Raw genomic sequence first — 91,260 nt, 5'->3', positions numbered from 1 at the left:
CTCGCTACCGAAACCAGTTCGTTTCAGCAACTCTTATATAATATCATGTCCGAACCAACTTTGCAAGCTCTTTTTTTTAAGTTTCTTTCGAAGCTTGTTTTCAATGGCTTGCCGCACCGTGTAAACCGTGTTTTCTTGGCCGGAATTAGAATATACCACGTATCACTACCACATGTAAAGCATTATTTTAAAACATTTGAACAATTCATCATTTTCACGAGAACATGCATTTCAGGTCAACTTTACAGCACCCTTATTCTAATTTCGGAAATGTAGTGTTGCAACAATGACTACCTCTTCCGAATACATTTCTACTTAATCTCACCGTTGTCCGGAATATTCTTTTCCATTTGAATGACCATATCATTTCATAATACGACTCTTTATCTCTGAGTTAGAGCAACTAAAAGGTTCTGAACTGATCCACTTTTCACCTCACGTTTCAAACTCTTATATAGAAGAAACAAAAAAAGCGAAGCTCGATGTGATATCGTAGCTCCGCTTTCTTCATAAACAAACCAGGATTTATTCTCCGCCGATAAACACGTAACGGCATATAACGATAACGGCCAGAACCCACATCAACCAATGTATTTTCACTTTACGCTCAGTAACCAAATTACTGAACACAGCCAAAATAACATAGGATACGATACCTGCAGAGATCCCGTTCGCAATCCCACCTGTAAATGGCATCAGTACAATAGTAAGGAATGCAGGGAAAGCCTGCAGAAAATCATCCCACTCAATACTACGAACTTGGCTCATCATAAGTACCCCTACAATAATCAGAGCCGGAGCCGTTGCCGCAGAAGGAACAACCAAAGCAAGTGGCGCGATAAACAAAGCAAGAATGAACAACAAACCTGTCGTTACCGAGGTTAACCCTGTACGCCCACCAGCTTCAACACCCGAAGCACTTTCAACATAAGCCGTAATCGTACTTGTACCCAGTGCCGCACCTGCGCTGACACCGACAGCATCGACGAGCATGGCTTTACCAATCGTCTTCTCACCTTTGGCTTTATCCTTCATAATCCCCATACGTGTTGCCGTTCCAACCATCGTACCGAAGGTATCAAACAGTTCAACGAATGTGAAAATGAAGATGATTTCGAACAATCCAAGGCTAATCGCACCTTTCAGATCAAGTTGCCCGACAGCCAGGTCACTGAAGTTAGGCAGCCAGCTTGCACTGGACAGGCCACTCAAATTGGTTACCCCCATCGGAATACCAATCAGCGTTGTTGCTACGATACCAATCAACAAAGCCCCTTTAACACGCATTACCATAAGGACCGCAATCAGTAGCAAACCAATCAAAGCGAGTAATGCATCATGATGTGTAATAAAGTTCCCAAGAGACAAGTTAAAGCTACTTCCTGGAATCGGCTGGCTCAAATCTGCATCCGGTGCAACATTCACGGTTACTGCCACCAGATTGGCGAGTTTAAAACCGATAATCGTAATAAAAAGACCGATACCTACGGTGATTGCCATTTTAATGGATTGTGGAACTGCAACAAGCAGCATTTGCCGAACTCGGGTCACGGTCAGAATGATGAACACGATACCCGAAAGGAATACAGCACCGAGGGCTGCCTGCCAGCTGATTGCACCATTCGAACTCAGAACTACGGTCATAAAATATGCATTCAATCCCATACCCGGAGCAAGCGCAATCGGAACGTTCACGAACAACCCCATAATTATTGTCATCAATCCAGCGCCGACGGCTGTTGCAAAGAATACTGCATTGTCGGACATCCCTGCCCCATTTTGTCCCAAGAACAATGTGTTTACAAAAAGAATGTAAGCCATTGTCATAAAGGTGGTCAGACCCGCAACAATCTCCGTTCTAACATTTGTTCCGTTTTCTTTGAGTTTAAAGAAACGATCCATAATTCACTAACTCCTCCTTAGAGATGTTGAAGCCATAAGTTATATTGAAAAACGACAAATGACCCTGAGAAGTACTTTCCCCAGAGTTCAGCTTGACCAGAAGCAGGCACACGGCCCGTTGACCAAGAACAAAAAAAATTCTAATGTGCGCGGGTGATGTCCCACCGCAGTCATGTAGAATTCATGTGCTTAGCCTGCTCCTCTTCGTAGCCAGATCATTAGGGTGATCTCGTAGAGACTCCCGGGCCAATCCCCAGGATTATACGAATTAGTATGCGCTATTTGTTTGTTTCCCATCATCATTTTAGGAGGGAGCTTCTATTTTGTCAATGATAAAAACGAATGTTTATATTAGAAGTCCAGATTAACGTTCGTATTATATGCCAGATTGAACCAGTTTAGCGATTTACAAACCAATTCCAAATACAAATGATAGTGAATTCTGACGATATTATGTACATATTTTCAACACCCCCTTTAAGATCAGAGCCTCTGAATAGTACATTTAACGCCGCCCGTTTTATCAATGAACCATACAAACAAAACGGTAGCGTTCGTTAGGTACTTTTTATGATAAAGATACAATCTGCTTTTTATTTCGCCAGAATGGTATCTCTTGAATTCGACTTTGAATCGAAGAAGAGGAACCTCGTTATATATACAAATCCGATCCAGTAACAGGAACATAAATTCGTATATTCGACAAAGTCAGACCATTATATTGCTGCATTTTTTTATAAAAAGCAGTATAATGATGATATACTTTGAATCGGGGTGAGATAATGATTTTTAAAAAAGGTGAATTCTTTAACGGTCCCGGCGGTCTCGCTTTAGGAGCAAAGATGGTTAAAGTTGTCGATAAAAACGGCGTTGAATATAGAGTTGAACACGAATGGGCTAATGATATAGATGAATCAGCATGTCGTACATTCATTCATAATATTTGTCCGGATCGACCGGAATCAGTCATTAATAAGGACGTACGTGAATTAGATATTAATACTCTTGGAGAAATTGATGCATTTTCCTTTGGATTCCCATGCAATGACTACAGCATTGTCGGCGAAAAAAAAGGACTGGATGGAAATTATGGCCCTTTGTATACGTATGGGGTTAAGGTATTAAGAAAGTTTCAGCCGAAGTTTTTTATTGCAGAGAATGTTTCAGGACTTCAAAGCGCAAACGAAGGACAAGCTTTTAACATGATTATTCGAGACCTGAAAGAATCCGGCTATAATGTGACACCGCATTTATATAAATTTCAGGATTACGGCGTACCGCAAACAAGACACAGAATTATTATCGTTGGGATCAGGAAAGATATAAACAAAGAGTTCAGGGTCCCGGCCCCTACGCACGGAGAAGGCAAACTGCCTTATAAAACGGCCAAACAGACATTAACTGAACCTCCTATTCTTCCTGACGCATTGAATAATGAACTTACTCGCCACACTTCTAAAGTGATTGAATTCTTGAATCATATTCCTGCTGGACAAAATGCATGGTTTGATCAAATCCCAGAACATCTTAGATTAAATGTAAAAGGCGCAAAAATGAGCCAGATCTACAGACGTTTGCACCCTGACCAACCTTCTTATACGGTTACAGGCAGCGGGGGCGGCGGAACACATATGTATCATTGGAGTGAACCTCGTGCATTAACCAACCGGGAACGCGCTCGAATCCAGACATTCCCTGATGATTATGTTTTTCTTGGCGGAAAAGAAAAAGTCAGACAGCAAATTGGTATGGCTGTTCCTCCAGAAGGTGCAAAAATCATAATTGAAGCGATTTTAAAAACTTTCGCTGGTATTGAGTATGAGAGTATTGATTCGAAATGGAATGCTGATGAGTTTGTTTATGAGTCAAAAGAGAACTTAATTAGTGTTTGATAAGTGTATAACAAAAGGAGCGACTAATTTTAGTTGCTCCTTTTGTTTATAGCTTTATGAATATAGATTTGGATAATGGTTTGTGTCCATTGGCTGATGACTAAACATCCACTGGATCACTTTATTCCAATCCTTTTCAAGATCGTCAAAATGTATCCCGAAATTATCTGCTTGCAAGGGTACTTTGGTGCCTGGGATAAAATCTCCTTTTCTCAAAACCCGCGTTGTTCCAACATCATGACTGAGTTTAGCTAGGGAGGCGCACCCAACCATATGCACCTTGCCTGTAGGAACGTCTTTTGGTCTGTCCCAATACACAGAAGACATCACATAAAGATGCGAAAGATTCTCTTCCTTTTTCCTGAAATCTAACTTACTCCATTCAATAAGCATCCATTGACCACCTTGCCGCGTACCTTTAACATCAATCCTCCATCCGTTGATGTCGGCATCCTGTTTATCCCATACGCCGCGTGGATAATATTCAAAGTCCAAAGCCACTTGCATGTCGAAGTGATCCTTCATCATCTTGGAGAAAGCGACTTCTGAAATTTTCCCGATCAGGTTATCACGCCCAATCTCAATATGACTGCGACGGGCAGTATCTGTTTGACCGAATTCAATTTCTTGCTGATTTTTGGCACACTTATAAGAAAACTCTTTGCATTGTTCTAACTCTTCCGATGTTAGGTCGATAATCATAAGATAACCCTCCTACAAATAATGCCCTGCATTTTTGTATAAGCCAGTTACTTGGTGTTTTTGGCCTTAGTTAGGATAAAGAACTATATGACCTGATTCATTGCGTACATAGCCAGATGAATTTTGTTGTATTTTTTTCAGGATTTCTCCGACAGTCGAATAGGCTCGATTATCAATCGTTTGCAGGAAAAGCTCGACACGTTCTTCCTTTTCCAGATCATTGTCAATACAGTAATCAAGGAAACCAAGCAATACGTTTGCACTTAACATAATTCCCTTGATATCTCGGTCGGGAATAACACGTTTTGCAAGATTGCTTATTTTTTCCAGGTTCTTTTCTCCGCTCCAATTCGATGCTGTAACGTATCCAAAAAAAGACACTTGACGTCCGTCATAACCATCATAATTCGGTAAATATTCCGAAGCCATATGTGAAGCCAAATGAGCAGACAATGGGAATTTAGTACGATAGTTCTTCGCATCCACGATACCCATTTGCGAGTTTTTGTATTTAAGCAAAATCTCGATTTCAGTTTCGACATTAGCGTTAGATTTCGGACGCATCTCAACATCAAATCCAATTGCTTTGAATACTTCTCCCGTTTTATCTTCAAATACAAGGTTATCTTGTTCATTCAGATACCCTTCTACAAACTCATTGTTAATGGATTGGTACGTTGCTTGTTTCAATTCAAAGGCATATTTTAATGACTCCTTTTCCGAAAACTCTCCCTTGAGAATCTCTATTAAAGAATCATTCGACAACTCATCTAAAGCAGGATAGTTGGATAATACATTTTGAATTTTTAACATTGTCTTCGATTTGTTCGTGGCAGGTTTAACATCGCCATAACTGCTTGCTTTGTAACTTTCGATATCCAGTCCGTTATTTTCCGCCATGCGTTGAAGTGAAATGAGATAACGTGAATTAAAGGGATATCGTTCATCGTACGTTGTAATTTTATCGGAGACTTCCTTTGAATGAACAGGGTCCACGCGGAGCGCTTCACCACGTATATATTCCACAAGCTCTGTGTAATCACTAATTAACATAAACGTATGGGCAACGTCACCATGCGCCTTTGCAAAATCTCTTGCACCTTTGTCCGAACGTTCACGATGATCGAAGTTTTCAGCGATTTCTTGTTTGATCTGTGCCTTTTCAATTTCGCTTGCGTTTCTGAATTGTAAAATCCGGTTCGTAATAGTTGCTAATTCATTATCGTTCTGTGCAGTTAACACGAAATATGTAATTTCTTCTTTAGTAACGTAATAGTCTAACTGCCCTTGATTGGTCAATTTAATAAGAAACCGTACAGGACGGATTCGGAAACTTGATTCAAACTGAGGACGGAAGCCGGACTCCAGAAAGTAAGCATTGGGAATTTGCAGAGTCAATATTTGTTTAGTTACGTTTTCCCTAACCTTCTCACCGTCCATAATCTTTTTCCCTGCTTTGGTAAGTCTCAAATATCCTTCTTCATCGGTATAAACATAAGCAAACGTTTTTAACATCGCTGCCCATGTCCTTCCTCCTGATCCGTCGTTACTGAAACTATCTCGTTTGACTCCACGAGTGTTTAAAGCGTGCTCATACTGAAGATGGGCTTCACGGTTACCGGACCATTTTATAGCCAATCCCTCTGTAGCATCCCATAGGGCAAGAAGTGCATCCCGATGAAATTTAGGATCACGTTCTGGACGAGTAATAAACCATATTTTTCTTTGATTCATCTTAAGATCCCCCTTCTGAACTTAATTGAGATAATGTTTTTTCATATAAACGTATTTCGTCCTGTGATAATTTCCCGTTCATTGTGTTTAGGGCATCCACGTAGACCTTTATTCCAACAAGGAACTCTCGTATTTCAGGCTCATTCACGAGAAGATATTCGATATCATTCATGGATAAATCAATGGATATCGCAGCGATCTTAAACAATTCTTCATCAAGCACTGTATGAACTTCAACAGGTGTGTAACGATCATTTCCGTGCTCACGAATGATATGATTTATAGCTGATATTGATTTCACAAACGTAGAGATTCTCATATCCTCAAGCTCATTGAATGTACGATTGAACCAATTTCCACTTCGCCCAGTAGAGCCACTCAACGTAGCATGGCTGATTTTTCGACTTACAAGTTCCTTGTCCAGATTACGAGTGAAACGATAAAGAAAAACTTTATTGAGCAATCCTTGTAATACTGCACTTTCATTCGCGGCAATACCAGACACACCCCAACCCTCCTCGCCTAATATATTCCAAATCCTTTAGTCACACTAATCATAATCGATAAACTGTTCTTTAGAATAGGCTCATGAGGTTATATTGTAGAGCAAGGTGTTATTTATTTATTTATTTGTTTCTTTCTTTCTTATAATAGGCCTACCTGTTCCTTTTTCTTCCTGGATATCTTGACTCAGCTTAAAGTCTACAATGAATTCACTGATTCATGGCATAAAAAAACTCCCTTCTATTTGCTAAATAACGCAGATAAAAGAGAGTTATTTTATACATTCAATAGTTGCAGTTAAATCAAAAATCCGTGCTCATCAGCGCCAAAAACCTAAGGTATCAAAGCTCTAGCACGATTAACAATGTGAATAGTTAACGACCTATTCCCACTCGATCGTTGCAGGTGGTTTGGACGTTACGTCATAGACTATACGGTTTACGTTGTCTACTTCGTTAACGATCCGCACGGAAATTTTCTCGAGTACATCCCAAGGGATACGTGCCCAGTCGGCAGTCATGCCATCGATGGAAGTCACGGCACGGATACCTACCGTGTAGGAATACGTACGCGCGTCACCCATAACGCCAACACTCTTCATGTTAGGCAGGGCGGTGAAGTATTGCCAAATTTCGCGGTCAAGACCGGCTTTGGCGATTTCTTCACGCAGGATGTAGTCGGAATCACGAACAATTTTCAGTTTCTCTTCCGTCACTTCGCCAAGTACACGGATCGCGAGACCCGGACCAGGGAAAGGCTGACGGTGTACGATTTCGTCCGGCAAGCCACACTCCGTACCTACTTTACGTACTTCGTCTTTGAATAGTGTATTCAAAGGCTCGATCAGCTTGAAGTTCATGTCTTCCGGCAGACCGCCCACGTTGTGGTGGGATTTGATTGTCTGTGCCGTAGCCGTACCACTCTCTACGATGTCTGTGTACAGTGTACCTTGAGCCAGGAATTCGAAGTCATCGAACTGCTTGGACTCTTCATCAAATACGTAAATAAACTCGTTACCGATAATTTTACGTTTTTGCTCCGGATCATCCACGCCAGCCAGTTTGGACATGAAGCGTTCTTTAGCGTCGATTTTGACAACCTTCATATCGAATTTGCCAACAAACGTCTCCATTACGCTCTCTGCTTCGCCTTTACGCAACAGACCGTGGTCGATAAACATACATGTCAGCTGATCACCGATCGCTTTGTGCAACAATGCTGCCACAACGGATGAATCCACACCGCCGCTGAGTGCGCACAGCACTTTACCGTCGCCCACTTTTTCACGAATATCTCTAATCGTGTCATCAATAAAGGTTTCCATCGTCCAGTTGCCTTCGCAACCACAGATTTCGAACAGGAAGTTGCGAATCATCTCGTTACCGCGAACGGAGTGACGTACTTCCGGGTGGAACTGCACTGCATACAATTTGCGCTCGTCGTTACTCATCGCAGCGATTGGCGCACTTTCCGTGCCTGCATCCAGTTTGAAACCCGGAGGCAATGTGACAACGTGGTCACCGTGACTCATCCATACGGTATGTTCACCTTCAATTCCTTGAGCGAGTGCTGCACCTGCAGCAAACTCAAGGTCTGCTTTGCCGTACTCACGCTTCTCGGAACGTTCTACTTTCCCTTCAAGCTGCTGAGCCATGAGCTGCATACCATAACAGATACCAAAGATCGGCAAGCCCAAGTCATAGACACCCGGATCAACGTGTGGTGCATTTTCAGCATATACGCTGGATGGGCCGCCGGAGAATACGATTCCTTTTGGCGCCAATTCGGCAATTTTCTCCGCAGGTGTGTTATATGGCAAAAGCTCGCTGTATACGCCAAGATCCCGGATTCTTCTGGCGATTAACTGGTTGTATTGGCCTCCAAAGTCAAGGACAACCACAATTTCATTTTGCTTATTCATTACCGTGCCTCCCTCAATTAATGAAACTAATTATACGCAACGACAAAACCTACCGTCAAGGAAAGACAAAACTCCATTTTTCGGGCATATAACGCAGAGATGTGACATCAGGCGACAACTGCTTCCATTCCAGGAGCTCAACCTCTCCAGATGCACTTTTGTTCAACATCGGCTGCACATATGCTCCACCCCTTATGTCCTCTTATAATTGGATAAAAGAACCGATTTCATCCGTCGGGTGGTGATAATAAAAGCCGCCTAAAGATATCGTACCAACCGAGATGGTGACTTGGTTAGTTTGAGTATTAAGTTTGCTATGGAGTTTTGGTATCGAGTTCGAGTATCACATCTAAGCATCAAATGTGTTGCTGGCATCCCCGAATGATATTGAACACGCTAACGATCACACCGAACCTTATTTTGCACTCTAAGTAGTGCTAGAAAATCTAACGATCCTCAGAAGCGCTATTTGGACTAAAACGCCCAAAAACCAGCGAAAATGTCGTCTTTTCAAGTAAATAAGGTTTCTGGTGATCGTTAAAATTCTAGACTGGCAAAAAAGGGCTAAATAGCGTCGCTGGTGATCGTTAGAGATTGTGAAGTCTAATCTCGGGCCATTGAGGTTTGAAAATAGACTTTGTCTGGACCTATGTCAAGAAAGTAGACACTTACGCGACGGATTTGTCCGTAAATTTCTCCGCAAAACGAGCAGGGGGAAAGATAACCTAGCGCACCATGCATTCACTCCGTTTGCAATTTGATAGAGTGTTGGTTTAAATAAGAAAAATCTCGTTCACCCTTGGGCAAACGAGACTGGTCAGGATTTAGCGCTGACGTCTGGGGGAGCGCCGGGCCAGGCGAAGTGCCCGGCGCAAGAATTCGAGACTGTCCGCGCGTAGCGGACGGTCTGGCCCGTATAGCAGCCGCTCCCAGTCGGCTGCAAAGCGCGCGATGTCCGCGCCGTCCGTGCCCGCGGCCACGGCGGGTGACGCTGCGTATTCCCGCAGCGTCATGCCCGGCGGCCGCGGGCCGTACCGGCGCGCAAGCGCGCGCCAGACCGGAGCGGCAGCCTGCAGCAGCCGCTCGCGGTCCGGGAAGCTGCTGCGCGGCCACGCCAGCAGCAGCCCAAGCCGCAGCGCGGGGCGAAGCCGCCGCGCGCAGGCCCATGCAGCGGCGCACAGCAGCGCCGCTGCCGCAAGTGCCGTCGCGGCCGGCCACGGCGCCGCGACAAGGGCACGTGCGTGCGCGGCAAGCCACGCGCCCGCACGTTCCAGCCCGCTGCCTGTACCCGGCAGCGGGGCTTCGTCGCCTGGCAGTGCCGAGGCGACCCCTGCGGCGCTGGCATCCAGAGCCTGCGCCGAATCAAACCCCGGCGTAGCCTCAAACGGCACCCAGCCCACGCCGGGAAAATACACCTCCACCCAGGAATGAGCATCCCCCTGGGTGACAACCACTTGCCCCGGGTTCTGCGGGTCCGCTTGTCCTGGGGCATAGCCTTTCACCCAGCGTGCCGGTATCCCCTCGGCACGAAGTAACACAACCATGGCGGTGGAAAAATGGTTACAATACCCCGCACGGGTCACAAATAAAAAATCATCCACAAAATCCGTCCCTCGTGACGGCATTCGGGTATCCAGCGTGTACCGGGCGTTCGCTTTCAGATAACTGCGCACGGCCTGTACAGCATCGTACCGTGTTGTACTTGAACCGATAATCTCGGTAGCAAGATCCCTTACCCTTTGCGGAAGTGTATCTGGAAGCTGTAGATCCTTTCGGCGAATCGAGGCAGGATCGGATGTATTATTCCCGCCAGCATGCTTCTGTTCGCTCACGCTAAAATTCTTCTTGTCATCCTTGCTATCCTTGCCAGCACTCTTCCCATCCATCCTTACACGCTGTCGAAGCTGTTCTGTTGTCACATTCGGCACCATCACATCTACCGTGTAATGCTGGACAAGCTCATTCCTGTCTCTTCCTCCTGCAAGCCACAAGGTGCCGGTATCTTCATTAGAGAGCAGTCGCTTTTCATTCTTTTTATTAAGGACATCACCATCTTGAAAAGACAAACTTACCGGCAACCCTCCCGTAAAAAGCGGATTCGGACCGCGCCACTCCCGTTCCATCGTGATGATCTGACGAACACGCTGCCAGTACGGATGCTCCTCCCATCCATCGGAACGTAGCAGATCCGATGCGTTAACATAACGGAAGCGATGCTCCGTATCACTCCAGGCACTGCCATTGTAGTAAGAACGAGTTTCCCCGCGCCAATACGTAGAGACAGGCGTTTTTGCCACGAATACAGGTTCATTGCCTTGTACCAAGGGGGCCCCCATAGGTGCATCAACGGTGCTATATCCCGTCACACTCAGAGAAGCCGGTACACTGCCTGAAGGAGTGTATCCTGCCCATCTAGCCAAACGTTCAACCGTATCCATAACAGAGAGTTGTCCGGCAGGTGACACAACACTGAGCCGTGCAGGAAGTGTAGATATCAGCACCACACAGACCGCCGTGCCCACAGAAACAGCCATCCAATATAGATAAATCTTACTCCGTATCCGATGAGCGCTGTTCTTTTTACTTCGTGCCGCCTTGTTGTGAGTGTTTTGATGTACACCTTGGTTTTCGCCTTGGTTTGTACTCTGGTGTGTACTTTGCTTTATACTCTGGTTTGCACCTTCGTTTGTACCTTGTTTTGTACCTTGAAGTACACCTGGGATCATGCCTCGATTTATACCTTCATGTGCACTTTTCTGATCCTGCGCATTCCGTTCATGACCTGTGCCTTCCGAAAGGCGCAGCAGGTGAAGCATGCCCTGGATGCACAGCAGCCAGCATACCGAGCGAACCACCGAGCCATAAGCATCATATCCGACAACAGTCTCCAGCAGGATCAGATAAACTAATGTTCCCGTGCCAAACAGAGATATGCTACGACGAAGTAATACCAGGTACTGTACCGAGGCGAGTAACATGCTCCAGCCGCACAGCATAAATAACCCTCTGGTTTCCCTGCTCATCACACGAAAACGTCCTGTATCGATCCACTCCCCCAGATCAGCATTAAGTATCCCAGGATAGGATAAGCCCCATTCGATTGGATGACTGCTTCCGTACATTACACACAGTGCAACGTATATCATAGGGATGCGGAGCGCGATGCTCGCCATCCAGCCTGTACGCAGCAATCCAACGGATAGAAGGATGGCTGAATAGCCAGCCATGACAACGGCAAATCGCTCACTCCCTGCTTGACCATCAGAAGTCACAGGATATATCCATTCCATGCACAATACGAGCAATCCCGCTGTGATAAGCCATAGATATATCACAGGAGCTGATAGATACATAAACGTAGACGAAAATAATAACGGTTTTACTTCTGATCGCCGTGCCTGTACGATCTGTCCAGCGGGAACCGCAGAGTCGGGCTTCTGTTTCATTTTACGCCCCCACATCAACTATCCCAGCCTTTCCGCCATCCAAAGTTCCAGCGGTGATAACAGACTCCTGATAGACCACCTTTACCCCTTTGGATACAAGACGTTCAGTCCATGCTTGCGAACGGTTGACCTGTAAGACTGACGAATTCAACGTAGCCGATGCCCCCGAATGTTCCTTCCCTTCACCCGCCGTGCCTCTCATCCGTCCGTTCATGGTTAGATGCACACTGGCCTGAAAGCCAAGTGCCGACGCATATTCAAGCCATGCAACCAATCGTTCATCCAGTTGTCCAGTGAAGACCAGAATACTTGACCCGTATGGAAGATGCTCCAGTCTGTCAACGCCCAGTCGTTCTCCAATCGATACCCGTTCCTGATGCAAACGTGCATATGCAAGCCGTCTTAACGCACAGTCCAAACTGTTCGTATGTTCTCCAGCATCTCTCCGGCTTCCACTAGCTTCATCATGACTACGTTTCGTTTGTGCTTCGTACCCTGCATCCCCTTCTAAAGGCATGTCACGTTTACTTGCAAGCTCATCTCCACTTAACCAAAGCTCACAAGGCATTTGTGCATCTGCTGCCTCTCGTACCCAACTCGCCGCACCGAGCACTGCTCGTTCGAACACTTCCTCCTGCCTTTCCTGATGAATTTCCTGGCTACGTTCTCCCGCCCCAACCCCCTCATATCCTGAGCACTCTTCGTATACCATGATCGCGAGTGAGGTACTTTGCGGCATATCAGGAAGCAGCGTATGCAACTTTCCGCTTCTCGCTGCGCTCTTCCAATGAATTCGGTTAAACGGATCCCCGTGTTGATATTCACGAATTTCTGTTCCGGGTATACCTTGCAATGGATGTTGCACACCCACGCCTTCGCCATGACCCGTCCAGGCTTCCGGCCAGATTGATGCTCCGGCATTTCCGGTCCCGGGCACCACCACAACAGGCTCTTCACCCTTAATTGTGGTGTAGGCTCTGCTCCACCCAAAAATATCTCCCCAGTATACTCGCCCTTCCTGCCAAACATGTACTCCTCGGGTAAGACCTGTTATCTCATACTGATAAGACCATCGTCTTTTCAAGCCTGGAAAAAGCAATTTACGATGTATACCCCCAGGGGTGTTATCACATACCACGAGCCATAATAGCGGAAGCGGACACCTCATCTGTAACTCAACCCGAACGCGGATGCTTTCTCCTGCCGTGATCTGCCCTTGTCTTAGTTGTCTGTTTATAACAATCTGACGGGGACCAAACACTCGCAGGAGTATTCCATATAACACGACATGCAAGGATACCGCTAACAGGAACAACGCCGATTTCCCGCCATGCCAGAAATAGAGACAACCCAGAAGAACAGCCATCACCATTTGAGCTATACTTCCGCGAAACCCTGTCATGCGCGTCGTCCCCTTCCCTGCCCACTCATCTGCACGGGTACAGGCACAGAAGACAATACTTCACGGATGACTTGCTCTTGCACTGCGCTTCCGTCCGCTCTGTTCATTGATTTCAGCTGAATTCGGTGGGCCAGAACCGGTACAGCGAGGGATTGCACATCATCCGGCACAACGTAACTACGACCTTGTAAGTAGGCATAGGCCTGCACGGCCGTCATCCAGGCCAGCGTTCCACGGGGGCTGATGCCCAGTCTTACGGAGTCATGACTTCTCGTAGCCACTGCGACAGCCACAAGATATTGCTTGATCACGGCATCCACATGTACCTGCCTCACTTCACGCTGCATGGCCACTACTTCCTCAGCCAGCATAATCGGACGCATGTTCTCTAACATATCCTTGCTGCGCTCACGAGAAAGCAGTTCTACCTCCTGCTCCGGCTCGGGATATCCCAGCGTAATTCGCATCATGAATCGATCCAACTGTGCTTCCGGCAAACGATAGGTGCCCTCAAACTGCAACGGGTTCTGTGTTGCAAGCAACAGAAACGGCTTCGGCAAGACGTGAGTTGTACCGTCTATGGTCACACTGCGTTCCTCCATGGCTTCCAATAACGAAGACTGTGTCCGGGGAGATGCCCGATTAATCTCATCCGCAAGCACGATATTGTTCATCAGCGGTCCGGGTCTGAAGCTAAACTCTCCTGTAGGAGCGTGATATATAGATACACCCGTCACATCGGCTGGCATGACATCGGATGTACATTGAATACGCCCCATCGCACAGCTTAAAGATGAAGCCACGGTGCGAATCAGCATCGTTTTTCCTGTACCCGGTACGTCCTCCAACAGAACATGGCCTTCACTAAGCATTGCAGCAATGATATATTGAATTTCCTGTTTCTTACCAATGATCACATCAGCAATTCGATTGCTGAGCCTGTTTAACAGTTCGGTAGCATGATCATGCTCTATTCGCACTCTGGTCACTTGAACCACACTCTCCTTCCTTGCCTATGAATCGTGATTATCATAATCTATGATTCATTGTTGCCCGGAAGTAGAGAGAATAGTCAGATGAACTGCCGTTTCTTTCAAATTATGCTATAAAAATGCCCGTGCTCCATAGACGTCCAAGGTGGCTCCACGGTGATTACCCACTCACTCTCCTTGGATTGGACTGTATACTGCTTTGCTCCAAGCTGCTCTATTAAATCACCTGCTGACACCCAGATCGTACCTCCACGGCTCTCCATCACAGCCTGAATCGTCAGGCCATTCTGATCATGCAATCGTTTGGACGTCAATGTACCCATCGCCGGGTTAATTTGGACTATGCGATCTCTCCACCATGTGGTCGCAGTACCTGAGGCTTGATCCCAGCTTATACTACCTTCCAGCTTGTTCATGTAACTTCGCAAGGGAACCATTATCGTCTGGTCTTTGAAGCGATATTCGTCCGGCTTGAGTTCGACGGTCATATATCCCAATTCAATTTTGAGCGGTTTGGCTACGATCCATTGCGCGGCGTTTGTGTTTACATGTTTGGCAATCCAGCTTGCGGATGGAGACTGGCGAGACTTATATTTCACCGCAGGTTTGACCTGGAATTGCACAGGTGTGTCCGAAGCCTGCATCACTTCAAAACGATACCCCTTCTGTTTATAGTATTGAATGATATCCGGCAGTGCCTTTACTGTCTCGGCATGCGCACCTCCGTCATGCATCAGCACAACAGCAGAAGACATTCCTGCTGGCACATCTGTTGCACGAGCGACAATGTCGCTAGCCGGCACATTTCTCCGCTTGGAATCACCGCTGTCTACGTTCCAGTCCATGACAGCGTATCCTCCCTTTTTCAACAGTTCAAAATACGTATGGTCAAAATGTCCGTATGTTCCACCAGGCGCTCTGACAAGTGCAGGGCGAAAGCCTGCAATATGGTTAATGATATCTTCCGTACGCTTAATCTGCTGCCAGAACGTTTCAAAGTTCCGGTACAACTCGTTATATTCATGGTTATATGTATGATTGCCGATGGCATGTCCTTCACTTACGATTCGTTTGATCATTCCCGGCATACGTTCCGCTTGCTCTCCCAGCACATAAAAAGTAGCCGGAACATCCTCATCGCGTAAAATATTCAATACCTCAGACGTATGTTTGCCCGGGCCATCGTCAAAGCTCAAATAGACAACCTTGTCTGACGTTTTACTTTTCCCGGCTGCTGCGACAGACGGCACGCTTGCTCCGAACATACCTGTCAGCAGTAATGTAGCAAGTGTGAACCATATAGATAAACACTTCCACACACGTACTCTCCCACAGGAACGAGTTGAAGTTTGCTGCGCCATAAGTTGCCCATTTCGTTGCATCATTTCGTGAGATTCCTGCGCCATTTGTAATTCACCCTCCAGCACTCTATTGAATTTGCTGATAGACTTCAGCAGATTTGTTAGAATTATATGGAGGCAGATCATAAAAAAGACATCATTTCATCTATTATTTGCAACAAATATTTGCAACAAAAACACTTGGCTTCGATACGGGGACATTGATTCTTCATTCGCAATTCGGTAGCATTAGGAAATAACGAACATGAAACGGGCATGTCTCTACCTCGAAGGCCTGATTCATATGACACCACCAGGAGTGTGAATCTATTGGAATTACTTGAGAAGGTCCAGCAGCTATTCGGGTCTTACGGATACAGTGTATTGTTCTTCGGCCTGTTGCTGGAGTTTATCGCACTTCCCTTCCCGGGCGAAACAACGATGGCTTATGCAGGTTACCTGTCCTACAGAGGACAGCTTGATTTCGGAACACTCATCATTTTGGCGTTTCTTGGGACAACGATTGGCATGACTATTACGTATTTTATTGGGGCCAAAGCCGGTATTCCTTTTATCATTAAATATGGAAAGTGGGTTTTACTCAAACCGGACAAGCTGGATAAAACGCAAAAGTGGTTTGCCAAATATGGCAATGGTCTGATATTCATCGGATATTTCATCCCCGGCGTCCGCCATTTCACAGGTTATTTCTCCGGTATTGCCGCGATTCCGTTTCGCAAGTTCGCTCTGTACGCTTATTCTGGTGCTTTATTCTGGGTGGTGTTATTCCTGGGAATCGGCAAGGTGTTTGGTCCTAGCTGGAGCGTGGTATTCGCACTGGCTCATCAATATACGGCATACATTCTTGCCTTCGTTGCATTGATTGTGATCGCTGGCATCCTCTATCGTTACCGTCAAGCCTTGTTTGCACGTTACCGTCGCAAGCGCCCCCCTGTTCGTCAGCGCCAAAAACAAAATGCGGACTAATGATGCGTCCATTGAACCTTAAAAATACAGAAGCCGTGAATATATGGCTTCTTTTTTGTTTGCTTTTATTGGGATATAAAGACCAGATATCCTTTCATTCATATTTTTTTCATAAACTAAAACACTCCCGGTCATACTACTTGCAAATAAAGGATGGGTGAGGGGGAGAAATGGATGGCTACAGATACACAAATAGCACACAAAACGCAGGCCATTCATCCAAATCTGGCTGAAAATATTGCCTACTGCAAAAAGATGATGGGGAATAGCAATGACTTGATGATTCGTCCATTGCAGAGCCTGCACAAATGGCCTTCCATGCTGTTATACATTGATGGGCTCGTCGATACCAAAGTGGTCAATCAGGCCGTTCTTCAACCCTTGATGCAAGAACGCAACCTGCCTGATTTCTCAGCGGACGACGAACATTTAAGTTATCTCCAAAACGACGTTCTTACCGCTAGTGATGTGATGTTCATTGATGACATGGATGATGTGTTGAAAGCCATGCTGGCCGGTGAAGCCATTCTGCTACTGGATGGCTCTACTCGGGGACTCAAAATCGGCGCTGCCGGTTGGGAAGACCGCCCTGTAGGTGAACCCGTTTCGCAAACCGTTGTGCGTGGTCCAATGGAAGGTTTTACGGAAAACTTGCGTACGAATACCGCACTGATTCGCAAGCGGATTCGTGATCCGCAGCTTTGGATCGAGGAGCATGAGATTGGACGTGTCACCAAAACCCGAGTGGCGGTCGTATATCTGGAGCATACCGTTAACGAAGATGTCGTTGATGAGCTTCGCAGACGGCTGGGTGAGATTGATATCGATAGTATTCTGGAGAGCGGGTACATCGAGGAACTGATTCAGGACAAAACCATGACGATCTTTCCGACGGTCTACAACAGCGAACGCCCGGATACGATATGTGCTGCACTGCTTGAAGGGCGAGTTGGCATCATCATAGATGGCACACCGTTTGTTCTGCTTGTGCCTGCATTATTCATGCACTTTTTTCAATCTCCTGAAGATTATTATCAGCGTGCGGATATCAGTTCCCTTGTTCGTATGTTGCGATATTTATCGTTTCTGATCGCCATGCTGGCTCCATCCTTTTATATTGCCATCTCGACATTTCATCAGGAGATGTTACCAACCACATTGTTGATCAGTCTGGCTGCACAGCGTGAAGGCGTGCCCTTTCCGGCCTTCATTGAAGCTGTCCTGATGGAGCTGACTTACGAAATATTGCGAGAAGCAGGGATTCGAATTCCAAGAACGGTCGGACAAGCCGTATCCATTGTAGGTACTCTTGTTATCGGACAGGCAGCAGTAGAAGCGGGGGTTGTCTCTGCAGCAATGGTTATCATCGTTTCCATCACGGCCATTTCCAGCTATGTCATCCCAGAGAACGGATTGTCTATTTCGGTTCGCATTTTGCGTTTTATACTCATGATGGCAGCGGCAGCGTTTGGTTTCTATGGCATTCTGATTCTGCTGCTCATTACGCTGACTCACCTTTGCAGCTTGCGCTCTTTTGGGATCTCTTACATGTCTCCTTTTGCGCCCTTCATTCAGAATGATCTGAAAGATACGCTGTTCCGTGTTCCCTGGTCACATATGAGAACTCGCCCATTATCAAACGGCACTTCAAACGTAACAAGGCAGAAACGTAAAAAAAACAAGCGTTAGTGAAGGCAGGAGAAAAGGTTATGATGAAATGTTTACGTATCATGCTATCCCTCATCGTCATACTGCCGTTACTAAGCGGGTGTTGGGATCGCCAGGAGCTGAATCAGCTCGGGATTATGCTGGGTCTGGGTGTAGATCGAGACGGTGACCAGATCAGGGTTAGTGCACAGGTTGTTGTGCCTCGTGAAGTCGCCAAAGGTCAAGGCGGCAATGGAACACCCGTTACCCAATATCAAGCCAGTGCTCGTACACTGCTGGAGGCTATTCAGAAGCTTACCCAGACAAGCCCTCGTGCCATTTTTATGGCTCATATCCGGGTGTTGGTTTTCGGAGAAGAATTTGCACGTAAAAACGGTATATATGATGTGATCGAAGCTCTTTTGAGAGAGCCTGACGTGCGTCCGGACTATTATGTAATGATAGCTCGTAAAACAACGGCCTCTAACATTTTGAACGTACTCACACCACTAGAAAATCTTCCGTCAGAAAAGCTGTTCAATGCACTCGATATTTCTGCTAAAAGCTGGGCTCCAACGACAACCGTGACCAGTGACAAGCTGATGCAGTATATTCTCACACCCAGCATGTCCCCTGTTATTACTGGTATTGAGCTTGTTGGAGATCAAGAGAAAAGCGGTGAGACCAAAAATGTCCAGAGTATCGAACCTCCGGCTACTCTTCAATTCGCTGGTCTCAGCGTGTTTCAAAAAGACAAACTGATCGGTTGGCTGAATCAGGATGACTCTAAAGGCTACAACTATATTCGTGACAACGTGAAAACAACGATTGGCCCCACCCAATGTCCAAAAGGGGGTTATGTCACGCTAAAAACATTGCGTACCTCCACGGATCACAAAGTCAAAATGGTGCGGGGCGAACCTCAAATCAGTCTGAAAGTGAACACGGTCTCTGTCATTGGTTCCGTAGATTGTGAGATGGAGATCGGTTCAATGGAGGCCATCAAGCAATTGGAGCAACTGGCACAGGATCGGATCGTTGAACTGATGAAAGGTACGGTGAGTCTCGTTCGCAGTAAATATAAAGTGGACATCTTCGGTTTTGGACAAGACATCTATCACAAGTACCCGAAAATCTACAAAAGAGAAGAAAAGAACTGGGACAAGTACTTTCAAAATTTAGACGTCACATATGAAGCAAACGTACAGATCCGTCGTATAGGGACGTTGGATAATTCATTTAATAAAAAAGCCAAGGAGTGAGCACGCTTGCTGCTAACGATTGCAGTTGTCATTGTCGGGTGCCTGATGGGGGTGATTGATCTACCTAAGTTATGGAAAAAGAAGGAATGGAAAGAAATCACCGTCTATTCCTGTTTACTGCTGACAAGCATCTTTTTTGGTATTGTCGCGGTGAATCTATGGGAGTTTCCAAGCCCGCTATACATTATCATCTGGATTTACAAACCCGTGAATCAATTACTGGCCTATATTACAGGGAGTTAGCCAAAAGGGAGTTGACAACATGCTGGAACAAGGTCGCCTTGGCATTAGACAATTATGTATCTTGACCATTTTGATCATTGCCGGTGACATGATGATGATCTACCCCTCGGTTATCGCAACCTTTTCGGGGCAAAATGCTTGGCTTTATGCTTTTATCGGTGTTCCTCTTGGCATGGGGTTGATGTATCTTTTCGTCAAACTTGCAGACACGTATCCCAATGAAAATTTGATAGGCGTATTTCGCAAAATCCTTGGATTTTGGCCAGGTACGGTGTTAGCCCTGTTCTACCTGATGTATTTTATTTTTAGCTCTGCAGCACAATCACGGGTCGTTGGTGATTTCATGACCAGTCAGATTTTTTTGTATACGCCCATTCGGGTTGTGCTTCTTATTTTTGTAATCCCCATCGGTTGGGCTCTATATAACGGACTAGAGAATATAGGTCGAAGCAGTGAAATACTCGTACCTATTATTACTACTTTTATGTTTATTTTGGTGGTCTTTTTGTTGCCCCAGGTACAATTAAACCAGCTTGTACCCTTTACGGACACCACCTTCAGCCAGTTTACGCATGGGATTGTGATCGGTTTTATCTATCCGGTTGGTGAAGCCCTTCCCATTCTGATGATCCTCCCCTATGCAAATCAAGAAGCCCATCGTACTCGTGATCTTATGATATCTGCCGGATTTGGCAATCTGCTCATGGCTATTCTGGTGACAATCTCCATGCTCGTTATGGGACTTTTTCTAACACAGCACACGATCTTTGGTTCATTTGTATTGTCCCAGAAAATCAATATAGCCAACTTCTTTCAACGAATTGAAGTGCTCATGGCCTCGTCCTGGCTGATATCCACCTATTTTAAATCCACCGTTTATCTGTATGCCTTTGTTCTTGGTATCGCTGAACTTTTTCGCCTTAAGAGCTACCATTTTCTCATTCTGCCATGCGTACTGATTGTATATGCGCTATCTAACCTTGTGACACCCAATATCGTTTTTTTTAACACAACGGTCATTCCCTATTGGCTGGAGTGGGATTTAACCGTGAGTCTGATCTTACCTGTCCTGCTGTTAATCATTCATCAAATCAAGTCCAAATTATCATTTAATAAAGGCAGAACTTAAAGATAATCGAAGGAGGGTACAGATCATGCTCATCAAAGAGAGACTTACCGTGCGGCAATTTGCAGTCCTTGCCTTTATGGGCATGATTGGAGATATGATGCTAATCTACCCAACATTACTTACTTACTCTGGAAGACAGAATGCTTGGATCTGCTCGATCGTCTCCCAAGGGATCGGCATGTTGATCTTATGGCTTTCCTATAAGCTGCATCAAGCTTACCCCGGACTTACACTCATCGAGATCTGTTCCAAAGCACTTGGTAAATGGATAGGTGCAATTTTGGCTGCCGCATATCTGTTTTATTTTCTGATGGGTTCAGCTATATGTATCCGTGAAGTTGGAGATTTTATGACAACTCAGGTTTATCTCCATACTCCCATTCGGGCTATCATTCTTCTTTTTGTTATAACCCTAGGTTGGTCCGCACTGAAAGGATTGGGCACGTTCGGTAAAATGGCAGAGATTCTGGCCCCCTTTGTTATGATCAGCTTGATTATCCTAATGCTTTGTTTGCTTCCCAAAATGGAAGTAGCGAACATCCAGCCTTTCTTTGATACTCCCCTGTTTTCATTTATAAGCGGGAGCGTTCGAGGGGCTACAGCTTCATATGGAGAACTCATTATCATCACCATGATTTACCCCTATATCACTCACGGTGTGCATAAGCGGCGAGACCTATTATTAGCCGCATTACTTGCAGGAATCATGCTAACCCTCATACTCCTTACCTCGCTACTTGTACTTGGGGCTGAACTGACTCAGCATAATATTTATGTATCGTATATTCTTGCACAAAAGATTAACATTGGCGGCTTCGTTCAACGAATCGAAGCCATCTCTTCGACAGCTTGGCTTGTGTCTACCTACTTTAAAACTTCGCTATACACGTTTGGATTCATTCTTGGACTTGCACAACTGTGTCGTCTCAAATCTTACCAGCCGTTAATTCTGCCAACGATGCTCTTATTATTCGGTATGGCTATTGTGATTTCGCCTGATGTCCTCTTTTATACCCTCGGTATCATGTACGCCTGGTTCAATTGGGATTTTACAGTCAGTATTGTCATTCCAGCTTTCCTACTACTGATTCACCTTATGAAAAATCGATTTAAACAACGTAATAACACAAGTACACTTTCGCAAAAATAAACAGGCTACATCTCAATGGAAAGGTGTCCATGGATGCAGCCTGTTTATTATTTTTGACCATACACGCTTCGTGCATGGCTCGTTTTATTTTCACAAAATCGGAACCGATGGATTACAGCCCTTTTACCGTGTCCAGCGCCTCTTCGATATGTCCCTTCACGCGCACCTTTGTCCATTGTTTAATCAGCTTGCCCTCTTCATCCAGCAGGAAGGTGGAACGAACAATGCCCATGTACTCCTTGCCGTACATCTTCTTCAGCTGCCATGCGCCGAACTGCTCTGCAACCGTGTGCTCCTCATCCGATAACAGGATGAAAGGCAATCCGTATTTGGCAATAAACTTGTCATGTTGCTTCATCGGATCAGTGCTGATCCCCAGGATGACTGTATTCAGCCCTTGAAAATCCTCATGTCGATCCCGAAAGTCACAGGCTTGTTGCGTACAAGACGAGGTCATATCTTTCGGATAAAAGTAAATCAGAACTCGCTTGCCGCGAAAATCAGACAGCTTCACAGACTCACCTGTGCTTGATGGCAGTTCAAAATCCGGAACTTGTACACCTTCTGCTAAAGTCATTTTCATGTCCTCCTTGGAATTCAAGTTATATGATTCTTCAGATTTGCGTGATGTAATCCCGTAAGCAGGTCATGACCCCGCTCCCCGATACCGCTTCACACCGAAGTTCCACAGGGTAAGCCCAATCGTTGCAAAGACCAGCCCCATAACTGGAGTGAGCAAAGCCATCCGATGCATCTCAGCTCGATCAAGGAACAGCGCTGCCGGATAGATGCCAACAAAAGCAAACGGGATGATCCAGGTGAGCAACACCTGAATGGCTCTGTTATAGATCGTTACCGGATAACGTCCATATCCTTGAATATTGTACATCAGCGGCAAAATACCTGTCGGCGCATCCGAGTAAAAGGATAGTGACGTCAATGTGGTGTAGATGCCCGCATAGATTAGCACTGAACTTAATGCCAATATAATCAATGCAGGGATGTGCCACCATTCCAGCACAAGCCCCATCTCTGCTCCACTGATCGACATAATGATTAACCCGATGAACGACCCTACGAGAGAGGGCGGGTCTACATTTTCCAGCAGAATCTGAAACAGGTTGTGTGCCGGTCTTGTCAGAATGCGATCCATCTCACCTTTGACAATGTAACGCTCGCTGAACCCCCACAGGTTGATGAAACAGCTAAAGATGCCGTATGGCACCATAAAGTATCCGTAAACAAATAATACTTCCGCCTCACTCCAACCGCCAAGGTTGTCGGTATGCCGGAAAACGACAAAGATAAAGATCAGATTGGTCGCCTGAAACAGCAGATCCGAGATAATCTCTACCCAGAAGTCGGCACGGTACGTCAGACGTGTCTTCATGTAATTTTTCAGATATTCCCAGATTAGACCCATATAGTACATTCGCTTATCCCCCTTGCACGAACAGACGCTTGCGCGCCTGCCGCCAGATCAGCACCATGGGTATGAGAAGCAGGACAAACCAGAGCACCTGAATCCCGAGTACATTCCAGATGCCTGTACCTTCCACTCTGCCAGTGAAAACCGAGCCGGGCAGATACGTGATCGCCTGAAACGGCAATACCTTCATGATCGTGGACAACCAGTCCGGGTACAAACTGATTGGAATGATCAGACCCGAGAACAGATCGACGACTACACGTTTCATGCGCATCATACCTTCGTTATTTTCCACAAAAAACGCCGCCAGTCCCGTAATGACATTAATCTGGGAATTAATGATGAAACTGAAGAACAGCATAACGAGAAAACCGATCCATGCCGAAGGCGCTGTCGGAAGCTCCACCGGGAACAGCAGGATGGCAATAATCATGCCCGGAATCATAAGCAACAAGAAGCGGAAAATACCTTCGCCAAGCCCCTGCATCATTTTGACCATCACATAGTTAATTGGCCTTATAAACTGAATCGCAATGGAGCCATCCCGAATGTCGGCGGCAATCTCCCGGTCCAGATTGTTAAAGTAAAACGCACGCGCCATCCAAGAGACAGCAACATACGTTGTCATCTGTGCTGCCGTAAAACCGCCAATCTCTCCGCTGCTTCCATAAATAGCTTGCCACGTAAAGTAATACACGCCAATATTCAGCGTATATATCAAAATGCCGGAATAATAATTCACTCGATACGCGAGCATCGTTAGAAAACGAATACGCATGAAATCGATAAATGCACTGTTCATCTTAGGTAGCACCTACCGCTTCTTTATCTGCCGACACAATCTCCGGGCGCTCAGCCGAACCGGACTGGTAGATACTGCGCACAATCTCATCCGTGTTGGTCTCAATGATCTGAATATCCGTAATATCTGCCTGACCTACCACACGTGCCAGTACATCCGAAACGTTCAGTTCTAGCGGAATCCACACGGAGGCCGACAATTCGTTTTCCACGGTCCACCGCACAGGCATCGCCGCTGTCCATTCCTGCATCTGAGTCATCGTATGGCCTGTACCGAATTTGAACCGAACCTCACGCTCTGTGCCCCACTGGGACTTGAGGTGATCCAGTCCTCCATCATAGATGATGCTACCTGCGTCCAGCATGATGACACGCGAACACAAAGCTTCGATATCCTGCAAGTCATGTGTCGTAAGCAGAATCGTTGTACCATGTTGCTCATTCATGTCTTTCAGGAACTCGCGGATTTCCGACTTCACCACGATATCCAGACCAATGGTCGGCTCATCCAGAAACACAATGCCTGGATTGTGCAGTAAGGCCGCCACCAGTTCGCAGCGCATCCGCTGACCGAGACTGAGCTTACGCACCGGGCGACTCAGCAACTCCTGCAATTGCAAACGCTCGACCAGCTCGTCCAGCCGTTTGCGGAAGTCCTGTTCTCCTACACGATATACTTTGCGTAGGAGATGAAAAGATTCAATGACACCGATATCCCACCATAACTGGCTACGTTGTCCAAACACTACACCAATATTTTTGACAAACTTCTCCCGTTCCTGATACGGAACATACCCACCTACCGATAAATGCCCGGATGTAGGCACCAAAATGCCGGTCAACATCTTGATCGTTGTTGATTTGCCGGCACCGTTCTCTCCAATATATCCGCAGATTTCACCTTGCGGTATCCGAAATGAAATATCATTCACAGCCAATACTTCCTGGTATTGACGTTTGAACAGATCCTGAAACGCGCCCTTCAGCCCACCGCGGCTTTTCTGGACATTAAACGACTTTCGCAAATCTTTTACATCAATCGCCAGCATGTTTATACCTCACTTGGATTTTGTTGAAATTGCTTGTAGCCCAAAAAGAAATTATAATAGTAACAGTCAAAATTCAGCAAGCTTTAAAAATAGTTCGAAGTGGCCTCCTCTGCCTTGAGGTCTGGAGGGAAGGCGAACGGAAAGCTTCGACTTATACGCAAACTCAACGCAACTTTACATGTACTGAAATCGTTTATTTTTTATCTCAAATACAAAGGAGCGCTAGCATGACCAGAAAGACGAAGAGAACCCTATGGATCTCTCTTGCCGCCTTCGTGTTAATTGTTGGAGGGGCAGTGGCCTACTATTTCGGTTCTATTCTTAATCAGTTGGATGGATTGCAGAAGAAAGGCGAGGATTCGCCATTTGCCAATATTGAAAATGTAGAGAAAGTGAAGACACCCGACCCTCCGAAATGGGAAGGTACCGAGACCGTGAACATATTGGTTATGGGTGTTGATGCCCGTGGTCTGAAAAAGGGTGAAGTGCCACGTTCCGACAGCATGATGGTGGTATCACTTGACCCGCTGACCAAAAAGATTAACCTGTTCTCCATTCTACGTGACACGTATATTAATATCGACGGATATGGTAAAGATCGTATTAACACAGCGATTACCCACGGTCCGAACGTAGCCATGGAAGCCGCAAGTGACTTGCTCGGTATCCCTGTTCAATATTATGTGTATACCGATTTCCAGGGATTCATCAAACTGGTTGACGCGGTTGGCGGTGTAGACTTTGATGTCGAGAAGGACATGCATTATGTGAGTAAAGCCGACAACAACGAGTACGATATTGATCTGAAAAAAGGCTACCAGCATCTCGACGGTAAAACAGCCTTGATGTATGTTCGTTTCCGTCATGATGCGATGTCCGACTTCGCCCGTTCGGAACGTCAGCGGGAGCTGCTCAAAGCCGTGACGGCCAAAATGCAGTCTACGACAACGATCGCTAAGTTGCCTTCCATCTTGGAACAAGTTAGCCCGTATGTCGATACCAACCTTACACTCTCCGACATGTGGAAGCTGGGCGGGCTTGGTTATCAAAGCAGCATGAATGGCAGTGAGCAGGTTCCACCAATGAACTTGTTGAAAGAAGAACGCACCCCTGGCGGTGCACAAGTCTTGACGGTGACCAGTGAAGAAAAATTAAAACAGCATGTTCAAGACATCATTCACCCGCCAGCCAAGACGGAAGACGAAAAAGCCAAAGAAGACAAGACCGCCAGCGGTAATGAGAAGAACACACAGCAACCGGCAGAGTAAATGAGCCGGTAATACAGCTCTGAGCTAACTTGGTATATACTATAACGATGATCTCATTCATTCTCAGAAGGGCAGCCTATATGCTGCCCTTTCGCTATGCCTGTTCGCCAAAGTATGCGAAAATAATCATATCATGCTATTGTTTTGCTGGTTTAAACTAATGGAATTACGAAAGGAAGTTATCTCATGAATACACGTACGAACTCGGAGTTGTTATATACAGAAGCGCTGGAACATATTGTAGGCGGCGTAAACAGCCCTTCTCGCTCATTCAAAGCGGTGGGCGGCGGGGCACCCGTTTTTATGAAAAAAGCGCAAGGCGCCCACTTCTGGGATGTTGACGACAACAAGTACATCGACTATCTCGCGGCATACGGACCGATTGTGACTGGACATGCCCACCCTCATATTACCAAAGCCATAACGGAAGCAGCTGCCAATGGTGTCCTGTACGGTACACCAACGGAGCTTGAAATCAAGCTTGCCAAAATGCTGAAAGAAGCGATCCCGTCCATGGACAAGGTTCGCTTTGTGAACTCCGGTACAGAGGCCGTGATGACGACGATTCGCGTCGCTCGGGCATATACGAAACGAAATAAAATCGTGAAATTTGCCGGATGTTATCATGGTCACTCCGATCTCGTACTGGTCGCTGCAGGCTCAGGCCCATCTACGCTTGGCATTCCCGACAGTGCAGGTATCCCGACCAGCATTGCTCATGAAGTCATTACCGTTCCATATAACGACCTGGATGGTCTGAAGGAAGCGCTCGAACGTTGGGGTGACGATGTAGCTGCGGTTATGGTAGAGCCGATCGTTGGTAACTTCGGTATGGTTATGCCAGAGCCAGGTTTCCTGGAAGGTCTCTGTGCAATGACACGTGCGAACGGTTCACTTGTTATTTATGACGAGGTTATTACCGCTTTCCGTTTCCACTACGGTTCCACTCAGACGTATGCCGGATTGGACAATCATGCGGAGATTGAACCTGACCTTACTGCACTTGGGAAAATCATTGGCGGCGGCTTGCCGATCGGTGCCTACGGCGGACGTAAACATGTCATGGAGCAGGTTGCTCCACTCGGCCCGGCGTATCAGGCCGGAACGATGGCTGGCAATCCAGCCTCCATCTCGGCGGGTATCGCTTGTCTTGAAGTACTGCAAGGTGCTGGCGTATATGAAGAAATGGAACGTCTCGCCATCGATCTGACCACTGGCTTGCAAGCTTCCGCGGACCGTCATGGCATTGATCTGACGATCAACCGCATTCGTGGCGCGTTCTCCACGCATTTCTGCAATCATCCGGTGACGAATTATGATCATGCACAAGACACGGACGGCGAACGCTTCGCGTCCTTCTTCCGCCACATGTTAAACCGCGGTATCAATCTGGCTCCTTCGAAGTATGAAGCTTGGTTCCTGACCACCGCTCATACGGACGAAGACATTGCTGTCACGCTCGAAGCGGCTGAAGCTTCTTTTAAAGCAATGGCACAGGAGTAAGAGTTGGAGCCGGCGGCAACATCATTTAAAATTCAAGATAGACCAGCCCATTAAAGGCTGGTCTATCTTCACGTTGTTGATCTGATCTGCAGCTTCAATATCTCCTCCCGGATGATCTGCATCCCCTCTGCAATACGCTGTTTCGGAACATTAGAGATGTTCAGTCGCAACATCTGATCCGTAAATGCGCGGTACGTGCCTTCGGGATAATATCGCTCTGTTGTATCCGCAATAATTCCGCGGTTCTGTAAACGGGACAGCAAGGTACGGACAGGTATATTCCCTGGTAAAGGGAGGGCGGTATGTTCTCCGCCAGTTCGTGGCGCAATACGAAATGGTTCGAAATCGGAATAAGCCTCCAGCTGTTCTTGCACAACTTCCATCCGCGCGGCATAGCGGCTACGAATGATTTTGCGATGGTGAGCAAACATTCCGCTATGAATGTACACCTCGAGCGCAGCTTGAGATAACAGTGAGGTGTCGATATCCAGCATTCTTTTCATTGAACCGAAAGAGGCGATCAAGGCCACAGGCATTACGGCTACACCCATACGAAGTCCAGGGAACAGAATCTTGGAATAACTTTTCAGATAAATAACGCGGTCATGTGTATCATAAGCCCATAAAGGATCTTGTCTCGCGTTGTCCTCCAAATCGGCCAGATAGTCGTCTTCGACCAGATAAACATCATATCGCTGTGCTAACCGAAGAAGTCTCTTCTTTTCCGCCGCCTTCATGGAAGTCCCGATCGGATTGTGGAACCGTGGGATCACATAGAAAAACTTGATATCCCCCTCCGCAAACTGGCGTTCAAGTGAATCCCAGTCCAGTCCTTCACCAAACGTTCTTCGTACACCAGCAATCGGTACGTTCAAGCTCTTCAACAAGGTAGGCATATTGTGATATGTAGGCAGTTCCACCATGACTTTGGTTCTTCCACCGGGAAAGGGCATCAAGGCCAGCGCCGCAAGCGCCTGCTGCACACCCGATGTGATGAAAAACTGTTCCGCTCGCGCAAATATCTGATAATCCGCAAACTGTTTCTGTAATAGCTCAATCAGCGAGGGCAATCCTTGCTGCGTGCCATATAAAAAAAGCTCATCTTGCTTCTGTTTCATCGCCACTTCCACGCAATGCCGAAAATCCGCATAAGGAAATACCCTTGGATCAGGAGCCGCGGACGCAAAATCTAGCGGCTCTTGCCAATCCATATCCTGTATACCTAAGCCGTTCTGAACGGCATAATAACCGGATTGGGGCACGGCGTACACCAAATGTCGCTGTTCCAACCATTCATACGCACGAATCGCTGTACTCACACTGCATTGATATTGCTCCGCAACACGGCGAACCGCTGGCAACCTTATTCCTTTGTCATCCCACTGGTGGCTTCCCTGCTGAACCATTTGCTCCTGTATCCACTGTTGCAATGCATGAGCGATTACCTCATATTTTTTCACCATTCCACCCCTTATCCACAAAACTGTACCGGTACAATCGTTTGTTTTCTGTATTGTAGCACAGCGGATGTAGAAGTATATTAAATAAGGCTAATATGTTCCATCGCTTGATAGGTAACAGTAAATCTAGTTCATATCGCATTACTGGAGGTAAAAGGAATGAATACTACACGCAACCGAACCTACGCTTATATTGCAGCTGTTGTTTACGCCGCCATTATCGGACTATCTTTTTTATTTGTTAAAATGACCGTTACTATTGCTCATCCCCTCGATGTGCTCGCACACCGCTTCGCTCTGTCACTCATTGTGGTCAGCATTCCTGTGCTGTTCGGCTGGATTAAAATCAATCTCCGTATAGCCGACCTGTGGCGAATCATTCCGCTAGGACTACTCTCGCCTGTGCTCTTCTTTGCCTTTCAAGCCTTCGGACTGGTAACCTCCAATTCTTCGGAAGCGGGAATTATTCAGGCGATGGTGCCTGTGTTCACCCTTGTTCTGGCCTCGGTCTTTCTGAAGGAACATACGTCTATTGTGCAAAAAATGTCTCTGCTCCTTTCTGTCGCTGGTGTCATCTTTATCTTTGCCATGAAAGGCAGCGGCATGTCGATGAGTAATATGCAAGGCATTGTGCTACTGGTTCTATCAGCCATCAGTTTTGCAGGATACGGGGTACTGGCCAGACCACTTACTCGGCAATATAAACCGCTGGAACTGACCTGGGTGACCTTAATGGTAGGGTGTGTTGTGTTTAATGCGATTGCACTAATACGCCATGCATTTACGGGCTCAATGGCTGATTATGTTCAACCGCTTGGAGATCTGTCCTACCTGAGTGCACTCGCTTATCTGGCTATCTTATCTACCATGGTATCCACCCTGCTGTCCAGCTACGCCTTGACTCATCTGGAGGCTTCACGTGTCAGTGTGTTCAGTAATCTGTCTACACTCATTTCCATCGCAGGCGGTGCACTGATTCTACATGAGCCTGTTCAGAGTTATCACTATGTAGGTGCGATTCTGATCATCATCGGTGTACTTGGCACCAACATGAGTGGTCGCAAACGTGAGCTGGTCAGTCATGCCAAAGCATGATACCCGTCATGCCAGAAACACCGCAAAAGGAACAATGCTCGAAATGCGTAAGGCGATGATTGTACGGTATTTCGATTTGATGATATAGAGATCCTGTATGAAGCTTCCCAAACACGTTAACACTGCTGAGGATACTCTACTCTGAAAGGGAGTTCCTCAGCATGAAGCGTACGCAACCTTCGTTCTTGCAAGCCATGATGTTAATCATGTTATCCGTAGGCCTTATCAACCATGTATTAATTATTCCATCTCTTCTGAGTGCAGCCAAAAGGGACTCGTGGATTTCCGTGCTTTTATCGACCGGACCGCTGGTTCTTTTTGCATGTATGCTTGCTTTTGTCTCCCGCTTCTTACAACATCAAAATCTGCATGATTGGCTGTCTTCTCATCTCGGTAAACCCGTGGGTTTGCTACTGCGGGTGGGAAACAGTCTCTTTTTTCTATGTACCATCTACTTTACGTTACGTGATACCACCACTTGGGCCAAAACGAACTATCTGACCGAAACGCCTGTGATCGCTACAACGATCGCACTCATGACTTTATGCGGATATGCTGCCTATAAGGGCATGCGTTCGCTTGCCTTTACAGCCGGACTGATTCTGCCGCTTGTCGTGCTGCTCGGTTTCTATGTTGCGATTGTCAATTCCCCGTACAAAGATTACAGCCGGATGTTGCCTGTGTTGGAGCATGGATGGTCACCTGTAATTCATGGCATGGTGTACTGTCTCGCGGGCATGTTTGAACTCCTCTTCCTCTGGTACATTCAGCCTCACCTTGCCAATCGTATCAAGCTATGGCAGTATCTAATGCTTGCGCTTATTATTATTGGTTTGACCGCAGGCCCGCTCATCGGGGCAATTGTAGAGTTTAATCCGAACGAAGCGGCCAAAATGAGGTATCCGGCCTTCGAAGAGTGGCGCATCGCCTCCTTGGGCAAATATATTGCGCAGACCGATTTCTTTTCCATCTATCAGTGGCTCGCAGGTTCATTCACCCGGATTAGTCTGGCCATGTATATTGTGGTAGAAATTTGGAATATTAAGAGCACTTCCAGAAGGATGGTCACTTGTGCGTCTTTGGCTACATTTTTTATTCTATCCATGCTATATCCTCTGGACGATATGACTTTCGTGAAAATTTTGGTTGATTACATCTTTCCATATAATCTCGTGTATCTGAGCGGATTTGCGGTTCTGGCAACGATCGTTGCCTTCATCCATTCACGCCAGCAGAGGAGGAAATATCACCATGGAGAAGAAGAAACACCCGATTGACACAACATCCTATGAAACCATGCTTGCCTCCCTGAGAAAAAATTTTGAATCCTGCGCCGATGTGGTCATTCAGACATTTTCTGCCCAAGATGAGACTGTTCGTTCTGTCATTCTGCTCTATTGCGACGGGCTGGTGGACAGTAAACAAATCAATCAATTTATCATTCCACGGTTAGAAAAACATACATTGATTATGGAAGAGGCTGTACCCAAGGAGCTTGGGTTAACCCTGAAACCCATAGATGATATTTCTGATCTCCAAAACATAAACATGCTTCTGTTTAGCGGGCAGCTTCTACTTATTTTTGAAAATGGTGTACAGGCTTGCAGTCTGGATATTGCCAATATTCCGGGACGCACCCCAGAAGAGTCTGCCATCGAGACATCCGTAAAAGGACCGCGCGACGGTTTCACCGAAGAGCTGTCCACGAACATCGCCTTGGTTCGCAAACGATTGAAAACATCATCCATGTGTTATGAGAAAATTATAAAAGGAGACCGCACACAGACAACGATCGGTCTCTTATATGTAAGAGATATAATTAACCCCGAAATTCTAGAGACTGCTCGTAGCAATCTGAATCAGATTAACGTCGACGGAATCATGGGCACGTCCATCATGGAACGCGCGGTCATGGGAGGCGTGCGAAGCATCTTTCCGCTTACAGATAATTCTGAACGTCCGGACTATGTCGCAGACTCTTTAATTAACGGACGCTTTGCTGTGCTCACGGATGGGTCACCTGTAGCCGTCATCGCACCGACAACACTGTTCAATCAGTTAAAATCACCTGAAGACGAGAGCACTCCCTTTTTCATCGTGACCTTTGAACGGATATTACGAATTGCCGGGCTGCTCATTGCCTGTTTTTTTCCGGCCTTCTACATCGGTCTGACCAGCTTTAATCTGGAGCAGATTCCACTGCCCCTGCTCGCAACGATCGCAGGAACGCGGATGGGATTGCCCATGCCGGTTACGCTTGAAGCTTTCCTAATGATCTTTATGTTTGAACTGTTCAATGAGGCTGGAAGAAGGCTACCGCGTGCATTGGGACAGACCGTCAGCGTAGTCGGTGGCTTAATTATCGGGGATGCAGCCATTCGTGCCGGAATTACATCTCCCACTATAATTGTCACGGTAGCGATCTCCGTCATCTCCAGCTACATTCTGGTGAATACGGTTCTGGGGGGAGCCACATCCCAGGTTCGCATCGGAATGTTAATTGCTTCTTCGATCTTGGGGTTATTCGGATTTATGGTTGCTCTGTTTGCCCTGTTAGTTCATCTCGTATCTCTGGAGTGTTACGGCGTATCCTACCTCTCCCCTGTATCCCCTTACATTCCAGGAGATTTCACACAGGCCGTATCGATGCCACCTTCCATGACACGCACCAAACGCCCAGCTGTATTACGCACACAGGATTCTACCCGCCATAAGGACAAACCTTGATGAGATGGACTTGCGTAAGTAGCATTGTTGCAGTTTGTGTCATGCTGCTGACAGGATGCTGGGATTCCAAGGAAGTGCAAAGCATTAACTTTATTACAGCCATTGGCATCGATTATGCGGATAATCAATATACGACGTACGCCCAGTTAATCGATTTTTCCAGCATTGCAAAGCAGGAAGGGCCGACACCAAGAGAAGGTAGTCAGATCTGGATTGGAAAAGGCACCGGCACAACGTTAAGTATGGCAATCAACAATCTGTACGAGACATCGCAGCAACAAACGTTGTGGACTCACGTGAAAGCAATTGTGCTATCCAAAAATGCGTTGGAAGGGCGACTGGAGGATGTTTTTAACACGTTACTTCATTCCGGACAACTGCGATATACACCATGGATCTATGCGACAGAACAAGATCTGTCCACTTTGCTCTCTCCCTCCGCGATCCTGAACCAATCGGCTCAAACGATTGAGTTGTTCGAACCGATGAGATTGTACAGGCAGCATTCCGGGTATGAGCCCATTCGCCTGCATCAGTTACTTGATAGTCTGAGAGAACCTGCATCTGTGGTGTTGCTGCCTTCCGTTTCCACTAAAAATCAGACATGGCATAACGGCGAAGAGACCCCGCCGCTAATTCGAATGGATGGATTTTACGTCGTGAGCAATGGAAAAAGTCAGGGGAAAGTCTCTGGTGCCGAAGCAGACGGCACCCGTTACGTGAATTATGACCATGTGTACCAATATCCGCTGTATGTTTATGGGAAGCATGGCAGTACTCCTGACCTTACACTGACTCTTCACAAACCCAAAACGCGTATAAAGGCGAAAAAAAGTGCTAGCGGTATCACCTTTGATCTGTTCACTTCAGTGAAAGGTTCGATTGCTGAGGATCATGGCTCTTTTCGTTCTCCCCGTGTAATGGAGCAAGAGGCAGGCAAGCAGATGGAAGCTCAAATTCGGAGCACATTTGCCACAACCAAAGCACGGAATGTAGATTCATTCGGTCTTGTAGAGCATCTCTACCGGCATCATCCCGATTGGTGGAGAGCTGAGGTTGCCCAGCGGGCAGAACCTCTTGCTCGTATTCACCTCGGCAAAGTTGAGGTCGACGTGAAGATTCTAAATGCCAGTACTTATAAATATGGGGAGTAAACCGAAGAGCAAAGACCTGTAAACCGGCATCAAACCAGATGCAGATTACAGGTCTTTCTGTGCTTGGTCAGTGCTTGGTCAGTGCTTGGTCAGTGCTTGGTCAGTGCTTGTTAGCGTGGCAAGATGATTAAGACAACGCACAACAATCATTTATTTTTTGTTGGCTCACTTCGTTTATGCCAAAGGGTACGCCATGACACTCATTAAGGCCAGTTCCGGCTGGGTTGTATCCAGGCGGCTGTACTGAATAATGACGGGTACATTACTTGAAACCGTGATGGCATAGGGTACACCGGAAGGGATGCTTTCTTCCCCGGCACGTAGCGATGCGGTACGGATATGTTTTGTTCTTTTAGCCGGGACTTCAGCTTGGATATGTTCCAGCGGATCGCGGTCTTCAAAGTAAATTGTAATCTCCAGCGTTGCATCCTCACCCTCCGTGTTTAACACACAGATGCTCTCATGACTCTCCAGTGCACCTGAGCTATCCGGCGGGATGTACCCGTCTGGGATAACCCAGTACGTATGACCGTGGGATGAGGATTTCGGAAGGCTTGATTGATCTGACATGATTCTCCTCCTTTCGCTCATTGCGAAGATGGTGCTAGTTAAAACCTATTACGTGGCTCGCGGGCGGACGCTCGGTGGGCGGATCGGGCTTTGGGCCGCTGTTGGTCCGGGATTTCTTCTATTCCCCTCCAAGGGGGAAATCCCGTGCCAAACGCGGGCGCTTTGCTCCCTTTTCCCGATTCCGCCCTCCTCGCTGCCTCGCTCACCCTCTACTGCTTTTAAAAGGCATGGCCTTCGCTTCGTTGGGCCACTTTTTGCGCTCGTTGCTTCGCTGAACTCGCGTTTCATTTAAACCCCTCGGTGGCTCGCGGGCAGACGCTCAGTGCGCGGATCGGCTTTCGGGCCGCTCATTGGTCCGGGATTTCTTTTATTCCCCCTCCAAGGGGGAAATCCCGTGCCAAACGCGGGCGCTTCGCTCCCTTTTCCCGATTCCGCCCCCCTCGCTGCCTCGCTCACCCTCTACTGCTTTTAAAAGGCATGGCCTTCGCTTCGCTGGGCCACTTTTATTGCTTGTTGCTTCGCTCAACTCGCGTTTTATCTTTTAACAGTTGCAGCTGCAGTTTAAGTTAACTCTCAGACGCACAGGACTTAAAATCCTGCGGTATCAAATCTCAGTAACTTAATAATTAGAACCTCACCAAAACAGTTTGTTCCTTACCTGCTACTTTTGCTCTTATCTGAGGTACATCTGCAATGGCTGTAAATGCAGTTCGCGGATGGCTTCGGTCACCTGCTCTGCCAAGCGGCGTGCGCCTCGCTCCTGAAAATGTGTGTTATCTTCCATCCCTGTGGGGAAGTTGATATACTCGCCGGGTAGCACCCACATAAAATCATCTTTGGTGCCTTCTTCACCCGCCTGCTCAAACATCAGGCGGCTACGTTCAGCGAGATCGATTAGCGGCACCTCTTCATCGGCCGCAAGTTGACGCACGGCGGTAATATAATCGCCGTGCGTATCGGTCAATGTGCCATCTTCCGCAAAGTATCGGCGATGCACAGGCGTGATCAGCACCGGACGTGCCTTAGCCTCGCGTGCGGCATCGATATATTTTTTCAAATACTGCTTATAGGTGGTGAAAGGATCTGTCCCCCGTTCCGGGTCAGGCTTCTCATCGTTATGTCCAAACTGAATGAATAAAAAGTCATCCGGCTTCATTCGCTTCATGATCGCATCCAAGCGGCCTTCATGAATAAAACTACGGGAACTTCGCCCTGACTGTGCATGGTTATCCACGGCCACGTCATGTTTGAACTGTGCAGGCAGTAATTGTCCCCAGCCGCAATACGGGTATCCGCTCTCCGGCTGATCCGTTACCGTTGAATCCCCCGCGAGAAACACGGTCATCGTTTGATTAGCCAGCGTTATTTCCAGTGCATTGATCCGAGGTGCAGGTCCCGAGAAGGTGAGGCGAAGCTTTCCCCTGCGAACCACAACGGCAAACCGCATTTCTGCGCATTGCCCGGCCACCGTGCGAATCGTGGGTAACATCAGACGTCCTTCTCCCGCTTTGACACGCGTGATTGTATCCGCAAGCGCATCTCCGGCAATCAGTAGCACCTGATACGTCCCGTCGGGTACATCTAAGATAAATGATGCCTTCAGCGGAATGCAAAAGCTCGAACGCAAGCGGGCAGACATTGTTGCCTGCCCTTGCGGAGGATAAACCCCTTTTGAAGAAGGCGACCCAGCTTCCTGCTCTTCAACCCGCTGCTTTTCATACACCAGCGAACCTGGTTCGAATCCGAATCCTTGGCTCTCATCGTATATCGTTGTAGACGAAACAGCCACATAGTCATCTGCTTTTCTTACATTCGTATGGATGCCTTCTTCGTAAGCTTCCTTATCGGGATTCCTCATGTTTAAAGTAGATTCCGATATGATTTCTGATCTATGATCAGCTTGAGCCATGATAGGACCAAAACTAAACTTCCATGAGGCACTCTTTTGATCAACTTGTTCTATTTGTTCTGTATGTTCTGCGTTTTCCAAGTCTGCTGCATCCACTAATTTTTCTCCTCCACGTATTCTTATTAGTTTGATGCGACCTTGATTTGGGAATGTTCCGATATCTCACCTCGTTACCCCTTCAAACCACTCGTGCTCATGCCTTGCACAATCTGTTTCTGGAAGATGAAGAATACAGCCACGACCGGCACCAGACTGACAATCGACATCGCGAACATCGCGCCCCAGTTGGAGGCAGATTCACTATCGAGGAACATCTTGAGCGCCATCGATACCGTATACTTGTCAGGCGAGTTCAGATACAGCACCGGCCCGAGCAAGTCTTCCCATCTCCAGTAAAAGGAGAAGATTGCCGCTGTTGCCAGCGAAGATTTGATCAGTGGCATGATAATCTGGATATAGAGCCTGAATTTGTTACAACCATCAATGGTCGCAGCCTCATCCAGTTCTTTGGGAATCGTGCGAATAAACTGAACCATCAGGAAGATGAAAAACGGCATTCCGAAGAATGTAGGTACAACAATCGGCAGAATCGTGTTCAGCCAGCCCAGCTTGGTAAAGATAATATACTGCGGAACCAGTACGACGTCATGCGGCAACATCAGCGTAAGCATCATCAGCGAGAACCAGAAGGTACGCCCTTTGAAATTCAGTCTGGCAAAACCAAACGCGATTAGGGACGAGGACAGCACTGCCCCAATCGTAGAGATCACCACTATGATCAGTGAATTGGTGATGTAATCCATAAACGGCCGTCCAGCCGTTCCTTTCCAGCCATCCACATAGTTTGACCAGATCCATTCGGTAGGAAACAGGCTTTCAGCCGTCACAAAAATCGTGCGACTCTCCTTGAAAGAACTGAATAGCATCCACAGCACCGGGTAGAGCATCAGGAGGGCAAGTGCGGCAACGAACAGATGATAGATGGGCCATTTTACATTTCTCCACACCATGATTACTTCCCTCCTTCAGATTCATAAAATACCCAGAACTTGGATGTCAGGAATACAGCCGCTGTAAGCACACCAATCATGATCAACATGACCCAAGCCATGGCAGAAGCATAACCCATGTTGTTAAACATAAATGCCTGGCGGAACAGATATAACGAATAGAGCATCGTTCCGTCCATCGGGCCACCCTCCCCTTTGGAGATGATGTACGCAGGCACGAAGGTCATAAATGCACCGATCGTCTGCATGATCAGATTGAACAGCACGATTGGACTGAGCAATGGCAACGTAATGCTGAAAAATTTCCGAACCGGATTCGCGCCATCCACCCCTGCAGCCTCATACATCTCGGGAGAGATGTTTTTGAGTCCTGCCAGGAAGATCAGCATCGACGAACCGAATTGCCATACGGACAGGGAGATCAGCATCACAAGCGCCGCATCCGGGTCACCGAACCAACTGATCGGCCCAATGCCGATGGCGGTCATCGCACTGTTAATGACGCCTTCGTTACTGAACAGGTTACGCCACATAATGGATACGGCCACGCTGCCGCCGATGATGGAAGGCAGATAGTACAATGTACGATACGTTCCCACCATACGAGAGCCCGTGTTCAGAATCATTGCGACAAAGAGGGCAAAGATCAGCCTTAACGGCACCCCGATGAATACATATAAAAACGTAACCTTAACCGAATTCCAGTATTTCGGATCATCAAAAAACATCTTGGTATAGTTGTCCATCCCGATCCATTTGGGAGAGGTGAACAAGTTATAACTCGTAAACGACATGTAGAGGGAAACAAACATCGGGATGAGCGTGAATCCCAGGAAACCAATAATAAATGGGCTGATAAAAGCATACCCCGTCAAGTTTCTGCGCAATGAAGAATACTGCCTCAATTGGAACGTACCTCCTTCATGGATCAGCTTGCTGACGCCTTCATGTTACAGACAGGACGGGGAAAGGCCCTCGCCGTCAGCGAGCAGCCCGTTTCCCGTCCATCCCTGCATGAGGGACGAGCAAGCCATCATTCAATTGTTATTTATTGTTGGCAAGCACGGATTCTGCATTTTTGCGGAAGGTCTGTGCCGCCTGTTCGGCAGTAATTTTACCAAAGTTCAGCTCTTCCACGACATCAGCGAGTGAGGAAATGACCTCAGGTGATCCAACCGGTGGTGGCGGGCTCATTGGAGAAGCTTTCGGCTCCATCGATGCCACGAATTCGAATACCTGTTTCGTTGCATCGCTCAGTTCAGGAGCAATAGCCTCTTTGATTTTTCCGGAGATCGGCACACCGCGCTCTCCTTTGATCAGTTTGTTCGCTTCTTCGTCATTCACCCAGAAGTCAATGAACTTCGCTGCTTCTTCCTTCACCTTGGAGTTCGACGTTACACCCCAGTACATACTTGGCTGCATATAAAGCCCTTTCTCCATATCCGGTCCCGGCATTGGCGCAATCGCAAGCGGACGGTTAGCTACCTGTTGCAACGCAACGAATTGGTTCGACCATTGCCATACGCCGATGCCTTTTTCTTTGACCAAATCCGACTCTTCAATGATGCCCTTCGTTTGATTAGCCACATCCGGCGAAGGCGCAGCCTTCTGCTCGATCATGCGTTGCATTAATCCGAAAAACTCTACGAACAGAGCGTCGTCATCATATCCAAGTCCGGTTCCTTCCGGGTTGTAGAGCGATTTGCCTTTGGTACGCAGGAAGTAGTGGAAGAAAATATCCGGAGCCACGCCGCCATCCAGATACAGTCCCTTCTCTGCTGCTTGTTTACCAAGCGCTTCGTAGGATTCCCATGTCAGATTTTCCGGCATGGCATCTACGCCTGCTTTCTTGAGCAACGCAGGATCATATTGGAAACCAAGGACGTTAACCCCGGCAGGTACACCGTACTGTTTCCCGTTAATTACACCTGTGCTGATGACATTCTCAGCCACATCATCCACCTTGATCTGGTTGCCCAGATACGGTGCGAGATCTTCAAGCTGGCCGTTCTGTGCATATTGGCTGATATAGGAAATATCCATCTGGATAATATCAGGCAGCTGGTTGGCTGCGGCTTGCGGGGCAAGCTTCTTCCAGTAGTCGTCAAAAGAAGCATATTCCACATCGATTTTGACGTTTGGATTTTTCGTTTTATACAGGTCGATGACCTTCTGCGTATATTCATGCCGTGTATCCGAGCCCCACCATGCGATACGCAGGTTTACCGAATCACCCTTGCTCCCGGACCCTTGTTCACTGCCTCCACCTGAGCTACAAGCTGCTGTAAATACAAGCAACGCAGCCATCATCAGGAATATTGCCTTTTTCACCATGCCAATCTCCCCTTTTTATGCTGATATGGTATTGTGAACGGGTTATCTCCATCTTGTTAACGATATACTGATAACGCTTTCACAAACTTGATATTGTCATTTTCGCAAAAGTACGATCCAAGTTGAATACACAAAACCGTCTTGTTGGTTCAAAAAACAGAGGAGGACATCCCTGACGCTCCAAGCGCTGGTTATCCTCCTCTTGAGATATGGTATGACCTCGCATGATCATAGCTTTGCCATTTCTAATCCCCTGTTAGATGCCGAATCTGCGGTATTCCGTAGGCGTCATGCCGGTCCATTTTTTGAATACCTGACTGAAATATTGCGAGTTACCTCCAAAACCGAACAATTCGGCCAGCTCGAACACCTTCACATCCCCGCCTCTGCGGATATGTTCACACGCCCGTTCGATGCGAAGACGATTAACGTAATTGGAGAAATTTTCGCCGGTGACTTTTTTGAAAATTTTGCCGAGATAGTCCGGATTCATATATAACATTTGATGTGCTACTCCACTCAGGGAAAGGTCAGCCTCACCATAGTGACGGTCCACGATATCCATCATTTTCTCCACTGCCGATGATTGACGGCTGATGTAATTTTTATAATAACCAGCTGTTAAACGGGTAGCACTGTCTGCTACAAATGTATTCAAATCAGCTAGCGTATCCATATGCGTCAGTTCCGCCATCCGCTGCGTGAAATCGGTTGCCTCCTCTGGCGGGCAAACTTGAATCATGGCAGAGTATAACTGCACCACATAAGCACGTGTCACCTCTATATCCAGCTTCTGGTCTGCCAGCTGCTCGAACAGACGATGTACCTCGGCGGCAGCCTCCTCCGTATTGCCCGATTTGATTAACTGGCACAGTTGCTCGGCATCCTGCTCCACATTCACCCCGTCACACTCCCCTGCCAGCACCACATCATTCTTGGTAATAAGTTTGCCCTCTCCAATGAAAAAGCGATGATTCAAGTACTGCATCACCTCGCGGAACAACCGCCGGGACTGGGTCATATGATCCGCTTCGCTGAGCGCAGCCGTCAGCTCTAATCTGTACAGACGGGTAAACGTCTGGCGAACCGCTTCAATCTGTTCCTGGAGTACATTCACATCGGATTGTTCTGCCAGCACAATCAAGAGCTTGCCTTCAATCGTTGTGCTTAACAGTACATCCGGAAGCAGGTCTGCAGCTATATTTTTAATCGCAAATAAATGGCTGTAATCATGCTCATCCACTATCCGAAGCAACAGTAAACGGACGCTATTCTGTTGAAGCTCCATATTGAACAGATCCTGATAATACGCCAAATCCACGGGTCCATACGTGCGATTGGTCATGAACTCCAGCAGAAACTGTTCCTTCACATGGGGAAGCACTCGTTGCAGACGCTGCTTGATCTCTCCTGCAACATGTTCTTTCACCTGCGCATCCTGGCGCTCCTGCAACAGCTCAACCAGGGCATCATGAATCTGATTCTCGTTACAGGGTTTGAGCAGATAGTGCTTAACCCCATACTGCATTGCCTTGCGAGCATACTCAAACTCCTTGTAGCCGGACAACATGATAAATCGTACCGCCGGATAAGCCTCGGACGCCTTCTCGATCAGACCGAGTCCATCCAGACCCGGCATGGAAATGTCGGTGATAATGATATCGGGTTTGGCGCTTTCGATTTTGCCCAGTGCTTCCACTCCATTTCTGGCCGTATCTACAAGCTCTGTCCCAGCAGCCGCCCAGTCAACCACCTGGGAAATTCCCTCCAGTATGACACGTTCATCATCTACGAGCATCACTTTGTACATCGTCATCGTCCTCTCTGATCCAAGGTATGCTGATCGATACTACAGTTCCTGATCCAGGCTTGCTATTTATGCTCATGGTGCCTTCATCGCCAAAGGTCAACCTTAGACGTTCCTGAATATTCGTAAGCCCTATGCCCTGTCCTCTGGTCTGAATCTGACCTTCCTGTAAACGTTCCATAAATTCGGAGGTCATGCCCGGCCCGTTATCCTCTACCTCGATCCGAATACGCTCCCCTTCTGCTCTGGCACGGATTCGAATCTGACAAGGCTCGATGCTTGGTTCAAGTGCATAGTGAATGGCATTCTCTACAAGCGGCTGTAAGGTTAACTTGGGAATTCGAGCTGTTCCGACCTCAGGTGCAATATGCATGTCAAAATCAAGTCTTTCCTCGAACCGGGTACGCTGAATCGTAACGTAGCTACGCACGATGTCCAGCTCCCGTTCCAGCGTAATCCACTTCTCGGACATATTGACCGAGCTACGTAGCAGGAAGCCCAGCGCCTCGACCATCTCGGAGATTTGATGCTGTTTCTGTACTTTGGCAAGCCAGTTAATGGATTCAAGCGTGTTATATAAAAAGTGTGGATTGATCTGCGCTTGAAGCGCTTTCAACTCTGTTTCACGAATGACGAGCTGCTTCGCATAATTCTCATCAATCAGCTCTCGAATCCGCTGTAACATCATCTTGAACGTTCGATGCAGCAGTCCGACTTCGTTTTGCGGAGATACGGGAATGTTGCCAAGGGCTGCCTCCTCCAGTTTATCCAGATCCCCTTTTTCAATATTACGCATTTTCTTGATTAATTGAGCAATCGGATGGGTGATACTGCGCGAGAATTTGGCTCCAATCACAAGGGCCACCAGAAAGATCATAATAAAAATGACCATGACCAATTGTTTGACAAATTGAATCTGCTTGAACATCTGATCAAATGGCGTGGTATATAAATAATTCCAGCTGGTATAGGACGAATGGGCTCTTGCAACAAAATATTTGCCCTGCTCCAACGTGGCAATTCCGTAAGGTTGAGTCCGCTTCATTTCTTCCGCAATTTCGGATTTGCTTACGGTGGATTCGGTTGGGTAGATGACTTCCGTCCCATCAACGATCAGCAACTGTGAGTCCTCTGCCGGTTCCTGCATCTGATCCTGTACGATCCGATCCAGCCGCACACGGATAATCAGGGTCCCCAGCTTTTCCAGCGTAAATGATCCGCCCGTAAAGGACTTCACCTGTCTGACCGACAGCAACCTCGCCTGTTGATCTCCACTTGCCAGCCATACGTTGGAACCGGCATACTGCTCACCGAGCGAAATCAGCTCCTTTTGCTTCGTCTCCGAGATGCCTTCGCGATTACCTGCCGCCATGACATTGTTATCGTTATCGATAAAGATCATGGAGTACACGTATTTCTCGGAACCGGCGTAGGCAACGAGTCGGTTTGTAATCTTTTTACGGAGACTATTCCGCTCATATCCGGTCTCCGCCTTCTCCAGTTGCAATAGATACTGTTGTAGCGGCTCATCCGACATTACTTTGAAGGACAGATTGGATAACTCCCGTAGCTTGTTCTCGATGCCAACCGAAGACATATTCAGCACCTGTGATGATTTCTCATAGATCTGGCGGTCATATATATTCAACACGTACTGCATGACAGATACGTAGAAAGCAAAGCTGATCAGCATCAAAAAGCCAATCAGCAACATCGTTTTGTGGTGAATGGGTAGTGTGGTGAAAGCGTTTTTAAATTTACTCACTCGGGAGCGCTCCTTTGCTTGGCGAAGGGTTGCTGGATTAGAGGGATGCCGGCCTAGTATCGAGCTGATAAAGATCTGAATATATCGGTAAACTTAATCTGATTTTGGTGCGGAAGATATCACAATTAAAAAGTATGTTTGCTACCCTGCTGTATGCACAAACTCAGCTTACATGTAATTTATTTTCATATTTACACATCCATGGTCGAATGACAAGTCATATTTATGCAACATATAGAGTCACCTGAGAAGCTATACAACGATCAATGTAGGTGACTATAACACTTTTTAGTGGAACATGTTTATCTGCGTGGCAATGTTGATTAGCTTGCAGGGTCGGGGTGACTTTTAAAGTTAGAAGGGATTCGTTCCTCAGAAACGAGGGCATATAGCTAGTGGCTGGACTGCTGCGTTACTCGGGAGCGGATGTGGCAGTTTGTCGGCGAGTTACGTTTCTCAGGGTGGCAATATTAGGCTAAAGATGTGCAGGTATTTGGGTTAATCGAAAAACGAAGAGGTTCAAGGGAATGCCGATGCATTCATCACTTTACTTTGTTGCGAGACAATTTCGGAGAAATGCTATGGATATATTGTTCTTGCTGTTGTTATCTTGAACGCCCTTGCTGTGATCTTGAACGCTCTTGCAGTGCTCTTATTGCTCTCTTGCACCGCTAACGATCACCACAGACCTTATTTGGCCATTTTGACATGGTTTCAAAATCTAACGATCACCAGTGACGCTATTGGGAGCATTTTCATGTAAAACAGGGGTCAATCGAAGGAATTTCCTTAAATAGCGTCTCTACGGATCGTTAGAATTTCAAAAGGCTTATTTCAAGCCGAATAAGGCTTCTCCTGACCGTTAGAATATGGCCGCCCCCTGACTTCCTCAAGGCAGGCACCATTTCTATTTCTCGATCTCCTACTGATTTTACGAATCCAATCGACCAAAAAGAACAGCACAAAAAAGTGACGAGTCAGGAACATGTCCTGCCACGCCACTAATGATATTTTGGGATTAAGGTCACTTCTTACACATTCATTCCTACATATTCAAACTTACAAGTTCGATATCTACATGCTCAATCATAAGAATGTGCACTTTGATAAACAACCTTACGGATTTACAAATACCGTTTTGAGCTTCGCGATATACTGCACGTCAAAACCAAGACCTTCGGCTACCATAGCCACCGGTACATACGTTTTGGCTTCTTTGCCTACTTTGTTCAGGAAAGCCGGCGTGTCCACTGTAACGGATGCACCGTTCACTTTCACGGCATTCGCTCCGATCTTCACAGCTACTGTGCGGTCACCGTAGGTAATGGTTGCGGTTGACGTTTTGTTATCCCAAACGGTTTTGGCACCCACTGCATTCACGATATCCTGGATCGCGACGAAGTTTTTGCCGTTACGAATCACTGGTTTATACGGTGTGTTCAGCGTCTTGCCACTAACGATAATATTCATCGGTTGACCTGCATCCGGCGCGGTCAGTTTCGTGTAGTCACCCCAGATGGTTTTTGCAAACTCTTCAGCAATAGCAGCATATCCAAGCTGATTCGGGTGGAAATCCCGATTTTTGATCATATGTGTCATCGTGCCTTCGCCGCCCACAAAATCTTTGGCTACATGAGCTACTTTCACATCAGCTCCTTGGGCTGTGAACTGGGCAGCAATCCCGTCAATCGTTTGTGTGAAGCCCTCTGAAGCCTGCATCAGCTTGGCATACAGCTCTTTGCCGGCTACTGCTGGCATCGGCTGGTACTGGTCGGCAATAACAATCCGCGCAGATGGATTAATCGCATGAATATCATTAATGATATCAGTAACATTCGTTGTATACGTTGACAGCAATTCTTTTACTTTCTCTTGTAACTCTTGATCACTCATCGTATTCGCCGTACCTAGAAGCTCCGAGACATCATTGCCGCCGATTGTCATCGCTACCAGATTAGCCTGTGCAATGCTTTCACGGAGCGCAGCCGTATTAGCTCCGATCTGTCCTGCTCTTGGATCAGGCAAACTCGGCTGAATGGCTTCGGAAGTCAGCGCCTTACCTTCTTTGATCGCATCGGTAAAGCTCTTCAAACCACTCGTTTTAAGTCCAGCGATGCCGAAGTTATCTACTTGCGTGCGCCCATGGAGCAAGCCTTGTTCTTGCAAACGCTCAACGTAACCATAAGGCAATGTGGTCATCTTCGGCTCATATCCTACGGTAATGGAGTCACCCAATGTGACGATCCGGAACTCTTTGGTTACAGCGGAGGCATCTTTCTTGGTTGCTGTAAGCGATGCTTCATTTGAAGCCACAGGTAATACGGCCGTTTTGGCGTCAGCAGCATGTGCCGGTAATGTGGACGGTGTAAGTAGCAACATACCTGCCAGCATGCTGGCACTCAGCCCTGCTGCGGTGTTTCTCCAAATACGTTTACGCTTCATTCTTGTGAACACTCCTTTAGTTAAATCCAGCATTTACACGATTATATAGTACACCATTCATTCCGATGACATATGCTTGTGTACCTCTATTCTATCACTTCAAATATAGCTTTGTCCTCTCGCCTGAATGTGAGCGCAAAATAATAGACCTCCCTTTGCCGGGAAGTCTATTTGTTTAAATTCTGCTTTTAGTTGTGAGAGCAATCTGAATGATAGTGTGCCTACTGATAAGCGGTATATCGATTGATGGTCGTAGTTTCCTGTATGTTACGCTTCGATATCCGAATCTGAATCCTTAACTCGATCCTGATCTGCATGCTGACTTGGCGCGGGCTCGCCGATTTCCTTAGTATCCTGCCCGGTAGCCCGATCCACATACCTGTCATATCGATCATCCAATTCCCGAGCCATGGTACGAAACTTTAACGTTTCCTCCACAATCGGGTCTCGTTCTGTCTGAATACGCACCTCATATTTGGGAGGAATGAGTTGACGTTCACGCTCATCAGCATCACCGGACGCCTCCATGTCTCCTTCCGTCAGCATGTCGCTAAGCCGTTGTTCCAGTTCTTTGGATTCATCCATGTTATTCACTCCTATAATAAAGTGGTATGTGTTTACTCCAGTCCGGTAGCCTTGGCTTCCTTCAATACTTCTGTCAACGCATCATGAATCTTGCCATTGCTGGCAACGATATGGTTCACGGCAAGCGTATATGGTGTTCCCTTCGTATCCGTCACTTTACCACCGGATTCCGCAACCAGTAGCGCACCTGCGGCAATGTCCCAAGGCTTGAGCCCCACTTCCGTATAAGCACTCAGACGCCCTGCAGCCACGTAAGCGAGATGAATGGCAGCTGAACCGCCTGCACGCAGATTGCGCACCTGCGGAGCAAGGGCCTGAACAGCGGCCATATTCAGTGGCAGCGCAAACGTCGTATCTGCCGGGAAGCCTACCGCCACGAGGCTCTGGCCCAGTGTTTCCTCACCCGATACCGTCATCCGGTTTCCGTGCACGTAGGCTCCTTTTCCTTTTTCCGCAACAAACAATTCGTCACGGGAAGGATCGTAGATCACACCTACAATCACTTCGCCCTTATGTGCAAGCGCAATGGACACCGAGTAGAACGGGAATCCGTGCACAAAGTTCGTCGTTCCATCCACCGGGTCAACAATCCAGAGATACTCTTCCTCCGCTGCCTCTTTCAGCGCTCTTGCTGAAGCTTCAGGCCCCGGTTCAACTCCCTCTTCCCCCAGAATAGCGTGGTCTGGAAAATGGGTGAGAATCAGGCGGCGAATCATCTGCTCTGCTCCTTTATCCACTTCGGTTACCAGATCTTGAGGGGAATACTTCGTTCCGAGTTCACTTACCGTACCCAGACGGCTCTTGATCCACTCTCCCGCCTTGGACGCTGCATTAATAGCAACGGCAGTATAGCTTTTGCTTGTCACGACATAAGGTACCTTTTCCTTTTCACTCAAAGCGTTCACTCTACTTTCTATATCAATCTACGAAAAAGTTAAAAATACTTGTTAGAAGTATACGTCTGAGCATTCGTAAAGTTTCTTGCTGTCCAAGCCTCTTTTGACCTCAGGGATGTATTCGTACCGTGGACTCGTCCACCCATTCAACACCTTCATCCTGATAAAAGGCCAGTTTCTGCATCAGCTGCACCAAGGCTTCATCCTTGCGTTTGGCCTCGATCATGACATCAAGGGCAGGTGTATCCGCCGCGATATGACGCAGAAAATCAAGTAGCGGCTCGACTTCCACCCCGTCCGCATGTCCGCGAGGGTCCTTCTCGCTCTTCGGGCTGGACACATGAATTTTCGGAACTAACGGTCGGTCTGGCGGTGCATCGGCCTGTGCTAGCGGTGACTGCCAGGTTTTTAGAATATCCGGCCACAGTTCCCATGGCTGCTCGCCTTCGTTGTTTACCCACTGGTGATGAATATCCAGTACCATCGGTAACCCAATGTTCTGACATACCGCGAGTGTCTCAGGTGAATTGAACGTTTTATCATCATTTTCAAGCGTCAGTCTCTCCTGGATATCCCTGTCCAGCTTCAAGAAATTTTCTTCAAAACGCCGTGCGGCGGATGGCTTGTCCCCGTATGCACCACCAATATGAATATTGTTCTTGGCCGTGGCGTTAAGCCCCATCGCATCCAGCATACGAACATGATGACGAAGATCCTTCATCGAGTTGCGCAGCACCTCTTCGCGAGGAGTACTCAGTACGGTAAAATGATCCGGATGAAAGGATACACGCATCTGATTTTCCTTCACGAAGTCACCAATCGCTTCGAAATCCGGTTTCAGTGCCGGAAACGGGTCCCAATCACTCAAATCTTCATGGGTAGCCAGTGGAATTAATTTCGAAGAAAAGCGATATACATGAATATGGCTTCCTTTGTTGTGCCGGAGCAAACGTAAGGTATTATGCAGGTTCTCGGCTGCAATGCGTTCCAGCTTGCGAATCGCCGCTTCCCTGTCTCCGATTTTATTAAAACTGGCCATTGTCATGGTCTTGGAAGGCGAAGCATTCTCCACCAGCACCGACATTGCCACGTAACCGAAACGTACAAGCATGAATTTCTTCCTCTCTGTTTAGGACGGACAGACTTGCACGACTGAAGACAGCCGCGAAGCTAAGCCGACATGGTATATAACCAAGCTTTACCCTAAACAGGGGAGCGTAATCGCATGAATGTAAAACCATCCAAGTCCTTTGCCTAGAGGTTCGTCCGAGAGAGTAGTCAGCTATATTCAGCAGTATCTCCGTTAGTTCTCTGGAGAGAGCCACTCTATTGACAGCACTGTTCAGTGCGTCCTGTGATCAGACTACTCCTGAGCCTGTTCCCCGAAGAACATCTCATCGGCAAGCGCCGTCTGGACCCGTGATTCTTCCTCGGTCAACTTGCGAATGAGCTGCATCTCTACTTCCGTCACTTCCTGGTTCTGAAAATTGATCTCCGCAATGGAAGCCACAATTTTCACAATAGCCACCGCTACATTGTCCGGCGTGTAAGCAATGACCTTTTGCCCGGTAGGAAATACCCGGAAGCCTTGTTTGACCATTTTGCCGCGGCCGTATTCCAGCAGTTCAAATAACTCTTGCTCGCTTTTGAATTTACATACGGAATTAAATTCTGTCTGAAATCCCATGCACATTCCTCCCAATCTCCTGATAGTGGAAATCTAGCTTGGATAGCGGATCGTCCAGGCTATGCCTGAACGCCGTTTTCGTAATTCAGTGCCTGTTTGCGGTTATACCGCTCCAGTCCCAGTTCGATCATGCGATCCAGCAATTCCGCATACGACACGCCTGTCTCGCGCCACAAGAGCGGGTACATGCTGTACGGAGTGAAGCCAGGCATGGTGTTCACTTCGTTAATCAGCAGTGCTCCATCCGATTTGCGAATGAAGAAATCTGCGCGGGAGATGCCGTTGCCTTCTATGGCACGGAACGCCTGCAAAGCCGCTTCACGGATGCGGTCTGCCGCCTCAGGGTCGAGCGGTGCAGGAATCAGCATCTGGGACTGACCGTCGATGTATTTGGCTGCATAATCGTAATATTCACCAGAGGATACGATCTCGCCCGGAACAGATGCCATCGGTTCATCATTGCCGAGAACACTAACCTCGACCTCGCGTGCTTCCACAAATTCCTCAATGACTACTTTGGTATCATACCGGAGTGCAAACTCAATCGCTGTTTTCAGTTCATCGCGGTTACGCGCTTTGGAAATACCCACACTGGAACCAAGGTTGGCCGGTTTGATGAAGCAAGGATAACCCAGCTGATCTTCAACCTGTACGATCATTTCGTGTTCCGTCTGTTTCCATTGTGTTGCATTAAAATACGTGAAAGCACACTGGTCAATCCCGGCTTGGGCAAACAGTTTTTTCATTACGACTTTGTCCATGCCGCCTGCCGAAGCCAGCACACCCGCGCCCACATACGGCATATCCGCCATCTCGAACATCCCCTGGATGGTGCCATCTTCGCCGAACGTGCCGTGAAGCAACGGGAACATAATGTCCAGTGCTTCCGCGCCACCGTACAAACGTGCAAATAATGCGTTCAGCGCGTCCTGTGTGCCGCCTGCGGAGTGTTCCAGTTTCAGATCTTCAATGCGTGCAAAAGGTGCATGCATCACTGTTCCTTTTTTCCACGTCCCCTGCTTGGAGATATAAAAAGGAACCAATTCATATTTTTCGTAATCAAATGCATTTGTTACAGCAAACGCCGTTTGCAGCGATACCTCGTGCTCGCCCGATTTCCCGCCGTATACGACGCCTACTTTTAATTTATCCATACTCATGCGTAACCTCCGATTATATCTGTACGTGGTGCTATCTGCGCAGCCGTTACAGGCGATTGCCCTGCTGCTTCCGGTCTCTGTTCTTATTTTACACGGAACGGGCTGTCTGCGTCACCGAATCTCGCAAATCTTTCCCTGTTAAAATTCGTCCGCGATATGAAAAAGCCGGTATACCGTCCGCTCCGTCCAGGCATAGGAATCCCGGTAATCCCAGTAACGATGGCGACTGCTCACCGTATGTGCGTTCACCAGCGGCATGCCCCCCGCATCAAAAGCGGTAACCACCGTGCTGTGCTGGAATCTTCCGTCGCCGTCCCAATCGTAGAAAATGACGTCACCAAGCATCAGTTGCTCAGGACGATCCACCTCGGTGGCCGTCAGCCCCCAGCTGCTGCCCGACAGATATCTTGCCAGACTGTTGGATACGGCCCAGCTGTAACTCCACATTTCCGCGCCGTTCACATACCCTTTATACCACCAGCCCGCTTCTCTTCTACCAGTATAGTGGATGGGTGCTTCCCCTGCAAAGAGACACTGGGACACATAATTCGTGCAGTCCACATCGAATTCTTCATATGCCGGATTGCCCGCATTCCACCATCGATCTGCGTAGGCAACAGCCAGATCCCGGCGATATATATGTCTTTTGGCACTTCTGCCTTGACCCAATACTTCCCGATTCAGAAGCGGCCGATTCACCGCCTGTACAAAATCGGCTTGTTGATACGGACGCCCTTCCCCCGCTGGACGGCGCTCCGGCACTTCTCGTTCCACACGCGCTATACTCCAATGCCCATTATCGCGCAAAAAGGTTAATCGCTCACGTTCGATCCGATCCTCCCGGTGGGTGATGCCGCTCTTCTCATAGAACAGCCTGCTGTACAGTTGCACTTCCACCACCGCTTCTTCAGAACCATCAATGAGTGTACGCACAAGCTTGGCGCTGGTCTCGCTGCGAAGAGGTACGGCGCGCCGTTTGCGATACCATTCATCCAGCCTTGCCATACGCTCTCCCCGTTCCACCACAAATTCGGGATCGGTTACGATCCGTTCGCTCGTCTGTGGACGGTAATCAATCTCACAGCGATTGTACTGGTTGACGTACGTATATAAGGCACTCTTCCATTCGCGTTCCAAGCTTGTGTCCCCCTTTGGCATGAGTTCTGTCTGGATCATCACGAGATAAACTCCTACTATTCATATGAAGAGAACCTAGTTTGTATGTACACAGTTGAAATAACGCACCTAATTCTATGACCTGAAAAGCTCAAAATCATCCACGTTCACACCAGAATATAGAAAACGCCTTCATCCTTTCAAACGCTTGCTTGCACAGGCAAAAAGCCCTTTACGTACGGATGTGAAAACGGTATACTTAGAACTAAAGTTATGATTATGAAATTATGTTTCACCTGATGAAACCATTGAACAAGAACACGGAACGGTGAAGGCCTGTTCTTCATTTAGAAATGAACGTTTTCTTCATCTCACCGACACATTTTAAGGAGGTACATGTATGTCAGCCAAGAACCATTTCTCCGCCGCTCGTACGCTTGAGGTTGGAGGCAAGTCTTACCGCTACTACAGTCTCGATGCTCTTCAGGAAGGCGGCCACGGCGACCTTTCCAAGCTTCCCTTCTCGATTAAAGTGCTGCTTGAAGCAGCAATTCGTCAATTCGACGGACGTGCGATTACCGAAGAACACGTTAAACAACTGACCGGCTGGGCAGAAGGCCGTGATAATAATAAGGAAATCCCGTTTATCCCCGCGCGGATCGTATTGCAGGATTTCACGGGTGTACCGGTTGTTGTTGACCTTGCAGCAATGCGTGACACCGTGAAAAAAGCAGGCGGCGATCCAAAACAGATCAATCCGCTCGTTCCCGTTGATCTGGTTATTGACCACTCCGTTATGGTTGATGCTTTCGGAACCAGTGATGCACTTGATTACAACATCAAAGTTGAATTCGAGCGTAACGAAGAGCGTTACCGCTTCCTCCGTTGGGCACAAACGGCATTCAATAACTTCCGTGCTGTTCCGCCATCCACAGGGATCGTTCACCAGGTTAACCTGGAGTACCTTGCTTCCGTGGCTGCAACCAAAACGGTTGATGGCGAAACGGTTGTATTCCCGGATTCCCTCGTAGGTACAGACTCTCACACCACTATGATCAACGGTCTCGGCGTTGTCGGCTGGGGTGTAGGTGGTATCGAGGCCGAAGCAGGGATGCTGGGCCAACCGCTTTATTTTGTAACGCCAGACGTTATCGGTTTCAAATTGACAGGTAGCCTGAGCGAAGGCGCAACAGCAACTGACCTCGCGCTCACCGTTACTCAAATGCTTCGTAAAAAAGGCGTTGTCGGCAAATTCGTTGAGTTCTACGGACCAGGCCTTGCCAACATCGGTCTTGCTGACCGTGCAACAGTAGCCAACATGGCACCGGAATACGGCGCAACAATCGGTTTCTTCCCGGTAGACAGCGAAACACTGAACTACCTGCGTAGCACTGGACGTTCCGACGAGCAAGTAGAACTGGTTGAAGCATACTACAAAGCTCAAGGCATGTTCCGTACTTCCAGCACCGTTGATCCGGAGTTCACGGATGTAATCGAACTGGATCTCGGCTCCGTTGTACCGAGCCTTGCAGGACCAAAACGTCCACAAGACCGTATCGAGCTGACTCAAATGAAAGAAAGCTTCAACAGCATCATCCGTACGCCTGTCGACAAAGGCGGATATGGACTGAGCGATGAGAAGATTGAACAAAAAGTGCCTGTGAAGCACCCTGACGGTTCCACAACTGAGATGAAAGCTGGAGCTGTAGTCATCGCGGCGATCACAAGCTGTACGAATACATCTAACCCTAGCGTTATGGTCGGTGCTGGTTTGCTCGCGAAAAAAGCGGTTGAACTCGGTCTGACTAAACCAGGATATGTGAAAAGCAGCTTGACTCCAGGTTCCCTCGTCGTTACCGAGTATCTGGAAAAAGCAGGTCTGATCCCTTATCTCGACCAACTTGGATTCAACGTTGCCGGTTACGGCTGTGCAACATGTATCGGTAACTCCGGTCCACTGCCAGATGAAGTGAGTGAAGCGATTGCTGCCAACGATATGACTGTAGCTGCCGTATTGTCCGGTAACCGTAACTTCGAAGGCCGTGTACACGCACAAGTAAAAGCAAACTACCTGGCTTCTCCACCGCTAGTCGTTGCTTACGCACTGGCAGGTACAGTTGATATTGACTTCGAAACCGATCCAATCGGTCACGACCAAAATAATCAACCTGTATTCCTGAAAGACATCTGGCCTAGCTCCGAAGAGATCAAGGATGCGATTGCAAGCTCCCTGAATGCACAGATGTTCCGCAACAAGTACGAGAACGTATTTACTGCCAATGAGCGTTGGAACCAAATTGCTGTACCGGAAGGCGAACTGTACGAGTGGGACCCGAACTCCACTTACATCCAGAACCCGCCATTCTTCCAAGAGCTTGGTGACAAGCTGAACGATATCTCCGATATCCGCGCTGCACGTGTAATGGCATTGCTGGGTGACTCCGTAACAACGGACCATATCTCACCAGCAGGTAACATTGCACCGTCCAGTCCAGCTGGATTGTATCTGAAAGAGCATGGCGTAGAGCGCAAAGACTTCAACTCCTACGGTTCACGCCGTGGTAACCATGAAGTCATGATGCGTGGTACATTCGCCAACATCCGTATTCGTAACCAGGTAGCTCCAGGTACTGAGGGTGGTATTACGAAATACTTGCCAACAGACGAAGAAATGTCCATCTACGATGCTTCCATGAAGTATCAGGCTGAAGGACAGAACCTGATCGTTATCGCAGGTAAAGAGTATGGTACAGGAAGCTCCCGTGACTGGGCAGCCAAAGGTACGTTCTTGCTCGGCGTCAAGGCGGTTATCGCGGAAAGTTTCGAGCGTATCCACCGCAGTAACTTGGTAGGTATGGGCGTTATGCCATTGCAATTCCAGGAAGGTCACGGCTGGTCCAGCCTCGGCCTGAACGGACGTGAGACGTTTGACATCACAGGTCTGAGCAACGATGTAAAACCAGGTCAAGAATTGAAAGTAACCGTGACACGTGAAGACGGTACACAATTCGACTTCCCTGTTATCGCTCGTTTGGACAGCATGGTTGATGTGGATTACTACCACAACGGCGGTATCCTGCAAACGGTACTGCGTCAGATGATGAAAAAAGCTTAATCCCCTTTATCTTTCATGGGATAAAATGAAATAACGAAGCCCCGCTTCATGTGCGTAGCATGCACAATGAAGCGGGGCTTTTTAATTCGGAGTATTGAGGCGGGACTCGGGTTTAATGTTGCTTTGCGTTAGTCCTTTTTGCTTTGCTTTAGTCATTTTTACTTTGCTGTAAATACTTTGCTGTTGCACTCTGATTAAAAATCGATCCTGATTCCCACCTCTGAATCATCCAGCGGTTCAGGTATACGATAGATTCCCCTGCTTTTCAACTTTTCGACGTTGATCCAATCCATAAAGTCATCCCCGCCGTAACTGCGAATAAACACCCCATATTCCAGTTCATCATCGAAATTAATATATTCCATATATTGAGTGAACGGATGTTTACCTTCAATGCGTTGCAGAAAATCAGAAAATTCATTTCTCCACGCTTCGATCTGCTCTGCATGCTGGTCAGGGACATAATAATAGAAACCGTCAGGGGTGTAGTACGAAATTTTCATAATCATCCGATCTGCCTCCTAGAGTTTCAAAATAGCCAGGCCTTCCTTCAGTTGTTCAGAAACAGCCGTATAATGCTCAATTCTATCTGCAAGCTCTTGTTCGGTTTTATGTACCAGAAAATATGAATGCTTCTGCATCAACTCATACTCGTTCAACTCAATAGGCAGGTGAATGATCTCATAATAATTTGGATTCTCTGAGTTGGCATAATAACGATAACCTCTTTCGCATCGGCCGATATTCATAACCGTTTGGATGACCAATAATTCATCACGTGTGAAGCTTCGGATCTGTGTGGACCTTTTCTTTTCCAACTCCAGTATGGCCTGTTCATCCTCTTGTCTATGTGTTGTGTCTGCGATCTCACTTTCGATAGCGATCAACGCTCTCATTCTTCCAGCAAGCTCTCTAGCTAACAAAATCAATGCGAGCCCTCCTCCAAGTATAGTGAGCATACAGGTTATGGGTGAATCGTCTTTTCTTTATCTCATTAGATGTCTCTCCACTACAACGATGAAGAAGTATCACAAAATGCTCCGCTAAAAATTACTCAAATCAATGCTCTAGAGTGTAACTTTCAGGTGAAAGTCCCCGCTGGCGAACAAAGCAAAATTGTATGCGTCGCAGGAAAGATTCTGAAGTTAAGAAATCAACGTCAATGAGACCGGTAGCCAAAATGCTAACGACTCTAACGATCATGAGAAGCCTTATTGGGCGCCAAATAGGCTTTGTGAAATTCTAACGATCCGTAGAGACGCTATTTAAGTAAATCCCCTCGACTTTACCCAGTTTCAGATGAAATCCAGCCAAATAGCGTTCCTGGTGATCGTTAGAATTGATGACTCGGCAAAATCAGCCAAATAAGGTCTGTCGTGATCGTTAGCGCCGTGAGGGGGACAAAACACTGAAATCTAAAGGGTTAGATTTAGGGGTTAGGGGGTATGGGGGTTGCGAGGGTTGCAAACTCCCCGCCACCTCTGTGCCTTTATAAAAAAACCTCTTACGCATTGCTACAACTGTGCGTTCATAGGGAGATTCACTTAATGCCCAATATAATGCGAGGATTGATCGAACAGTTGCATGGTTCCCATCATCAGAAATAAACACGACATGACGATCAATGTTGCTCCTATCCACCTCGCTAGAAATCGACGATCCTTGATTTGCTGATCTGTGGCACCTGTTGTACTCTGCGGATATACCAGAAACATAAGCCCTGCACTAATCAACAGCACAGCGATAATAATCAGTGTAATCCCTCCTTAGGCAGGCCAAGAAACACGGGCCTCTCTTCCACAGTTATCACGATCACTCTTTCGCTTAATTACTCTCCCAGTGATTCTCATTGTGATTCTCAGAGTTACTCTCCTGTGATTCTCGTCGTCAGTCGCCTAATTATTCACTACTACTCTCGATCTTCCCCCAGTGAATAGCCTGTTCAATACCAGTAACACGATATACAACACATATCCGATCATTCCGCCAATTGTATTCAGCATAAGATCATCCACATCAAAGATGCCCATCCCCGTCAGCAACTGTGTCACTTCATAACCCAGACTAAGCAGAAAGGATAGAAACAGCACATGAATACCGGCGAAAAAAGAGTGGCGTGCCAGACCCGTAACCCATATACCAAACGGCACAAATACAAGGATATTGCCGGCCAGATGAATGGCGGTTCCTGGACGATGAAGCGAAAGGCTATGCCAGTCTCGTTTGATCTCCTGAAATGGCGTCAAATTTACAGTTCGCGTATGGATCAGGTCCGGTTGACGCAGCAGCGCCATCAATCTGTCCCAGACCAGTCCTGCATCCACCGCTCCACCTTTAAATAAAATCAGTTTGGTCAGCAGATAGAGATAAATCACGAACAGGGCAATCCAGACGATTCGAAACGGATTGCTCTTTATCTCATTGCGATTGTGTTTTTGACCGTGACTCTTATGACGTTGGTTCACATCAAAAAGTTTGATTTTTTGATGATTTTTTTGACCTTGTTGCCTATACTGCTCGTTCGGCTTGTTCTGTCTCATGCTGTCTCTCCCTCCTCCATCAGGCCGCCCTCTTAGGTTGATACTCATCATCAAGACGATTTTTCAACCGTAACAATAACTCCTTGCATATTATCACCGGAGATGTCGTAGGCATCATTCTCTGGCAGATAAATCTTCGTATCCTTCGATACCTGATAATAATGGATATCATATGTAACGCCGTCCAGATCGACGCTCACGTCTTTCTTTTCTCTTAACATCTCCAGATATTCTTCCAAAACCATCTGATTCTTGTACATCACCGCACTATGCGGCATGCCGACATATCTGAAATGCCAGGGTTCATACTGAATGCCTGTCACGTTCACTTTATCTTTGGGGTATCGCAAAATAAAACCGTATTTCCATGCGTTTTTCTCCAGCCACGCTCCTTCTGGAGCCTCACTCATTGCGGCCAGACTTGAACCTATGTCCAGGGATAACCCCAGATTGTGCTCGCTGTAACCCGCAGGCAACGCGTAGTCCGAACCCTTTTGCCGATATAGCTCATCCTGCTTCTCAAAATCTCTGTATCCACTGCTCATCAGGAAATAGCGTACTCCCTCTTCGCCTGCTGCTTCAACCATCTTCTGGAATCTCTCTGTAACCTCACGCGATAACATCAATTTGTGATCCAGTAGTCCATAACCTAAAAGCAAGTCTTCTTCATCAGCTACATAAACAATGTCGGAGCGAATACCCTCCGGGTGAATCGGATGCTCGGAATTGACCAAAACAAGATTGCCTTTATGTATTTGCTGTTTCATTTCTTGAAATGCAGCTTCTCGGTACCCCGCGTATTTCTCTTTGGTATCCAAAACAACAATCGGCATCTCTTCCTTCTGCCACAAAGCTGCCGTAGATTGCGTCACGAAATACCCGATCAAAATGATGCATAGTAGAAAGCCCCACTTTTTCATGATTGTTCCTCCTTCCTCTCATAATTCAAGGATAGGCAAAACAATTTAAAGAAAACGCAGGGCAATGTTTAAATTTTTCTTAAGTTTCATGAGAAACCTGCTGGAAAACAGGCAGACGAACCTCAAACATCGTGTGTACCACATCACTTACAGCCGATATTATCCCTTCATGCTGCTCCACGATATTACGCGCGATAAACAGTCCAAGACCCGTGCCTCCCTCTTGCACGGTCCGTGCCCGATCTCCGGTGTAATACATGTCGAAGATGCGTGGCAGATCATCAGGATGAATATGTCCTCCATAGTTCGTCACCTGAATGACAACCTGGCCTTCATCCTGAAATCCCTTTATATCCACGTACATCCCGTCCTTCCCATGCCGCGCAGCATTGATGAGCAGATTCTCGAACACACGGGCGAGCAGCTCCCCATCTCCGGATACGGTAAGATCGTTATCGATATGTAAACGGGTGACCAGATTATTTTTTTCAAAAACAGGATAAAGTTCCTCATTCATTTGCTTCAACAGCTCGCTCAGGTCCAGCCGCGTTTTGTGTACAGGCAACATGCCATAGTTCATTCGTGTGATTTCAAACAGATCATCAATTAACTTCTCCAGCCGCTGGGACTTGGTGAACGCAATCGCTATGAAATGCCGCGCCTGTTCCTCGGTCAACTGTTCATCCTTCATCAGCAAATCCAGATATCCCAGTACAGAGGTCAGCGGCGTGCGCAGATCATGCGCAAGGTTTACGATGAGCTGGTCTTTGCTGTTTTCGGCAAAATCCCCTCGATTCACCGCTTCTCGCAGCTTCTGGCTCGCCATATTGACACTTTCCGCAATCGCACCCAATTCGTCTTTGGCCACAATCTGTACCTGATGATCAAAATCCCCGTTAGCCAAGTGATTAATGCCCGAGGAAATCTCTTTGAAATACGTAACGTAACGTCTGGTAAACAAGTAGAAAAATAAAATCGCAAGTGGGATGAAGAGGAGCATAAAGACATATAGATCGCCAATACTTCTCATGATATTCCGATATTCCGCCAGCGGGTCTTCCCGCCTCACCCCTGCGTAGTACATCTGCAACAGCTTGTATACGATAAACGTGACGACGCCGGAAGCCAGCATGCTCAGACCGAGCATCATAATCATCGTTGTGCGAAAACTTCTCCGTTTAGTCATTGAACGTGTACCCCACACCCCAGATCGTTTTGATGAACTTGTTCTTGTTCACATCTTCTCCGAGCTTCTTGCGCAGCGTTCGAATATGTACCATGACGGTATTGCCGCTCTCGAAATAAGCCTCGCCCCATACCTTTTCAAATATGACTTCTGTGCTAAATACCTGTTTGGGATTGCTGGCAAGTAACACTAAAATGTCAAATTCCTTCGGTGTTAACTCCAGCGGTTTACCGTAAAGCGTTACGCTGTGCTGGTCGGGGACAATAACAAGTCCGCCTTTTTCCAAAACAGAACGCTGCGCTGCAGTTGTGGACTGGCTGAATTGCAAAGAACGCCGTAGTTGAGAGTTCACGCGAGCCACAAGCTCCATCGGATTGAACGGCTTGGTCATATAATCATCGGCACCCATCACGAGTCCTGTAATTTTATCCATGTCCGATGTTTTCGCACTCAGGAAAATGATGGGAAAATGGTGCTGTTCCCTGATTTTACGGGTCACCTCATACCCGTCCATACCCGGCATCATAATATCCAGAACCGCCAGATCGATGGCGTGTGTCTGAACAGCCTGCAGTGCCGACTGTCCGTCAGAGGCCTTGACGGTATGGTAGCCTTCCTTTTGTAAATGTAAAGCAACCAGATCCGCGATCTCTATTTCATCGTCCGCGATCAGAATCGTAATTCGCTTCATTGCTTATTTCACTCCTATATGGGATGCTGGGCAATATAACACCTTTGAATCTAACAGATAACTCCCAGATAAACAATTGAAAGCAATGTTATATAAGTTTGACTTTTCTTTTACACTTTAACGGAGAGGACAGAAAAAACCTGAAAAAGCGAAGCGTTCGCCTTTATCACCGGATTTTCCCCTTTGAAAAAGGGAATCAAAAAATCTGGGGATAACAGCGATTGGAAGGTTATTCTGTCATTGGAGTGTTCAGTGTAAATGCTGTCCAAGTCTATATAGCCCCATAAATGAAAGGAAACCGTAGCTATGAAACTGGAGCGTTTGTTAGCCATTGTGGTACTGCTCATCAATCGCAGGCGATTACAGGCCAAAGAGCTGGCCGACATGTTTGAAGTATCCATACGTACAATCTATCGAGACATCGACACATTAGGCCAAGCTGGAATTCCCGTGGTGACATATCAGGGCGCAAGCGGTGGAATCGGGCTGGCAGAAGGCTACCGGCTGGATCGTAATCTGTTAACCGACAAGGACCTCGCTTCCATCGTCACGGCGCTGCGTAGCATCTCAACCACACATACGAATACTGCGCGTGAGTTATTGGTAGAGAAGCTGAGCAGTATCGTGCCGGAAGCCAAAAATGAAGATTTTCAGGCCAGCACGCATCGATTCATCGTGGATTATTCAACGTGGACTCACCCTGAAGCACTACAACAGAAATTAAAGGTCATCGACCAGGGAATCGATCAACTTCAATGCATTCATTTTGCTTATTGCAGCGCCGAAGGTGCCGAGACCTGTCGCACGGTTGATCCACACACCCTTGTGCTGAAAAGGCACGCGTGGTATCTGTATGCCTTTTGCCATGAACGGAATGAATTCCGCATGTTCAAGCTGGTGCGCATGAAAGAGGTCGTGCTTGCCGAACAACATTTTGAACGTCAATCCATCAACCTTCAGGACAGACCGTGGCAACAGGAATGGAGCCGTCCGAACAATCACATTGGACTCACGCTGAAATTCCATGCCCGTGCCCGTCATCTCGCGGAAGAATGGTTTGGGATTGAAAATGTATTGCCTGACGGCAACGGGTATTATATCAGCCAGATCGCTTTCCCTGAGGATAACTGGCTATATGGCTTTATTCTCGGCTTTGGCGCGGATGTGGAGGTATTGGAACCTCTGCACATTCGGGACAATGTATGCCGCGTGGCAGAGCAAATTGTGCAAAATTATAAACCCTCAGCTCAAACCTGACAGACAGCTGTCCAGTTCCTCCCCGTATACTTCAACTATGTTCACGTTGAAGTTGTACCATACCCAAGGAGGAATGAAGAATGAACGTTACCGTATGTCAGAGCTGTGGAATGCCTCTAACCAGCACCGAGCAATTCGGCACCGAGTTAGACGGCAGCCAAACCCGCGAATACTGCATTTATTGTTACAAGGGTGGCAAGTTTGAACAACCGGGGATGACACTAGAAGGCATGATCGAGATGTGCACCACTATTCTGAAAGAAGAAGGCATGGACGAGGAATCAGCCCGCTCGATGCTACGCAACCAACTGCCCTTTTTGAAACGATGGCGGAATGCAGGAAATGTAGGAAACGGTCAGGACGGAACTATTGCTAATCCACCAAAGGATACTTCGTTTTGCAGAGAGCCTGTCCGTTATGTAACCCTTCCGGGCAAACGCCTAGCCGGGCTGTCAGCACGTACAACCAACGCAATTGAGATGAGCGGCCAAGGCAGCATCGGTGCGTTGTGGGGTCGTTATTTTGCCTCCGAACACATTCCGGCTACTGAAGCTGCACGTTATGGCTGTTACACGGATTACGCAGATGGCATTGCTGGAGAATATACCATTCTGGTCGGACATGAAGTCGGCGAGGAAGAACGACTACCTGAAGGTTTCGATGAGGTACAGTTACCGCCTGCTACCTATGCAGTGTTTACTTCGAGAACCGGACCCATGGTTGAGGTGGTCAGTGAGGTGTGGGACGCAGTGTGGACGTGGACCCATCAGAGTGACCGCACATTTACCGGTGATTTTGAGTACTACGATGAGCGGAGTTTAAACCCGGAACATACACAGGTGGATGTATATATTGCGGTAAACGAACGCAGGTAACGGAAGTAATACTAACGGATACCCCCTCTTCAAAAAGGGAATTTAAAAAGAGAATCCAATGGGAAACCTGCAGCTGCCAAGTGGTCTTGGCAGCTTTTTTTGACATTATTCGATCAACATACCCCGACCATAGAACCAAGTTAGTTAGCATATACCATACCTAGTCACTTGGACATATGTCTTAGAGGCAAGCACCATTGACTTCCCTAAAATTAGGACCATTCGCATAACAACCGATACCACGCTCCCACACCTCGCCTTTCATATCAGGTTCTTTATTCCTGAATTTCCCTAAAACCGTTTACATCTTCTGAATACCGGGTAAAATCACTACGTCCGAGTCGGAATTCCGGCTTCATATGAACCATTTCATGTAACAAGTCATATGTACCTATATGGGTACAACGTGAATTCATTTTATGTTCACCAACAAAACGAGTGTTGAAAATACATACAAAACTAACGATGCATGTCCATCATGCATGTAAGGAGGAAACCAAGATGATCCGCATGCCTATTCAGCAAATGATCCCGTATCACCACCAATATCCGCGCAACACGGAGACCAATGCGCCCAAAAAGGAAAATGAGAACACTCAAGGCCTATCCTTCCATGAAATTTTACAGCAAAAAATGGCGAAAAAGAACGTATCCATGAACATGAGATAAGTCTTTACATCTCTGAAGCTACTCCCTATACTACGTGTAAAAGGTGACATTTCAGGCGCGAAGTTTCTTACCGATGGTTCACGCTCATTGTGTGATCCAGGCGCGTCTTGTAGTCACTCTACATAAAGGGGATTGCCTATGAGCACCATTGCCTGTTTCCACGCGCATTACTCCAATATCAGGTTGATTGAACAAGCCCTGACTTCCTATAATATCGAACTGGTTCACTACGTAGACCCCGGTCTTGATCGGCTCAAGCATGATGAGAATTTCAGTAGTGCGCTTGTTCGGGAAAAAGTAAATCAGACCCTGCAATGGATGAGCCGCTGTCACGCTGACGCCATTCTTGTGACATGCACCTTGTTCGCTGCCGTGTTGGAACAAATACAACCGTTACCGATGATGGTAACGGGTATTGACGATTCACTGCTCGCGATGATGGTAAAACATCCGAAGCGGTATTTGCTCGCGTTTACTAACCCCGCCACAGTAGAACCGACGATGGCTCGATATCGTGACTATGTGGATCGACATTCGGCAGGAAAGAACAAGCCTGAGTTAGAATCAATGTTGCTCCCCGGTCTATTCGACATGATTATGCGAGGCGACCAGGAAGGCTACATCACCGCGTTAGAAGAAGCATTGCAGCAGCTTGCTCTTGAACGCAAGGATACTTGTCTTGTTGCTGCTCAGCTCTCCATGGCTCCTGCGGCTGAGCAGGCATCTGCCAACGCAGGTATGACCATTTATACGCCGCTTTCATTATTAGGCGCGAATCTGGAACGGGATATCGGTATTACGAAGAAAGTATAAGTATTTTCGCGCTGTGTGCAGCTTCCAGTACGCACTGTCCTGCTTCCTTACAAGGGTGGTAAACCACAGCTATGCAGACTTTATTTTGGAGGGGAATATAACCATGACCATGAAACATCTCGCTGTAGAACCAGGTCAATCCATCGGAGATATCCGGTTAGGCATGACACAGAGTGAAGTGAAACAAACGGAAGCTTTCACCCTTGATCCAAAAGTGGAGTATGATGCCCAAGGCAAAGCACATTTTATTGAATTTTATGAAAGTGGCGAGTATAAATGCATGCTGGGAGAACTTGATCTGCTTGGCACCGAGGCTGACATTTTGATACCGCAGTTGGACGCTATTGCGCCATATGACCGCGAAGATCCTGAGCTTGGTTGCAGTTATCAGTTCGATCAGATCGGCCTGATTCTATGGCGTCCTGTGCCCATGACCCGAGAGGATATGCAGGAGCCTTGGTTTCTGGAGATGCCGCCCGAAAATCAGCAGGACGAAATGAAGCATCTCTGCTTCTCGACAGCAGCCGTGTATGCAAAAGGATATTACGAGTAAGTATTGAATATCAGTACGAAAATTAGCATTGCGTTAGCGCAAGGACATGCAGATTGGCATATGTGTGCCAGTCTGCATACTACATCAAAATAAATTTAAAAAACGAATTATAAAAATTTAATGTAACGGATGAAATCCCCCTAAAAACTACATATATATAAACACAGTTACAATTTACATATTATTCAATAAATAGTTTATTAGTATTTACTTATACCAAATTTTGTTATACAATTCAGCTGTATTATTAATTTTATGAGAGGGGTTTTAATTTGAAGTTACGCATACCAAAGCTACTGTTGATTTGTTGTTTGTCCCTATTCCTTGTTCCCGCTACATCATTTGCTAATTCAGAAAAAAGAATCGAGAGCTTAGATATTTCTCTATTAAAGCAAGGCATTCCTTTCGAGGTTATAGAATCGTGGAGCCCTGAATTGAAGAGAAGTCTTTTAAAAGAAGATGGATCAATTGAAGTAATTGCACATGAAAAAGCCAACTCTGATTCAAACGGAGAAGTTGGAGCACTCGGAAACATCAAGGACGATCAATTTGACTATTATATAACTGTAGTTCGAGCTGATAACGTTGATAATCGTGAAAGATTTATGATTGCATTAACGGGTAAATGGAAATCAATGCCTGTATGGCGTTTATCCGATGCCTATGGCGCTTCTTTTGATAAAGATATTTGGAGAGCCGTCCCAGGTTCTGCATATTATGAAGATAAAGTAAAGTACAGTGGTAACTCTACTTTTACAACTTTAGGAAGTGGACGCAATTTTTCCTATACAGGTGAGAGTGGTGTTGGATTTAATGCTGATCTCAAGGGAGGCATTATTATCAAAGAACAGGTTGCCGCTGCTGTCTTTACAATAGAACATAAAAAGCAAGGAAATCAAAGTGGTCTCTCCCAGATACAATCTAATTATTATCACATTAAAGGTTCAGGTAGTGTTGGATTAAGTTTTGGAGCTTTGAGCGTTAGTTTTTCGGGCTCAGCCAGTAATGATTCCAGAGGGACATTAAAAGATTTCTACTATTAATTGAATTTGTGTATTAGAATCATTATATCTTATTAATAAAATTGAATTAATTATTCACACTCTTAAACTATGCTAAGCACTGTTCCATTTATTGTAGAGGAGTGAAGGTTCGTGCGTTACTTATACATTCTAATTTTGTTTATTATAGGCTTGGCCTGTTCTGCGTTTATCTATGGTGGAAGTCTTAAATTAGCGGACGGCATACTATTTGTCATTGCAGGTATTCTGTTTAGAATTTGGAGTAAAATGAAGTAAAGTAATGTATAGATATCCGTAAAAGACATTCTGTATTTAGTCTACAAATAAAAAAACAGTTCAGCACTCATTCTGAGTGCTGAACTGTTTTTTATTGCTTCACTATTATTCTCTAATCTCACCTACCGTGCCCGATACTCCTCCGCTTTTGCCTGCATCCCGGCGGCAACGGCTTCCTCGTCGTTCAGGCCGCGATCTGCGGCAAAGGCACGGATGTCCTGCGTGATGCGCATACTGCAGAACTTCGGCCCGCACATCGAGCAGAAATGGGCCTCCTTCGCCCCTTCTGCGGGCAACGTCTCATCGTGGTAGGATAGCGCTCGTTCCGGGTCAAGCGACAAATTAAACTGATCTCTCCAGCGGAACTCGAAGCGTGCCTTCGACAGCGCATCATCCCGGCGCTGGGCGCGTGGGTGGCCTTTGGCCAAATCAGCGGCATGGGCGGCTATTTTATAAGCGATAACCCCTTCACGCACATCGTCCTTGTTCGGAAGCCCCAAATGCTCCTTCGGGGTAACATAGCAGAGCATAGACGTACCAAACCAGCCAATCATCGCTGCCCCAATCGCGGACGTAATATGATCGTATCCCGGTGCGATGTCTGTGGTCAGTGGTCCGAGCGTATAAAACGGCGCTTCCTGGCAGATTTCCATCTGCAGATCCACATTCTCCTTGATCTTATGCATCGGCACATGCCCCGGCCCTTCAATCATGACCTGCACATCATGCTTCCATGCAATCTGCGTTAATTCCCCAAGTGTGGCGAGCTCCGCCATCTGTGCTTCATCGTTGGCGTCGTAGATGCTACCTGGACGTAGTCCGTCCCCGAGGGAGAAAGCAACATCGTACCTTTTCATAATCTCGCAGATTTCTTCAAAATGGGTGTACAAAAAGTTCTCCTGATGATGTGCCAGACACCACGCCGCCATAATCGACCCGCCCCGTGACACAATCCCCGTCATCCGTTTCGCGGTCATCGGAATATATCGCAGCAACACACCCGCATGAATTGTAAAATAATCCACGCCCTGCTCCGCCTGTTCAATCAGCGTATCTCGGTATAATTCCCAAGTGAGTGCTTCCGCCTCGCCATTCACCTTCTCCAGCGCCTGATAGAGCGGCACCGTACCGATCGGCACTGGAGAGTTACGGATGATCCATTCCCGTGTGGTATGAATATCTCTGCCTGTGGAGAGATCCATTACCGTATCCGATCCCCAGCGAACAGCCCAGGTCATCTTCTCCACCTCCTTCTCGATGGAGGAAGAAACAGCGGAATTGCCTATGTTGGCGTTGATTTTCACGTGAAAATGACGCCCGATCAGCATCGGCTCACTCTCCGGGTGATTGATGTTGGATGGAAGAATCGCACGGCCGCTCGCCAGCTCCTGCCGTACGAATTCGGGCTCTACGCCTTCACGAATAGCGGCGTACTCCATCTCCGGCGTAATCAAGCCCTGCCGCGCATAATGCATCTGCGTGACGCACCGTCCAGCCTTAGCACGTAACGGTTGCCCGCGGAATCCCGGGTACTCCTCTGCCCCGGCTCTCCGTCCGCCCGGCTTCAAGCCATTATCTTCAGGTTTCACCGCCCGACCTTCATATTCTTCAACGTCACCGCGCTCCATGATCCAGTGATTCCGGAGCGCAGGTAGCCCCTTCCGAATGTCCATCTGGAATTCGGGATCGGTCATCGGGCCGCTCGTATCGTAGACACGCAGCGGCTCATTATGCTCCACCCCTTGGGGAGTATTCGTGTCATGAAGGGCAATTTCACGCTCCGGCACAGCAATGTCCGGTCGTGAGCCCTGAATGTAGACTTTGCGGCTGCCTGGGAAGGGTTGTACCCCTCCAGCCGCTCCGGTTTTCTTTTCCACCGGATGACCATTGCGCCCTGTTTCCTCCATTACCGTCTCTTGCCCCGTTTGCTTATGTGTACTCATGTCTCCTGTTCCTCCTCTGTGATCTTCTTTTGCCCATATCGTCCACCAATGTGACAGCTTTGACTTACCACACCTGTCTGGAAAAAGCAGAGCACAGAAGCACAGCAGGATTGACCCTGCACAAGCAGCCAGAATGATCCAAGAGACAACTTTTATGTACAATCAGCAAAAGCACAACACACGAGATCACTTTACGTAGAAGTCCAGGCATATATGCCGCAATTGTTGTGCCGTCACTGCCATGGTGAAACACAACAACTAAATCTCTGCTTGCCGCTGTAAATAAAAAAAGCCGGTTCCGAAGGAACCGACTGATGTCCATCACCATACACGCAACTAGGGCCATCCGCTGCAATACAGCATGGGTCCCGGGTTAACGCCTGTGGTGTTTGTGGTCATGTGGCCGATTACTTCCCTACGCTGGTATGATCCAGATCAGGTGCAAAGGGTCCGGAATCTCATGCGATCCCGTCTCAGTCCGGACAATTCGGACTCCCCCAGTAACGTAAACGTATTGCGACAATCAAGCCGCTGTTCAACTTGCAAAATAACATTTACAACCGACCCCGCCGGGTCGTCCATTACAGAGTAGCGTAATCTGGGCTGAAATTCAACCTTAATATTCCAGAGGGGAAATTCCTTCTAGCAAAACTTCATGCAAAGAGCCCACCTCTAAGGCAACATAAGTCCCATTTGCACAGCCGCCTCTTTCAACACAGGTGCGTACTCGTGTAATGTCTCTTGCGAGAGCCTGCTGACAGGTCCGGACACGGAAAGCGCCGCTGCAATGTTGCCTCTGCGATCCATAATGGGCACGGACACAGCGGCAGCTCCCGGCTCGCGTTCCTCATAACTGGTTGCGTAGCCACTCACCCGAATGTCTTCCATCTGTGCCAGATAGACGGCCGGATCGATAAATACAGGCCATTCCGGGCCATTCATCAGTTCCTCCCGATCCTCGTCAGCGGCAAATGCCATTAACACTTTGCTGGAAGCGCCTACGGAAAGCGGCAGCCTGACCCCTACAGGCGCAACCCGCCGAATAGCCTGATCACTCTGCACAGCCTGAATCCGAATCCGTTCACCGCCGTCACGAAGGTAAAGACTTACCGTCTCGCCCAAGCGATCACGAAGTCTCTCCATTGCAGGTAAAAGCAAAATTGCAGGATCGTCACTACGTGACATATGCGCCGACAGCTCCCAGATCCGAATGCCCAGTCGATACTTTTCGGTTGCTGCATCACGTATCACGAACCCCCGATCCTCCAGTGTAGCCATCAACCGATGCACCGTACTTTTGTGCAAACCGATCTGGCTGGCAATTTCGGTGAGTCCAAGATCACTGCGCGTGGTAAAACATAATAATATATCCAGCGCCCGTTCTACAGCCCGGACGGTTAACTTGCGGTCTTCCATGGCATGATGCCCTCCTCATGTTTCATCACATGAAACTTGGTTACATAAATTATATGAGAAACGGTCTCATCTGTAAACCAGAAAGAACCGTTTTGAAGATGATCCGAAAACAAAAAAATGAACAAGGATACCCAATAGGCACATCGTAATCTCCTGTAATTTACACACTATGGAATTGTTACCTCTATATCTTAAGAACTATATAACAATTGCGTAACAAATGCCTCCAATCAATTGACTTTGACTATATCGGGACATACGATAAAGAATAGGAACGATTTCAGACAAAAGAACAAAAGCATGACTTTAGCATCAGGATGCCATCGTCATGATTAAGTGCTTAAAGGCACCTATATGCTATTTTCACATCGTTATGATCTTGGCCATATTTATTCTCAACCGAAACTCAAAGGAGGGGCGTGCATGTATCCGACATCCCAGAGCGAAGCCCCGCTGCATACCAAAGTGTCCGATCTGCCCTCTTCGTTGTCACCGAGGCTGATTCGGTTCAAACATATTGTCGTAGCGTTGCTGCTCTCCGTTGTATTTTTTCTGTTGTTTTGTTTTATTGCCTTACACGGTTATATTGCATGGGTGCTCTCCAACCCTACGGTCGCACCGGTGTTTTCGAACCCGATGCAGGCCAAAAACATGAAATATGAGGACATTACATTCCCTGCGGCCGACGGTAGTCGAACCATGCAAGGCTGGTATATCCCTGCGAATACCGATACAGGCAAAACCATCATCTTCAGCCACGGTTATGGAGCCAATCGGGAGGAAACCTGGGTGCCTATGTATGACCTCGCCCATTACGCACACCAGCTCGGGTTTAACGTGGTGATGTTCGATTACGGCTTTGCCTCCCAGGTCAACCGAGCGGTAGCAACAGGTGGTAAAGCCGAGTCTCAGCAATTGCTGGGAGCTATTCAGTTTGCTAAACAGCGCGGTGCGCAGGAACTGGTCGTCTGGGGATTTTCCATGGGAGCGGGAACGGCTCTGCAAACCGGACTGCTAACCAAAGAAGTGGATGCCATGATTCTGGACAGTACGTTCCTACTGGAGCCGGATACGCTGTACCACAACATTCATAATCAGATCAATCTGCCGCGTCAGCCTACGCTCGAGATTATGAAGTTGCTCTTCCCGATCTTGAACGGTACCGGCTTGCAGCAAATCCCGTATCAGGAAGTGAAGAAAAAGGACTATCCGTTCCCGATCTTCTTTATTCACGGTACAGAAGATGAGAAGGCCCCTTATCCGATTGCTGAACAACTTGCCGCTAATCAGACGAATCCCTATTCAGAAGAATGGATTGTGCAAGGAGCGCATCATGAACTGATCTTCCGGGAGCATCCAAAGGAATATCTGCGCCGCGTTTCGATTTTCCTTAGTCATGTGACGAAGACAAGCAGTGAGGATGTGCAGCAAAACCGGAAGTAATAAGCTAATTTAGTCCACCAATCCAAATGATATACAACATTTCGATGTATTTAGAGCCCTCCGGGGCTCTTTTTTTATACACATAGGACAATGCGTCCCAAGAATACACTGTTGAGACAGAGCAAAGGTAATTGGACGAAGAAATGATCTGAAAGATTGGAGGTATAACACATATGAACTGCGATGGATACGGCCATCTGCTTCCTCTACGGACGCTGGAAGAAATCCGTTTCTGGAAAGAGCAAGAGAAAGAACACACGCTCATCATTCGCACACTGGTTCCGGACCTTGAGCCCTCCTACGTTAAACTTCTGGAGGAATGGGAAGCAGCCTTTGCGAACAGTGAGCGAGTGGCAAATCAGTTGATAAAACAGCTGTTGCCTGCAACCCAGCCGCCTGCCCCCTATATCATGCGAAGTATCGATCAACTCGTCCAGACAGCAAAGCATCAGTCCAAAGAGTTTATCAAGCAGCTTTATATCATGCTGGAGCAAAGTGCAGCGGTGCGTGCGGTCCCACTTGCTCGAACCTTCATCTTGCATGTCATCCGAGAATCAGAGTATTTCCTGGGGGTATTAGAAACGCTGAGCCAGCCCGGCATTTTGCGTGAAACAGAACCGGCACCATCGATGTTGCTAGAGAATACACTACACAACATTAACTTCAAGGTCGCCCAGGACACACGTCTAGAAGCAACGGAATTACAGACTACTTCTGCCGGGCAAACCAATGCCAATGGTTCCCTTGCCGCATCTGCACAGGTACAATCGTCGTCACTCCAACCATCAACAGGTGGTACGGCTCCTGCCGAAACGCTGCCTGCTTCTGCCCCGGTAAGAGAAAAGCCGGTTCCCATTGGCGGGCACACGTTACCTCCCCTCCCTTACGCATATAATGCGCTGGAGCCGCACATTGATGAGCTGACGATGCGCATTCATCATGACAAGCACCATCAGTCCTACGTGGACGGTTTGAACGTTGCGGAGAAGAAACTCGCGGAATCCCGAAAAAAGAATAATTTTGAACTCATCAAACACTGGGAGCGTGAGCTAGCCTTTAATGGAGCAGGACATTATCTGCATACCATCTTCTGGACCATTATGAACCCGGCAGGCGGCGGCAAGCCTGCCGGAATGCTTGCCGAGCAGATCAAACGTGATTTTGGCAGCTATGAAGCATTCAAAAATCAATTTACCGAGGCAGCTAACAAGGTGGAAGGTAGCGGCTGGGCAATGCTGGTCTGGAGTCCGCGAGCTCACCGCTTGGAAATTTTGCAAGCTGAAAAACATCAGAATCTGTCCCAATCGGATATCGTTCCACTCCTGCCACTGGATGTATGGGAGCACGCCTACTATCTCAAGCATCAAAACGAACGCAAAAAGTACATCGAAGACTGGTGGAATGTCGTCTACTGGCCTGCTGTCGCAGAACGGTACGAAACCGCGCGCAAGCTGCTGTGGCCGCCTTATTAATGTAGTCTGGCTCCAGCAAATATAAAAAGAGATATCTCCAGTCAAAGACTGAAAGATATCTCTTTGAAACGTGCTGGTCGTCAATCCTTTATGGATGCGGCCTGAATCGCTTGGTAAGCCCAATGGGTATCAGGTACGTCCGACCAGGATTTTAGCGCTGTTGCTGCAGGTTGAAGACCAATCAATTTATTGATCATAGTCACTGCCTCAGCACGCGATACCAGTTTCTCAGGACGGAAGGTACCATCCGTATATCCTGTAAGAACTCCTGCAGCATCAAGCCGAGCGATCGCCTCCTGTGCCCAGTGTTGCTTCACATCCGTGAATGCAGTTGTTGCTTCGGATGTCACTGCTTGTTCAGCTTTCAGCAAATGTTGTAATACGCTCGCCATCTCTGCTCGTGTAATTCCTTGCCCCGGTTTGAAGCTACCGTCTGCGTAACCTGTGAAGTAACCGGCTTGAGTAGCAGCAGAGATACTGTCATAAGCCCAGTGGCCAGCTCTAACATCAGTAAATGATGCGTTACTCTCAGACTCCACAGTGCCTGTTACACGCGTAATGAGTAACGCCATCTCGGCACGTGTTACGAACCACTCCGGTTGGAAACGACCATCTGCATATCCCCGAATATAAGGTTTGGCTTTTGCCGTGTCATCAGCCCAGTCTTTGACCCGTACCACGGAAAAGGTACTGAACTGATCCACATTTATCTCGATCCCTTGCTGGTTATTATCTTTATTCAATGTCACTACTTTACCGTGTACCAGCTCTTTTGTTCCATTGCTGTGTTCGATATACACGCCAAAATCCGCTGGTTTCACACCTGCAAGCTGTTTGCTGTCTACTGGCAGGACAAGCGTTACAGGACGGCTTTGCAGATTCGTTTCAATCGTCATCGGACGCCCCAACACCTGAATGTCTTTGGTGCCGGCGAATTGAGTAATCGTCTCGTTAGCCAGCAATCTTTGTTCGATAGCCAGACGTGTCTCCTGTTTCTTTACAGGCACGAGACGGAAATATACATCATCTGTTCTGTCCTTCATAGAGGTGGCAGGAATGGTTACTTTCACGTTTGGATTGGAAATAACCAACTCGATTCCTTGTTCAGTGAACAACTTAGTCGATTCCAGCGCTAGTTTCACGTCCCACTGAGAGACTTCATCTTTCGCATCTGGAATCAGAACAACAGCTGTACGCGAGCCGGTTTTCTTCAACTGATCAATAACCGACTGTGCTTTACCTGGATTTAATCCAAGTTCGTCTTTTATCGTACCATCTGTTCCACGAGTCCGGCTGATTTCCAAGGAATCAATTGTGGAGGCCAGCTCGCCATTTGCCACATCGACTTTAATAATCTCCTTCTGTGGAGTCGATGAAACCGGTGATGAAGGTGAAGAGGAAGATGGTGATGGAGAAGGTGTCACAACAACTTCTCCCCCACTATTTCCAGGAGATTGCGGTGTTACCGATGCGGATACTTTAAACTTTGACATTCCCGCGCTGCTTGAAGATCGAACAGCAAATACATAAGGCAGACCGCTTGTTAGATTTGAAACAGTATACTGCAATGCACTCATTGGTCCTGCTACTTTAGTCCAACTCTCAGAATCTTGTGGTGCACTGCTGCCCTGATACATATATACAACGTACCCGTCTACATCAGGTACACTATTCCAGTTCAGCTGAACTTGTCCATTCGTAGTCTGCGCAGTAAGGGCCGCAGGTGTAGCAGGCAAACCAGGTGTGATTACGTTAGAAACGACATAATCGGACTGGGTATGATCATCGTTGAATGTAGATTTAACTGCAAAAACATAAGGCAATCCATTCGTCAAACCATGGATGACCTTTTCACCGTCTAACATACTTGTAATATCAATCCAGCTATCAGGATCAATTGGCTCTTTGGAACCTTGATACATATAAACAGCATCCGTAACGGAAGAGTCTGAACCCCAGCTTATCTTCGCTTGAGCATCACCAGCAACGGCCTTTACATGGGAAGGAGTAACCGGTGAGCCTGCGCTAGTCTGAAAATGTTCACCACCTAGGTCAATCAATTCGTTATCCGGTCCGTCAGTCGTAAAGTATACAAAGTGATCTGTAGAGGGTTGCAGGTGATTGAAATAGAGATTACCCTCTTCATCTGCTAACAAATCTATATACGTACCTTCTCTTATCGCTTCATCTTTAATTACGGCTAGATCTGGTCTCTCACTAAGCCAGTCTGCCTCTTTAACAATGTAATATAAACGTGCACTTTCCGTTAACTTCACTTTTAAGTGGAATGTTGTTGCAGTGAGTTTTCCATGAAGGGGATAATCTGGATCACCACCGACAAAATCTATTCCGACTGAAGCATGTGCTTTTCCTGAGAAATAAACGTTATTCGCCATACCCAGTGTTAACACAACAATCAAAAAGAATTTCATTGGACGAGATATCCATGAAAACTTGTTTTGCACTGACTTTCTCATCGTTTAAACCTTCCCTTCCTTGTAGGCTTTTGGATGAGTATAACAATGTATTCTGAACATTTTCTGAACAAAATACGACATAGCTCACGCTTTATTGGTGTTATATGACTCGAACAATGAAATCCACATAAAAAAAGCGAACCTCTCATTAGAGATTCGCCTCAATATCGACTTCATATTACAATTCATACATAACATACCTATGTTAAGAAGCACAGCCCTCGCACGCTACATAGTTGTCGCCAACCTGTTTGCTGATGGCGATCAGATCACCCAGTTTGATATCGGACTCTTCTGTGAACTCCAGATCGGCAATACGTGCCACAATCAGGGCAGCCGCCTCTTCTTTACTGGTTGCCATTTGGCTGAATTCTGATGTTTCACCTGTCGAAATGACTTCATACAGGTATGTATATCGCAATGTTTCCACTCTAAATCCTCTCCTTCCGAAATCACATCATACCATCTCTCTTCACCAATTCCAAGCCTACCTGCAAAAGAACTCAATCATAGCGCTGTTTCATCTGTTCTGCCGTCCGCAACACATCATCCGCATCAACAGAAAGCACCCGTTCTGTCGTTGCATGAGGATACCTGTTGCGCAGTGTGCGTACCAGCGAAGCCGTATACGCAGCCGTGGATGGCACCCCTGCCAGCTCCTGCAAACTTGCCATAGTTCCATGCTTTACCTCAGGATATCCTTCGGCTATGCCCCCCGAAGCCTCTTCATAGAATTTGCGCACCTCCGCAGCAAGCCGATCCCCCTGACCTTCCACAATGATAAATGCAGTAATGATGTAGGCTTTGGCCTGACGCCGCTGGGCAATACCGCAAAATTTCAATCCACCCACGCTGACATCATAATCCCCAGGACAGAACGCCCCCTGCACTTCTCCGGTCTGCGCCTGAGTTGACCAGGGAGTTAACGACTCGGCAATGATCGAAGCCATCTCGCGGAAGTCATCATGAATATTAATGGCGTGACCCGGATTAGGCAATATCAGCGATACATTCACAACACCCGGATTCAACGGAACTGCCGCGCCACCAGAAGGCCTTACACATACAGCTGTCCCCTGAGCTCTGATAGTCTCCATCGCTTCGACTGCTCTTGGCAGCCTTCGATCGCGTAAGCCGGCCACAAAGGCATCTGGGTGCCGCCATATATGAGCAACAGGCAGATGGCCTGCTCCCACTCGTCTGCACATCACTTCTTCCCATGCAAAAGCATCAAGCACACTGCTGCCAGGGCGCATAAGCGGTGTCTCCCAAATTTGCAAACGCAGCGATGAATGCTTATCAGCGGATATTTTCTGTACAGTCAACTCGCTCTTCTCTGGCTCAGGCAGTTGGTTGGATTGGGAAGGTATATTCATCGTCCATAACCTCCGACTATCGAATTCATATGTAGTTTCAGTCCCTCCGACAAATACGAAAAAAAACTATATAAATAAGCCGGTTCCCCAAGGAACTCGGCTTATTTAGTATTACTCTTTGACCAAAGACAGAAACTCCGCACGCTGTGCAGGGTTATCACGGAAAGATCCACGTACAGCAGACGTTACTGTCTTACTGCCCGGTTTCTTCACGCCGCGGGAGCACATGCACAAGTGCTCACCTTCTACGACAACCATCACACCATGGGGTGCAACCGCTTCTGTCAAGATGTCGGCAATCTGTGATGTAATTCGCTCCTGCACTTGAAGGCGGCGTGTTACCGCTTCAACCAGACGTGCCATTTTGCTCAGACCCACAATTTTCCCGCTCGGTACATATCCGATATGGACTTTACCAAAGAACGGTGCCATATGGTGCTCGCACTGGCTGTAGTACACGATATCTTTCACGATGACCAGTTCTTCGTGATTCTCGTCAAAGGTGACACCGAGCACGTCACGGGGATCCACTTCATATCCACCAAAAATCTCTTCGTACATCCGGGTTACACGCGCAGGCGTTTCCAGAAGCCCTTCACGTGTGCTATCTTCTCCGATCAATTTGAGAATCTGTTCGACATGATACTCGATCTTCTCCCGATTGTCGGATACTTTGGAATTCAAATAATCTTTCACGCCAGCCACTGCCAAGCGCCTCCTTTCGAACCACATCCTGCGAGCGACTTAATTACCCACAGCTATTATTTTCGGCGGCCCGAGTTTTTACGCGCAGGATGTTGAGTCGGCTGAGGCATTTTGGCGCCTGGTTGCTGGTTCTTCATCATCTGCTGGGCACGCTGCATTTGCTTGCCATTCAGGTTATAACCCATTTGCTTGGCCATTTTCTGTAACATGTCAGGGTCGCTTTGCATTTTCTCAAGCTGCTTACGCAGGTAAAACACCCCGATGAAAAATCCACCGACCAGACCCACAATCAATGTAATAATCGGTATTACAATCTCCATCTCTTAGACACCTCTGTATGCAATATGCAATCTAAAAAAACTGATGATCTGTGCTTGTACACATCATGAGTGATGAAGATTTATACCATGATGCAAAACATAACACCGACCGGATTTCCTGAGAGTTATCATAGCATTTCCACACGTCCTGAGCAAACGCATTTTCCAGTTTTCCTGCTTTAAGTCAGCACACCTTCAATAAAGACCGTTGTTTGTTTAGCCAAATCAATCTCAACGACATCTAACGAATAACGTGTGCTACCGCGAGCCACCCGAATGATTGGTCTGCCCGGCAGACCACGGTGCTGGCGGACAATGACGCCCGTTTCCTTCGTAGACAACCGAACGGCCGTCCCGTTGGGATATACGGATACACTTTTGTTAAACTCAATCAGGATATCCCGGTCAAGCTTCGTTCCGGACATCGCCATCATCTCCTCACACGCTTCATGCGGCAGCATGCTGCTGCCTGACAAACCGTTAATGAGATTATCATAGATGTTAGCCGCACTTACAATTTTGGCGAATAGATGGATATCTTTGCCCCTGATGCCTCTTGGTACACCAGTGCCATCTTCATGCTCATGATGCTGTAGCGCAGTGTGTGCAACAAGCAAGCTGAACTCACGTTTATTCTTGATCACTTCAAAGCCACGCCATGTATGATGCAGCTTTGAAGAAGGCATGGTGCCAGGGATTTCGCCTACTTTTCCAATATCATGTAGCAGGGCGCCTACAGCCAGATCCTTGAGTTGATTGTAGTTAAGCCCCATATTCAGCCCAATAACCGAAGACAACAAACAGACATTCATCGCATGAACATATTGTGCATTGTCTTGGGTTCGGATATCGGTTAACTGCACCAACAATTCTCGCCCGTTTAGCACATCATTCAACAATTTGTCTATACTAAGCGCGACTTTCTTCGGACTCCAGTCTTTTCCGGACCGTACCGCTTCCAGCGTAACACTCATCTCATTGATAATGGCCCGTTTCGTAGCTTCATCCAGAATATCTTCTATCTCTACATCTTTATAAGCTTCATCCTGGATGTACAGCGTGGTAACCCCGATACGCTTCAGCGTATTGACCATAAACACGGTGAGTTCGACTCCGGCAGACAACAATACTGTACCGTTACTGGAGTACACTGTCTTGCCCAGAATCTCTCCCGCCTCCACGCTTTCCACGTTTACATACTTCATGAACGTCCCCCGCTCTTACGATTGCTGCTCCAATGCGAGCAATTGCTCCTTGGTTTGCAGACCGCCTGCGTAACCCACCAGGGTGCCGTCTTTACCGCTCATGCGATGACAGGGAATAATAATCGGGATCGGGTTCTTGCTAATAGCATCCAAAACTGCACGTACAGCCTTGGGCCTGCCGATCTTTTCCGCAACCTCTTGGTGGGTTAAGGCTTCTCCATAAGATATATCGGACAGAACCTCCCAAACTTGTAGCTGGAATGCAGTCCCATACTGCTTAAGCTGCAAGTCAAATGTCGTTCTTTCCCCAGCAAAATACTGCTTTAGCTGCCCCGCAGCTTCGCTGAGCTTCTCTTCGTTTTTCTCATATCGGTATTCACCGACCCACGTACGGGCCCACTGTTGCAGATGAGCTTCCCGAACATGAAAAGCTCCAAAATCGATATGACACAGTCCCTCATCGGTTGCGCATAAGGTAAGTGTCCCGATCGGTGTCAGCACCTCATCATAGTACACAGGCGTGCCGTGAAGCCCGGTTACGGCGGATGGCTTCCATGCAGCTGCTTCCGGCTTGACAGAAGAGACAGACTGCTCAGACTGCTCAAGCTCCTCGTCTCCTTCACTCTTCCTGACGTTCGTAGCCCACTGTATGTCCCTTCCAAACTCTGTATCTCTTATCTGAGATACAAGTTCGGTTTGTGTGTGTTGCACAGCTTCAACTGTATCTGCCTGTTCTTGTTTCTTCACTTGTTCTTGCTTCCCCACATTTACTTGCTCCGCCTGCGGTCGATCGGGTAAGGTCTCGGACGATAACAATCTTTCCTTGGCCTTCTGCAGCATACTTAGCACGTTACCATCTTGTTCGATCGCGGCAGCTTCCCCAATAGCTCTCATGGCGTCTTCTCCTCCAATTCTGCTCAGCGCCCAGGCAGCGGTTCCCCGCAGTTCCGGACGCGGATCACGCTTCAGTACCTGCGTTAGTTTCGGTACAGCGCTTTTGTCTTTGAAATTGCCTAGTGCAATGACCGCATTGCGCTGGATCGGCTTTTTGCCCCGCCACGCAGCAGAGCTTTGACCGAAACGTTCCTTGAATTCACGGTTACCGATATCCAGCAACGGCAGCAGCAAAGGCTTAACAACCTCAGGATCGGGATGAAACTCGGGATGATGATCCCAGTTTTTGCCCCGATTTTTCGGACATACAATCTGACATGTATCACAACCGTACAAACGGTTTCCGATTTTTAACATAAACTCTTCATCCAGGAACCCTTTAGTCTGGGTCAGAAAAGAAATGCAGCGTTGCGCGTTCAACTGCCCAGGGCCAACCAGGGCACCTGTAGGACAGGCATCAATGCATTTCGTGCATTCGCCGCAATCCTCGGTCACGGGAGTATCCGGCGGGAACGGAATGTTCGTGACAAGCTCACCAAGGAATATCCATGAACCGAATTTGGGCGATATAATCGAACAGTTCTTGGCACTGAACCCGATCCCCGCCCGTTGCGAGACAGCACGATCCACAAGCGCTCCTGTATCCACCATACTTTCAATGATTGCTTCCGGTACGCGTTCGCGGATAAAATTCACCAGCTTGTCCATCGCCGCGCGAAGCACCTGGTGATAATCCTGCCCCCAAGCCGAACGGGCGAGAATACCGCGGTACGCACCAGGCTCCGACTTCGGCGGATTGACCATTTTGGACGGATAAGCTACAGCTATGGCGATCAGGGAAGCAGGTTCCCCATCCGGGAGGGAGGGATGCACTCTTTTTTCAATATCCGGTTCTTCAAATCCTGACGCATACCCCTTATCCCGGGACTGCTCCAGCAGTGACTTCAGAGAGACAAAGGGGTCCGCAGAAGCAAATCCGATATCATCTATTCCCAGTTCCGGGCCTGCCGCCTTGATCTCCTGCTTTAACGCTTCCCATACGGAGGCGGCCTGTGCTGCCCCGGTCCGTACGTTCGTCATTGTTCTTCCCTCTTTTCTTTCAGGCACGTAATCTCGTTATCCTTAAACAATGAACGCCCGCCTCACTTAAGAGACCAGGCGCTGAACTATAACGATATATATCTTTTATACGATTAAATGTACAGTCTACGTGCCTGTATGGTTAAACGCAAATTGCGCTTCGAAGTTGTTGTGGTCCAACATTTTACAGCTTTTTCATCTCGGAGAATGGCCAGAAAATAAACTCGGCTTTGCCGACAATCTCGCTGGAAGTGATACTCCCGAACACACGGCTGTCCTTGCTTTTGCCTTCATGACGATTATCTCCCATGACGAAGAAATGATCCGATGCCAGCGTTAGCGGTCCAAAATCCGGGTCCTGTACCTCAATGTCGGTATAACTCTCTGCCTGCCGTACACCATTTACATATAGATGATGGTCCTTGACCTCAATTGTATCTCCAGGAAGTCCGACGATTCGTTTCACCAGAAAATCTTTCTTGCCTGCATCTTCACTCGGATCACGAAGAACGATCACATCCGACCGGGCCGGTTCACCGAAATGATAGACCATCTTGTTCACAAACAGACGATCAGACTCGACCAGCGTTGGCTGCATAGACTGTCCTTTGACCATCGACAGATTGAATACAAACAGGTTAAGCAGCATCATGATCACAAAAGCCACCACAATGGTCTTCACCCAGTCCCACAATTCGGCTGACCAGGACTTCCCTGCTTGCTTGGGGACAGGCTTCTGATTCTGCTCCTCAAACGTCGAATGCTCCATAGAAGGCATATTAGAATTCAAAGAGACACCTCATTTATCAGTTTGTAGATTATGACGCATAACCTTGGTCGTTCTCCTTTTCAGTCTACTCTATTTGGAAGAGCGAAACAATTGGAGATGCCCACCAGCATACAGACAATTACAATCTTTTATACACGCTTTGGGAAAAAGGAAACAGGATGCATATCAGCCGACTCCTCCTCATACAAATAGAAAGGCATATCTCTCACGCCATGATGCGTGCACAGATATGCCTAATATGAAATGAAAATCTCTTTATTTCTTTGTCTAACTACACCGAATTTACCTACATCGATTAAGCCTTGGACAAAATACTAAGTTTCTGAAAAGCACTCAGAATCTTATTGGCCCCATATCCCATTGCTTCATACAAAGGCATGGCTGCTTTGTTGTGCTCATCACCAGCCACCCAAATCTGGCTGACTTTACGCTGCTGGAACCGCTGTTCCATAGCCTCGACAAGTGTTTTACCGACGCCGCGGCGACGATAGTCTGGATGAACCGCAATACGGTAGATGCATCCCTGGTTTTGATCAATCGTACCAATCAAAGCGCCCACGAGGTCTCCCTCTTCTTCCGCAACCATGATCAGGTCAGAATCCCATGACAATTGACGGGCAAACGGGCCCATCGTGTTCTCATAACACTCTTCCGATAGTGCAACCTGGAGAAGCTCCGTCATCTGGCTTGCATCACTCAACTGAAAGGAACGAACGTGCATGTCTTAAATCTCCCTTTTCGTTAGCTTAGATGAGGTTTTACCAAAAAGGGTATCCCCTTTTACCAAAAACCCGATGTTCATATAATGACAAAAAACGAGAAAATACCGCTTCTTCGTCAATTAAACCATACTTTTCTCCATAAAACACGCATTTTCTTCTGAAAGCGCTTTATTGTAAACGTTTACATTGAATATATTCGAATTTTAACGATTTTCCCCGTCGAAATCTCATAATTTTATTCATAATGGGTAAAATATGTTTGTTATCTCTGGCCCGGCTTTTGATTAACGGTTCGGGGGACTTAATAAACAAAAATGTTGATTAATTATCCCGAATGCGGTTTAATAATAATGGCAAGGGTATTATTACATATGTACCTTAACAACAAATCACAAAATCTCAGGAGGTATTTCACTATGGCTTTTCAATTACCAGCACTCCCTTACGCTAACGATGCACTGGAACCACATATCGATGCACAAACGATGGAAATCCACCACGATCGCCATCACAACACTTACGTAACTAACTTGAACGCAGCTCTGGAAAGCGCTCCTGAACTGCAAGACAAAAGTTTGGAAGATCTGATCGCTAACCTGGACAGCGTACCGGAAAGCATCCGCACAGCGGTTCGTAACAACGGTGGCGGACATGCTAACCACAGCTTGTTCTGGGAAATCATCGGACCAAACGGCGGCGGCGCACCTACAGGTGACATCGCAGCAGCAATCGACAGCGAACTGGGCGGCTTTGACAAGTTCAAAGAAGACTTCGCTAAAGCAGCTACAACTCGTTTCGGTTCCGGCTGGGCATGGCTCGTTGTAGGCAAAGATGGCAAATTGTCCATCACTAGCACGCCTAACCAAGACAGCCCACTCTTCGAAGGTCTGACTCCAGTTCTGGGTCTTGACGTTTGGGAGCACGCATACTACCTGAAATATCAAAACAAACGTCCTGATTACATCGGTGCATTCTGGAATGTAATCAACTGGGATGAAGTAAACAAACGTTACGCGGCAGCGAAGTAAGACGCTGTTCAAATAAAAGAGCCTGAACCGATCCTTGTGATCGATTCAGGCTCTTTTTTTGTTTTCGAGTGAGACATACTGAATATGCGGGGCATGTGCCAGGTAGAACGGGATGTTGCAGCCTCTAATGGAAGGCCGTGATGCAATGTCTGCAGACTGTGCCGCAGGGGCCCTGTAACTGAGGCCCATGCTTACTAAGGCTTGCAAAGGGGCTCCGACGCATATCTCGACGCTTGCGATTCCTGATCGAGGGGCCGGGGCCGGTAATGAGCTTGATGCTGGGAGGCCGCATCACGCGCTCACCGGACTTGACTCAATGCTGGCAGGTCGTGCCACGCGCTCACCGGACTTGACCCAATGCTGGCTGGCCGTGCCACGCACTCACCGGACTTGACTCAATGCTGGCTGGCCGTGCTACGCGCTCACCGGACTTAACTCAATGCTGGCTGGCCGTGCCACGCGCTCACCGGACTTGACCCAATGCTGGCAGGTCGTGCCACGCGCTCACCGGACTTGACTCAATGCTGGCTGGCCGTGCCACGCGCTCACCGGACTTAACTCAATGCTGGCTGGCCGTGCCACGCGCTCACCGGACTTGACTCAATGCTGGCAGGCCGTGCTACGCGCTCACCGGACTTGACTCAATGCTGGCTGGCCGTGCTACGCGCTCACCGGACTTAACTCAATGCTGGCTGGCCGTGCTACGCGCTCACCGAAACTTAACTCAATGCTGGCTGGCCGTGCCACGCGCTCACCGGACTTGACTCAATGCTGGCAGGCCGTGCCACGCGCTCACCGGACTTGACCCAATGCTGGCAGGTCGTGCCACGCGCTCACCGGACTTGACTCAATGCTGGCAGGCCGTGCCACGCGCTCACCGGACTTAACTCGATGCTGGCAGGCCGTGCCACGCGTTCACCGGGCGGCTGCCAGCCTGCGCTAACGATCACCAGCAACGCTATTTGCGCTTTTTTCAGCCGATCTAGATTCTAACGATCTCCAGAGACGCTATTTGTCTATTTCCGGTCACATATTACCCCAAATGCACGTTTTCGAGGGAAATAGCGTCTCTCATGATCGTTAGAATTTTACAGCCCTCATTTTTCGCAAAATAAGGTTCCTGGAGATCGTTAGAAATCCCCCCACTTTCTCTCCTACATCATTAGAGATGGTTCATATAATCCCAATGGTTAGCCAATCGGCCTCGTTATTACTCAATGACTTCATCATAGGCTCCAGCAAAATAGTTGCGAAGAAGCTTCAGAAATACATTAGGGAACGCCAGCTTCTCCATATCTTCCGGGCCGATCCATTGATAAGTGAGGCCATCGCCTTTGCCTGTCATCACTTCGTGTGCCGCTTGAGCGGCGCTGGATGCAGATGACTCTGCAGCTGGAGCTGGTTCCGCTAGGGATGCCGCCTGTTCATCGTAGGCGGCTCTAGCTTCCGCGGCGATCAGCGGAAGCTCACTGCTCTGGTCCTGCTCGGCGCACTTGTACACCTGCAGGCTCCAGACAATGTGGCTGAACACATGCTCCGCATGGGTAGCCAGCCCTTCCGGGCGGGCGGCGAAGCCTTCCGCCCACAGACTGCCGGCCAGCAAAGCCATGGCCGGCTCATCCGCCAGCGGCGCTGCCGCCTTACCCGCTGCGGCAGGCGCCGCCAGCACATGCGGCAGCTCCCACATCCGGGCCAGCAGGCCTGTCTCTGGGCGCTGGCGCACAAGCACACGGCCGCGATGAGCACCGCGGCCTTCCACCAGGGCAACCAGCCGCTGCTCAGGGCGCGGCGGCTTTGCTTTGGTCTTGACCGGCAACGTAAGCTCCCTTCCGGCAATTCTGCCGGAACATTGCTCCATCACCGGGCAAGTCAAGCAATGCGGCGCTTTGGGTGTACACACCAGCGCGCCAAGTTCCATCAGCGCCTGATTGAAATCACGCGCGCGCCCTTCCGGAATGAGCTCTCCCGCGAGCTCTTCCATCAAAACCCGGGTGCTGCCCTTCATAATATCCTCATCAATGAGGAAATATCGGGACAGCACCCGCATTACATTGCCGTCCACCGCTGGCTGCGGCTGGTTGAAGGCAATGCTGAGAATGGCGCCGGCTGTATACGGGCCGACCCCTTTTAACGCAAAGACGCTCTGCTTGTCCTGCGGCATCTCCCCGCCGTGCAGCTCCATAACTTGCTTAGCAGCCGCCTGAAGATTACGCGCCCTTGAATAATATCCGAGCCCTTCCCAATTTTTCAGTACCTCTTCCTCCGGTGCCTCGGCAAGTGCCTGAACGGTCGGGAAATTCCCGATAAATCGGTTAAAATACGGAATCACCGTATCTACACGTGTCTGTTGCAGCATAATTTCCGAAACCCAAGTAAAATACGGATTGTTGTGGCGACGCCACGGCAAATCCCGACGATTAATCATGTACCACTCCAGCAAATTCACGCTGAAATGTCGTTTCTGTTCTTGTAAACCCATATGTCAATCCTTTCCTGTACCCACGATTCTCTGAAAATTTCACGATATAAATGAAATGGCAGTGCCTCGGCTTTTTTTATGAAAAAGGGCTCCGATCTAATAGATACGTGCAACTGTCGACCTCGAGGCTCTGGCAGCTGTTCATGCCTTTTCCTCTTTGCTCATACTCCTGATCCAACCCTAACAACGATTCACGCTTCTAATCTTTATCTTCATCCGGGTCACCTGTGCATTTCCCTGATATATCTTTCCCGTCCACTTCATGTACCTGCTCTACAATGGCAAATGCCGCCGCCAATTCCGTCTGATGTGTAATGCTTAGATGAATCTGGTACCTCTGACCACAAGGTAGCTGAAGCCGCTCCCAGGCCTGACTGGACAAAGTAGCAACCGGACGACCGGACGGATCAGGTAACACTTCGATATCATGAAAACCCATAACAGCGCCGATCCCGCACCCGAATGCTTTGGACACCGCCTCTTTGGCCGCAAAACGTCCGGATACAAACTCCGCCATTCGTTTCCCGCGCCCAGCCGCAATGTCTCGTTCAGCCGGAGTTAAAATACGCTTCATAAATGCCTCTGCCTGGCGGCCAGACAGCAACCTGCGTAACCGTTCTATCTCTAATACATCGTTGCCAATGCCATATATCATAACGATTCACCCGCTTAATCTTTTAGGCTGTAAAAGATAATCCTTACTTCAACGAATCCGTTGCTTGCCGAACACGTATTCTATTGTAGCAGGAGGCGTGCATGGATGCGAGTACCTGTTATCCGCATTCCCACTTTTGCTAAAATTTTCACCCTACGAAATGCGGTCAGTTAGAACAACAAAAAGAGCCGCTGCTCAAGGCAGTGACTCTTTTTCATGCAACAACTCATTGGCAAAATGAAACGTTGCCCAGATTCATTCTAAATTCCTGAATTCCCAACCTTAAATGCCAGGAATCGCATTGCGTTTGTGATGTGTGCGTGTGTAAAACGCCTCTAAGCGCTCTTGCGCAGCAGGATCAATCTGCTTGCCTTCAAGGTAATCGCTGTTCGCCTCATAGGAGATACCCAGCTCGTCCTCATCGGTTTGTCCTTCCCATAATCCGGCAGAAGGCGCTTTGTCCAGAATGGATTGCGGCACTTTCAGGTAAGCAGCCAGCTGACGAACCTGACGTTTGTTGAGTGTGCTCAGTGGCGTAATATCCACGGCTCCGTCGCCCCATTTGGTGTAAAAACCGGTGATCGCTTCGGATGCATGATCCGTACCTACGACCAGCAGGTTTTCTTCAAAAGAAAGCGCATATTGCATCACCATACGTGTTCTGGCCTTCACATTACCTTTGCCTTGATGAGTCATATGGCGCGGACTCCCCAGAGATTTGAAGCCTTGCTCCACTTCCAGAGCAATTTCATTCACGGCATCCTCGATATTTGTTTCCACAACATGCTTCAGATCGTATGCTTTGGCTACAGCATAACTATCCTGAATATCCGCTTGCTCTCCATAAGGCTGGAACACACCCAGCGTTTTGTACTCTTGATTGTTTTCTGCAGTAAGCTCGTCCGTGGCTTGTTTGCAAAGGGCCGTTGCCACAGCACTGTCGATACCGCCGCTAATGGCGATCAGCAGTCCTTTGGTGCCGGAATTTTTGACATACGTTTTAAGAAAATCCACACGCTTGCGTACTTCCTCAGCTTCATTAATACTCGGTTTAACCTTCAATTCAGCGATGATCTGTTGTTGCAAACTCATCGTTCATACACCCCGTTTCTACATGAATAGGATTTTGATGCCCCATTTTAAAGGTATTTGATACTTAGCTTGAAAGGTAATTGGATGTGCAGCTAGAAAGGTTCGAATGGTTCAATAACCTGATCTGTCCAAAATGAAACGCCCCGGCATCGGGCATCCGAAGTGCGGGGCGTTCTATGAAGCGGATTAACGGCAGTAACGTTCAAACGCACTTGTCAGGTCAGCCGCGATTTCCTCTGCAGAACGATCTTCCACTTGGTGACGCTCGATAAAGTGAACGAGTTCTCCGTCTTTCAGCAAAGCGATGGACGGTGAGGATGGCGGGTATGGTGCAAAGAATTCACGTGCTTTCGCCGTTGCTTCCTTGTCTTGACCAGCAAATACAGTGTAGAGGTGATCCGGTGTTAAATCGTTCTGAAGTGCCTGAGCAACCCCTGGACGACATTGACCTGCTGCACATCCGCATACAGAGTTAATTACGACCAGTGCTGTTCCTTTAGCATCCGGCAAGCTTGCTTCAACCTCTTCCGGCGTACGCAGCTCCTGGATCCCCAGACGAGTCAGCTCATCCCGCATTGGCTGAACCATATCTCTCATGTATTGATCAAATGACATCGACATTCAGTTTCACTCCTTATAATGGTTGTTCTATGATCTTGTTTGAAAAGTTAGAGGACAATAGCTATGCACCAACGAATGCGTCCATATCGAAAAAAATGGATACACGCTGTGCTATTCCTATTATACATCCCCATGCAATGAAAGCAAGGTTCAGACAACACCTGCGGAACAGCTTTCTCTCACTTATTATGGCTAATGGTCTGGCAAAATATGCTGACACGCTAACTCTGGAAGGCAACCTTAAAGGTTGTTCCATGCCCTTCTTCGGACTCAACGGTAATTGTGCCGTTATGGCGCTCGACAATGCTTAAACACATGGATAGTCCCAGTCCGGTTCCTTTTGCTTTGGTTGTATAGAACGGTTCGAACAGCTTTTCCTGCTTAACCGGCGGTATTCCTGGCCCCGTATCGTGCACACACAGCTCCACCCTGTCATCGACCATACGGGTTTCCAAGGTAAGCACACCTTTTTCGGTCATTGCTTCCATTCCGTTACGAGCCAGATTCAGTACGACTTGTTTGATTTCTTTCGCATTCAGATGCAGCTTCGGTACGTTATGGGCCAGCATCAGTTCGATGCTCTGACCTCGCAGATTGGCGTCTGCCCATAGCAAAGGACTGAGTTCATGAATAATGTCGTGTAATTGTGATTCTTCTTTTTCGGCAATACGGTTCTGAGCCAGGGACAGAAAATCATTGATGATACTGTTGGCTCTGTCCAGTTCCTCCATCACGATCCGATAATAATGATTCAGGGAATCCGGACTCTTTTCCTGCATTAACTGAAGGAACCCTCGCACCACAGCCATCGGGTTGCGAACCTCATGTGTAATGCTTGCCGCCATCTGTCCCACCAAGCTTAGACGATCCACATTATCAAGTTCGTTACGTAACATCTCAAGCTCGGTAACATCCTGAATAATGAGCATAGCTCCAGAGACTTCCTTCGAGCCTTTCGCAGCATAAGCATAGATTGGCACTGTCCGGGACAGAAATACATGCGAGCCGTATCGCACCGTCAGCACACTTACTTCACCATGGACAACGGCTTGCTGGATGCTTTGTTCCATTTTATCTGCCTGTTCATGCTCGACAAATTGACTGGCGTGTTGCCCAATTAAGTTATGTGCCGATGTGCATGGAAGCTGTTCTTTTGCCGTTTGTTTCATCAGTTCGTTTACAAACACAACTTTGCCTTCGACATCTACCGTGGCTATAGAAAGAGGTACTGCATTTAAAACCTGGTGCAGTTTCTCCGTTTCACTCATGTAATGGTGATGCACTTCGGATAATTGCTGTTCCATTCCGCGATAACGTCCCATCCGATCCAGCCACAGCTGGCTCATGCCCCCGGCAGCCAGTGCACCTGCTGTATATCCAAGTGCTGACAAAATCAGATAAAGCTTGGAATATGTCGTGTCAGGATAGACATAAACCACCCATAACAGACTCGCAACAGCCAGTTCAGCGGTAATCAGCGCGATGACCGTATTCATTTTGCGGGAACATGTATTATGCTTGAATCGTTTGGCAGACAACCATACAATAGGATAGAGAAGTATTCCCGTATGAAGAAGAAATCCGTACAGATCATAGGGATGTGCTAACAGAAAATAGAAGAGAATATGTAGAATAGACAAGGCAGCGCCTATGTGGGCTTTACAATATAGAATCGCAAGAGTAACCGGGATAATACTCAGGGATATAGGAGCGGTCTCGGAACCTACGGATAATGCAAAAAGTAAACAGAGCAGCACACTAATGATACTTGTTGCCGCAAAGCTGAAATTGACTTGATCTGCATGATCCATTCGCATGACCTGTTGTTTGGAGAGACCCAAATAAAATAAGGGAATCAGGAATACTGCCGATCCGGCCAGCAGTACTTGTAAAAGAATGTCCTTTAACGCAACCACAACGTCATCTCCTCCTCTGCCTGCACATTCCCTCATTTAACTCTGATTAAAACATAGGCGACAGCATATTACAATATATCGCTTTAGGCTGCATAATAGAACACCGAATCACCCTGTCTGATTTCAGAAAAAGGCAGTAACAGACATTGTCTATAAAAAAAAGACAAAATCAATCAAAAAGAAGGTAATCATGAATGTATGACGTTATCGTAATAGGCGGCGGTTCCGCAGGTCTGATGGCTTGTGTGGCAGCTGCTGAGCACGGAGCATCTGTACTTTTGCTGGACAAAGGAGATCAATTAGGCCGCAAACTGGGCATTTCCGGCGGAGGACGCTGCAATGTAACCAATGCCAAAGAAACGGATGAGCTTATTCGACATATTCCGGGTAATGGACGTTTTTTATACAGCTCGTTTCAAAATCTGGACAACCAGGGTATCATGCGTTTTTTTGAAAATCTCGGCATTGCCTTGAAAGAAGAAGATAACGGAAGAATGTTCCCCGTCACGGACAAAGCCAAGACGGTTGTTGATGCACTTGTCGGGAAAATTGTTTCTCTTGGTGTCGAGATCCGTACGAAAGAACCTGTTAAAGAGCTTATTCATAACGGTCAGCAAGTGCAGGGCGTTAAGCTCGCTTCAGGCAAAATCATTCACGGCCGCTCCGTTATTATTGCAACAGGCGGCAAATCTGTGCCGCAAACCGGTTCCACAGGTGACGGATACCCTTGGGCAGAGGCAGCTGGTCATACCATCACAGAATTGTATCCAACCGAGGTGCCGATCGTATCCGGAGAGAGCTGGATTCAGTCCAAGGAATTGCAGGGCTTGTCTCTGCGTGACATCGCGCTATCCGTACTGGATGCCAAAGGCAAAACCGTCATTTCCCACCGCGGAGATATGATCTTCACCCATTTTGGCGTATCTGGCCCGGTTGCCCTGCGTTGCAGTCAGTTTATTCGCAAGGTTCAGATGAAATCAGGGAATACACAGGTCACCATGAGCATCGATCTCTTCCCTGACTTTACCCCTGCTGCGCTGGAAGCACAAGTGAAGCAAGGCCTAGAGCAGGAGTCACGCAAGGCTGTCAAAAATATTTTGAAAACATGGGTGCCTGAACGTCTGATTCCACTATTGATGAAACGAGCGGAGATCGGGGACGATCTGACATTTCACCATTTTCCAAAAGGGATGTTAAACCATCTATGCGAATTGATGAAATCCTTCACTTTCCGTGTAGACGGCACAAGATCACTTAAAGAAGCCTTTGTTACCGGAGGTGGGGTTCACTTAAAGGAAATATACCCCAAAACGATGGAATCCAAGCTGCTGCCCGGACTATTCTTTTGCGGCGAGGTGCTCGATATTCACGGTTACACCGGAGGTTACAATATCACCGCTGCTTTCTCTACAGGCTATACTGCGGGCATGCATGCCGCGGAGTACAAACATGTTAATGCGTAGGTAATATGTTAAACGCTAACGATCACCACAAGCCTTATTTCCTGAATATTGACCCTCTTCAAATTCTAACGATCACCAGGAACGCTATTTGGCTCAAAACAGGCCTTTCCAGCTTGAAATGAGCTATTTCTATTAAAATAACGTCTCTGGCTTTAAAGCCCCCTAATCCAATTGGACACTCAAAGCTACCTCAGATACACTAAATGAAATGAGGAGAGTGTTCATG

The 91,260-nt window shown here is 47.6% G+C and carries 76 protein-coding genes and 2 riboswitches; of the genes, 24 read left to right on the top strand and 52 right to left on the bottom strand.

Going from position 1 to position 91,260, the window contains the following annotated elements:
- Positions 1-525: 525 nt before the first annotated feature.
- Positions 526-1,902, bottom strand: a complete 1,377-nt coding sequence (locus FS818_RS26395; protein WP_145336233.1) for an NCS2 family permease — start codon at positions 1,900-1,902, stop codon at positions 526-528.
- Between the two features lie 187 nt (positions 1,903-2,089).
- A riboswitch (purine riboswitch) is annotated at positions 2,090-2,189 on the bottom strand.
- A gap of 495 nt (positions 2,190-2,684) precedes the next feature.
- Here FS818_RS26395 and FS818_RS26390 point away from each other — a divergent pair.
- On the top strand, positions 2,685-3,794 hold the full coding sequence (locus FS818_RS26390; RefSeq protein WP_145336231.1) for a DNA cytosine methyltransferase: 1,110 nt from the start codon (positions 2,685-2,687) through the stop codon (positions 3,792-3,794).
- A gap of 54 nt (positions 3,795-3,848) precedes the next feature.
- On the opposite strand, the gene FS818_RS26385 is transcribed toward FS818_RS26390, so the two are convergent.
- From FS818_RS26385 to FS818_RS26350, 8 genes are all read right to left on the bottom strand, one after another.
- Positions 3,849-4,496 carry a hypothetical protein gene (locus tag FS818_RS26385; protein WP_145336229.1) on the bottom strand — a complete coding sequence of 216 codons (648 nt, stop codon included), beginning with the start codon at positions 4,494-4,496 and terminating at the stop codon, positions 3,849-3,851.
- A gap of 66 nt (positions 4,497-4,562) precedes the next feature.
- Positions 4,563-6,230, bottom strand: coding sequence for an AlwI family type II restriction endonuclease (locus tag FS818_RS26380; RefSeq protein WP_145336228.1), 1,668 nt, complete (start codon positions 6,228-6,230; stop codon positions 4,563-4,565).
- 1 nt (position 6,231) lies between these two features.
- Positions 6,232-6,735 (bottom strand): hypothetical protein, encoded by a 504-nt coding sequence (locus tag FS818_RS26375; protein WP_145336226.1) that lies wholly within the window; start codon positions 6,733-6,735, stop codon positions 6,232-6,234.
- A 381-nt stretch (positions 6,736-7,116) separates the two neighbouring features.
- The gene (gene guaA, locus FS818_RS26370) at positions 7,117-8,655 is read right to left on the bottom strand and encodes a glutamine-hydrolyzing GMP synthase (RefSeq protein ID WP_145336224.1); all 1,539 of its coding nucleotides are present in this window, start codon (positions 8,653-8,655) and stop codon (positions 7,117-7,119) included.
- Between the two features lie 824 nt (positions 8,656-9,479).
- Complete coding sequence (locus FS818_RS26365; RefSeq protein WP_186375613.1) at positions 9,480-12,101, bottom strand: DUF4129 domain-containing transglutaminase family protein; 2,622 nt, start codon at positions 12,099-12,101, stop codon at positions 9,480-9,482.
- Between the two features lies 1 nt (position 12,102).
- Positions 12,103-13,503: a DUF58 domain-containing protein gene (locus FS818_RS26360; protein ID WP_145336220.1), complete on the bottom strand. Its 1,401-nt coding sequence runs from the start codon at positions 13,501-13,503 to the stop codon at positions 12,103-12,105.
- Positions 13,500-14,492 carry an AAA family ATPase gene (locus FS818_RS26355; RefSeq protein ID WP_145336218.1) on the bottom strand — a complete coding sequence of 331 codons (993 nt, stop codon included), beginning with the start codon at positions 14,490-14,492 and terminating at the stop codon, positions 13,500-13,502. Before FS818_RS26355 ends, FS818_RS26360 begins: the two co-directional genes overlap by 4 nt.
- Positions 14,493-14,596: 104 nt before the next feature.
- A complete protein-coding gene (locus FS818_RS26350) occupies positions 14,597-15,901 on the bottom strand; it encodes a polysaccharide deacetylase family protein (RefSeq protein ID WP_186331908.1) in 1,305 nt (434 codons plus the stop codon).
- 264 nt (positions 15,902-16,165) lie between these two features.
- On the opposite strand from FS818_RS26350, the gene FS818_RS26345 reads away from it, so the two are divergent.
- The 6 genes from FS818_RS26345 (at position 16,166) to FS818_RS26320 (ending at position 22,253) form a co-directional block, all read left to right on the top strand.
- Positions 16,166-16,822: a DedA family protein gene (locus tag FS818_RS26345; RefSeq protein WP_145336214.1), complete on the top strand. Its 657-nt coding sequence runs from the start codon at positions 16,166-16,168 to the stop codon at positions 16,820-16,822.
- Between the two features lie 174 nt (positions 16,823-16,996).
- Positions 16,997-18,511 carry a spore germination protein gene (locus tag FS818_RS26340; RefSeq protein WP_145336212.1) on the top strand — a complete coding sequence of 505 codons (1,515 nt, stop codon included), beginning with the start codon at positions 16,997-16,999 and terminating at the stop codon, positions 18,509-18,511.
- 20 nt (positions 18,512-18,531) lie between these two features.
- On the top strand, positions 18,532-19,731 hold the full coding sequence (locus FS818_RS26335; protein WP_145336210.1) for a Ger(x)C family spore germination protein: 1,200 nt from the start codon (positions 18,532-18,534) through the stop codon (positions 19,729-19,731).
- 6 nt (positions 19,732-19,737) lie between these two features.
- Positions 19,738-19,974: a hypothetical protein gene (locus tag FS818_RS26330; RefSeq protein WP_145336208.1), complete on the top strand. Its 237-nt coding sequence runs from the start codon at positions 19,738-19,740 to the stop codon at positions 19,972-19,974.
- Positions 19,975-19,993: 19 nt separating this feature from the next.
- Positions 19,994-21,103, top strand: coding sequence for a GerAB/ArcD/ProY family transporter (locus FS818_RS26325; protein WP_145336206.1), 1,110 nt, complete (start codon positions 19,994-19,996; stop codon positions 21,101-21,103).
- A 25-nt stretch (positions 21,104-21,128) separates the two neighbouring features.
- Positions 21,129-22,253, top strand: a complete 1,125-nt coding sequence (locus FS818_RS26320) for a GerAB/ArcD/ProY family transporter (protein ID WP_145336204.1) — start codon at positions 21,129-21,131, stop codon at positions 22,251-22,253.
- Positions 22,254-22,365: 112 nt separating this feature from the next.
- On the opposite strand, the gene bcp is transcribed toward FS818_RS26320, so the two are convergent.
- From bcp to FS818_RS26300, 4 genes are all read right to left on the bottom strand, one after another.
- A complete protein-coding gene (gene bcp / locus FS818_RS26315) occupies positions 22,366-22,830 on the bottom strand; it encodes a thioredoxin-dependent thiol peroxidase (protein ID WP_145336202.1) in 465 nt (154 codons plus the stop codon).
- Positions 22,831-22,899: 69 nt separating this feature from the next.
- Positions 22,900-23,685 (bottom strand): ABC transporter permease, encoded by a 786-nt coding sequence (locus FS818_RS26310; protein WP_145336200.1) that lies wholly within the window; start codon positions 23,683-23,685, stop codon positions 22,900-22,902.
- 4 nt (positions 23,686-23,689) lie between these two features.
- Positions 23,690-24,484, bottom strand: coding sequence for an ABC transporter permease (locus tag FS818_RS26305; protein ID WP_090924537.1), 795 nt, complete (start codon positions 24,482-24,484; stop codon positions 23,690-23,692).
- A 1-nt stretch (position 24,485) separates the two neighbouring features.
- Positions 24,486-25,532 carry an ABC transporter ATP-binding protein gene (locus FS818_RS26300; protein ID WP_145336198.1) on the bottom strand — a complete coding sequence of 349 codons (1,047 nt, stop codon included), beginning with the start codon at positions 25,530-25,532 and terminating at the stop codon, positions 24,486-24,488.
- A 227-nt stretch (positions 25,533-25,759) separates the two neighbouring features.
- Between FS818_RS26300 and FS818_RS26295 the strand changes: the two genes are divergently transcribed.
- Positions 25,760-26,800 (top strand): LCP family protein, encoded by a 1,041-nt coding sequence (locus FS818_RS26295; RefSeq protein ID WP_145336196.1) that lies wholly within the window; start codon positions 25,760-25,762, stop codon positions 26,798-26,800.
- Positions 26,801-26,986: 186 nt separating this feature from the next.
- Positions 26,987-28,303: a glutamate-1-semialdehyde 2,1-aminomutase gene (locus FS818_RS26290; RefSeq protein WP_145336195.1), complete on the top strand. Its 1,317-nt coding sequence runs from the start codon at positions 26,987-26,989 to the stop codon at positions 28,301-28,303.
- Between the two features lie 68 nt (positions 28,304-28,371).
- Here FS818_RS26290 and FS818_RS26285 read toward each other — a convergent pair whose 3' ends face one another.
- The gene (locus FS818_RS26285; protein WP_145336193.1) at positions 28,372-29,766 is read right to left on the bottom strand and encodes an aminotransferase-like domain-containing protein; all 1,395 of its coding nucleotides are present in this window, start codon (positions 29,764-29,766) and stop codon (positions 28,372-28,374) included.
- A 156-nt stretch (positions 29,767-29,922) separates the two neighbouring features.
- Here FS818_RS26285 and FS818_RS26280 point away from each other — a divergent pair, with 156 nt between their 5' ends.
- The 4 genes from FS818_RS26280 (at position 29,923) to FS818_RS26265 (ending at position 34,739) form a co-directional block, all read left to right on the top strand.
- Positions 29,923-30,858 carry a DMT family transporter gene (locus FS818_RS26280; RefSeq protein WP_145336191.1) on the top strand — a complete coding sequence of 312 codons (936 nt, stop codon included), beginning with the start codon at positions 29,923-29,925 and terminating at the stop codon, positions 30,856-30,858.
- Positions 30,859-31,019: 161 nt separating this feature from the next.
- Positions 31,020-32,135, top strand: a complete 1,116-nt coding sequence (locus FS818_RS26275) for a GerAB/ArcD/ProY family transporter (protein WP_145336189.1) — start codon at positions 31,020-31,022, stop codon at positions 32,133-32,135.
- Positions 32,110-33,585: a spore germination protein gene (locus FS818_RS26270; RefSeq protein ID WP_145336187.1), complete on the top strand. Its 1,476-nt coding sequence runs from the start codon at positions 32,110-32,112 to the stop codon at positions 33,583-33,585. The genes FS818_RS26275 and FS818_RS26270 overlap by 26 nt, the downstream gene beginning before the upstream one ends.
- Positions 33,585-34,739 (top strand): Ger(x)C family spore germination protein, encoded by a 1,155-nt coding sequence (locus FS818_RS26265; protein ID WP_145336185.1) that lies wholly within the window; start codon positions 33,585-33,587, stop codon positions 34,737-34,739. The genes FS818_RS26270 and FS818_RS26265 overlap by 1 nt, the downstream gene beginning before the upstream one ends.
- A gap of 174 nt (positions 34,740-34,913) precedes the next feature.
- Here the strand turns inward: FS818_RS26265 and FS818_RS26260 are convergent, their stop codons facing one another.
- The 15 genes from FS818_RS26260 to FS818_RS26195 all read right to left on the bottom strand — a co-directional run bounded on the left by FS818_RS26260 (position 34,914) and on the right by FS818_RS26195 (position 52,062).
- Complete coding sequence (locus tag FS818_RS26260; RefSeq protein WP_145336183.1) at positions 34,914-35,309, bottom strand: sensory rhodopsin transducer; 396 nt, start codon at positions 35,307-35,309, stop codon at positions 34,914-34,916.
- A gap of 288 nt (positions 35,310-35,597) precedes the next feature.
- Positions 35,598-35,765 (bottom strand): hypothetical protein, encoded by a 168-nt coding sequence (locus FS818_RS29005; RefSeq protein ID WP_186375611.1) that lies wholly within the window; start codon positions 35,763-35,765, stop codon positions 35,598-35,600.
- Between the two features lie 217 nt (positions 35,766-35,982).
- Entirely contained in the window at positions 35,983-37,167 is a 1,185-nt protein-coding gene (locus FS818_RS26255; protein ID WP_145336181.1) for a rhamnogalacturonan acetylesterase, read from the bottom strand.
- A gap of 221 nt (positions 37,168-37,388) precedes the next feature.
- Positions 37,389-38,228: a carbohydrate ABC transporter permease gene (locus FS818_RS26250; protein ID WP_090924547.1), complete on the bottom strand. Its 840-nt coding sequence runs from the start codon at positions 38,226-38,228 to the stop codon at positions 37,389-37,391.
- Positions 38,229-38,230: 2 nt separating this feature from the next.
- Positions 38,231-39,133 carry a carbohydrate ABC transporter permease gene (locus FS818_RS26245; RefSeq protein ID WP_090924548.1) on the bottom strand — a complete coding sequence of 301 codons (903 nt, stop codon included), beginning with the start codon at positions 39,131-39,133 and terminating at the stop codon, positions 38,231-38,233.
- A 139-nt stretch (positions 39,134-39,272) separates the two neighbouring features.
- Positions 39,273-40,562, bottom strand: coding sequence for an ABC transporter substrate-binding protein (locus FS818_RS26240; protein WP_145336179.1), 1,290 nt, complete (start codon positions 40,560-40,562; stop codon positions 39,273-39,275).
- A 256-nt stretch (positions 40,563-40,818) separates the two neighbouring features.
- Positions 40,819-42,372 carry a response regulator transcription factor gene (locus FS818_RS26235; RefSeq protein ID WP_145336241.1) on the bottom strand — a complete coding sequence of 518 codons (1,554 nt, stop codon included), beginning with the start codon at positions 42,370-42,372 and terminating at the stop codon, positions 40,819-40,821.
- The gene (locus FS818_RS26230) at positions 42,347-44,134 is read right to left on the bottom strand and encodes a sensor histidine kinase (RefSeq protein WP_145336177.1); all 1,788 of its coding nucleotides are present in this window, start codon (positions 44,132-44,134) and stop codon (positions 42,347-42,349) included. Before FS818_RS26230 ends, FS818_RS26235 begins: the two co-directional genes overlap by 26 nt.
- A gap of 1,116 nt (positions 44,135-45,250) precedes the next feature.
- Positions 45,251-46,576: an SGNH/GDSL hydrolase family protein gene (locus tag FS818_RS26225; protein WP_145336175.1), complete on the bottom strand. Its 1,326-nt coding sequence runs from the start codon at positions 46,574-46,576 to the stop codon at positions 45,251-45,253.
- A gap of 267 nt (positions 46,577-46,843) precedes the next feature.
- Positions 46,844-47,161, bottom strand: coding sequence for a hypothetical protein (locus tag FS818_RS26220; RefSeq protein WP_260989978.1), 318 nt, complete (start codon positions 47,159-47,161; stop codon positions 46,844-46,846).
- 32 nt (positions 47,162-47,193) lie between these two features.
- On the bottom strand, positions 47,194-48,057 hold the full coding sequence (locus FS818_RS26215) for an inositol monophosphatase family protein (protein ID WP_260984864.1): 864 nt from the start codon (positions 48,055-48,057) through the stop codon (positions 47,194-47,196).
- Positions 48,058-48,166: 109 nt separating this feature from the next.
- The gene (uvsE, locus tag FS818_RS26210; protein ID WP_145336170.1) at positions 48,167-49,168 is read right to left on the bottom strand and encodes a UV DNA damage repair endonuclease UvsE; all 1,002 of its coding nucleotides are present in this window, start codon (positions 49,166-49,168) and stop codon (positions 48,167-48,169) included.
- Between the two features lie 252 nt (positions 49,169-49,420).
- Positions 49,421-49,744, bottom strand: a complete 324-nt coding sequence (locus tag FS818_RS26205) for a hypothetical protein (protein ID WP_123066865.1) — start codon at positions 49,742-49,744, stop codon at positions 49,421-49,423.
- Between the two features lie 59 nt (positions 49,745-49,803).
- On the bottom strand, positions 49,804-50,904 hold the full coding sequence (locus tag FS818_RS26200; RefSeq protein WP_145336168.1) for a D-alanine--D-alanine ligase: 1,101 nt from the start codon (positions 50,902-50,904) through the stop codon (positions 49,804-49,806).
- Between the two features lie 138 nt (positions 50,905-51,042).
- Entirely contained in the window at positions 51,043-52,062 is a 1,020-nt protein-coding gene (locus FS818_RS26195) for an amidase domain-containing protein (RefSeq protein WP_145336239.1), read from the bottom strand.
- Between the two features lie 358 nt (positions 52,063-52,420).
- Between FS818_RS26195 and acnA the strand changes: the two genes are divergently transcribed.
- Positions 52,421-55,135, top strand: coding sequence for an aconitate hydratase AcnA (gene acnA, locus FS818_RS26190; RefSeq protein ID WP_145336166.1), 2,715 nt, complete (start codon positions 52,421-52,423; stop codon positions 55,133-55,135).
- A 194-nt stretch (positions 55,136-55,329) separates the two neighbouring features.
- Here acnA and FS818_RS26185 read toward each other — a convergent pair whose 3' ends face one another.
- From FS818_RS26185 to FS818_RS26160, 7 genes are all read right to left on the bottom strand, one after another.
- The gene (locus FS818_RS26185; RefSeq protein ID WP_145336164.1) at positions 55,330-55,644 is read right to left on the bottom strand and encodes a hypothetical protein; all 315 of its coding nucleotides are present in this window, start codon (positions 55,642-55,644) and stop codon (positions 55,330-55,332) included.
- A 12-nt stretch (positions 55,645-55,656) separates the two neighbouring features.
- Positions 55,657-56,064: a hypothetical protein gene (locus FS818_RS26180; protein ID WP_145336162.1), complete on the bottom strand. Its 408-nt coding sequence runs from the start codon at positions 56,062-56,064 to the stop codon at positions 55,657-55,659.
- Positions 56,065-56,679: 615 nt separating this feature from the next.
- Positions 56,680-56,874, bottom strand: a complete 195-nt coding sequence (locus FS818_RS29000) for a hypothetical protein (protein WP_186375610.1) — start codon at positions 56,872-56,874, stop codon at positions 56,680-56,682.
- A 156-nt stretch (positions 56,875-57,030) separates the two neighbouring features.
- Entirely contained in the window at positions 57,031-57,675 is a 645-nt protein-coding gene (locus FS818_RS26175) for a VanZ family protein (RefSeq protein ID WP_145336160.1), read from the bottom strand.
- Positions 57,676-57,725: 50 nt separating this feature from the next.
- Positions 57,726-58,595: a M15 family metallopeptidase gene (locus tag FS818_RS26170; protein WP_145336158.1), complete on the bottom strand. Its 870-nt coding sequence runs from the start codon at positions 58,593-58,595 to the stop codon at positions 57,726-57,728.
- A 79-nt stretch (positions 58,596-58,674) separates the two neighbouring features.
- Complete coding sequence (locus FS818_RS26165; RefSeq protein WP_145336155.1) at positions 58,675-59,781, bottom strand: HAMP domain-containing sensor histidine kinase; 1,107 nt, start codon at positions 59,779-59,781, stop codon at positions 58,675-58,677.
- Positions 59,774-60,472 carry a response regulator transcription factor gene (locus tag FS818_RS26160; RefSeq protein ID WP_145336153.1) on the bottom strand — a complete coding sequence of 233 codons (699 nt, stop codon included), beginning with the start codon at positions 60,470-60,472 and terminating at the stop codon, positions 59,774-59,776. The genes FS818_RS26165 and FS818_RS26160 overlap by 8 nt, the downstream gene beginning before the upstream one ends.
- A gap of 306 nt (positions 60,473-60,778) precedes the next feature.
- On the opposite strand from FS818_RS26160, the gene FS818_RS26155 reads away from it, so the two are divergent.
- The 6 genes from FS818_RS26155 to FS818_RS26135 all read left to right on the top strand — a co-directional run bounded on the left by FS818_RS26155 (position 60,779) and on the right by FS818_RS26135 (position 65,682).
- The gene (locus FS818_RS26155) at positions 60,779-61,729 is read left to right on the top strand and encodes a helix-turn-helix transcriptional regulator (protein ID WP_145336151.1); all 951 of its coding nucleotides are present in this window, start codon (positions 60,779-60,781) and stop codon (positions 61,727-61,729) included.
- An 80-nt stretch (positions 61,730-61,809) separates the two neighbouring features.
- Positions 61,810-62,604 (top strand): zinc ribbon domain-containing protein, encoded by a 795-nt coding sequence (locus FS818_RS26150; protein ID WP_145336149.1) that lies wholly within the window; start codon positions 61,810-61,812, stop codon positions 62,602-62,604.
- Between the two features lie 501 nt (positions 62,605-63,105).
- The gene (locus FS818_RS28995) at positions 63,106-63,273 is read left to right on the top strand and encodes a hypothetical protein (RefSeq protein WP_186375609.1); all 168 of its coding nucleotides are present in this window, start codon (positions 63,106-63,108) and stop codon (positions 63,271-63,273) included.
- 138 nt (positions 63,274-63,411) lie between these two features.
- A complete protein-coding gene (locus tag FS818_RS26145; RefSeq protein WP_145336147.1) occupies positions 63,412-64,086 on the top strand; it encodes an aspartate/glutamate racemase family protein in 675 nt (224 codons plus the stop codon).
- A gap of 103 nt (positions 64,087-64,189) precedes the next feature.
- Positions 64,190-64,639, top strand: a complete 450-nt coding sequence (locus FS818_RS26140; protein ID WP_145336145.1) for a hypothetical protein — start codon at positions 64,190-64,192, stop codon at positions 64,637-64,639.
- Positions 64,640-64,911: 272 nt separating this feature from the next.
- Positions 64,912-65,682 (top strand): hypothetical protein, encoded by a 771-nt coding sequence (locus FS818_RS26135; RefSeq protein WP_145336143.1) that lies wholly within the window; start codon positions 64,912-64,914, stop codon positions 65,680-65,682.
- A gap of 377 nt (positions 65,683-66,059) precedes the next feature.
- On the opposite strand, the gene thiC is transcribed toward FS818_RS26135, so the two are convergent.
- Together thiC and FS818_RS26125 are read right to left on the bottom strand one after the other, a co-directional pair.
- Positions 66,060-67,844 (bottom strand): phosphomethylpyrimidine synthase ThiC, encoded by a 1,785-nt coding sequence (gene thiC / locus FS818_RS26130; protein ID WP_260989979.1) that lies wholly within the window; start codon positions 67,842-67,844, stop codon positions 66,060-66,062.
- A 431-nt stretch (positions 67,845-68,275) separates the two neighbouring features.
- Positions 68,276-68,389, bottom strand: a riboswitch (TPP riboswitch).
- A 163-nt stretch (positions 68,390-68,552) separates the two neighbouring features.
- Positions 68,553-69,296, bottom strand: coding sequence for an IclR family transcriptional regulator (locus tag FS818_RS26125; protein ID WP_090924571.1), 744 nt, complete (start codon positions 69,294-69,296; stop codon positions 68,553-68,555).
- A 423-nt stretch (positions 69,297-69,719) separates the two neighbouring features.
- On the opposite strand from FS818_RS26125, the gene FS818_RS26120 reads away from it, so the two are divergent.
- On the top strand, positions 69,720-70,739 hold the full coding sequence (locus tag FS818_RS26120; RefSeq protein WP_145336141.1) for an alpha/beta hydrolase: 1,020 nt from the start codon (positions 69,720-69,722) through the stop codon (positions 70,737-70,739).
- Between the two features lie 173 nt (positions 70,740-70,912).
- Entirely contained in the window at positions 70,913-72,211 is a 1,299-nt protein-coding gene (locus FS818_RS26115) for a Fe-Mn family superoxide dismutase (RefSeq protein ID WP_145336139.1), read from the top strand.
- Positions 72,212-72,291: 80 nt separating this feature from the next.
- Here the strand turns inward: FS818_RS26115 and FS818_RS26110 are convergent, their stop codons facing one another.
- The 9 genes from FS818_RS26110 to FS818_RS26070 all read right to left on the bottom strand — a co-directional run bounded on the left by FS818_RS26110 (position 72,292) and on the right by FS818_RS26070 (position 81,779).
- A complete protein-coding gene (locus FS818_RS26110; protein ID WP_145336137.1) occupies positions 72,292-74,688 on the bottom strand; it encodes an S-layer homology domain-containing protein in 2,397 nt (798 codons plus the stop codon).
- Positions 74,689-74,893: 205 nt separating this feature from the next.
- Positions 74,894-75,118 carry a hypothetical protein gene (locus tag FS818_RS26105; protein ID WP_145336135.1) on the bottom strand — a complete coding sequence of 75 codons (225 nt, stop codon included), beginning with the start codon at positions 75,116-75,118 and terminating at the stop codon, positions 74,894-74,896.
- 73 nt (positions 75,119-75,191) lie between these two features.
- Positions 75,192-76,064: a lipoate--protein ligase family protein gene (locus FS818_RS26100; protein WP_145336134.1), complete on the bottom strand. Its 873-nt coding sequence runs from the start codon at positions 76,062-76,064 to the stop codon at positions 75,192-75,194.
- A 111-nt stretch (positions 76,065-76,175) separates the two neighbouring features.
- Positions 76,176-76,769, bottom strand: coding sequence for a GTP cyclohydrolase I FolE (gene folE, locus FS818_RS26095; protein WP_145336133.1), 594 nt, complete (start codon positions 76,767-76,769; stop codon positions 76,176-76,178).
- A gap of 56 nt (positions 76,770-76,825) precedes the next feature.
- A complete protein-coding gene (locus FS818_RS26090; RefSeq protein ID WP_123066848.1) occupies positions 76,826-77,089 on the bottom strand; it encodes a YneF family protein in 264 nt (87 codons plus the stop codon).
- 179 nt (positions 77,090-77,268) lie between these two features.
- A complete protein-coding gene (locus tag FS818_RS26085; protein ID WP_145336131.1) occupies positions 77,269-78,294 on the bottom strand; it encodes an HD-GYP domain-containing protein in 1,026 nt (341 codons plus the stop codon).
- A 15-nt stretch (positions 78,295-78,309) separates the two neighbouring features.
- Positions 78,310-80,268 (bottom strand): tRNA epoxyqueuosine(34) reductase QueG, encoded by a 1,959-nt coding sequence (gene queG / locus FS818_RS26080; RefSeq protein ID WP_145336129.1) that lies wholly within the window; start codon positions 80,266-80,268, stop codon positions 78,310-78,312.
- A 184-nt stretch (positions 80,269-80,452) separates the two neighbouring features.
- Positions 80,453-81,037, bottom strand: a complete 585-nt coding sequence (gene lepB / locus FS818_RS26075) for a signal peptidase I (protein WP_186331903.1) — start codon at positions 81,035-81,037, stop codon at positions 80,453-80,455.
- 316 nt (positions 81,038-81,353) lie between these two features.
- Complete coding sequence (locus tag FS818_RS26070; RefSeq protein ID WP_090924581.1) at positions 81,354-81,779, bottom strand: GNAT family N-acetyltransferase; 426 nt, start codon at positions 81,777-81,779, stop codon at positions 81,354-81,356.
- 417 nt (positions 81,780-82,196) lie between these two features.
- Here FS818_RS26070 and FS818_RS26065 point away from each other — a divergent pair, with 417 nt between their 5' ends.
- Complete coding sequence (locus tag FS818_RS26065) at positions 82,197-82,808, top strand: superoxide dismutase (RefSeq protein WP_145336127.1); 612 nt, start codon at positions 82,197-82,199, stop codon at positions 82,806-82,808.
- Between the two features lie 1,210 nt (positions 82,809-84,018).
- On the opposite strand, the gene mutY is transcribed toward FS818_RS26065, so the two are convergent.
- From mutY to FS818_RS26040, 5 genes are all read right to left on the bottom strand, one after another.
- Entirely contained in the window at positions 84,019-85,287 is a 1,269-nt protein-coding gene (gene mutY / locus FS818_RS26060; RefSeq protein ID WP_145336125.1) for an A/G-specific adenine glycosylase, read from the bottom strand.
- A 199-nt stretch (positions 85,288-85,486) separates the two neighbouring features.
- Positions 85,487-85,942, bottom strand: coding sequence for a holo-ACP synthase (gene acpS, locus FS818_RS26055; protein WP_145336123.1), 456 nt, complete (start codon positions 85,940-85,942; stop codon positions 85,487-85,489).
- Between the two features lie 282 nt (positions 85,943-86,224).
- Positions 86,225-87,034: an ammonia-dependent NAD(+) synthetase gene (nadE, locus tag FS818_RS26050; protein WP_090924930.1), complete on the bottom strand. Its 810-nt coding sequence runs from the start codon at positions 87,032-87,034 to the stop codon at positions 86,225-86,227.
- 186 nt (positions 87,035-87,220) lie between these two features.
- A complete protein-coding gene (locus FS818_RS26045; RefSeq protein ID WP_090924929.1) occupies positions 87,221-87,655 on the bottom strand; it encodes a BrxA/BrxB family bacilliredoxin in 435 nt (144 codons plus the stop codon).
- Between the two features lie 221 nt (positions 87,656-87,876).
- A complete protein-coding gene (locus tag FS818_RS26040; protein ID WP_186375608.1) occupies positions 87,877-89,571 on the bottom strand; it encodes a two-component system sensor histidine kinase NtrB in 1,695 nt (564 codons plus the stop codon).
- Between the two features lie 194 nt (positions 89,572-89,765).
- Between FS818_RS26040 and FS818_RS26035 the strand changes: the two genes are divergently transcribed.
- Positions 89,766-91,034 (top strand): BaiN/RdsA family NAD(P)/FAD-dependent oxidoreductase, encoded by a 1,269-nt coding sequence (locus FS818_RS26035; protein ID WP_145336118.1) that lies wholly within the window; start codon positions 89,766-89,768, stop codon positions 91,032-91,034.
- The last annotated feature ends 226 nt before the right edge of the window (positions 91,035-91,260 follow it).

The sequence above is a fragment of the Paenibacillus xylanexedens genome, from assembly GCF_007680605.1.
In the GTDB taxonomy this organism is placed as follows: domain Bacteria; phylum Bacillota; class Bacilli; order Paenibacillales; family Paenibacillaceae; genus Paenibacillus; species Paenibacillus xylanexedens_B.
This window is presented reverse-complemented; position numbering and strand designations above follow the sequence as displayed.

What these genes read in the sequence shown, in the direction of transcription:
- FS818_RS26250 (WP_090924547.1), bottom strand. Translation starts at nt 38,228, where the DNA reads ATGGTGTGGAGAAATGTAAAATGGCCCATCTATCATCTGTTCGTTGCC.
- FS818_RS26205 (WP_123066865.1), bottom strand. Translation starts at nt 49,744, where the DNA reads ATGGGATTTCAGACAGAATTTAATTCCGTATGTAAATTCAAAAGCGAG.
- FS818_RS26220 (WP_260989978.1), bottom strand. Translation starts at nt 47,161, where the DNA reads ATGGATGAATCCAAAGAACTGGAACAACGGCTTAGCGACATGCTGACG.
- FS818_RS26390 (WP_145336231.1), top strand. Translation starts at nt 2,685, where the DNA reads ATGATTTTTAAAAAAGGTGAATTCTTTAACGGTCCCGGCGGTCTCGCT.
- thiC (WP_260989979.1), bottom strand. Translation starts at nt 67,844, where the DNA reads ATGGAGGAAACAGGGCGCAATGGTCATCCGGTGGAAAAGAAAACCGGA.
- FS818_RS26255 (WP_145336181.1), bottom strand. Translation starts at nt 37,167, where the DNA reads ATGAGGAATCCCGATAAGGAAGCTTACGAAGAAGGCATCCATACGAAT.
- FS818_RS26260 (WP_145336183.1), bottom strand. Translation starts at nt 35,309, where the DNA reads ATGTCAGATCAATCAAGCCTTCCGAAATCCTCATCCCACGGTCATACG.
- FS818_RS26395 (WP_145336233.1), bottom strand. Translation starts at nt 1,902, where the DNA reads ATGGATCGTTTCTTTAAACTCAAAGAAAACGGAACAAATGTTAGAACG.
- lepB (WP_186331903.1), bottom strand. Translation starts at nt 81,037, where the DNA reads ATGGAGCATTCGACGTTTGAGGAGCAGAATCAGAAGCCTGTCCCCAAG.
- FS818_RS26035 (WP_145336118.1), top strand. Translation starts at nt 89,766, where the DNA reads ATGTATGACGTTATCGTAATAGGCGGCGGTTCCGCAGGTCTGATGGCT.
- FS818_RS26110 (WP_145336137.1), bottom strand. Translation starts at nt 74,688, where the DNA reads ATGAGAAAGTCAGTGCAAAACAAGTTTTCATGGATATCTCGTCCAATG.
- FS818_RS26300 (WP_145336198.1), bottom strand. Translation starts at nt 25,532, where the DNA reads ATGCTGGCGATTGATGTAAAAGATTTGCGAAAGTCGTTTAATGTCCAG.
- FS818_RS26380 (WP_145336228.1), bottom strand. Translation starts at nt 6,230, where the DNA reads ATGAATCAAAGAAAAATATGGTTTATTACTCGTCCAGAACGTGATCCT.
- FS818_RS26325 (WP_145336206.1), top strand. Translation starts at nt 19,994, where the DNA reads ATGCTGGAACAAGGTCGCCTTGGCATTAGACAATTATGTATCTTGACC.
- FS818_RS26120 (WP_145336141.1), top strand. Translation starts at nt 69,720, where the DNA reads ATGTATCCGACATCCCAGAGCGAAGCCCCGCTGCATACCAAAGTGTCC.
- FS818_RS26335 (WP_145336210.1), top strand. Translation starts at nt 18,532, where the DNA reads ATGATGAAATGTTTACGTATCATGCTATCCCTCATCGTCATACTGCCG.
- mutY (WP_145336125.1), bottom strand. Translation starts at nt 85,287, where the DNA reads ATGGGTTTACAAGAACAGAAACGACATTTCAGCGTGAATTTGCTGGAG.
- FS818_RS26285 (WP_145336193.1), bottom strand. Translation starts at nt 29,766, where the DNA reads ATGGTGAAAAAATATGAGGTAATCGCTCATGCATTGCAACAGTGGATA.
- FS818_RS26140 (WP_145336145.1), top strand. Translation starts at nt 64,190, where the DNA reads ATGACCATGAAACATCTCGCTGTAGAACCAGGTCAATCCATCGGAGAT.
- acpS (WP_145336123.1), bottom strand. Translation starts at nt 85,942, where the DNA reads ATGATATATGGCATTGGCAACGATGTATTAGAGATAGAACGGTTACGC.
- nadE (WP_090924930.1), bottom strand. Translation starts at nt 87,034, where the DNA reads ATGAGTTTGCAACAACAGATCATCGCTGAATTGAAGGTTAAACCGAGT.
- FS818_RS26160 (WP_145336153.1), bottom strand. Translation starts at nt 60,472, where the DNA reads ATGAAGCGAATTACGATTCTGATCGCGGACGATGAAATAGAGATCGCG.
- FS818_RS26145 (WP_145336147.1), top strand. Translation starts at nt 63,412, where the DNA reads ATGAGCACCATTGCCTGTTTCCACGCGCATTACTCCAATATCAGGTTG.
- FS818_RS26045 (WP_090924929.1), bottom strand. Translation starts at nt 87,655, where the DNA reads ATGTCGATGTCATTTGATCAATACATGAGAGATATGGTTCAGCCAATG.
- FS818_RS26125 (WP_090924571.1), bottom strand. Translation starts at nt 69,296, where the DNA reads ATGGAAGACCGCAAGTTAACCGTCCGGGCTGTAGAACGGGCGCTGGAT.
- FS818_RS26365 (WP_186375613.1), bottom strand. Translation starts at nt 12,101, where the DNA reads ATGAAACAGAAGCCCGACTCTGCGGTTCCCGCTGGACAGATCGTACAG.
- FS818_RS26090 (WP_123066848.1), bottom strand. Translation starts at nt 77,089, where the DNA reads ATGGAGATTGTAATACCGATTATTACATTGATTGTGGGTCTGGTCGGT.
- FS818_RS26350 (WP_186331908.1), bottom strand. Translation starts at nt 15,901, where the DNA reads ATGGCGCAGGAATCTCACGAAATGATGCAACGAAATGGGCAACTTATG.
- FS818_RS26155 (WP_145336151.1), top strand. Translation starts at nt 60,779, where the DNA reads ATGAAACTGGAGCGTTTGTTAGCCATTGTGGTACTGCTCATCAATCGC.
- FS818_RS26165 (WP_145336155.1), bottom strand. Translation starts at nt 59,781, where the DNA reads ATGACTAAACGGAGAAGTTTTCGCACAACGATGATTATGATGCTCGGT.
- FS818_RS26235 (WP_145336241.1), bottom strand. Translation starts at nt 42,372, where the DNA reads ATGTACAAAGTGATGCTCGTAGATGATGAACGTGTCATACTGGAGGGA.
- FS818_RS26360 (WP_145336220.1), bottom strand. Translation starts at nt 13,503, where the DNA reads ATGACAGGGTTTCGCGGAAGTATAGCTCAAATGGTGATGGCTGTTCTT.
- FS818_RS26340 (WP_145336212.1), top strand. Translation starts at nt 16,997, where the DNA reads ATGGCTACAGATACACAAATAGCACACAAAACGCAGGCCATTCATCCA.
- FS818_RS26115 (WP_145336139.1), top strand. Translation starts at nt 70,913, where the DNA reads ATGAACTGCGATGGATACGGCCATCTGCTTCCTCTACGGACGCTGGAA.
- FS818_RS26065 (WP_145336127.1), top strand. Translation starts at nt 82,197, where the DNA reads ATGGCTTTTCAATTACCAGCACTCCCTTACGCTAACGATGCACTGGAA.
- FS818_RS26275 (WP_145336189.1), top strand. Translation starts at nt 31,020, where the DNA reads ATGAAGCGTACGCAACCTTCGTTCTTGCAAGCCATGATGTTAATCATG.
- FS818_RS26170 (WP_145336158.1), bottom strand. Translation starts at nt 58,595, where the DNA reads ATGAAAAAGTGGGGCTTTCTACTATGCATCATTTTGATCGGGTATTTC.
- FS818_RS26200 (WP_145336168.1), bottom strand. Translation starts at nt 50,904, where the DNA reads ATGAGTATGGATAAATTAAAAGTAGGCGTCGTATACGGCGGGAAATCG.
- guaA (WP_145336224.1), bottom strand. Translation starts at nt 8,655, where the DNA reads ATGAATAAGCAAAATGAAATTGTGGTTGTCCTTGACTTTGGAGGCCAA.
- FS818_RS26150 (WP_145336149.1), top strand. Translation starts at nt 61,810, where the DNA reads ATGAACGTTACCGTATGTCAGAGCTGTGGAATGCCTCTAACCAGCACC.
- FS818_RS28995 (WP_186375609.1), top strand. Translation starts at nt 63,106, where the DNA reads ATGATCCGCATGCCTATTCAGCAAATGATCCCGTATCACCACCAATAT.
- FS818_RS26270 (WP_145336187.1), top strand. Translation starts at nt 32,110, where the DNA reads ATGGAGAAGAAGAAACACCCGATTGACACAACATCCTATGAAACCATG.
- queG (WP_145336129.1), bottom strand. Translation starts at nt 80,268, where the DNA reads ATGACGAACGTACGGACCGGGGCAGCACAGGCCGCCTCCGTATGGGAA.
- FS818_RS26240 (WP_145336179.1), bottom strand. Translation starts at nt 40,562, where the DNA reads ATGGTGAAAAAGGCAATATTCCTGATGATGGCTGCGTTGCTTGTATTT.
- uvsE (WP_145336170.1), bottom strand. Translation starts at nt 49,168, where the DNA reads ATGCTTGTACGTTTCGGTTACGTGGCAATGTCGGTGCTGGTGGAGAAT.
- FS818_RS26385 (WP_145336229.1), bottom strand. Translation starts at nt 4,496, where the DNA reads ATGATTATCGACCTAACATCGGAAGAGTTAGAACAATGCAAAGAGTTT.
- bcp (WP_145336202.1), bottom strand. Translation starts at nt 22,830, where the DNA reads ATGACTTTAGCAGAAGGTGTACAAGTTCCGGATTTTGAACTGCCATCA.
- FS818_RS26085 (WP_145336131.1), bottom strand. Translation starts at nt 78,294, where the DNA reads ATGAAGTATGTAAACGTGGAAAGCGTGGAGGCGGGAGAGATTCTGGGC.
- FS818_RS26320 (WP_145336204.1), top strand. Translation starts at nt 21,129, where the DNA reads ATGCTCATCAAAGAGAGACTTACCGTGCGGCAATTTGCAGTCCTTGCC.
- FS818_RS26265 (WP_145336185.1), top strand. Translation starts at nt 33,585, where the DNA reads ATGAGATGGACTTGCGTAAGTAGCATTGTTGCAGTTTGTGTCATGCTG.
- FS818_RS26070 (WP_090924581.1), bottom strand. Translation starts at nt 81,779, where the DNA reads ATGCACGTTCGTTCCTTTCAGTTGAGTGATGCAAGCCAGATGACGGAG.
- FS818_RS26295 (WP_145336196.1), top strand. Translation starts at nt 25,760, where the DNA reads ATGACCAGAAAGACGAAGAGAACCCTATGGATCTCTCTTGCCGCCTTC.
- acnA (WP_145336166.1), top strand. Translation starts at nt 52,421, where the DNA reads ATGTCAGCCAAGAACCATTTCTCCGCCGCTCGTACGCTTGAGGTTGGA.
- FS818_RS26305 (WP_090924537.1), bottom strand. Translation starts at nt 24,484, where the DNA reads ATGAACAGTGCATTTATCGATTTCATGCGTATTCGTTTTCTAACGATG.
- FS818_RS26310 (WP_145336200.1), bottom strand. Translation starts at nt 23,685, where the DNA reads ATGTACTATATGGGTCTAATCTGGGAATATCTGAAAAATTACATGAAG.
- FS818_RS26280 (WP_145336191.1), top strand. Translation starts at nt 29,923, where the DNA reads ATGAATACTACACGCAACCGAACCTACGCTTATATTGCAGCTGTTGTT.
- FS818_RS26290 (WP_145336195.1), top strand. Translation starts at nt 26,987, where the DNA reads ATGAATACACGTACGAACTCGGAGTTGTTATATACAGAAGCGCTGGAA.
- FS818_RS26225 (WP_145336175.1), bottom strand. Translation starts at nt 46,576, where the DNA reads ATGAAGCGTAAACGTATTTGGAGAAACACCGCAGCAGGGCTGAGTGCC.
- FS818_RS26175 (WP_145336160.1), bottom strand. Translation starts at nt 57,675, where the DNA reads ATGAGACAGAACAAGCCGAACGAGCAGTATAGGCAACAAGGTCAAAAA.
- FS818_RS26185 (WP_145336164.1), bottom strand. Translation starts at nt 55,644, where the DNA reads ATGATTATGAAAATTTCGTACTACACCCCTGACGGTTTCTATTATTAT.
- FS818_RS26195 (WP_145336239.1), bottom strand. Translation starts at nt 52,062, where the DNA reads ATGCCAAAGGGGGACACAAGCTTGGAACGCGAATGGAAGAGTGCCTTA.
- FS818_RS26100 (WP_145336134.1), bottom strand. Translation starts at nt 76,064, where the DNA reads ATGAATATACCTTCCCAATCCAACCAACTGCCTGAGCCAGAGAAGAGC.